The organism is Micromonospora sp. KLBMP9576 (genome assembly GCF_050941805.1).
Lineage (GTDB): Bacteria > Actinomycetota > Actinomycetes > Mycobacteriales > Micromonosporaceae > Micromonospora.
In genome coordinates this window covers 2,537,672-2,653,014 of the sequence record NZ_CP194567.1, presented here as the reverse complement: position 1 = coordinate 2,653,014, position 115,343 = coordinate 2,537,672, and the positions used below count along the sequence as shown (strand labels likewise).

The 115,343-nt window shown below is 68.8% G+C and carries 104 protein-coding genes and 2 pseudogenes (1 of these 106 cut by a window edge); 51 read left to right on the top strand and 55 right to left on the bottom strand.

What is annotated here, in order from left to right; genetic code table 11:
- Positions 1–246: 246 nt before the first annotated feature.
- A complete protein-coding gene (locus ACQ452_RS11920; RefSeq protein WP_433393124.1) occupies positions 247–687 on the top strand; it encodes a hypothetical protein in 441 nt (146 codons plus the stop codon).
- A 44-nt stretch (positions 688–731) separates the two neighbouring features.
- Here ACQ452_RS11920 and ACQ452_RS11915 read toward each other — a convergent pair whose 3' ends face one another.
- Positions 732–1,019 carry a hypothetical protein gene (locus ACQ452_RS11915; RefSeq protein ID WP_433386789.1) on the bottom strand — a complete coding sequence of 96 codons (288 nt, stop codon included), beginning with the start codon at positions 1,017–1,019 and terminating at the stop codon, positions 732–734.
- A 124-nt stretch (positions 1,020–1,143) separates the two neighbouring features.
- Complete coding sequence (locus tag ACQ452_RS11910) at positions 1,144–1,701, bottom strand: dihydrofolate reductase family protein (protein WP_433393122.1); 558 nt, start codon at positions 1,699–1,701, stop codon at positions 1,144–1,146.
- A 489-nt stretch (positions 1,702–2,190) separates the two neighbouring features.
- Here ACQ452_RS11910 and ACQ452_RS11905 point away from each other — a divergent pair, with 489 nt between their 5' ends.
- Complete coding sequence (locus ACQ452_RS11905; RefSeq protein WP_433393120.1) at positions 2,191–5,055, top strand: BTAD domain-containing putative transcriptional regulator; 2,865 nt, start codon at positions 2,191–2,193, stop codon at positions 5,053–5,055.
- Between the two features lie 171 nt (positions 5,056–5,226).
- On the opposite strand, the gene ACQ452_RS11900 is transcribed toward ACQ452_RS11905, so the two are convergent.
- Entirely contained in the window at positions 5,227–6,006 is a 780-nt protein-coding gene (locus ACQ452_RS11900; RefSeq protein WP_433393119.1) for a peptidoglycan DD-metalloendopeptidase family protein, read from the bottom strand.
- A gap of 407 nt (positions 6,007–6,413) precedes the next feature.
- On the opposite strand from ACQ452_RS11900, the gene ACQ452_RS11895 reads away from it, so the two are divergent.
- Together ACQ452_RS11895 and ACQ452_RS11890 are read left to right on the top strand one after the other, a co-directional pair.
- A complete protein-coding gene (locus ACQ452_RS11895; protein ID WP_433393117.1) occupies positions 6,414–7,778 on the top strand; it encodes a metallophosphoesterase in 1,365 nt (454 codons plus the stop codon).
- A gap of 47 nt (positions 7,779–7,825) precedes the next feature.
- Entirely contained in the window at positions 7,826–9,268 is a 1,443-nt protein-coding gene (locus ACQ452_RS11890) for a hypothetical protein (protein ID WP_433393115.1), read from the top strand.
- A gap of 241 nt (positions 9,269–9,509) precedes the next feature.
- On the opposite strand, the gene ACQ452_RS11885 is transcribed toward ACQ452_RS11890, so the two are convergent.
- Together ACQ452_RS11885 and ACQ452_RS11880 are read right to left on the bottom strand one after the other, a co-directional pair.
- A complete protein-coding gene (locus ACQ452_RS11885; protein ID WP_433393113.1) occupies positions 9,510–10,286 on the bottom strand; it encodes a peptidase in 777 nt (258 codons plus the stop codon).
- Complete coding sequence (locus ACQ452_RS11880) at positions 10,286–11,569, bottom strand: VWA domain-containing protein (RefSeq protein WP_433393111.1); 1,284 nt, start codon at positions 11,567–11,569, stop codon at positions 10,286–10,288. Before ACQ452_RS11880 ends, ACQ452_RS11885 begins: the two co-directional genes overlap by 1 nt.
- Before the next feature lie 206 nt (positions 11,570–11,775).
- Between ACQ452_RS11880 and ACQ452_RS11875 the strand changes: the two genes are divergently transcribed.
- From ACQ452_RS11875 to ACQ452_RS11865, 3 genes are all read left to right on the top strand, one after another.
- A complete protein-coding gene (locus ACQ452_RS11875; protein ID WP_433393110.1) occupies positions 11,776–12,732 on the top strand; it encodes a DUF4034 domain-containing protein in 957 nt (318 codons plus the stop codon).
- 165 nt (positions 12,733–12,897) lie between these two features.
- The gene (locus ACQ452_RS11870; protein ID WP_433394112.1) at positions 12,898–13,086 is read left to right on the top strand and encodes a M55 family metallopeptidase; all 189 of its coding nucleotides are present in this window, start codon (positions 12,898–12,900) and stop codon (positions 13,084–13,086) included.
- 155 nt (positions 13,087–13,241) lie between these two features.
- Entirely contained in the window at positions 13,242–13,925 is a 684-nt protein-coding gene (locus ACQ452_RS11865; RefSeq protein WP_433393109.1) for a GNAT family N-acetyltransferase, read from the top strand.
- A 61-nt stretch (positions 13,926–13,986) separates the two neighbouring features.
- Here ACQ452_RS11865 and ACQ452_RS11860 read toward each other — a convergent pair whose 3' ends face one another.
- Positions 13,987–14,898: a phosphotransferase family protein gene (locus ACQ452_RS11860; protein ID WP_433393108.1), complete on the bottom strand. Its 912-nt coding sequence runs from the start codon at positions 14,896–14,898 to the stop codon at positions 13,987–13,989.
- Positions 14,899–15,417: 519 nt separating this feature from the next.
- Between ACQ452_RS11860 and ACQ452_RS11855 the strand changes: the two genes are divergently transcribed.
- Entirely contained in the window at positions 15,418–17,598 is a 2,181-nt protein-coding gene (locus tag ACQ452_RS11855; protein ID WP_433393106.1) for a HelD family protein, read from the top strand.
- A 154-nt stretch (positions 17,599–17,752) separates the two neighbouring features.
- Here ACQ452_RS11855 and ACQ452_RS11850 read toward each other — a convergent pair.
- Positions 17,753–18,157, bottom strand: a pseudogene (locus ACQ452_RS11850) (MFS transporter); the annotation flags it as partial.
- Positions 18,158–18,254: 97 nt separating this feature from the next.
- Entirely contained in the window at positions 18,255–18,776 is a 522-nt protein-coding gene (locus tag ACQ452_RS11845) for a GNAT family N-acetyltransferase (RefSeq protein WP_433393104.1), read from the bottom strand.
- Positions 18,777–19,096: 320 nt separating this feature from the next.
- Between ACQ452_RS11845 and ACQ452_RS11840 the strand changes: the two genes are divergently transcribed.
- On the top strand, positions 19,097–19,450 hold the full coding sequence (locus ACQ452_RS11840; RefSeq protein WP_433393102.1) for a nuclear transport factor 2 family protein: 354 nt from the start codon (positions 19,097–19,099) through the stop codon (positions 19,448–19,450).
- A 30-nt stretch (positions 19,451–19,480) separates the two neighbouring features.
- Here the strand turns inward: ACQ452_RS11840 and ACQ452_RS11835 are convergent.
- From ACQ452_RS11835 to ACQ452_RS11770, 14 genes and pseudogenes are all read right to left on the bottom strand, one after another.
- Positions 19,481–19,594 (bottom strand): annotated as a pseudogene (locus tag ACQ452_RS11835) (IS5/IS1182 family transposase); the annotation flags it as partial.
- A gap of 174 nt (positions 19,595–19,768) precedes the next feature.
- The gene (uraH, locus tag ACQ452_RS11830; protein WP_433393101.1) at positions 19,769–20,083 is read right to left on the bottom strand and encodes a hydroxyisourate hydrolase; all 315 of its coding nucleotides are present in this window, start codon (positions 20,081–20,083) and stop codon (positions 19,769–19,771) included.
- Entirely contained in the window at positions 20,080–20,592 is a 513-nt protein-coding gene (locus tag ACQ452_RS11825) for a 2-oxo-4-hydroxy-4-carboxy-5-ureidoimidazoline decarboxylase (RefSeq protein WP_433393099.1), read from the bottom strand. The genes uraH and ACQ452_RS11825 overlap by 4 nt, the downstream gene beginning before the upstream one ends.
- Positions 20,593–20,752: 160 nt before the next feature.
- Complete coding sequence (allB, locus tag ACQ452_RS11820; RefSeq protein ID WP_433393098.1) at positions 20,753–21,931, bottom strand: allantoinase AllB; 1,179 nt, start codon at positions 21,929–21,931, stop codon at positions 20,753–20,755.
- Positions 21,925–22,791, bottom strand: coding sequence for a factor-independent urate hydroxylase (gene pucL / locus ACQ452_RS11815; RefSeq protein WP_433393096.1), 867 nt, complete (start codon positions 22,789–22,791; stop codon positions 21,925–21,927). The genes allB and pucL overlap by 7 nt, the downstream gene beginning before the upstream one ends.
- A 45-nt stretch (positions 22,792–22,836) precedes the next feature.
- A complete protein-coding gene (locus ACQ452_RS11810; RefSeq protein WP_433393094.1) occupies positions 22,837–23,865 on the bottom strand; it encodes a Rieske 2Fe-2S domain-containing protein in 1,029 nt (342 codons plus the stop codon).
- A 29-nt stretch (positions 23,866–23,894) separates the two neighbouring features.
- On the bottom strand, positions 23,895–24,395 hold the full coding sequence (locus ACQ452_RS11805; RefSeq protein WP_433393092.1) for a nucleoside deaminase: 501 nt from the start codon (positions 24,393–24,395) through the stop codon (positions 23,895–23,897).
- Entirely contained in the window at positions 24,380–25,714 is a 1,335-nt protein-coding gene (locus ACQ452_RS11800) for a Zn-dependent hydrolase (RefSeq protein WP_433393090.1), read from the bottom strand. The genes ACQ452_RS11805 and ACQ452_RS11800 overlap by 16 nt, the downstream gene beginning before the upstream one ends.
- Complete coding sequence (locus ACQ452_RS11795) at positions 25,711–26,334, bottom strand: TIGR00730 family Rossman fold protein (protein WP_433393088.1); 624 nt, start codon at positions 26,332–26,334, stop codon at positions 25,711–25,713. The genes ACQ452_RS11800 and ACQ452_RS11795 overlap by 4 nt, the downstream gene beginning before the upstream one ends.
- A gap of 223 nt (positions 26,335–26,557) precedes the next feature.
- Positions 26,558–27,655, bottom strand: a complete 1,098-nt coding sequence (locus ACQ452_RS11790) for a branched-chain amino acid aminotransferase (protein ID WP_433393086.1) — start codon at positions 27,653–27,655, stop codon at positions 26,558–26,560.
- Positions 27,656–27,666: 11 nt separating this feature from the next.
- Positions 27,667–28,059: a nuclear transport factor 2 family protein gene (locus ACQ452_RS11785; protein WP_433393084.1), complete on the bottom strand. Its 393-nt coding sequence runs from the start codon at positions 28,057–28,059 to the stop codon at positions 27,667–27,669.
- Positions 28,056–28,289, bottom strand: coding sequence for a hypothetical protein (locus ACQ452_RS11780; RefSeq protein ID WP_433393082.1), 234 nt, complete (start codon positions 28,287–28,289; stop codon positions 28,056–28,058). Before ACQ452_RS11780 ends, ACQ452_RS11785 begins: the two co-directional genes overlap by 4 nt.
- Before the next feature lie 66 nt (positions 28,290–28,355).
- On the bottom strand, positions 28,356–29,345 hold the full coding sequence (locus ACQ452_RS11775; RefSeq protein WP_433393080.1) for a TauD/TfdA family dioxygenase: 990 nt from the start codon (positions 29,343–29,345) through the stop codon (positions 28,356–28,358).
- 5 nt (positions 29,346–29,350) lie between these two features.
- The gene (locus tag ACQ452_RS11770; RefSeq protein WP_433393078.1) at positions 29,351–30,154 is read right to left on the bottom strand and encodes a thioesterase II family protein; all 804 of its coding nucleotides are present in this window, start codon (positions 30,152–30,154) and stop codon (positions 29,351–29,353) included.
- A gap of 123 nt (positions 30,155–30,277) precedes the next feature.
- Between ACQ452_RS11770 and ACQ452_RS11765 the strand changes: the two genes are divergently transcribed.
- The 5 genes from ACQ452_RS11765 (at position 30,278) to ACQ452_RS11745 (ending at position 34,066) form a co-directional block, all read left to right on the top strand.
- Positions 30,278–30,874 carry a helix-turn-helix domain-containing protein gene (locus ACQ452_RS11765; protein ID WP_433393077.1) on the top strand — a complete coding sequence of 199 codons (597 nt, stop codon included), beginning with the start codon at positions 30,278–30,280 and terminating at the stop codon, positions 30,872–30,874.
- Between the two features lie 31 nt (positions 30,875–30,905).
- Complete coding sequence (locus tag ACQ452_RS11760) at positions 30,906–32,150, top strand: MFS transporter (RefSeq protein WP_433393075.1); 1,245 nt, start codon at positions 30,906–30,908, stop codon at positions 32,148–32,150.
- A 74-nt stretch (positions 32,151–32,224) separates the two neighbouring features.
- Positions 32,225–33,070, top strand: a complete 846-nt coding sequence (locus tag ACQ452_RS11755; protein WP_433393073.1) for a thioesterase II family protein — start codon at positions 32,225–32,227, stop codon at positions 33,068–33,070.
- Entirely contained in the window at positions 32,962–33,807 is an 846-nt protein-coding gene (locus ACQ452_RS11750) for a phosphopantetheine-binding protein (RefSeq protein ID WP_433394110.1), read from the top strand. Before ACQ452_RS11755 ends, ACQ452_RS11750 begins: the two co-directional genes overlap by 109 nt.
- Before the next feature lie 124 nt (positions 33,808–33,931).
- Positions 33,932–34,066: a hypothetical protein gene (locus tag ACQ452_RS11745; protein WP_433393071.1), complete on the top strand. Its 135-nt coding sequence runs from the start codon at positions 33,932–33,934 to the stop codon at positions 34,064–34,066.
- A gap of 183 nt (positions 34,067–34,249) precedes the next feature.
- Here the strand turns inward: ACQ452_RS11745 and ACQ452_RS11740 are convergent, their stop codons facing one another.
- Positions 34,250–34,732, bottom strand: coding sequence for a HalD/BesD family halogenase (locus tag ACQ452_RS11740; protein WP_433393070.1), 483 nt, complete (start codon positions 34,730–34,732; stop codon positions 34,250–34,252).
- Positions 34,733–34,816: 84 nt separating this feature from the next.
- Between ACQ452_RS11740 and ACQ452_RS11735 the strand changes: the two genes are divergently transcribed.
- Both ACQ452_RS11735 and ACQ452_RS11730 read left to right on the top strand, forming a co-directional pair.
- A complete protein-coding gene (locus tag ACQ452_RS11735; RefSeq protein WP_433393068.1) occupies positions 34,817–34,993 on the top strand; it encodes a hypothetical protein in 177 nt (58 codons plus the stop codon).
- Between the two features lie 334 nt (positions 34,994–35,327).
- The gene (locus ACQ452_RS11730; RefSeq protein ID WP_433393066.1) at positions 35,328–36,248 is read left to right on the top strand and encodes a hypothetical protein; all 921 of its coding nucleotides are present in this window, start codon (positions 35,328–35,330) and stop codon (positions 36,246–36,248) included.
- Between the two features lie 328 nt (positions 36,249–36,576).
- Here the strand turns inward: ACQ452_RS11730 and ACQ452_RS11725 are convergent, their stop codons facing one another.
- The 3 genes from ACQ452_RS11725 to ACQ452_RS11715 all read right to left on the bottom strand — a co-directional run bounded on the left by ACQ452_RS11725 (position 36,577) and on the right by ACQ452_RS11715 (position 38,747).
- Positions 36,577–37,017, bottom strand: coding sequence for a DNA glycosylase AlkZ-like family protein (locus ACQ452_RS11725; protein WP_433394108.1), 441 nt, complete (start codon positions 37,015–37,017; stop codon positions 36,577–36,579).
- A 168-nt stretch (positions 37,018–37,185) separates the two neighbouring features.
- Complete coding sequence (locus ACQ452_RS11720) at positions 37,186–37,611, bottom strand: hypothetical protein (RefSeq protein ID WP_433393064.1); 426 nt, start codon at positions 37,609–37,611, stop codon at positions 37,186–37,188.
- Positions 37,612–37,703: 92 nt separating this feature from the next.
- Entirely contained in the window at positions 37,704–38,747 is a 1,044-nt protein-coding gene (locus ACQ452_RS11715; protein ID WP_433393063.1) for an epoxide hydrolase family protein, read from the bottom strand.
- A gap of 63 nt (positions 38,748–38,810) precedes the next feature.
- On the opposite strand from ACQ452_RS11715, the gene ACQ452_RS11710 reads away from it, so the two are divergent.
- The 3 genes from ACQ452_RS11710 (at position 38,811) to ACQ452_RS11700 (ending at position 42,919) form a co-directional block, all read left to right on the top strand.
- A complete protein-coding gene (locus tag ACQ452_RS11710; RefSeq protein WP_433393061.1) occupies positions 38,811–39,788 on the top strand; it encodes a helix-turn-helix transcriptional regulator in 978 nt (325 codons plus the stop codon).
- Positions 39,789–40,013: 225 nt separating this feature from the next.
- Complete coding sequence (locus ACQ452_RS11705) at positions 40,014–41,615, top strand: type IV secretory system conjugative DNA transfer family protein (protein WP_433393059.1); 1,602 nt, start codon at positions 40,014–40,016, stop codon at positions 41,613–41,615.
- 83 nt (positions 41,616–41,698) lie between these two features.
- The gene (locus tag ACQ452_RS11700) at positions 41,699–42,919 is read left to right on the top strand and encodes a toprim domain-containing protein (RefSeq protein WP_433393058.1); all 1,221 of its coding nucleotides are present in this window, start codon (positions 41,699–41,701) and stop codon (positions 42,917–42,919) included.
- Between the two features lie 253 nt (positions 42,920–43,172).
- Here the strand turns inward: ACQ452_RS11700 and ACQ452_RS11695 are convergent, their stop codons facing one another.
- Positions 43,173–43,592, bottom strand: a complete 420-nt coding sequence (locus tag ACQ452_RS11695; protein WP_433393056.1) for a hypothetical protein — start codon at positions 43,590–43,592, stop codon at positions 43,173–43,175.
- 356 nt (positions 43,593–43,948) lie between these two features.
- Here ACQ452_RS11695 and ACQ452_RS11690 point away from each other — a divergent pair, with 356 nt between their 5' ends.
- From ACQ452_RS11690 to ACQ452_RS11660, 7 genes are all read left to right on the top strand, one after another.
- On the top strand, positions 43,949–45,397 hold the full coding sequence (locus ACQ452_RS11690; RefSeq protein WP_433393054.1) for a hypothetical protein: 1,449 nt from the start codon (positions 43,949–43,951) through the stop codon (positions 45,395–45,397).
- A gap of 161 nt (positions 45,398–45,558) precedes the next feature.
- Positions 45,559–46,182, top strand: coding sequence for a hypothetical protein (locus ACQ452_RS11685; protein WP_433393052.1), 624 nt, complete (start codon positions 45,559–45,561; stop codon positions 46,180–46,182).
- 222 nt (positions 46,183–46,404) lie between these two features.
- Positions 46,405–46,698 (top strand): transposase, encoded by a 294-nt coding sequence (locus ACQ452_RS11680; RefSeq protein ID WP_433390437.1) that lies wholly within the window; start codon positions 46,405–46,407, stop codon positions 46,696–46,698.
- A complete protein-coding gene (locus tag ACQ452_RS11675) occupies positions 46,695–47,609 on the top strand; it encodes an IS3 family transposase (protein WP_433393050.1) in 915 nt (304 codons plus the stop codon). The genes ACQ452_RS11680 and ACQ452_RS11675 overlap by 4 nt, the downstream gene beginning before the upstream one ends.
- A 25-nt stretch (positions 47,610–47,634) precedes the next feature.
- Positions 47,635–48,627, top strand: a complete 993-nt coding sequence (locus tag ACQ452_RS11670) for a tyrosine-type recombinase/integrase (protein ID WP_433393049.1) — start codon at positions 47,635–47,637, stop codon at positions 48,625–48,627.
- A gap of 411 nt (positions 48,628–49,038) precedes the next feature.
- On the top strand, positions 49,039–50,103 hold the full coding sequence (locus ACQ452_RS11665) for a hypothetical protein (protein WP_433393047.1): 1,065 nt from the start codon (positions 49,039–49,041) through the stop codon (positions 50,101–50,103).
- Between the two features lie 216 nt (positions 50,104–50,319).
- Complete coding sequence (locus tag ACQ452_RS11660) at positions 50,320–52,602, top strand: hypothetical protein (protein ID WP_433393045.1); 2,283 nt, start codon at positions 50,320–50,322, stop codon at positions 52,600–52,602.
- A gap of 875 nt (positions 52,603–53,477) precedes the next feature.
- Here the strand turns inward: ACQ452_RS11660 and ACQ452_RS11655 are convergent.
- From ACQ452_RS11655 to ACQ452_RS11645, 3 genes are all read right to left on the bottom strand, one after another.
- On the bottom strand, positions 53,478–54,617 hold the full coding sequence (locus ACQ452_RS11655; protein WP_433393044.1) for a 5-methylcytosine restriction system specificity protein McrC: 1,140 nt from the start codon (positions 54,615–54,617) through the stop codon (positions 53,478–53,480).
- Between the two features lies 1 nt (position 54,618).
- Positions 54,619–56,133: an AAA family ATPase gene (locus ACQ452_RS11650; RefSeq protein ID WP_433393042.1), complete on the bottom strand. Its 1,515-nt coding sequence runs from the start codon at positions 56,131–56,133 to the stop codon at positions 54,619–54,621.
- Between the two features lie 153 nt (positions 56,134–56,286).
- Entirely contained in the window at positions 56,287–58,959 is a 2,673-nt protein-coding gene (locus tag ACQ452_RS11645) for a DEAD/DEAH box helicase (protein ID WP_433394107.1), read from the bottom strand.
- Positions 58,960–59,158: 199 nt separating this feature from the next.
- On the opposite strand from ACQ452_RS11645, the gene ACQ452_RS11640 reads away from it, so the two are divergent.
- Genes ACQ452_RS11640 through ACQ452_RS11625 form a run of 4 tightly spaced genes read left to right on the top strand, consistent with a single transcriptional unit; the run spans position 59,159 to position 70,475 of the window.
- The gene (locus ACQ452_RS11640; RefSeq protein WP_433393040.1) at positions 59,159–62,587 is read left to right on the top strand and encodes a helicase-related protein; all 3,429 of its coding nucleotides are present in this window, start codon (positions 59,159–59,161) and stop codon (positions 62,585–62,587) included.
- 22 nt (positions 62,588–62,609) lie between these two features.
- The gene (locus ACQ452_RS11635; RefSeq protein WP_433393039.1) at positions 62,610–65,411 is read left to right on the top strand and encodes a DUF1156 domain-containing protein; all 2,802 of its coding nucleotides are present in this window, start codon (positions 62,610–62,612) and stop codon (positions 65,409–65,411) included.
- Positions 65,411–67,093 carry a DUF262 domain-containing protein gene (locus ACQ452_RS11630; protein ID WP_433393037.1) on the top strand — a complete coding sequence of 561 codons (1,683 nt, stop codon included), beginning with the start codon at positions 65,411–65,413 and terminating at the stop codon, positions 67,091–67,093. The genes ACQ452_RS11635 and ACQ452_RS11630 overlap by 1 nt, the downstream gene beginning before the upstream one ends.
- A 1-nt stretch (position 67,094) precedes the next feature.
- A complete protein-coding gene (locus tag ACQ452_RS11625; protein WP_433393035.1) occupies positions 67,095–70,475 on the top strand; it encodes a Swt1 family HEPN domain-containing protein in 3,381 nt (1,126 codons plus the stop codon).
- Positions 70,476–70,624: 149 nt separating this feature from the next.
- On the opposite strand, the gene ACQ452_RS11620 is transcribed toward ACQ452_RS11625, so the two are convergent.
- Positions 70,625–71,572 carry a phosphotransferase gene (locus ACQ452_RS11620; RefSeq protein WP_433393033.1) on the bottom strand — a complete coding sequence of 316 codons (948 nt, stop codon included), beginning with the start codon at positions 71,570–71,572 and terminating at the stop codon, positions 70,625–70,627.
- A gap of 29 nt (positions 71,573–71,601) precedes the next feature.
- Entirely contained in the window at positions 71,602–72,975 is a 1,374-nt protein-coding gene (locus ACQ452_RS11615) for a hypothetical protein (RefSeq protein ID WP_433393031.1), read from the bottom strand.
- Positions 72,976–73,545: 570 nt separating this feature from the next.
- Between ACQ452_RS11615 and ACQ452_RS11610 the strand changes: the two genes are divergently transcribed.
- The 11 genes from ACQ452_RS11610 (at position 73,546) to ACQ452_RS11560 (ending at position 88,175) form a co-directional block, all read left to right on the top strand.
- Complete coding sequence (locus ACQ452_RS11610) at positions 73,546–73,791, top strand: hypothetical protein (RefSeq protein WP_433393029.1); 246 nt, start codon at positions 73,546–73,548, stop codon at positions 73,789–73,791.
- A gap of 457 nt (positions 73,792–74,248) precedes the next feature.
- Positions 74,249–74,407 (top strand): FxLD family lanthipeptide, encoded by a 159-nt coding sequence (locus ACQ452_RS11605; RefSeq protein ID WP_393404515.1) that lies wholly within the window; start codon positions 74,249–74,251, stop codon positions 74,405–74,407.
- A 97-nt stretch (positions 74,408–74,504) separates the two neighbouring features.
- Complete coding sequence (locus ACQ452_RS11600; RefSeq protein ID WP_433393027.1) at positions 74,505–77,603, top strand: lantibiotic dehydratase; 3,099 nt, start codon at positions 74,505–74,507, stop codon at positions 77,601–77,603.
- Positions 77,600–78,895 (top strand): lanthionine synthetase C family protein, encoded by a 1,296-nt coding sequence (locus tag ACQ452_RS11595; RefSeq protein WP_433393025.1) that lies wholly within the window; start codon positions 77,600–77,602, stop codon positions 78,893–78,895. The genes ACQ452_RS11600 and ACQ452_RS11595 overlap by 4 nt, the downstream gene beginning before the upstream one ends.
- Positions 78,896–78,899: 4 nt before the next feature.
- Positions 78,900–80,981, top strand: a complete 2,082-nt coding sequence (fxlM, locus tag ACQ452_RS11590; protein ID WP_433393023.1) for a methyltransferase, FxLD system — start codon at positions 78,900–78,902, stop codon at positions 80,979–80,981.
- 2 nt (positions 80,982–80,983) lie between these two features.
- The gene (locus tag ACQ452_RS11585; RefSeq protein WP_433394106.1) at positions 80,984–82,081 is read left to right on the top strand and encodes a hypothetical protein; all 1,098 of its coding nucleotides are present in this window, start codon (positions 80,984–80,986) and stop codon (positions 82,079–82,081) included.
- Positions 82,082–82,354: 273 nt separating this feature from the next.
- Positions 82,355–83,521 (top strand): SAVED domain-containing protein, encoded by a 1,167-nt coding sequence (locus ACQ452_RS11580; protein ID WP_433393021.1) that lies wholly within the window; start codon positions 82,355–82,357, stop codon positions 83,519–83,521.
- Between the two features lie 91 nt (positions 83,522–83,612).
- Positions 83,613–84,641 (top strand): SMODS domain-containing nucleotidyltransferase, encoded by a 1,029-nt coding sequence (locus ACQ452_RS11575; protein WP_433393019.1) that lies wholly within the window; start codon positions 83,613–83,615, stop codon positions 84,639–84,641.
- 15 nt (positions 84,642–84,656) lie between these two features.
- A complete protein-coding gene (locus ACQ452_RS11570; protein ID WP_433393017.1) occupies positions 84,657–86,402 on the top strand; it encodes a ThiF family adenylyltransferase in 1,746 nt (581 codons plus the stop codon).
- A 168-nt stretch (positions 86,403–86,570) separates the two neighbouring features.
- Positions 86,571–86,840, top strand: coding sequence for an Imm32 family immunity protein (locus tag ACQ452_RS11565; protein WP_433393015.1), 270 nt, complete (start codon positions 86,571–86,573; stop codon positions 86,838–86,840).
- Positions 86,841–87,047: 207 nt separating this feature from the next.
- On the top strand, positions 87,048–88,175 hold the full coding sequence (locus ACQ452_RS11560; RefSeq protein ID WP_433393013.1) for an EcsC family protein: 1,128 nt from the start codon (positions 87,048–87,050) through the stop codon (positions 88,173–88,175).
- Between the two features lie 239 nt (positions 88,176–88,414).
- On the opposite strand, the gene ACQ452_RS11555 is transcribed toward ACQ452_RS11560, so the two are convergent.
- The 17 genes from ACQ452_RS11555 to ACQ452_RS11475 all read right to left on the bottom strand — a co-directional run bounded on the left by ACQ452_RS11555 (position 88,415) and on the right by ACQ452_RS11475 (position 103,304).
- A complete protein-coding gene (locus ACQ452_RS11555; RefSeq protein WP_433393012.1) occupies positions 88,415–88,696 on the bottom strand; it encodes a hypothetical protein in 282 nt (93 codons plus the stop codon).
- Positions 88,693–89,025 carry a hypothetical protein gene (locus ACQ452_RS11550; RefSeq protein WP_433393010.1) on the bottom strand — a complete coding sequence of 111 codons (333 nt, stop codon included), beginning with the start codon at positions 89,023–89,025 and terminating at the stop codon, positions 88,693–88,695. The genes ACQ452_RS11555 and ACQ452_RS11550 overlap by 4 nt, the downstream gene beginning before the upstream one ends.
- A gap of 3 nt (positions 89,026–89,028) precedes the next feature.
- Complete coding sequence (locus tag ACQ452_RS11545; RefSeq protein WP_433393008.1) at positions 89,029–90,171, bottom strand: hypothetical protein; 1,143 nt, start codon at positions 90,169–90,171, stop codon at positions 89,029–89,031.
- 82 nt (positions 90,172–90,253) lie between these two features.
- Positions 90,254–91,615, bottom strand: coding sequence for a hypothetical protein (locus tag ACQ452_RS11540; protein ID WP_433393006.1), 1,362 nt, complete (start codon positions 91,613–91,615; stop codon positions 90,254–90,256).
- Positions 91,612–91,992: a hypothetical protein gene (locus tag ACQ452_RS11535; protein ID WP_433393005.1), complete on the bottom strand. Its 381-nt coding sequence runs from the start codon at positions 91,990–91,992 to the stop codon at positions 91,612–91,614. Before ACQ452_RS11535 ends, ACQ452_RS11540 begins: the two co-directional genes overlap by 4 nt.
- A 113-nt stretch (positions 91,993–92,105) precedes the next feature.
- Positions 92,106–95,492, bottom strand: a complete 3,387-nt coding sequence (locus tag ACQ452_RS11530) for a LysM peptidoglycan-binding domain-containing protein (protein ID WP_433393003.1) — start codon at positions 95,490–95,492, stop codon at positions 92,106–92,108.
- Between the two features lie 86 nt (positions 95,493–95,578).
- A complete protein-coding gene (locus ACQ452_RS11525) occupies positions 95,579–96,001 on the bottom strand; it encodes a TadE/TadG family type IV pilus assembly protein (protein WP_433393001.1) in 423 nt (140 codons plus the stop codon).
- A complete protein-coding gene (locus tag ACQ452_RS11520; protein ID WP_433392999.1) occupies positions 95,998–96,432 on the bottom strand; it encodes a TadE/TadG family type IV pilus assembly protein in 435 nt (144 codons plus the stop codon). The genes ACQ452_RS11525 and ACQ452_RS11520 overlap by 4 nt, the downstream gene beginning before the upstream one ends.
- Positions 96,429–96,770 carry a TadE/TadG family type IV pilus assembly protein gene (locus tag ACQ452_RS11515; protein ID WP_433392997.1) on the bottom strand — a complete coding sequence of 114 codons (342 nt, stop codon included), beginning with the start codon at positions 96,768–96,770 and terminating at the stop codon, positions 96,429–96,431. The genes ACQ452_RS11520 and ACQ452_RS11515 overlap by 4 nt, the downstream gene beginning before the upstream one ends.
- 83 nt (positions 96,771–96,853) lie before the next feature.
- Positions 96,854–97,054, bottom strand: coding sequence for a hypothetical protein (locus tag ACQ452_RS11510; protein ID WP_334606059.1), 201 nt, complete (start codon positions 97,052–97,054; stop codon positions 96,854–96,856).
- A gap of 24 nt (positions 97,055–97,078) precedes the next feature.
- Positions 97,079–97,936, bottom strand: a complete 858-nt coding sequence (locus ACQ452_RS11505) for a type II secretion system F family protein (protein WP_433392995.1) — start codon at positions 97,934–97,936, stop codon at positions 97,079–97,081.
- Positions 97,933–98,838: a type II secretion system F family protein gene (locus ACQ452_RS11500; RefSeq protein ID WP_433392993.1), complete on the bottom strand. Its 906-nt coding sequence runs from the start codon at positions 98,836–98,838 to the stop codon at positions 97,933–97,935. Before ACQ452_RS11500 ends, ACQ452_RS11505 begins: the two co-directional genes overlap by 4 nt.
- Entirely contained in the window at positions 98,835–100,364 is a 1,530-nt protein-coding gene (locus ACQ452_RS11495) for a CpaF family protein (protein WP_433392991.1), read from the bottom strand. The genes ACQ452_RS11500 and ACQ452_RS11495 overlap by 4 nt, the downstream gene beginning before the upstream one ends.
- Entirely contained in the window at positions 100,357–101,163 is an 807-nt protein-coding gene (locus ACQ452_RS11490; RefSeq protein ID WP_433392989.1) for a ParA family protein, read from the bottom strand. Before ACQ452_RS11490 ends, ACQ452_RS11495 begins: the two co-directional genes overlap by 8 nt.
- A 1-nt stretch (position 101,164) precedes the next feature.
- Positions 101,165–101,842, bottom strand: a complete 678-nt coding sequence (locus tag ACQ452_RS11485) for an SAF domain-containing protein (RefSeq protein WP_433392987.1) — start codon at positions 101,840–101,842, stop codon at positions 101,165–101,167.
- Positions 101,839–102,729 (bottom strand): hypothetical protein, encoded by an 891-nt coding sequence (locus ACQ452_RS11480; protein WP_433392985.1) that lies wholly within the window; start codon positions 102,727–102,729, stop codon positions 101,839–101,841. Before ACQ452_RS11480 ends, ACQ452_RS11485 begins: the two co-directional genes overlap by 4 nt.
- Positions 102,723–103,304 carry a hypothetical protein gene (locus tag ACQ452_RS11475; RefSeq protein ID WP_433392984.1) on the bottom strand — a complete coding sequence of 194 codons (582 nt, stop codon included), beginning with the start codon at positions 103,302–103,304 and terminating at the stop codon, positions 102,723–102,725. Before ACQ452_RS11475 ends, ACQ452_RS11480 begins: the two co-directional genes overlap by 7 nt.
- Before the next feature lie 564 nt (positions 103,305–103,868).
- Between ACQ452_RS11475 and ACQ452_RS11470 the strand changes: the two genes are divergently transcribed.
- From ACQ452_RS11470 to ACQ452_RS11440, 7 genes are all read left to right on the top strand, one after another.
- Positions 103,869–104,378 carry a hypothetical protein gene (locus ACQ452_RS11470; protein WP_433392982.1) on the top strand — a complete coding sequence of 170 codons (510 nt, stop codon included), beginning with the start codon at positions 103,869–103,871 and terminating at the stop codon, positions 104,376–104,378.
- A 2-nt stretch (positions 104,379–104,380) separates the two neighbouring features.
- The gene (locus tag ACQ452_RS11465) at positions 104,381–104,953 is read left to right on the top strand and encodes an ImmA/IrrE family metallo-endopeptidase (RefSeq protein ID WP_311413958.1); all 573 of its coding nucleotides are present in this window, start codon (positions 104,381–104,383) and stop codon (positions 104,951–104,953) included.
- Between the two features lie 7 nt (positions 104,954–104,960).
- Positions 104,961–106,199: an MAB_1171c family putative transporter gene (locus tag ACQ452_RS11460; protein ID WP_433394104.1), complete on the top strand. Its 1,239-nt coding sequence runs from the start codon at positions 104,961–104,963 to the stop codon at positions 106,197–106,199.
- The gene (locus ACQ452_RS11455; protein ID WP_433392980.1) at positions 106,196–107,068 is read left to right on the top strand and encodes an oxygenase MpaB family protein; all 873 of its coding nucleotides are present in this window, start codon (positions 106,196–106,198) and stop codon (positions 107,066–107,068) included. Before ACQ452_RS11460 ends, ACQ452_RS11455 begins: the two co-directional genes overlap by 4 nt.
- A 293-nt stretch (positions 107,069–107,361) precedes the next feature.
- A complete protein-coding gene (locus ACQ452_RS11450; protein WP_433392979.1) occupies positions 107,362–107,853 on the top strand; it encodes a prepilin peptidase in 492 nt (163 codons plus the stop codon).
- Positions 107,854–107,920: 67 nt separating this feature from the next.
- Positions 107,921–108,598, top strand: a complete 678-nt coding sequence (locus ACQ452_RS11445; protein WP_433392977.1) for a hypothetical protein — start codon at positions 107,921–107,923, stop codon at positions 108,596–108,598.
- 2 nt (positions 108,599–108,600) lie between these two features.
- Positions 108,601–108,918, top strand: coding sequence for a hypothetical protein (locus ACQ452_RS11440; RefSeq protein WP_433392975.1), 318 nt, complete (start codon positions 108,601–108,603; stop codon positions 108,916–108,918).
- Positions 108,919–108,945: 27 nt separating this feature from the next.
- Here the strand turns inward: ACQ452_RS11440 and ACQ452_RS11435 are convergent, their stop codons facing one another.
- Together ACQ452_RS11435 and ACQ452_RS11430 are read right to left on the bottom strand one after the other, a co-directional pair.
- Positions 108,946–109,479 carry an SUKH-4 family immunity protein gene (locus ACQ452_RS11435; RefSeq protein ID WP_433392973.1) on the bottom strand — a complete coding sequence of 178 codons (534 nt, stop codon included), beginning with the start codon at positions 109,477–109,479 and terminating at the stop codon, positions 108,946–108,948.
- Between the two features lie 141 nt (positions 109,480–109,620).
- On the bottom strand, positions 109,621–110,295 hold the full coding sequence (locus tag ACQ452_RS11430) for a hypothetical protein (RefSeq protein ID WP_433392971.1): 675 nt from the start codon (positions 110,293–110,295) through the stop codon (positions 109,621–109,623).
- Between the two features lie 197 nt (positions 110,296–110,492).
- On the opposite strand from ACQ452_RS11430, the gene ACQ452_RS11425 reads away from it, so the two are divergent.
- Entirely contained in the window at positions 110,493–111,209 is a 717-nt protein-coding gene (locus tag ACQ452_RS11425) for a hypothetical protein (protein WP_433392969.1), read from the top strand.
- 156 nt (positions 111,210–111,365) lie between these two features.
- Here the strand turns inward: ACQ452_RS11425 and ACQ452_RS11420 are convergent, their stop codons facing one another.
- Positions 111,366–111,941, bottom strand: coding sequence for a DUF6461 domain-containing protein (locus ACQ452_RS11420; RefSeq protein WP_433392967.1), 576 nt, complete (start codon positions 111,939–111,941; stop codon positions 111,366–111,368).
- Positions 111,942–112,141: 200 nt separating this feature from the next.
- Here ACQ452_RS11420 and ACQ452_RS11415 point away from each other — a divergent pair, with 200 nt between their 5' ends.
- Together ACQ452_RS11415 and ACQ452_RS11410 are read left to right on the top strand one after the other, a co-directional pair.
- The gene (locus ACQ452_RS11415) at positions 112,142–112,480 is read left to right on the top strand and encodes an Imm51 family immunity protein (RefSeq protein WP_433392966.1); all 339 of its coding nucleotides are present in this window, start codon (positions 112,142–112,144) and stop codon (positions 112,478–112,480) included.
- Between the two features lie 250 nt (positions 112,481–112,730).
- Positions 112,731–113,639 (top strand): hypothetical protein, encoded by a 909-nt coding sequence (locus ACQ452_RS11410; RefSeq protein ID WP_433392964.1) that lies wholly within the window; start codon positions 112,731–112,733, stop codon positions 113,637–113,639.
- A 74-nt stretch (positions 113,640–113,713) separates the two neighbouring features.
- Here the strand turns inward: ACQ452_RS11410 and ACQ452_RS11405 are convergent, their stop codons facing one another.
- From ACQ452_RS11405 to ACQ452_RS11395, 3 genes are all read right to left on the bottom strand, one after another.
- On the bottom strand, positions 113,714–114,946 hold the full coding sequence (locus tag ACQ452_RS11405) for an ArdC family protein (RefSeq protein ID WP_433392962.1): 1,233 nt from the start codon (positions 114,944–114,946) through the stop codon (positions 113,714–113,716).
- A gap of 1 nt (position 114,947) precedes the next feature.
- Complete coding sequence (locus tag ACQ452_RS11400; RefSeq protein ID WP_433392960.1) at positions 114,948–115,124, bottom strand: hypothetical protein; 177 nt, start codon at positions 115,122–115,124, stop codon at positions 114,948–114,950.
- Between the two features lie 61 nt (positions 115,125–115,185).
- Positions 115,186–115,343 carry the end of a hypothetical protein gene (locus ACQ452_RS11395; RefSeq protein ID WP_433392958.1) on the bottom strand. It continues 592 nt past the right edge of the window, so only the last 158 of its 750 coding nucleotides appear in the window; its start codon lies off the right edge, out of view; it ends in the stop codon at positions 115,186–115,188.

Genomic DNA, 115,343 nt, shown 5'->3' with positions numbered 1-115,343 from the left:
ACATGGCCTGCCACCGACACGCGACGCTGCGGGCCAACCTACCCCGCCATTGCGGCCGCCGCTGGACCAGGCGCGACTCATGGCCCCCCGTCGCGGTTCATGGCGCAGTTGGCCACCACCGCCGACCGCTCCAAGGCCTCGTCGCCAAGCAGTTCGGAACTGGCGCGCTGGTCAACCACGACACGATCATCCCAGACGGGCCCCTCGGCCGTCGTCGCCAGCGGACGCACAGGCTAGTTTGCTCGGATGAGTCTCCTCGATGACGTCGCGAGGCGTGACGGCTGGCGATGCTGGGTGTGCGACGAGCCGGTTGACGCCGACATGTCGGTGAACGACCCGCGTGGTCCCAGCGTCGACAGCCGCACCGGCGACAAGAAGGCCAAGGTCGCCGAGCGACTCGCGCACCGTGCCTGCAACACCCGCAAGGGCGCGGTCAAGGTGGTCATCGCCTGGCCGGACCGTCTGCACGTGGTGGAGCCGGCGCCACTGATCGCCGTCGCCGAGCGACTCGAACGCAAGGGTGGCCGCGAGCTGGTCGCCCGCTGTGCGAGCAGGAAGGACGCCCAGGAGGCGGCGGACTGGCTGGTCGACCGGTTCTCCCGGCTGGTGCCCGGACTGCCGGTGACCGCGAGCGTCGACGCGGGCGGCGGGCAGTATCTCGTCGCCCTGGCCACCGGCCGCCGCTGACCTGCTGTCCTGGGGCGGCGGGGCCGCCGCCCCAGGACAGCGGCTCAGAAGGGGGGTGCGTCCTCGCCCATCAGCGCCAGCACGACGCCGCCCTTACCGCTCTTGAGGCCCTGGACGACGACCCGACCGGTGCTGCCGTCGGGCAACTCCAACGTGAAGGTCTTCCCGACCGCGTTCTTGGGACCACTGCCGGCACTGTTGGCCGGCCGGAAGTCACCCGCCCACGGCGGCGTACCACCCCTACGGGCGGGCTCGGCGAAGAGCGCGGCGGTGCCAGGGGTCCTGGTGCCGTCCGAGGAAAGAAGCACTGAGGCGCTGCGATAGGTAGCCATATGCGCCAAGGCTATCCCGGACCACACTCCCTCGCGGCCCCACCGGCCCACAGGTCTCCCGGCACCCTCGCGCGCCCCGCCCCCACCGACCTGCCGGGCCTTCCTCCGGAACGACCCGTGCGGCTCAGCGGGTCCGGTAGCGCGCGTAGATCAGGCCGCTGTCGAAGGCACGCTCCTCGACCAGCTCGAGATCGAGGCGTACGCCGGCGGGGAAGAACCGTTTGCCGCCGCCGACCACGCTCGTGGTGATGAACAGGTGGTACTCGTCCACCAGGCCGGCCGCGATCGCCTGGGCCGCGAGGTTCGGGCCGTCGACGGTCAGGTCGCGATCAGCCTCGGCCTTGAGCCTGCGTACCGCGTCCGGGTCGAAGGTGCGCTCGATCCTGGTCTTCGCGCTGGACACCGACTCCAGCGTCGTGGAGTAGACGACCTTCTCCGCGGCCTGCCAGTCGCGGGCGTACTGCAGGATGTGCGGTGGCTGGTCGGGCTCGGTGTGCGCGGTCTCCCAGTAGACCATCGTCTCGTACATCCGTCGGCCGTAGAGGTACGTGCCGACGGGGCGGAAGAGGTCGTTGATGAAGGTGTGCACCTCCGGATCCTCCGCCCCGGTGCCGAGGCCGCCCTCCGCCGCCTCGGCGTAGCCGTCGAGCGAGGTGATCATCGAGTAGATGAGCTTCGCCATGCGTCTCCCCTGTGTTCACCGGCCATAGTGGATGAACGGCGCCCAGCGGCTCGGCTGGTACGGATCCTGCCGCCGCAGCCGCACCGTCACCCCGTGCAGCGCCTCGGCCGACCGGGGCGGGTCGAGCGCGTTGTCCTGGGCGGCGAGCGCATCGTACAGCTCGGCAGCCGCTGTGTCGTCGCCGAAGGGCCGGCCCGGCCATCCGGATTGACGCCCGCGCGGGGACGGCGGCGGTCTCGGCCGGCACCGGCTCCGGGCCGGCGGCGGGCAGCCGGGCGTGTCCGCGGTGGGCGTCGGGGTCCGCTTCGAACCGGTCTTCCCGCAATCCACGGTTATCACCGCGCCGCACCCGTCTCGACCTACAGAACACAAGGTCAATCCCGCTAAGGAAGCTGCTGCCGGTACCCCCTTGACCAAACGTCTACGCTCAGCGAATCCGTGTATGGGTAGTGCTCGGATCTCCGAGGATGGCGGGGGGTTCGCGGGATCATGACAGTCGCGTTCGGTCTGCTGGGGCCGGTCACCCTGCACCTCGACGGAGCCCCCGTCGCACTGCCGGCGGGAAGGCCTCAGCTCCTGCTGGCCGCGTTGCTCGTGGGGCGCGGAGAGCGGGTCTCCGTCGATCGTCTGCTCGCCGGCCTGTGGCAGACCCCGCCGCCGTCGGCGCAGGTCAACCTGCGGACGTATGCGACGCGTCTGCGGACCGCGCTGGGGCCGCACCGCGCCCGACTGACGTGGGTGAACGCCGGATACGCGTTGACGACCCGACCGGGTGAGTTGGATCTCGACCGGTTCGAGACCGACGTCCGCGACGCGCACGGCGCATTGCGCGAGGGGCATCCCGAGCAGGCCGCCGACCTGCTGACCACCGGCCTTCGGCGGTGGCATGGCGAGGCCGCCGAGGGACTGCCCCGGTACGGCATGCTGGGTCGCACCCTCGACGCACTCGACGAGAGTCGACGGGTGGCGGTCGAGCGGTACGCCGCTGCCTGCGTCGAGGTTCGTCGGTACGACGCCGCAGTCGCCGCCCTGCGCACGTTGCTCAGCGATCAGCCTGGCCGTGAGTCCGCCTGGGAGGGACTACTTCACGCCCTGTCCCGGTCGGATGACCGGACCGAGGCTCTAGCGGCTCTGTCGGCGGCAGAAGTCGCGCTGCGCGCCGAGTCCGGCCGGGGAATCGGACGGGTCCTGCGGGAGTACGAGCGCGAGTTGCTCGACGGGCCGCCCGGCCCGGAGCGTCACGCGGTGACCGCCCACCCCGCCGAGCCCTCGGGGAAGGTGCCGTCGACCCTCCCGCCCTCGGTCGTACTGGTGGGTCGGGAGCACACGCTGACGCGCGTCGAGGCGGCGCTCAACTCGACCGGCAGGGTCGTGCTGCACGGACCGGCCGGGGTCGGCAAATCGGCACTCGCGGGTAACGTCGCCTCCCGGCTCGCTCCGCTGTTTCCCGGTGGCCAGCTGTACCTCGACTTCTACGGCAGCACTCCCGGTCTGACTCCGATGACGGCCGAGGAGGCGGTCGGCAGCCTGCTGCGCACGCTCGGCGGCTCCATGACCGGCGGTACACCGAGCGCGGAGGCGGCCGATCTGCGGGTACGGCTCACCGACCGTCGGGTGCTGGTGGTCCTGGACAACGTGGTCGAGACCGTCCAGGTACGACGGCTGCTCTCGGTACTCAGCGACGCGGCGGTGATCGTGACGAGTCGGACGGCACTGCCGACCCTGGACATCGCCCACTTCGCCGTCAGCGCACTCGGCCCCGATGATTCGGTCAAGCTGCTCGCCCGCAACGCGGGCTGGGCCCGCATCTCGCGCTCCCCGCAGGACGCCGAGGAACTCGCGGGGATGTGCGGTCATGTCCCCCTCGCCCTGCGGATCGTCGGCGCGCGCCTGTCGACACACCCCGAGTGGACCCTCGCTGACATGGTCGCCCGCCTCTCCGACGAACAGCACCGTCTCGACGAGTTGTGCTGCGACGACCTGGCGGTGCGCGCCAGCCTCGCGGTGACCTGTGACGTGCTCACCGAACGCCCTGGTGGGCCCGAAGCGTTGGAGCTGTTCAGCCACTGGGGCATGGTCTGCCTTCCCACGCTCGGGCTCGAGTTGGCCCAGGTGCTCACGGGGGCCACCACACGCAAGGCGCGCACGCTGCTGGACCGGCTCGCGGATGCCGGGCTCATCGAGGCGTGTGGCGTGGACCGTTACCGGCTGCACGATCTCGTGCGGATCTACGCCATGGAGCGCGGCCGGCTCGACCCTGCGGGCCGGACGGCTGCGATACACGCGACCCGCCGCTACTTCCTCGCCACCGCCCGTCGTGCCAGGGACCGGATCCGGCCCGTGTCCGACCGACTGCCCGACAGGTTCGTCGAGGCCCACACCACCGTGACCTTCACCGACCAACGGGACGCCTTGCGGTGGCTGGAGCTGGAGCGCGAGAACCTCGTCGCCGCGGCGCGACTGGCGGCGCGCGACGACACCCCCGCGGGGAACGAGTTCGCGGCGCGGCTGTGCACGGAGCTGTACCCCTTCCTTCCCATGCGGGGCTACTACCGCGATCTGCGCGAGGTGGCAGAGTGCGCGCTACGGTGCGCCCGGCGCATGGGCAGCCGACCCGATGAGACGATCTCGTTGACCTACTTCGCGATGGCCCAGTCCCGGTTGGGCGAGACCGACCGGGCGGTGGACAATCTCCGTGTCGCGCTCGCCCTGAACGAGGCCGACGGTGACACGCAGGCAGTGGCGGTGGCTCTCGACCACCTTGGGCTCCTGCTGGGCGCCGCCGGCCGGTTCGAAGAGGCTCAAGCGGAATTCCTGCGAGCACTGGCCATGCACCGTCAATGCGACGACCGACGGCAGATGGGCATCACTCTGAACAACCTGGCCGACATATTACTGCACCTCGGTCAGCCCGACGCCGCACTCGGGCACCTCCGAGAGAGCCTGCAACTGCGAAAGGAACTCGGCGACGAACTCGGCCTCGCCATCACCATCCTGACAATTGGCCAGGTCTATGCCCGCAACAAGCAGCACCGGCAGGCATACGTGTGGCTCGACAGGGCTCTCGTCGCCACACGTGCCACCGGAAACCGCGAGGCGGAATGGCGGGTGCTCACCGTACGGGCAGAGGTCCACCGCGCCACGGGACAGCGGCTCGCCGCGCGCGAGGACGTTTATCTCGCGCTCGCCATCTCGGAAGATATCGGTGATGTCAGCGGCGCCCACGACCTTCGCCGGACATTGGCCGAACTGGCCTTACCAGAAATGCCGGGCGCGAATCCGACCATTGCCGGCGATGCGTTCACCGCCCACGGCACGGGTCCCGCAGCGAATCTCGCCGGCCGCGGGTCCTGAACGACCGGCCCTCACACCCCTCGGAGACGCCTGCGCGCCGCCCTGCCGCCGCGGTGCGGCGGAGGCCGGGTGGGCCACCGTTGCGGCGGTGGCCACCACGGCGTCGGCGGCGAGCAGGCTTCTCTCGCGATCAGTCGGTCCGCCCGGGCGCCCCGGGCCCGACAGTGCTGGTCAGCAGCGCGGCACCCCGGGGATGAACCCGTCGTGACCGGTGTAGACGTACGCGTCGGAGATGAACCGGCCGGCGCCGATCCGGTCCCAGATGTTGCTGGTGCCGTACGTTCCGGTGACCGTGGTGCCGGTGGTCTGGCACGAAATGGTGACCGAGGCGCCGTCGGCGACGGCGCCAACGTCGCTGTAGCCGGTGCCCGGGCCGGAGCGGACGGTCAGCGGCGAGCCGGCGGTGTTGACGGTGCCCGAGCCGGACCCGGCGGAGCAGCCGTTGTCGCTGGTGTAGGAGCGGGTGCCCCAGTAGAGGGCGACGGCGCCGTTGAAACGGACCTGGACGTCGCTGCCGTTGAGGCGCTGCTCGTAGTGCAGGTGGGCGCCGGAGGAGTTGCCGGAGTTGCCGACGTAGCCGATGACCTTTCCGTAGCCGACCGTCTGGCCCACGGAGACGTTGAACCCGTTGAGGTGCGCGTAGTAGGTGGTGTAACCGCCACCGTGGTTGATCCGCACGTACCGGCCGTAGCTGGTGTTGCCGAGGTTGGTCACCACGTCGACCGTGCCGGGTGCGCTCGCGACCACCGGATCACCGAGGTCGTCGGTGCGGTTGAAATCGACCGCGTACGCGGGGCTGTGGTTGGTACGGGTCTGCCCGGACCACGCCTGCCCGCAGGGGAACGGCACCTTGAACGCCGGTGCCGCGAGCGCCGGCGTGCTCGGCGCGACGAGCCCACCGACCACGGCGAGAAGCGCGGCGGAAAGAATACGCAGTGCGCGTGCCTTCATCCGAAGACCTCCAATGACGATGCAGGTTGACTGCTGTGCGCGTGACGTCCGAACTATCGGCTGGCGCGCCAAAGGAGTCAAGGCAGCTATCAAAGATGGGCCCAAAATGTGCTCACAATGTACTCGGTGCCCTCCTGCCATTCCTGGGCCATCCGGCTGGCGGCGTCACCGGCGACGACAGAACGCATTCACAGCGATGCACCTCTTCCGGTTACTGAAAATTCCTGCCACACTTGCGCTGCTCATTGAAGGCCACCTACCGGTCACCGCCTCCTCGTGTGAAGCGAATGCTCGAACCACACAGTGGCCGCTCCATGCGCTTTTACAGGTTTCCTGAACCCGCCGTCACGGTGAGCGTCGGCGACCATTCGCCGACGGCTGCCGCCCACTCAACGGAAGGACAATTCATGCCCCTGCGCCTCGACCGTCGTTCGCTTCTCCTGGGGGCCGCGGCCACCGCCGCCGCACCGGCGCTCTCGACGTTCCTGCCGTCCGCCGCACTGGCCGCGGACGCCACCGCGGTCGGCGGCAACTCCCGGGAGAGCTTCACCATCGCGGTGCTGCCCGACACCCAGCACTCGATGAAGTCGTTCCCCGCGTCGTTCACCACCCAGCTCGACTGGATCCTGAACCAGCGGAACACCTACTGGAGGGTCCGCTACGCCATCCACGTCGGCGACCTCGTCCACAACGCCACCGACACGACCCAGTGGGCTCGGGCCCGCGACGGCATCGCCCGCCTCGACAACCGGGTGCCCCTGGCCATCGCCCCCGGCAACCACGACTTCAACAACGTCGACACCCGGAACCTGACGACCTACAACACCTACGTCCCCTACAGCAAGTTCAACGCCCAGCGCACCGCCGGCGGAAGCGCCGCCGACCTCGGGGCCTACCCGAGCACCAAGACGAACAACACCTGGCACCAGTTCACCGCCGGCGGCACCGACTGGGCCATCATCACGCTGTCGTTCGACCCGACCGCCGCCGAACTCGCCTGGGCGCGCAGCGTGGTCGCCGCCCACCCGAGCAAGCAGTTCATCGTCAGCACCCACAACTACATGACCGCCGGAACCGGGCAGCGCAACGCCACCGGCGAGAACATGTGGAACAACCTCGTCAAGCTCTACCCGAACATCTTCATGGTGCTGTGCGGGCACAGCTACACCGGTGGACCCAAGCGGAAGTTCTCCATCGGCGACAACGGCAACCGCGTCGAGGAGATCCTCGCCGACTTCCAGAACGCCGACGACCCGGTCCCCAACAGCTACCTGCGCATCATGCAGTTCCACCCGACCGCCGGCACGATCGTGGTCAAGACCTACTCGCCGCGGTACAACACCTTCCTGACCGACGCGCAGAACCAGTTCACCCTGACCAACATCCCCTTCCCGCTGCGGGCGCCCCAGGTCAAGCGGCACATCCTCAACCCCGACATCCTGGCCGCGTGGCACCTGACCGGCTCCGACTACTGGTTCCTGCCCCCGGCGGAGGCGGCCAAGTTCCCGGCCGGGGCGGTGCTCAACTTCCGCCCGACCGTCCTCCAGGTCAGCGGCACCACGGGGCTCTTCGTGCTGGACCGCGGTTACAAGAGACACATCGCCGGTTCCCGCGCGTACCAGGCGTGGCGGTTCGCCGCCGGCGACCGCAAGGTGATCACGGCGGAGGAGATGGCTGCCTACCCCGCCGGCCCCATCTGGCCGAGGTACCCCCACCTCGTCCGGGCCGAGGGCGCGACGGCGGTCTACTTCCTCGACACACCCTTCCCGTGATCGGTACCGCGTTGAAAGACATCACTCGGAAAGGACGTTCCCGCGCAATGATTGTCGTATCCGTCCGTGGCACCCGACGCTCGATCGCAGTCGGGATGGCGCTGCTCATGATCGCGGGCCTCGGCGCCGCCCCGGCGCGGGCGGCGGAGGCCAGGGCTCCCGGTGTCCTGGCGGCCACGGCACTGGCTGCCGCCCTGGCACCGCCCGCCGCCGAACCGTCCGCCGCGGACACCCCCGGTGACCAGCCGCTGCCGGGCTACACCATCACCAACCCGCCACTGCAACCCGCGGTCGTCGACGGCCAGCCGACCACGGTGCTGCAGGGCACCTACCACCACGCCGGCTTCATCTTCGAGGTCCCGAAGAACTGGAACGGCGACCTGGTGATGTGGGCGCACGGGTATCGCGGCCAGGACTACGTCCTGACCACCGAGGTGCCCAAGTTCGGGCTGCGGGAGCAGATCCTCGGCCAGGGTCGGGCCTGGGCGTCCTCGTCGTACTACGCCAACGGCTTCGACGTGCGCGCCGGCATCCTCAGCACCAAGGACCTGGCGACGCTCATCCGCACCAGCGTGGCCACCCCGGGCAGGAACTACATCGCCGGGGAATCGATGGGCGGGTACGTCATCGGCCGCTCGCTGGAGGAGTACCGGGACTTCTACTCCGGGGCCCTGCCGCTGTGCGGGGTGCTCGGCGATCACGCCCTGCTCGACGGCTACCTGGACTACCAGCTCGTCGCCCAGGCGCTGACCGGAGTCTCGGCCTATCCCATTCCCGCCGACTACCTCACCAACGCGGTGCCCCGGATGCAGGTCGCCACCGGCCTGGCCGGGCTCAGGCCGGGCGGTCCGGACACCACCAACGAGCTGGGCAAGCAACTGCGGGAGGTTACCGTCAACCTCACCGGCGGCCCTCGCCCCGGCGTCGAGCAGGCCTTCGCGGTCTGGAAGGACCACCTGTTCGGCCTGGCCACCATCAACGGCGGCGACACCCCGGCCCGTCGCCCCGGCCAGCTCGCCACCAACGTCGGCAGGTGGTACGCCCCGAACGCCCCGGTCGACGTCAACGCCACAGTGCTGCGCGTCGCCCCGGAGAACGCGGCCGAGCGCAGCAGCACCGGCCTGACCGAGGTGCCCCAGATCGCGGGCCGTCCCAGCGTTCCGGTGCTCAGCCTGCACGGGATCGGCGACATGCAGGTGCCGTTCTCGATGGAGCAGATCTACCGCCGGGAGGCCGTGGCCAACAAGCGGGGCCAGGTCCTCGTCCAGCGGGCGATTCGCACCTCGGGGCACTGCGAGTTCAGCCCGGCCGAGGTCGGCAGTGCCTTCAACGACCTCGTCAACTGGGTCGGCAACGGGGTGCAGCCGGTCGGCGACGACGTCACGACCCCGGCCACGGTGGCCGCGGCCACCTACGGCTGCCGGTTCAGCGACCCGGCCGCCTATGCCGGCGGCACCGGCACCCGGCGGCTCTACGCCCCCTGCCCCTGACGGTGCGCCCTGCCCCGGGGCAGGGCGCAACCGGCCCCGACAGTCGCAGGAGCGGGTCCCGCCGGGGTCGACCGACAGAGTCGGGCAGCAGACCGCTGCCCGCGCCGCGCGGGCCCGGCATGCCCGCCGTCGACCGGTTCATCCGGGGATCGCGTCGCCGCTGACGGCGGTCGTCGGCCTCGAACTCGTCATCCACCCGCTGGTCGGTGGCCGCTCCCGGTGGGAGCGGCCACCGACGCGGTCACCGACGCCGGGGACGGCGGGTGATGGCGAAGCCAGCGACGCCGGCTACGGCGGCGAGTACGCCGCCCACCGCGCTCCAGATCCACCGCGAGCCGAGCACGGGCAACCAGTCGAGGTACCCGCTCCCGGTCTCCTCGGCCGGTTGTGCCGCCGGTTCGGCGCTGAGTATCTTGCCGGCCTGCGTGGGCGCCACCAGCGGCGCCTCAAGCTCACCGTCGTCGCGGGAGTCCTGCTGGTCGGCGCTGACCAGCAGCTCCACATTGACCGGGAGACCGAGGTCGGCTTCCGGCAGCTCGGCCACCGACAACCGGACGTAGTACGTCCCGGGCAGCGGGTCGGCCGACCAGGGCTCGGCCCAGGACCGCACCTGCCGCAGCGTGCAACCGAGCGACACGCCGCCGGTAGCGGCCTCGACCGTGGGGGTCTGCGCGCCGGCGGTGCAGGACTGGCGTCGCCTCAGCCCGTCGAAGACCTCCACCGTCCAGGTCGACGCGCCACTGCGCGCCTTCGGAAACGACACGCTCGCGCTGATCTCGTGCCGGTCACCGGCTTCGGCCGGGAAGGACCAGTACAGGTAGTCGCCGGTGGAGGCGGCCACCCGGACCGGTTGCCCGCCGGCGATCCCGGCGGCGGTCAGGAACGAGGTCCCCGCCCGGGTGACCGGGGTGGCTCCCGGCGAGGGTGTGGGCGCGGCCTGGACCGGGGCGGGTACGGCCAGCAGCGCCATGCCGGCGACGGCCAGCGCCGCCGCGCTCCGGATCGTCGGGGTGATCATCAGTTCTCCCTCCAGGTGGCGACCCACCAGCGGGTGAGCAGGCCGGTAACCAGCCCGGTGAGCAGGCCGGCGACGGTCAGCAGCACCAGCAGCACCCAGCCTCGACCGAGGTCGGGGGCGGCCGGGGCGGGCGAGGACGCCACCACGTCCACGGTCAGCTCGACCGACATTCCAGGGGTCGTCCGGGTGCCCGGCCGGGGCGCGAAGGAGTTGCTGACGACCAGGCAGACGGTGGTGGCCGGGACGGCGGTGGTGCCGTCCGGCGTCGGGGGCACCCCCGGCGCGCGTGTCTCACCCGACGACCAGCGCAGGCCGGCGGAGACCACGTCGGTACGACCGCTGCCGGCGTCCACCCCGCGCACGAGTTCGCGGCCGTCGGTGGCCGTGGCCCGCAGCAGCACCCCGTGGTCGCGGTTGACCGGGCGGTCCAGGGCCATGCTGACCGAGGCCCGCAGTTCCTGCCCGGGACGCACCGGGACCCGGTACCAGCGATGTTCCGAGAAGGCCTCCCGATCGCTGTAGACGCCGGGGCCGAGCAGCGGAGCGTCGTCGCACGCCGACCTACCGGCGACCACGGCCGGGGCCGCCGTGTGGGTGTCCTTCGCACGGTCGACCAGCTGCTTGATCCGGCTGGTCAGCTCGTCGGCGCTCTGCGCGGCGGTGTACGTGCCGCCGGTGGCGGCGGCGATACAGAGCAGCTGCCGGCGCACCTTCTCGTCCGGGGCCAACCCGAGCGTGTCGACCACCAACTTCGTGCCCTTCGCGGCGAGTTCCCGGGCCACCTCGCAGGGGTCCGGCGGGGCGCAGGTGTCCTCGCCGTCGGTGATCAGCACGATCCGTCGGGCGGTCGTACCGGTGCCGAGGTCCTCAGCAGCCGAGCGCAGGGCCAGCCCGACCGGGGTGAACCCGGTCGGTCGCAGGGTTGCCACCGCGGCCTTGGCCTGCACCCGATCGACCGGGCCGACCGGCACGATCTGCTGGGTGTCCAGGCAGCCCACCTTCTTGTTCTTGCCCTGATACGTCGCGCCGAGCACCCGGATGCCGAGCTGGGTCTCCCCGGGCAGCGCGTCGACCACCTCGTTGAAGGCCTGCTGGGCGACGGAGATCCGGCTGCGCCCGTCGATGTCCTTGGCCCGCATCGAGCCGCTGACGTCGAGCACCAACTCGACCTTCGGCGGCTCGGCCGGTGTCTCCTCGTCGGCGAGGACCGGCGCCGGACCGATCATCACGGTCGCCGCCAGCAATCCGAGGAGGACAGCCGCCGATCGTTTCTTAATGATCACCGGCGGAGTGTAGGCCATCCACTGTGGATGACCGTCAGGACGGCGCAGGCGGCCAGGGTCCTCGGGGGACGACGGTGGCTGCGGTCCCTGCCGCCGACAACGCGCGCCCAGCCGCGCGGCGACGGTTGGCACCGGCGGTCAGCGCCGGATCTTGTTCCTACTAGTATCGGCGGCCGCTGCTGCGTACGACATGGGGGTTGGGTTGCATGTGGCCGTTCACGAAGCGACCAAAGGAGCCGGCCCTCGACCCGACCTTCGGCGACCCGCACCGCAAGGCTCTGATCCGCGCGTTGGAGAAGCGCCAGTGGAAGTTCGCCCGGGAACTGCTCGGCATGGCGGCCGATCCGGACGAGACGGCCTTCCTGATGGAGGCGGTCGGCGGGGTCGACGGGATCCAGGACTGGATCGGCGATTGGGTGGACGCCGAGCCTGAGTCGACCCTGCCCGTGCTGGTCGCCGGCTGTCACGCCGTGCACTGGGCGTGGGAGGCACGCGGCGGCAAGCGGGCGAAACACACCACTGCCGCCCAGTTCAAGGGGTTCCGCGAGCGGTTGCACTACGCCGAGGCGATGTTGCAGAGGGTACTGACCCGCGAGCCCGACAACGTGACCGCGCGGGCATGGCTGGTCACCAGTTCCCGAGGCCTGGGTGTCGGGTCGGCGCAGGCCCGGCAGCGCTTCGAGGCGGTGACCCGACTGCACCCGGGGCATGTGGTCGCGCACGAGCAGCGGTTGCAGTATCTGTGTGCCAAATGGTCCGGCAGCCACGAGGAGATGTTCGACTTCGCCCGAAGCGCCGCAACGGCGGCCGGGCCGAACAGCCTCCTGCACGAATTGGTGGCCGTCGCCCACATCGAGAAGTGGCACGCCGCCGAACGACAGGAGGGCAACGAGTACATCGTCTCGGACGAGGTCCGTACCGAGCTCCTCACCGCGGCGGACAACTCGATCTTCCACCCGGACTACGTCCCCGCCGGCCCCGGCTGGGCGCCCCGGGTGGCGGTGTTCGCGATGGCCCTGGAACTGGCCGACGAGTTCGACGCGGCCGCACACGCGTTCGCGCTGCTGGACGGGGTGGTCACCGAGTGGCCATGGCAGATCCTCGGCGACCCGGTCGAGAAGTTCACCGCCTCCCGCGACTACGTGAACACGAACCGCGGCTGACGATCCGGGCGGAGCTGGCAGCCTTCACGCTCGCGCCCACGTTGCGCGCCGTCATGTTCATCGGCTGTCACGCTCGGGCCAGCGCCGGGCCCACCGTGCTGGCACCCACGATGCGACGTGCGGGTGGCCGGACGGTCGCTGGGCGAGATCGGCCTCAACGCCGCCATGGCGGGACACCTGGGCGCGCCGGTCGTTCTGCTCAGCGGGGACGACACCGCCTGCGCGGAGTTCAGTGAGCTGGTGCCCTCGGCGGCCACCGTCGCCGTCAACCAGGCCCTGGCCCAAGCCGCCTGCTGGTGCGGGTGTGGCCCGCGTCGGCGTCGGCGGCCAGCCGGTCGCCTTCCACGCCGCTGACTTCGCCGACGCGTACCGCCTGGTTCAACTGCTTGTCCAACTCGCCGCCATCAAGCCCGGCTGAGCGCCCTGCGGCGGGCCCGGGCACGTGGCTCGAACTGGTCGCGTCCCTGGGGCATGGCAGGCCGCCCTCGTGCGAGTGTTCTACTTGACGGGTGAGCGGCCTGCGAAGTCTCATCGTCCGCTGGCAACGCGGCTGGAGCACGGCTCGCGCGCTGCCCGTCGCCGAGGACGTGGGCGGCGCGCTGCGGGTCCGGTGCATGCAATCGGGCCGCGACATCGAGTACGTCGCGCTCGATGTCGACGAGGACCTCGCGTCGCTCACCACGCTGGCCGAGCTGGTGGCTGGCGAGGACGCCGTCACCTGGCTGACCGTGCCCACCACCGACCCGGCGAGGGCGTCCTCGGCCCTGGCTGCCGCCGGCCTGGTCGTGCTCAAGCACTCGGAACTCCTGATGACAGCCGACCTTCGCGGGCATCCGCAGAGCGTGCCCGTGGCGCCGTACCGGCTCTTCACCCAGGTCGACCCACACGGAGGCGACCGCGTGGTCACGGCCACGGTACGACATGAGTCGGGAGAGGTCGGTGCGCGCGGGACGATGGGACTGGCCGGTGCGGACGCAGTCGCAGACCGGATCGAAACCGTGCCGGCTCATCGCCGCAAGGGCCTGGCCAGCGCGGTCATGAGCGCACTGACCCGTTCCGCGATCGAGGAGGGCGCCGAACAGGGCATCCTCATCGCCAGCGAGGACGGTCAACAGCTGTACATGACACTCGGCTGGCAGCCGGTGGCCGCTGTCCTGATCGCGACGACCCCTGGCAACGCGTACCCGTCCTGAGGGCGCGGACAGCCGCCGCCGACCCGGTCGCCCGGGCGGGCGCGACCCGTACCGCATCGGCTCAGCCCAGCGCGTCCATCAGGGCTGCGACATAGGCGTCCAACCGCTCCTCCACGGCTCGCGTCGTCAGCTCCGTCCTGCCCGCCCCCCGCCACGGCCGCGCCACCGCCCGCACCTCCTCTGAGCACGCCAGCCCGTCCCGCACCTGCCAGTACAGCCGCTCGCTCGCGGTGGCGGCCAGCACCCCGCCGGCCTCCTCATACGCCTGAGCGAACCGCAGACCCCACGCCGGGCCGTGCAGCAGCGCGAGATTGGTGCTGCAGTGCGCCACATCGAGATCCGCCGGGCCCCAGGAGGCGCCGGCCCAGTCGACGACGCCGGTGATCCGGACGCCTGCCGCCCGCGCCGGCGGCAGCTCGAACAGCACGTTGCCCGGCTGGAAGTCCCGGTGCAGGAACCGCCCCTCGTAGCGCGGCACGGGCCCGCGGATGACGTCAATCGCCGCAGCCCACACCGCCGCGTCGGCGCCCTTCGGAGTCACGACGGTGTCGGCGGTCGTCAACGCCACATACTCCCGGGGCCGCACGGCGGGTCGCAACGCGTGGATCGCCACGAGTTGACGGGCCAGCAGAGGAAGGCGGGTCTGCAATCCCTCGTCGTCGAGGACCGTCCGGCCCACGAGATGTGTCATCAGCAGCGACGGACGCTCGCAGTGCACGGCGGTCGGATCAACCGCGACCAGCTCAGGAGCCGGCACCGCGGTCCCCGTGAGCAGGCAGAGGGCGTCGGCCTCCCGGTTCAGCCAGTCCTCGGCGTGTCGCACGTAGAACGGCTCGACGAAGCTCCGCAGCACCAGCTCACGGGTGCTTCCGTCCCCCGTACCGATGGTCAGCCTCCGCATGTCGGCAGTGATGCCACCGCGCAGCGCCTCGGTCCTGACGATCCGTTCGCCGACCTTCAGATGCCGACTCACCCAGGCCAGCGTCAATGGCCGGACAGCCGCCGCCCCATGGTGGTTGGTCACCCTGCCACCCCATCATCCGGAGGGCGGCACGCGCGAGGGTTTTACGCAGGACAGCTCCGACAGTCGCCGCACGGGCGGGCCATCCGCCAGCAACGACAATCCCGGCCGGCCCGGAACGTCCTCAATGATCACGAACCCCCGTCCCGGCACGCGGAACGGCCTTCCGGAAGGCACCCTCACCCGCTGGAACAGCGTCTCGGCCCGTTCCCGATGGAGCTGTCGTCGTGGATCCGCATCGTGGGTGATATATGGCTGGTCGGAACGCAACCACAGATCAGATTAGGACCGGACTGTCAATAAGAGAATCAAGATCGGTGCGGCCACAAGCGACCCGAAACTACAAGGAATTGAGATTCCCATCTCTGCCGGCGGAGTTCCTGGCCGACGAGGGCAACCAACTCTATGCTTGCCGCCGAATGCACTGCGGCTCGTCCGGGCCGAGGGGGACGCCGATGCAAGGATTTACGAATGCGCCGGAAATCTGCTCTGAACAACGGCACCGCTGGCGCCGGCGAGGTAACACCGGACGGCGTACCGCCGACCTCTACCGCAGAGGGCGCCGCGCGCCGATCCGCCGTCGACGAGGAACAGGCGTTTCTCGACCTGGCCACGGCCCGGCATGACCGGCTGACCGAGCGCCTACAGGTCGAGCTTTCGTCAGAGGCCCTGGACGCGTTGGAACGGGCCCGGCAGCGCATGCTCCGCCAGCAGTACGAGGAGCTACGGCGAGCTCGGGAAGGGCTGGTCTTCGGCCGCCTCGACGGCCTTGATGGCACCGTGCGGCACGTCGGCCGTGTCGGTCTCCGCGACGACGGCGAGGACGGTGAGCCACTGCTGGTGGATTGGCGCGCTCCCGCAGCTCGACCGTTCTACACCGCGACGGCTGTCGACCCGCAGGGCCAGGCGCGGCGCCGCCACATCCGCACGACGGGAGCGGTCGTCGTCGGCGTGGACGACGAGCCGCTGGACGGGACGACGACAGCGGGACTCGTCGGTGAAGGCGCTCTGCTTGCCGCCCTCGACCAGCGGCGCACCGGCCGCATGTCGACGGCGATCTCCACGCTGCAACGCGAACAGGACGACATCATCCGGGCCAAGGCGACCGGTCCGCTGATCGTCCAGGGCGGTCCCGGCACCGGCAAGACCGTGGTTGCGCTGCACCGCGTCGCCTACCTGCTGTTCACCCACCGGAAGCTGGCCGACCAGGCGGTCCTGGTCCTCGGCCCCTCGCCGCGGTTCCTCCAGTACATCGGCCAGGTGCTACCCGCGCTCGGTGAGACCGCCGTCGTCTCGGCGACCTGCGACACGCTGCTGGCCGACGTCCGCGTGGGCCGCGACGAGAGCCGGATTCTCGCCGAAATCAAGGGCCGCGCCCTCTGGCAGCCCGCGCTCGAAAGCTACGTCGCGTCGCTGCTCCCCCGGCCTCGCGAGCTGAAGCTGCGCTGGGAGGGCGAGTTCTACGTCATCACCGCTGCAACGGTGGCACAGGCGCTCGCCTCGGCGATGCAGGAACGCCCGTACCACCGCGCCCGAGCGGCGTTCGCCGAGCAGCTGCACCACCTCCTTGCCGAAGCCGTCGTGGAGCAGCGCGAGGCACTGATGGACAAGATGGAGGAGGGCTTCGAGGACATCCTCGCCCGCGTTGACAGCAGCATGGGGCATGACCGCCACTCCGTGCGGATGTCCACCGGCAGTGACATCGACGGATTGCTCTCCGAGGAGGAGATCGACCACCTGCGTACCCGTATCGCCGAGAACGCCACCATCGCCCGGTTCATCGAGGCATGGTGGCCCACCCTCGACGCCGAGACCCTGCTGGGTGATCTCCTGACCGACCGCACCCTGCTGGCCCGGTTCGCCCCACAACTGTCCCCGGAGGAGATGGCCGTTGTCTCCGCCGAGGTAACCCCATGGGCATCGAGCGACATTCCCCTGCTCGACGCCGTTGCCGACCTGCTCGGCGAGGTCGACGCCCCGCAGCCACAGGGCGAGTTCGTCGCCGCCCGCGCTCGCCGGCAGCGCGGCTGGGTGTACGGCCACGTCGTCGTCGACGAGGCGCAGGAGCTGTCCGAGATGCAGTGGCAGATGGTCCTACGGCGCTGTCCCAGTCGATCCATCACCGCCGTCGGCGACATCGACCAGGCGGAGGCAGCGCACCGGCACACCAGCTGGGCACAAGCGGTGCAGGCTGTTTTCGGAAGCCGCTGGACCGCCGCGGAACTGACCATCTGCTACCGGACCCCACGCGAGGTCATGAAGCTCACCGAGCCGGTCTTGCAGAAGGCTGGCAGCCACAACACGCCGCCACTGGCGGTACGCTCCTCCGGCATCGCCCCCTGGGAGCTCACGATCACCCCCGCCGGGCTTGCCGACGCCGCCGCCCAGGCTGTGCGGCAACTGCAGCAACGGTGGCAGGGTGGCACGGTCGGCGTCATCGCCCCCGCGGACCGCGTCGCCGAACTCCTGGCCGTGCTCAGCGATGTGCCGGTGCTCACCGCCACCCAGGCCAAGGGACTGGAATGGGACGCAACGCTACTCATCGATCCCCATGGCATCGCCGCTGAGCCGCGCGGCTGGAACGGCCTCTACGTCGCGCTCACCCGGTGCACCCAGGAACTCGGACAGCTGATACTCACGCAGCAGTCGTGACACCCTCGGACGGAACGTCCGGATACCGGTCGTGTCCTGGGGACGTGAGCATCGCCCCTGCCCTGCCCGCGGGTAGGGATCACCAGCGTGCCCGCCGCGCCGCCGGCGAGCAGCCCGATCAGCCGTGGGGTCAGCCACTGCCGGCGGGGCAGCCGTACGCCTGACGGCGCTGGGCCAGCGGGACCAGCGCGGCGATCGACTGCCGGACCACCGAGAAGACCGGCAGAGTGAGCAACCCGCCGACGAATGCGGCACCGCGCAGCACCGAGTACGGCAGGACCGGTGCCGTCCCCCAGAACAGCGCCGAGGCCGCCGTGGTCAGCAGCATCGGTCGCAGGCCGCGCCGGTCGACCAACCGGCCGAGCAGTGGGGCGCCGAGCGCCGAACCGACCGTCATCACAGCCCCGACGAGCCCGGCGGCGAAGTACCGGTGACCTAGATCGAGTACGTGCAGCGTCATCGCCACCGCCATGGCCGCCACCGGCACTCGGGCCAGGATCGCGACCAGCAGCAGGGGCCGCAACCCCGGCAGCGCGAGCGCGTCCCGGTACGGCTTCAAATCCCACACCGTCAGTACCTCCCGGGCCGCCCTTGCCCAAGACGAGTTGTTCCTAGATTCGGCTTCAGCGGGGTTGCCGTGCGCAACACGTGGCCTATCAGTGATCTAAGACGATCCAGTAGCGCCGCACTGGGCCGTGTTCGGTGTCGCGGATGCCCTCGAGGACGCCGCCGTTGCGTTCGATCGTGCGGGCCGACGGGATGTTGTCGGCCAGACAAGGGATGAGGACGCGATCTAGGCCCAGGACGACGCGAGCCTCCGTGAGCATCTCGCCGAGCGCCCAACTCGCCAGTCCTCGGCGGCGCGCGGACGGCCGGACGCCGTAGCCGATCTGGCCGATCTCGTCGTCGAACCTGTGCCGGAGGACGATTCCCCCGAGTACGTGGCCGTTCTCGACGATCCACCGGGGTGAGCCGTGCCGTTCGTCCGGGCACGGGTCGCCGGCCGGATGGACAAGGCGGACCCGCGCGTGCACCCAAGCGGCGAAGCCTTCGGGCGACTCCACGTCGTCGTCGGCCCCCAGGCCGAAGCCGTCCTCGTGGAGGCCAGGTCCCCAGTCGTCGCGGCATTCCGAGAACGCGGCGTGCAGGCGGGTGGTCGGCAGAATCAGTTCGGGCATGCGGCAGTGTATTGAAAGGCGGACGGCTGAACGAGCCGCTTCCCACGAGCACCGATCGCCCCAGAAGCCGATTCGGCTCCATGAAGTCCACGCGCTTCGACAGTTGCCGGGAGGTGCTGTGCGGCCCTGCTCGGCAATGTCAGCCCGGCCAAAGGCGCGACCCAGACGAGGGACGTCAGGAACTCAGTAAGCCCCATACGCGGGCCATTGTGTGACTTGCGCCCTCGGTTGTGCCGTGAGGGCCCTACCGGGCTGACGTGGCCGTTCTGCCGCGAGCGAACCCGCTTGTCCTGTTGCGGCGCGGTGCGGAGGATCGGTGGATGGATCTCCTCACCGCGGAACGGCAACTCCAAGCCGCCCAGCGCGCCGCCGACGTCGAGTCCCTCGACGCACTACTGCACCCGCAGGTCGTGGGTGCCGGACCGGACGGCACGGTCTTTACGAAGGAAGACGACCTGGAGAGCTACCGCTCGGGTGCACTGCGAATCACCGGCCTGGTGGAGGAGTCGCTCGACGTCCAGGAAGACGGTCAGACCGGGGTGACTCGCATGGTCGCCGCGGTGGATGCCGTTCAGGGCGGTGCCGCCATGTCCGCGCGGTTGCGCTACACCCGACTTTGGGTGCGTGAGGGCGGCAACTGGCGGGTGCTGGCCGCCACCTTCGTCCCGGTCTAGGACGAGGATGGAGTGCACGTTCGCGGTGCCGCTCAGAGCGTCGATGATCGCGTGGGCGCGGGCCGCGGTCTGGTCATGGCTCGAGCCGGGCAGGGCGGCGGATGCCCAAACCAGCCGGCCTGCCGGGTCTGCGACGACTTGGACAGGGCTGTCGCGGCGAGTTCCTCGGGAAGCGGCTCAGCCGAGCCGTTCGGCCCGGACTCGGGTGACCTGGCGGATGGGCTACCGGGCCTTGGACGCCAAGGGCGGCCCCTCGGCCGGGGTCACGCGCTTCGTGCACGTGGCACGGGCCCGCCCGGCCCGCAACGGAGTCGACCGTCAGGAGCCGCGATAGACCGAGTAACCGTACGGGCTCAGCAGGAGGGGTACGTGGTATCGCGGTTGCCGAGGGTCCACGTCCAGGACCACCGAGACCTCGGGGAAGAGGGCGCTCGCGGTACGGAACTGGAGCCGGACGACATGCCCCCGCGCCAGGTCCGGCGCGGGCAGGTCCGTACACCGTCCGTCCCCGTCGGTGCGTGAACCGCCGCACCGCCGCCATGCACCGCTCACCAACTGCCAGAGCTCCACCGGCACGCCCGCCGCGGGTCGACCTGAAACCAGGTCGAGCACGTGGGTCGAGAAGCTGGTCATGCGTACCCTCCCCGCCCACCTGCGGCGGCCACATCCCGCAACAGCGCGTCGAGTCGTAGCGCGTTGATCCGGCACAACTCCTCGCGGGTGGTCTCCCATTCCTGCTCCGCGGAGGTGGTGAGGCGTCTCCGGAGGGCATGCAAGGTCTCCGTGGCGCCACGCCCGGCAGCGCAGATCAGGAAGAGGTGCCCGAAGTGGCGTTCGTAGGCGGCAACCCCGGCGCGCAGGGCCGCCAGCACCTCCGGGCCCCCGTCGGCGATGGTCGCCTGCTCGGCCCTCCCGGCCGGGTCGTCGTGGCTCCGGGCGCCGATTCTCGCGTGGCCGTGCAGCGCGTCGACCAGATCGTCCCGGCTCAGCTCAGCCGTCGCCCGGTCGTTGGCCAGCAGGACCGCGGACCGGTCCGCGTAGGGGCAGCCGGCATACATGACCGTCACCCAGTACGGGCTTGCACAGACCCGCGACAGGGCGTAACGGTCGAGCCAGACGCCGCCCACGTTCCCTGCTGTCATCGTGATCTCCCGACGTCGCGTCGCAGGAGTTCCCCCCGGCAGCCCGAGCCCACCGCCACCCCCGCCAGCCAGGTGGTACGCACAACGCCGGTGATCCGGCGCCCGGCGTAGGGAACAAGTGGGTGTCGGTGCGCCAGTGCCTCCGGCGCCACGACGTGGGTCACGTCCGGTGAGAACGGACCAGGTCCGCCCGGCAACCCGGGACGATCCGGCCCCGGTCGCGGATGCCGGCCACCTTGGCCGGGTTCTCGCACATCCACCGCACCACGTCGCCGACCGCGAAGCCGCGGCGGCGGGCCTCCGTCCACACCAGGGGCAGGCCCAGTTGCAACGAGGCGATCCCGCCCCAGGCACTACCGAAGCCCCTGCCGCGCTTCAGTTCCGGGTTGCACGGTGAGTGGTCTGAGACCACGCAGTCGAGGGTGCCGTCCGCCAGTGCGTCCCACAGGTGATCACGGTGTGCAGCCGAGCGGATCGGTGGACAGCACTTGAATTCGGTCCCGCCGTCGGGTACCTCGTCCGCGGTCAACGTCAGATAGTGCGGACAGGTCTCCGCCGTCACGGCGGCACCGGCCCGCTTCCCACGAGCCACCGCCTTCGCGGCCCCCGCCGAGGAGACGTGCAGGATGTGCGTTCGGGCCCCGGTGTGGATGGCGGCGCGGACGGTGCGAGACACCGCCGACGACTCGGCCAGTTCGGGCCGGGAGGCTAGGAATGTCGGGTAGCGGGGGTCGTCCGGGGCCTCTCGGAGCAGCTCCGGCGCCTCGGCATGGACGAGGAGCAAGCTGTCGAGTTCGCGGATGCGCCGCATGGCCTCCACCAACTGGCCCGGCCCCAGCGGAGGGAACTCCGGCACGCCGCTGTCGGAGAGGAAACACTTGAAGCCATAGACTCCGGCCTCGTGCAGCTCGGCCAACCGGTCGGCGTTCCCGGGCACCGCGCCACCCCAGAAGCCCACGTCGATCGCACACTGGGTTCGGGCCGCCACCCTCTTTACCTCGAGGGCGGCGGCGTCCGTCGTCGGCGGTAGACAGTTCAGCGGCATGTCGATCATCGTCGTGACGCCGCCGAGCGCGGCGGCGCGTGTGGCCGTGAGGAAGCCCTCCCATTCGGTGCGGCCCGGCTCGTTGACGTGCACGTGGGTGTCGACGAGTCCGGGCAGCAGCAGATCCTCGCCCAGGTCGACGTAGCACCGGGCCGGCGGCGGCCGGTGATAGTCCGTCACTGCCGCGATCCGGCCGGCCCTGACGGCGACCGACGCCGGCTGCTCGCCGCCGGGCAGCATCACCCGTGGGGACCGCAGCAGCAGGTCGAACGGCCCGGCGGACGAGGTCACCACCAGGCCAACCCGGGATCGCCGGCACCGGTACGGGCCACCGTCCCCTCGATGAGGCCGTACGGTTCCTCGGTGGCGACGTAGACCGCTGCGGGATTGTCCAACTGGAACGCGGTCAGGTCGACGAGCAGATGGTGCTTGTTCGGCAGAGCCAGCCGCACCTCGACGATCGACGGGACAGCATCCAGCACGCCGCAGGCCATCGCGTGCAGAGTCTGTTGCAGTGACCTGCTGTGAGTGCTGGCGAAGGCGTCGATCAGTGCTGAGCGGGCGGAACGAAAGTCGTCGTCCCACGCGGCGTCGGGCTCCGCCGACGCGTACCGCCAGCGCGCCTGCACCGTCGTGGCCAGCAGGCGGTCGGCGGCCTCGGGCAGGGTCGTGTAGGGGTCGCGGGGGTAGCCCCGGAATTCGGAGCCGGTGGTCTTCAGCAGGGTCAGCCCGCTGACGCCGCCCACCAGCCAACTCCGCTCACCGTCGTGGGTTATCGTGACAGTCCGGTGCTCCGCCCCTACCCGCCGGAACGAGTGGCAATCGTCGGTCGGCTGCCACCCGTGCCACACGAGGCCGACGCGGGCGCGTGACACGGCGGGCTGACTGTCGACGAAGTGCCGGGCCAGCCGCAGGCCGAGCGCTTCCGGGTTGGCGACGCCGAACTGGCGGGCGAACGCGTACACCGTGTTCTTCTGGCTGTCGGTGGCCAGGACCTTGCTGTTGTCCCCGCTGTGGTAGCTGTCGGCCATGTCGCCGGTCAGGGTGACGTCCACGGTGAGGTCGCAGAGCCGGTGCCGGTCCGCGCCCCGGTCCACGTGCACAAGCCGGACCGACTGCTTGCCGTACTGATGATCGGTGAGAAAGGTGCTCATGACGGGTTCCTTCCGTACTGGGGGGAGGCTCGGGGACGACGGCCGTCAGAGGCCGTGATCCGCGAAGGCCCGCCGATAGGCGACCGCCACCTGGTCGAACTTCATGTGCAGCTCGTCGGCGATGTCCATGGGCAGTTGCTCGGGTCGCTGACTCTCCACGACCACCCGGTCCTGCTCGGCCAGCGTCTCCTGGAAGGCGACGTAGCGCTTGTCGTCGCCGTCGAGGTCGAAGTCGCGTGACTGGTAGCAGTAGCCGATCGCGGTCTCGTCGTCGACCGGCTGCGCGGCGAAGTACAACACCCGGCTGCGGCCGGTGTCGTGGTAGTGACTGCGCAGGTGGATCACGTGCGGCAGCGAGAGCACGTAGGTATTGATCATCGTGCCGACTTCGCCGTCGAGGTCGTTCACCCCATCGGCGGCGGGCACGTTCATCGTGAGCGTGTACCGCAGCTCGTGGCCGCGCCGGTCGACGGTATGTTCGGGCACGACGACGTCGTCCCTGCTGCCGAGCAGCCCGTCGTGCAGCCACCCCAGATGTCCGAAGTCGGTGAAGTTCTCCACCATGCGGGCGGCACTCGTCCGCCAGGTGTAGGGCGGGCAGGGCGCGTGCCGGAATCCCGGCGCGCCCCACTCGGGGAAGTCCGGGATGTCCACCGTCGGCTCGCCCAGACAAACCCAGATCAGCCCGTAGCGCTCCTCGCATCTGAAGGCCGGCACGGCCGCGCCGGCGGGGACCGGGCGGGACGGCGGAAACTGGGGGATGAGCGTGCAGCTGCCGTCGCCGTCGAAACGCCAACCGTGGTACGGGCAGACGATCCGGCCGTCCGTCACCTCACCGAGGGAGAGTGCGGTGCCCCGGTGGACGCACAGGTCCCGCAGGCATCGCGCCGTCCCCGCCTCGTCCCTCCACAGCACCAGCGTCCGGCCGAGCAGCACCGTGCGCCGCGGTGCGTCGGTCAGGTCGGCGGCCCAGCCCACCGGATGCCACCAGTCGGACATCGCGTTCTGCTCCACGCGTTCCCTCCTGCTCAGGCCGCGCAGGACCCGCTGGGGCTGTGGCCGATTCGTCGTCATCACCGTGCTCCCTTCCACGAAGGCGTCGGTCAGTAGGGGATCCGGTCGCTCCGGTTGGACCAGGTACGGAAAGGACGGCCAGCGCCCTCGGAGGGCAGCCGCGTCACCGGCATGTCCCACTGTGCGGACGGCCGGTCCAGCAGCTCGTAGAAGCGCAGGTCGTCGAAGCCCGCCTCGGCCGCGTCGTATCGGTCGGCCGCGTACAGGACCCGGTCGATCCGCGCCCACAACGCGGCCGTCAGGCACATGGGGCACGGCTCGCACGACGAAAGCAGGACCGCGCCGTCGAGGCGGAAGTCGTTGACGGTGCGGCACGCGGCCCGGATCGCCATGACCTCCGCGTGTGCGGTGGGGTCCCGGAAGGCCGTCACCCGGTTGCCGCCCTGTCCCACCACAGCGCCGTCGCTGACCACGACCGCGCCGAACGGTCCGCCCCCGGCGCCGATGTTGCACACGGCCAGCTCCACCGCCAGGTCGAGCCACTGCCGCTCCTCGGCGGTGACGACCAGGCTGTCTACGGGCGACTGCACGGTTCGCCTCCGTCGCCGTCCCGGCGGCTCGGCCGGTACCCGTCCGCGCCGGCCTCGATCGCGATCACCGTGGCCAGCAGCAGGTCCGCCCCGGCTACCAGGTCCTCGTCGGCGGTGTCCTCGGCCGGATGGTGACTGAGACCGTCCCGACTCGGAACGAAGATCATGGCGGTCGGTGCCCGTCTCGCCAGGATCTGGGCGTCGTGACCGGCACCGCTGGCGATGGTGCGGTACGCCAGCCCGAGGCCGTCCGCGCAGCGCCGCACCAGTGCGGCGAGGGCCGGGTCGGTGAGCTGCGGCGCGACACGCACGGTGGTCCGCACCATGGGGGCGACCGCGCGTTCGGCGGCCACCTCCTCGATCCGCGCCTGGACCTCGCGCGCCGCCTGATCGAGGACCTTCTCGTCGAGGTCACGCAGCTCAACGGTGAGGTGCACCTCCCCGGCGATGACGTTCGTACCGTTGGGCACGACCTCCAGCCGGCCGACGGTCGCGCGCGCGCACCCGCCCCGGTCGGCTACGTCCCGCACCATCAGCACCACATCGGCGGCGGCGAGCAAGGCGTCCCGACGGTCGGCCATGGGCGTGGTGCCGGCGTGCCCGGCGACGCCGACCAACCGGACGTCGAGAACGACGCGGCCGACGATGCCGTCGACGACGCCGATCGGCACACCCTCCCGTTCCAGCACCGGCCCCTGCTCGATGTGCAGCTCCAGGTAGGCGCCGAGCATTTCCGGCTCCCACCGGGCCTCACCGATCCGGTCCAGGTCCCCGCCCACGAGGCGCAGTGCCTCCCGCAGCGGGCGGCCCCGCACGTCCACCGGCTCGGCGGGCGGCGCCGGGTCACCGATCAGGGCACGAGACCCCCAGAACGGCTGCGGGAAAAGCGCGCCCTCCTCGTTGGCGAACGCCACCGCCACCGGCGGGTACGGACAGTCGGCACCGGTCTCGTGCAGCCGGCGCAGCACCTCCACGGCGGCCAGCACCCCGTACGCGCCGTCGAGGCGGCCGCCGTGTGGAACGGTGTCGAGGTGACTGCCCAGCAGCACCGCGGGGCGGTCCAGCGGATCGGAGGGGCGCCGGACGAGCAGGTTACCGGCGGGATCGACCTCACTGCACAGGCCGACGGCCAGGCAGCGGTGCCGCAGCCAGGACACCGCCTCCCGGTCCACGGCGCTGAACGCCGGGCGGGTGACTCCTCCCTCGGGTGTCGCGCCGATCCGGGCCAGTTCCGCGAGGTCCGCCAGGAGGCGGTCGCCCCGAACCCGGTCACGCGGCGCACGCATCCGCGCCGTCGACGCCGAACTCGTCAGCGTCATGCCTCCAACACCTCCTCGGCGAACGGCACGCCGACGAGCGCGGCGTCCGCGCTGCGAGCGCTCCGCTCGACCATCGCGACGGCCTCCTCCGCCGTGTCGGCGAAGAGGAGGGACGCCCCGGCCAGCGCGTCGGCGTAACCGCGCAACGCCAGGTCGTCCAGCAGCTGCACCAGGCGGTCCCAGAGACCGTCGGCACGCAGCAGCACGAGTGGCTTCCCGGTCACGTCCAGGGCCTGCATGGAGATCACTTCCAGGATCTCGTCGAGGGTCCCGATGCCGCCCGGTAGCACCAGGAAGGCATCGGCCCGTTCGAGCATCACCCGCTTGCGGTCGAGCAGGTCCCGCGTGACCACGGTCTGCTGTGTGGGGGCAAGCTGGTGCCGTTCCCGCAGCCGCAGGAACTCCGGGATCACGCCGGTGACCGGCACATCCGCGTCGGCGGCGGCCCAGGCCACCGCGCCCATGACGCCGACACCCCCGGCGCCGTAGATCAGCTCGTGACCACGGGCGCCGAGCAGCGTGCCCACGGCCGCGGCCAGCCGGCGATCCTCCGGACGGCCGGGCCGCGCGCCGCCGAAGACGCAGACGCGTAGCGGTCCGGACGGAACATCGTGGATCATCGAAAGGCTCCTTCGTGTCGGCATAAGGGGGCGGTCAGGGTCCGCGGGGCGGACCGCAGCAGCTGAACGAAGTGCTCGTGCAACCGTCGAACCGTGGTCTGTGCGAACAGCTCCCTGCGGTACCCCCACACGCATGCCCGCCGGTCCCCGGCGAGCAGGGTCATCGCCAGGGCGGTGCTGCATAACCCGTAGCAGCACCGCGCGGCCGCGCCGGACCAGTTCGTCATGCCCGCTCGTCCCCCGCCGATGCCGGTGCTGCCGCCCGCCGCAGCCAGCCGTCGGGGTCGGGCAGTCGTCCGTACTGCCGCGCCAGCAGGGCGTTCCGCAGCGCAAGGGTGACCGGGCCCGCCCGGCCGTCGCCGATGGTCCAGCCGCTGTGCCCGTCCTTGACCACACCGACCGGGGTGACGCCTGCGCCCGTGCCGCAGGCGAACGCCTCGGTGATCCGGCCCTCGGCGCAACCGCTGCGCCACTCGTCGACCGAGATCGGTTCCTCGCGGGGGTTGAGGCCCATCCGGGCAGCCAGGGTCAGCAGGGTGTCCCGGGTGACGCCGGGCAGCAGTCCACCGGTGAGCGGTGGCGTCAGCACCTCGGCGTCGCCGCCGCGGCCGCGGACGAAGAAGAGGTTCATGCCGCCCATCTCCTCCACCCACCGCCGGTGCACGGCGTCGAGCCAGACGACCTGCTGACAGCCGTGCTCGACGGCGACCGCCTGCGCGAGGTAGGTGGGTGCGTAGTTGCCGGCGTACTTCACGTCACCGGTTCCACCGGGAATGGCCCGGACATGGTCGTGACTGATCCAGACCGACACCGGATCGGGCTGGTCGGCGAAGAACCCGCCGGTAAGGAAGGCCTGCAGGACGAAGGTGTACTCCCGGGCGGGACGCAGTGCGAGGTTCGCCTCGGTCGCCACCAGCAGGGGCCGCAGGTACATGCTCAGGGTCGGGTCGGCCGGCAGCTGCGGTCCGTCAGCCTCCACCAGCAGGTCCACCGCCTGCAGGAAGTCAGCTGCCGATAGCGGCGGTATCGACAGTCTGCGTGCTGAGATCCGCATCCGGTGGGCGTGCTGCGCCGGGCGGAAGGCCGCCACCGTGCCGTCGTCCAGCCGGTGCGCCTTCAGCCCTTCGAACACGGCCTGGCCGTAGTGCAGGCCGACGCACGCCGGGTCCACGGAGAGCAGCCCCCGGGGCTGCAGCCGGAGCCGTTGCCAGCCCTGATCGGCCTGCCAGGTCGACATGACCATGTGGTCGGTGAAGGCTGATCCGAATTCGAGCCGGGCGGTGGAGGCGGCCCGATCGGGGCCGGCGATCGCCTGGGTCATCTGATGCTCCCTCAGACCAGCGGGGCGAAGAAGAAGGTGTCTCGGCGCAGGAACGTCAGCTGCGGGGTCAGCGAGAAGAAGTCCGCGAACCGCAGAGTGATCTCCCGACCGTCCCGCAAGACGCCGCGGAAGGTGCCGTGCACGCCCACCTCGGCCCCGTCGACGACGAACCGGTCCACCTTGTGGGCGCCCCGGTCGATCACGCGATCCTGCAGATAGAAGCGCCGCAGGGCGTCGTGTCCGCACAGGGGCTCGTACCCGGGTCGGTGGTAGGTCGCCGTGGGATCGAAGAGCGCGACGAGCCGGGCGACGTCACCGGCGTCCACCAGTTGGTAGTAGGTGAGCACGCGCTCCTTCACGGCGTGCTCGGACGGTGCGAGGGAAGCTTCCTGCTGGGTGGTCATTGCTGTCCTCCTGAGGTCTGTCGGTCCGAAGAGGTTGCGGCCGGAGTGCGGCCGCAGTAGCCGGCCGCGGACAGCCAGGCGGTCCAGGGCTTGACCGAGAGCCAGGTGGCAAGGCTTTGGCTGGCGAAGCGTTCCAGGAGCCCCAGGCTGATGTCGGACTCGATGTCATGGGGCACCCCGACCGCTCCGGGGAATGCGATCCGCACGCTCACGCGGAGCTGGTTGGCCACCGCGATCCGGTGAGCGACGAGAGGCGGGCCGATGGTCCCGTTCGCCCGTCCGGGTGGACCCGCGGATCAGGTCAGGACGTTGCCACCACCGATTCGGGCTGGCCGAGACCGACGACCGTCGAGGTAGGCGAAAGCCCGCTGCAGCCAGCGGTCACGGCCGTCGTACCGGGGCCGGAAGGAGGTGCGTCCGTGCAGGGTGATCCGGTTGTCGACGACGACCAGGTCCCCGGGCAGCAGCTCCACGGTGCGGCAGACGGACCGCACCGCCTGGCCGAACTCATCGATGGCCGCGGCCGCACGCGGGTCCAGCGCGGAGGTGCTGGTGAAGTCCACGCGGACGTCGGGGTCCTCGCCGTCGCCCTCGAGGACGGCGTGCGGGGTCGGCGTGCCCGAGGCCCCGAACGACGCGGGCGCGGTGGTGACGAACCGCCGCTCGGCCAGCACTGCCCGGGTGTCCTCGGGCAGGAGCTCGGCGGCCTCCCGTACCGACGCGATCAGCAGGCCGGCTTCGTGGTCGTGGTCGGGCCGCAGGCCCAGCAGCGACACGTAATGCGGCCGGTGCTCGTGGAAGGCGTTTTCCACGTGCATCCGCAAGGCGGCCGAACCGGCGTTGCCCTGGAAGCGCTCCTGCCCCGGGACCGGCACGACGTCCTGGACCAGCGCTCCGAACTTCTCGGCCCGGTACGCGATGAGCTCCCCGATCTGCAGCATCACCATGGCGAGCACACCCGCCGGGCCGGAGGGCGAGCGCTGCACGGAGTCCATCACGGCGGGGGTGGGCGGCAGGAGGTCGCCGAAGTCGGGCAGGTTGCGGACGAGCAGCACGCCCGACCGGCCGGGATCGCGGCGGAAGAGCCGCAGCGCGTCCCGGACGGCGAGCGGCAGTCGGTTGGACATCAGCAGGGCGACGCGGAGCCACTCGGCGTCGTCGATCAGCGCCGCTCCCTGGCCGGCCAGGTCGGTGGCGAGCGCACGCACGTCCTGCCGCTCCTGCTCGTCGAGTCGGACGACGGTGAGGGCCGACTCGGTGCTCGTCGTCCGGGTGTCGATGGACACGGGGGTCACCTGCTTTCGATCGGGGTGCTGGTCGGGAGGGGTCCCGACCGGGCGAACCGGCGGGGCAGGCCCGACCATGTCGACGGGTCGTAGAAGTGCCCGCCGGGCAGGGCGTCGACCCGGAGCGGTCCGGCCGCGGCGACGGCCCACTCATCCGCAACCCGGGGATCGACGATGGGGTCGTCCACACCGTGCAGCACTTGGACGGGCAGCCGGGTCCGGCGGCCCGGGTCGGGTGAGTAGCTGTCGCGGATCCGCACGTCGGCCCGCATGAGGTCCACGGCGATCGAGCTCAGCTCCGGGTCGACCGACGCGTAGTCGGGAAGTGCTCCCGCCTGCCGCATCCAATCGAGTAACCGGCCATCGGAGTCCTCACGGCGAGGGAACCGGTCGCGCTCGGTCACCCCCCGGAACGGGGCGTTGCAGGCGGACACGACGACGACGTCCGGGGTCGGGCCTCCGGTCCGTTCGATCCTGGTGGCCACGTCGAAGGCCATCCAACCGCCCATGCTGTGGCCGAACAGGGTGTAGGGGCGGTCGGCGGCGAGCAGGACGCACTCGGTGGCGTCCGCAGCCAGTTCGTCCCAGGTCCGGGCGAACGGCTCGGTGAAGCGGGCCTCCCGCCCGGGGTAGCACACCAGTGCCAGATCGGTGTCATCGTCGACGGCCTGCGCCCAGCCCCGATAGCTGCCCGTGCCGCCGCCGCAGAACGGCAGGCACACCAGGCTGCGGGCGGCATCCGACCGGCCGAGGGGGTGGACCATGGTGGGTCGGCGGGTCGGCGGGGCCGCGGGGGTCGAAGGGGACATGGGCGCCACGCTAGGAACGCCAGGCATCCGCGCGGCATCGGTGCGCTATCGGGAGCCCGGTTTCGAGGATCGACTATCGACAACTCTTGACACCGCCTTCGCGCTGCCGTCATGCTCGCTCGGGTGACCGACGACGGAAGCGACCCGATACGACGGCTCGACGCGCGGAGCATGTACGCACTGGCGCATCCACTGCGGGTCGAGATCCTCGCGCTGCTGCGCAGCGTCGGGCAGGCCACCACCACCCAACTCGCCGACCGGCTCGGCCAGCGGCCAGGAACCGTGGCCTGGCACGTCAAGCAGCTCCTCAAGCACCGGTTCGTCGAGGACCTGCCGCAGCGTGGCGCCAACAACGAGCGCTGGTTCCGTGCCACGCAGCGCCGCATCGAGGTGCATCCCGCCGACTTCGGGGACGCACCCGGTGCGGGTGACGCCCTGCGGGCCTACGCAGGTGGCCTCTTCGCCACGGCGACCCGCCGGGTCAGCCGCTGGCTCAACGGGGAGTGGGGGCCCGAGTGGAGCGACGCGGTCACTGTCTCCGACTGGGCGTTGGAGCTCACCCCCGAGCAGCTCGGGGCGCTCGTCCGCGACATCGGGGACGTGCTCGCCCGTCACGCCGACGCCGTGGCGGACCGGCCCCAGCCCGGGGCGCGCCGGGTGGTCGTCCAACTCCAGGCCTTCCCAGACGCGCCGGAGCAGGCACCGGCCGAAACCCGCTAGGACCTCACCGACCACGCCACCGGAGGTCGCCATGCGACGCCTGATCGTCCTCCTCCTGACCAACGCCACCTCGACCACGGGTACGGCGGTCATCCTGGTCGGCCTGCCGCTGTTCGTGCTGGCTTCGGGCGGCACCGGGGCCCAGACCGGGCTCGTCGCCGCGGCCGAGACGGCGGGCCTCGCGACGGCCGCGCTACTCGGCGGGCCGCTCATCGACAAGCTCGGCGGACGGGGGGTCGCGATCTGGTCCGACGTGCTCGCCGGCGCCACCATCGCCGCCATCCCGTTGCTGCGGACGGTGGGCGCCGACTCCATCTGGGTGCTGGCTCTCTGCGGCGCGCTCTTCGGGCTGACCCGGGCACCCGGGCAGACCGCCCGACAGGTCCTGCTGGCCGTGCTCATTCGCGACGCGAACATCGTCGGTGAACGCGCCACCAGCATCAACGAGGGCGCGACGCGCCTCGGCCGGATGATCGGCGCCGCCCTGGCCGGGCTGCTGGTCGCGCTCGTCGGCGCCGTCCCGACCCTCCTGGCGGCCGCGGTGTGCTTCGCCTGCTCCGGCATGACACTGCTGGCCGTGCAGGTGCCCCCCGCGAGCCGCCCGGACGAGGAGCGGGACCGCAACGGCTACCTCGCCCAGCTCGTGGACGGCATGCGCTACCTGCGCCGGGACCGGCTCATCGCCTCGATCGTCGCCCTGGTGATGATCACCAACCTGATCGACGCCGCGGCCTCCAGCGTGCTGTTCCCCGTCTACGCCGACCGGGTGCTGCGCAGTCCGGCCGCACTGGGCGTCATGGTCGGCACGTTCGCGGGCTGTGCCCTCCTCGGCGCCCTGCTCTTCGCGGTCGTCGGGCCGCGGATGCCCCGCTGGGCGACCTACACCGCCGTCATGCTGATCGGCGGCGCCCCGCGGCTGCTCGTGCTGGGGCTCGACCCCGGCCTGCCGCTGATCACCGCGACCATGGCCGTCTCCGGGATGGCGTTCGGCGCGGTCAACCCCCTGCTGTTCGCCGTGTGCTACGAGCGGATCCCCGATGCGATGTTGAGCCGGGTGATGAGCACCATCTCCGCCTGCGTCCTGCTCGGCTCGCCGATCGGCGCGATCGCCGGCGGCCTGGCCACCGACGCGCTCGGCATCCATGCCGCCGTCACCATCGCGGGCGCCGTCTACCTGCTGGTGACACTGTGCCCGCTCATCTTCCGCCGCACCTGGCGCGGGTTGGACCGGGCACCGGCACCCGCGCCGGCCGGGCTCGCCGCCGCCCGGGGATAGCCGCCCGAAAACCTCCCGATGGCCGGTCCCCCCATCGTCGGACCCACATCCGACACCCACACCGGAGGGGCACCATGGCATCCAGGTGGTTGCACGTCCCGCAGCCCGCACCCGAGGCCGCCGTGCAGCTGTTCTGCGTCCCGTACGCAGGCGGCGGGTCGACTGTGTACCAGCAGTGGCCCGCGGGCCTGCCGGGGATCGAGGTGACCGCGGTGCGACTGCCGGGCCGGGAGAGCAGCTTCGGCGAACCCGCCCACCGCGAGATCCGCCCGCTCGTGAGGGAGCTGGCCGCACGGCTCCTCCCCCTCACCGGGCGACCGTACGCCCTGTTCGGCCACAGCATGGGCGCCCGGATCGTGTTCGAGGTGTGCCACGAGCTGGCCCGGTTGGGGGCACCGCCGCCCCGGCACCTGTTCGCGTCCGCCTGCCCGGCGCCCAGCTGCCCGCCGCACCTCCCGGCGTCGCACCTGCCCGACGCGGAGTTCGTCGCCCAGCTCGCCGACATCGGCGCGCCCGCGGACTTTCTCGCCGACGACGAGCTCGTGCAGCTCCTGCTGCCGGTGCTGCGCGCCGACTTCGCCGTGGTCGAGTCCTACCGCTACGAGCGGCGGGCGCCGCTGGACGTCCCGATCACGGTGTTCGGCGGTGACCGGGACCGGCACGTGGTACCGGCGAGCCTGCGGGACTGGGCCTCGGAGACCCGTGCCCGGTTCCGCCTGCGCCTGGTCGACGAGCTGCGCTACGAGCACCTGGAGGTGCGGGCCAGACCGGGTCCGCCGTCCCGATCGGGCGTGCCGTCGGCGACCGGACGCTGGCGCTGCTCGACGAGCACGGCGACCCCGTCCCGGACGGCGAGGTCGGCGAGCTGTACTTGGGCGGCCCGGCCGTCGCCCGCGGCTACCGGGGCCGCCCCGCGCTGACCGCGCAGTGCTTCGTCCCCGACCCGGCCGTGCCCGGGGCCCGCCGATACCGCACCGGCGACCACGTCCGCCGCCGTCCGGACGGCGTCCTGGAGTTCGTCGGCCGGATCGACGGGCAGGTCAAGGTCCGCGGCTTCCGTGTCGAGGTCGACGAAGTCGCGGCGCAGTTGCGCGCGCACGGCGACGTGCAGGACGCGGCCGTCGTGCCCCGGCCGGGCCCAGCCGGGAGCACCGAACTGGTCGGCTACGTGGTCGGCCACCGGGACGCCGCTGTCGATCCGGACCGCATCAGCGGTTTCGTCGCCGAGCGGCTCCCGGCGGCCATGGTGCCGTCCTGGATCGTCGTGCTCGACCGGCTCCCGCTGACCCGCAACGGCAAGCTCGACCGACGGGCGCTCCCGGATCCGGTCCCGGTCGGTCCCACGGACGCCGCCCCGCCCGCCGGACCCACTGAGGAGTTCCTGGCCGCGGTGTGGCAGGACCTGCTGCGCGTGCCCGTCGTGGGGCGCGACCAGGACTTCTTCCAGCTCGGTGGCCAGTCGCTGCTCGCCACCCAGGTCGTCTCCCGAATCCGGCAACACGCCGGGGTCGAACTGCCGGTACGTGCGGTGTACGACACGCCGTCGCTGGCCGGCCTGGCCGCGGCCGTGGACCGGGCAGCCCAGGGCGGTCGCTCCGCAGCCGCCGGCATCGTCCGCGTCCCCCGCACCCGTCGCCGCTCCACCACCAGAAGCTGAAGCCACAGGGGCATCCCGATCGCTGGAGATCCTCTACTGCAGCACCGCATTGCTGGTGTAGGCCGTCACCGGCCCCGCGACGGCCGTCCTCGACCTGGGCGCCGGTACGGGGCTACTCACCGGCGTGGTTGGCCAGACAATACCGGAGGCCACCATCACGATGACGGGCAAGTCGGCCGCCATGCTGGAGACGGCCGCGAGCGGTTCGCCGGGACGAGCTGGCGTCGACGGAGGTCGCGAGTTGGGCCTGTGGATATAACGGTGTGGGATATTCGGGGGCAGCTCAAACCCCATAGGTACCAGCAGGCGCGGGCGTTGCGCCGCCACGCACATGGTCACCTGTCCTGACCTGCTCTCTGTCACTGCGGCCGCCGCGCCGAGGTTGGCGCGTGTTGACCGTGTGCCTCCGTCAGATCGGGCACACAACGGGCACGCCGGAGGTCTACTCGTCCTCGGCAACCAGGTAGGGCGCGTAACCGAGAGGCAGTTCGCTAACCTCTAACTCGCTGAAAACCAGGTTGAGGTTGTGTCCGTTCATCTCGATGCGGACCTCGTGGAAGTCGATCCCGATGTGCCCGGCCCATTTTTGGGCGCGCTGGGACTCGGCAACCAGCTGCGCTCCCGGGTAGAGCGCTTGCCATCCGACTGCCCACACGTAGCCGTCGAGGTCCGGCCCGATGTGCGGGTCCGTCAGCCGTTCATCCAACGAGTTGCGCCAGGTGTCCGGGCTCAGGGCGGTGCTCGCCTCGGCCTGCACGCAGTGCTTGAAGAGGTATCGGAGGTGCACCGGCTGAATGCCGGTCCTCGGGTCGGCTGTCACGTAGACGATGACCTCGTAGTCGCGCATGTAGTTGGTGTAGGCGTGGTACACCACGGCCTGGTCGAACACGTCGTCCAGTGCCCGACGCAACTCAGCGATCTCCACGCCGCCTGTTCTATCAGGCGCGCCGCCGGCCATGGGGTTAGAAGAAGATCGGGGATGGCCTGTCGGGCGGATGTGCCCCTTGAAGTGACCCCCAGAGACCGGTGCGACATCTTCGACACCACGGCTGCCGAGCTGCTCGTCACCACCGCGGAAAACCTGGCCCCACGACGAGCAGCAGCGGCGGGGTCGGTCAACGACACGAACGCCGGCAACTCCGGAACGGTCCGTCCGTTGCGGGCCATCCTGCGCCCGGACCCGTGACCACAGCTCCCCGAGGTTCTGTGCTGCGACTGCGGCGCCGTCCCACCTGGACGCCGCGGGAAACCACCGGTCTGCCCGTCATGCCAGCTGACCCGGCGCCTAGCCAAGCTCCTCGCCGACGGCACCGACGCACCAGCCGCCCGCCTCAACGCCCTTGCCACCCACCTGCACGCGACAGGAGCACCGGAGAAGACGCTGCACTGGCTGGCGCGATCCGGACCGGCCGAATTGCTGCGCGCGCTGGCCCCCGGGCAACTCGAGCTCACTCACGAGGCCTTCCACTCCTGGCCTCGGCCGCTCGCCGCCGACCACCTGCGCCACCACCTGATCGCCTGTGACCTGCTACCACCAGCCGACCCGCATCTACTCGCCATCGAGGCGTGGCTGCACCGACACCTGGCCGCGATCGCTGAGCACCCGAACGAGCAACTGCTGCGCCGCTTCGCCGTATGGCACCAACTCCCCCGGCTCCGCGCCGACGCCGCGACCCGGCCGCTGCGCGCCACCGCCAAACAGTACGCGGCCGGTCAGTTCACCCAAGCCGAACTGTTTCCTGAGCTGGCTGCACCAACGCGACATCAACCCCAGCCACGTCACCCAGGCCACGATCGACAACTGGCACGTCACCCACCGAGTCCACCAACGCCACCTGATCCGCGGCTTCCTGCTCTGGGCAACCGAACATCACCACCTGCCCCTGCACCTCATCGCGCACCGGGTCTCGTTCCAGCCCGGATCCTCGCTCACCCAACAGCGCCGCCTGGCCCTGCTGCGCCGCTACCTCAGCGACGACACCGCCCCGGCGCCGGCCCGGGCAGCAGCCGTGCTGATGCTGCTCTACGCCCAACCCTTGAGCCGCGTCCAGCACCTCACCCACGACGACCTGCTCGACATCGACGGCGAGCCGCATCTACGTCTCGGCGAACCACCCAGCCCGCTCCCACCCGCGGTCGCGCAACTACTAGACCGCCTGATCAGCGAGCGCGGCGACGACCAATGGCTGTTCCCCGGCCGACTACCCGGCCAGCCCGTCGCCTACAACACCCTGCACCGATGGCTGCGCCAGCTCGATTTCCCACTCGTCGAGGCCCACGCCTCCGCGTTGCGCCAGCTCGTGCTCCAAGCACCTGCGCCCGTCATCGCCGACACGCTCGGCTTCCACCAGACCACCACCACCCGCCAGCGCGCCCACGCCGGCGCCACCTGGAATCGCTATCCAGCCAGCCGCCACCGATCAGAACTCACTGACGCCTAATCGAGACAGGCAGTCGAGGAAGCGTGCTCAGGGTTCGGGCGGCCATATCTGACACCGTAAGCATGCGCCGGTGCCCGGCGCGGTTACCGAGCGCTACGGACACGCCTGCACCGCGCCCGGCCAGCGGCAGATGTGCGCACGTGATCCTCCCTGACCGGCGCGTTCAGGGGCTGGAGCGGTGCGGTCCGCTTCGACTTGCGCGGGAGCAGTGACCTTTGGCGACCCGAGGCATCGCCGCGTCGGCAGGGCGTGTGTCCAAACGCACCAGCGGGAGACTCCGACGGACGTACGGACGGTGAGGAAGGTGCCAGCGGCGCAGCCCGCTCGGCTATGAGCGGGCGTCGGTGGAAGGCGCGCATGAGCACGGTTCGATCACTGCTGACCGGTTTCCTCGCCGGTCACCTTGTCCTCGGAGCCGACGGACGGGGCCGTGCCGTCGCGGAGGTCGTGGGCGGCGCCGGGCACGGCGAACTCCAGCAGCCGGGCGCCTTCGGTCTCGATCTCGGCGCGCTCGATGGCGGTCAGCGGCCGGAACGGGTCGAGTCAGGATCCTCTTGAACGCGGTGTCCAGCTCACGGTCGAGCGCGGGCTGCGCCCATGGCCGCAACGAGCGGTAGTCCGCCGTGGTGACCAGGTGGACGGTGCTGCGCATCAGCGCGACCCGCACCAGGCGGCGCTTGGTCAGCGCGTCCGTCAGGTCGGCAGTGCCGAACTTCCGCAATCTGCTCCAGAGCCCGAAGTAGGGCGCGTAGGGCGCCTGCGCCTGCATGCCGACCAGCCGGGTGACCGCCTCCTCGGCGGTCGCGTCGGCCCGTTCCAGCAGCATCTGACGGGCCAGCAGGGCTCGCCCCAGCTCCCGTCGCCGCAGCACCTGTGCCACCGTGCCGTCCTTTCCATCGTATGGCAGGGGCGGCGGATGCCGCCCCTGCCTCGTCGATCAGCCGCCGAAGTCGGCCCGGTGATCCGCGGCCCACCGAGCGTAGGTACGCGCGGGGTGCCCGGTGATCTGCTCGATGACGTCGTTGACCGGCGCGGGCCTGCCGACCGCCTGCGCCATGAGACCGAACAGCGCCGCCAGGAACTTGGGGTCCATGAACTGGCTCATCTGCTCCAGCACGGGCTCCGGGTCGAGGTCCTCGACGGTGAGCGGGCGCCCCAACGTCTCGCCGAGGATGCGGACCTGCTGCGCCTGGGTCAGCGACTCGGGGCCGGTCAGGTCGTAGGCCCGCCCCGCTTGCCCGCCGCCGGTCAGGATCCGCGCTGCCACCTCGGCGACGTCCCTCTCGTGCGCGGCGCTGAACGCGGCTTCGGCGTACGGCGCGCGAATGACGTCACCGCCCTGGAGCTGCATCGCGAACGTCAACGAGTTGATGGCGGGGAAGAGTAGCCGCAGGAACGTCCACTCGATCCCAGACGCCTCGATGGCCTGCTCGACGTCGCGGTGGTACTGGGCGATTACGTCGGGCTGCCGCTCGGCGCCCGGCCGAGGGGCACGGTGGTCGGTTTCGGCACGGTGGTGCCCCGGCCGTTCGACTTCTGCTGTACGGGGGCCGCCGCCGCGTCCTCGTAGTAGAACCGGGCGGCTGAGGCGGCTGTGTTGGTCAGCCAGTAGATCATCACGTTCGTGAGCACGTAATCCGGGTCGAGCGAAGCGCCGAACAGCTGCGCGTTCCAGCCCAGCAGGCCGGCCGGGGAGTCGGCTAGAGCGTGCGCCAGATTCTGCGGCTCGGTGGACTGGAGCTTGTCGTACACGCCCCGGTTCTGGGTGAACCACTCGGCGAACGCGAGCTTGCCGCGCTCCTCCTCGGAGAGGCCGGCCAGTTCGGCGGGGTCGCCCGACGGGAACGAGAAGACCTGTGTCACGTGCACGCCGCAGACGTGCTCAGGATCGACCCGGCCCACCTCGGGCGAGATCAGCGATCCGCCGTCGTTGCCGGCCGCGCCGTACCGGTCGTAGCCGAGCCGCTGCATCAGCTCGGCCCAGGCCCGGGCCACCCGGTACCGGTCCCAGCCGCGCTCCCGGGTCGACCCGGAGAAGCCGAAACCCGGCACCGACGGAATGACCAGGTGGAACGCGTCCGCCGGGTCGCCGCCGTGCGTTCGTGGCTCGGTGAGCGGGCCGATCACATCCAGCCACTCGACCACCGAGGTCGGCCAACCGTGGGTCAGTATCAGCGGCGTCGCGTCCGGCTCCGACGACCGCACGTGCAGGAAGTGGATGTTCTGGCCGTCGATCTCGGTGGTGAACTGCGGGTACGCGTTCAGCCTCGCCTCCCAGGCCCGCCAGTCGTACCCGGTGCGCCACCGCTCGACCAGCTGCCTCACGTAGCCCACCGGGACGCCGTACTCCCAACCGGGCGGCACCGGACCAGCCGGCGCCGACTCGTCCGCGGGCAGTTCCTCCGCCCACCGAGTGCGGGCCAGCCGCTGCTGGAGATCGTCGAGCTCGGCCTGGGGGATGTCGATCCGGAACGGTGCGATCGTGCTGTCGTTCGTCATGGTCATCAGCGTAGGAGGAAATTAGGCAAGAACCGTTCCTAATAAACTGGCATACTACGGAGAATGTTGGAAACCGCGGCGCGGCTGCTGCGCCTGCTCTCGCTACTCCAGACACCCCGCGAGTGGACCGGCGCCGAACTGGCCGAACGGCTGTCGGTCAGCACCCGGACCGTTCGCAACGACGTGGACCGCCTGCGGAACCTCGGCTATCCGGTGCACGGCCGCCGGGGCGCGGTGGGCGGCTACCGACTCGGCGCCGGGGCCACGCTGCCGCCGCTGCTGCTCGACGACGAGGAAGCGGTCGCGGTGGCGATCGGGCTGCGCACTGCCGCCGGGGGCACGATCACCGGGGTCGAGGAGACCTCGTTGCGCGCGCTGGCCAAGCTGGAGCAGGTGCTACCGGCGCGACTCCAGCGTCGCGTTGACGCCCTCAAGCGGTACGCCGTCGTGGTGCCGCGGGACGACCTGGGCCCGCGGGTGGACGCGGACAGGCTGAGTGTCCTCGCCGCAGCGTGCCGGGACCACGAGCGCCTGCGATTCGGCTACCGAAGCCACGACGGCTCCGAGAGCCGGCGCGAGGTGGAACCGTACCGGCTGGTCAACTGGGGACGACGGTGGTATCTCGTCGGGTTCGACGTCGAGCGGGCCGACTGGCGAACGTTCCGGGTGGACCGGCTCCACCCACGTACCCCGACGGGCCCCCGATTCATCCCCCGCGATCTCCCCGAGGAAGCCGTCGACCAGGTACGCCGGGGCGTGTCGTCGGCCGCATGGCGGTACCGGGCCCAGGTCGTCGTACACGCACCGGCCGAACAGCTCATCGAGCAAATCAACGCCGCCATCGGCACCATCACCCCGGTCGACGACACCCACTGTCTGCTGGACACCGGCGCGGACAGCATCGAGGCGCTCGCCGTCCACCTCGGCCTGCTCGGCGTCGACTTCACCGTGACGGAACCCGCGGAACTCGTCGAACTCGTGCGTACGCTCGCCGGCCGCTACCACCGCGCCACCACCGAACCGCGTCCGCAGGACACCTAGGCCAGGGCCGCCTCGGACCGCCCGGCACGACCCATCTTCACCATCAAGGTCGCACGGATTACCGCAGACCGACAGGACGATCCGCACACCCGAGGCATGCACTCTTCTCGGCAGATCCGGATGCTGGCGCTAGCCCGTTTCGGGGGACTGTGGATCTAACGGTGTTTCCGGCCTGACCCGCCAGGCGTTGTGTTCGCCGCGGATTGGGCCACCTTGTTCCCGGGCGTGCCGCCGCCGCTGGTAGCGGTGATCTACGCCGTCATCCTGGCGGTCACGGTGGCTGCGGTAACGGCAGGTTGGCTGTGGTGGCAGGGCCGCCGGCCGCCGGCGGACGACCCGCTGCCGTCGCTGGCTACCCCGTCGGAGGTGCGCCCGATGACGTTGCCGGAGGTCGCCCAGCGGGCGCGTCGGCTGCGCCCCAGCCTCGCCCACGTGCCGGCGAAGGCGATCGAACCGGGCTCGGCGGGGCTGATGTTGGGCGGGCACCGACGTCGACGTGGCAGCGGCGCGATCCTGTATGCCTCCTGGGAGGACGTCCTGGTGGCGCTGATGGCGCCCCGGGCCGGCAAGACCACTGCGCTGGCGGTCCCGGCGGTGATCAACGCGCCAGGTCCGGTCGTCGCTACCAGCAACAAAGCGGATCTGTGGGCAGTCACCGCCGCGCACCGCGCCGAGCACGGCAGGGTCTGGGTGTTCGACCCACAGGCCATCACTCACGAACAGCAGAGCTGGTGGTGGAACCCGCTGGAAGCCGTCGGCGGGGTCGAGGACGCTCAACGACTGGCCGACCACTTCGTTCAGCAGATTCGCAACGGCCGCGGCGGCGACGACTTCTGGATCCTCGGCGCCTTGGACCTGCTGACCTCCCTGATCCTGGCGGCCGCGCTCGAGGGGGGCACGCTCACCTCGGTGCAACGGTGGCTGTCGGACTCCACCGCGCGGGAACCCGGCGAGATCCTCCAGACCCACGGGTACGCCGCGTCCGCGCGGGCCCTGGCGGGCCGGCAGGCCGGCGCGCCGGAGACCCGCGAAGGCCTGTACGAGACGGCACGGACCGCAGCCGCCTGCTTGGCCAACCCGCAGATCATGGCCTGGGTCACCCCGCCACAGCATCGGGTGTTGCCGGTCCTCGACGTGCGGACGTTCCCCGGCAGCGCAGACACCATGTACCTGCTCAGCAAGGACGGCGCCGGTAACGCTGCCCCGCTCGTCGCCGGGCTGGCCGACCAGCTGCTCCGTGAGGCGGTGCGCACCGCCGAGCTGCGCGGCGGCCGACTCGACCCGCCCCTGGTCGCGGTGCTGGACGAGGCCGCGAACATCTGCAAGATCCGCGACCTCCCTGACCTGTACTCGCACCTGGGCAGCCGAGGGGTGATCCCACTGACGATCCTGCAGTCATACCGGCAGGGCGCCCGAGTCTGGGGCGACAAGGGCATAGACACCCTCTGGTCGGCGGCCACAGCGAAACTCGTGGGCGCAGGCATCGACGACGCGAAGTTCGCCGAGGACCTGTCCCGTCTCGTCGGCGACCATGACATCACCGTGGCCTCCCGCACCCGCGACGGTCGGGGCGGCACCTCCTGGCAGACGTCGGTACGGCGCCAGCGCATCCTCGACGCCGCCCAAATTCGCGCCATGCCCAAGGGCACCGCGCTACTGCTGGCCACCGGCATCCGGGCCGTCATGCTGGACTTGCGGCCCTGGTACACCGGGCCACTGGCCGCAGAGCTCAACGCAGCGACAACCGCCGCCGAGGCACGGATCACCGCCAACGCCAACCGGAACCACCACGGGATGACGCGTCCTGAGGAGGCGACCACGTCGTGATGGCCTCCCCTGACCCAGTCCGAGCGGGCAACACCGGCCGGGAGCACGATCTCCGGCGACTCCTTGCCGCCAACGAAGCCGCGGTGGCCTGGTTCCGCGGCCAGCTCGCCGCCACCGAGGAGCCGCGCCGCTACCTGACCAGCCGCGCCCTGGGCACCCTGGTCGACAGGGAATGGCCCTGGCGGGTTGGCTACGCGCCACGGACCTGGTCGGCCTTGACGGATCACCTGAAGGATCTGGGTTTCGCTGCCGAGGACCTCGTAGTCGCGGGGCTGTCCAAGCCCACCCGCGACAACCCGGACCGCCTGATCGATGTGTTCCGGGATCGGATCGTCTTTCCCATCCGCGACCCCGACGGACACGTCGTGGCGCTCATCGGCCGTGCCAGCAACCGATTCCTCGCCGCCGACCCGCAGCTGCCCAAGTACCTCAACACCCATGAGTCGCCCCTCTACCGTAAAGACGAGCTGCTCTTCGGCGTGGCCGAGCAGCAGGACCGCATCCGGGCCGGCTGGCGACCCGTACTCGTCGAGGGCCCGGCGGACACGATCGCCATCTGGCTCTCGTACTCTCGCTCCGGCCTTCCCGGGGCGGTCGCGGTCGCACCGTGCGGCACGGCCTTCGGTGCAGCCCAGGCCGCCATCCTCCGTTCGATGCCTGGATGCCGCGACGCGACCGTGATGGCCTTCGACGCCGACCCGGCCGGACGCAAGGCCGCCGACGCCGCGTTCGACCTGCTACGACAGCCGGGCGCACAGGGCAGGCTGCTCGCCGCCGAGTTCGCGACCGGCGCCGACCCGGCCGACCTACTCATCCGGCCCAACGGTCGCGCCCAGCTGCGCGCCGCGCTGCGATACCAGACCCGGCCGCTGCTCTTCGCCGTCGTCGACCATCACCTCGACCGCCTGCTCGGCCGCAGCCCGCAGTTGCTTGACGACATCGGGGGCCGCTACGAGGCGGCGCGGATCCTCTCACCTCGGGTGCTCGACGCGGCAGACCCTGGTGAGGCGTACCGGCTCGCGCAGCACATCGTCGAGAGGACCCAGATCGCCGAGCGGTCCCACGACGGTATCGGCACAGTGATGGCCTACGCCGCGACGGTCTACTGCACCGGATCGGTCATTTCCCCGCAGGACTCGACAGCGGTCCCGCCGACTCAAACGTTGGTCGCCCCCGCCCGAACGCGGTTCCACCGCTGCGATCCGTACCCGCCTCTCCTCGGGCACCTGCCGACCCCTCTCAACCTGGGCCCGCCTATGCGAGTCAGCACGGCCCACGCCAGCAGCGCCACCGAGCATGAATGAGGACGAGACGCGATTCAGCACGAGCGCTCTGCTTGCGCTGCATCCGCAGTTGCCGAACCTGGCGCACCAGGACGCTCATGAGGGGCCCCACGGGGATCCGATCTCAACGAGCCGAGTCACGTCGCCTAACGGAAGGAGCGACCGGCGCCGACCGCCTGAATGCCCGCTCATGCCGAAATCAGTGCGTCATGCGGTTTCGCACCTCGTCGAGCACACGCCACGACTGCTTGTCGCGATGAGCTCGTTCCCGGCCCTACCCGTCCGCCAGTGGCTGATGTGCCAGTTCGATGGCGTAGGTGTCGGCTGGGTCGATGTCGACGACCGCCTGCTGAGCGGCCGTTTGCTCTCCTCTCGCGCGAAGCAGACGCACCAAAAAGTACAAGGCGGTCTTGTCGCCGCGCCGGGCACGCTGCCGTAGCTCGCCGTCGCGGCCTTCCTCATACAGCAACCTGTCCAACCGGCGCCGTGCGTGAACGTCGGTCTTGGCGCGCTCTGCCAACTCATGTAAGAGCCCGGCCTTCACGAGTAGCTCCATATGCCACAGATGCGCGTTGTGCCGGTAGTGGTCATGGCTATAGCACTCGGAGAATCTAGCGACCATGGCGATTGCCATAGCCCAGTCGCCGCGCGCTTCGGCCGCTTCCGCCGATGCCTGGTCGAACCGCCCTTCCACGACACCAGTATGACGAGCTCCAGCCTTCCAGCCGCACTGCACGTATTGCTGCGCTGCACTCGTCTGCCGCCGACAAAGCGCGGCACCGAGCCCGCTTCCCGCCTCAGGCCAGTCCTCCACGGTTGCGTCACGAATCATGCGGTGACAGACGCTTGTGCGCACCGGGTCGGCCGCCCGGCCTGGTCGGACAGCTCCGGGGAGGACGTCCCGTCGATCCCCGTGGGTCGCGGGTCCGACGACGACGTCCGTAGGATCTGGGAGTGGACGATGTGCATGGCGCAGATCATCGAACTCCGGCATCCGTGACCGGCTGGGCGCGGCTGTTTGTCAGCCACTGCCAATACGAGGTGTTCACCGTGCCGGGTGCGTCCGGCGTGGGGATCTACGTCCTCGGTGACGACCTGCTGCACGTCGGCGGGCCGAATCAACTCACCGGCTTCTGCGGCATACACACCGGCTGGATCGAGGCACGCGTCCGTGTGTTGCCCGGGCCTCCGGCGGAGGTCGACGCCGGCTGGGACGCGATCAGCGAGGCGACCCTCTGGAGTCCCAGCGGCAGGTTGTCGGTCGTCGGCCTGATGGGTGGCACCTCGGCGGCCCTCACCGACGTCGCCGTCGCGCGCGGGCTGATCCGGGTGCGGGTGCATGCGCGCGACCGTTTACACGAGACGGTACGCACCGACGACGACCCGCCCGAGCGGCACGAGTTGCACATCTGGGCGGTGTCCGAGGAGACACCATGGCGCACCGTGCTGGCCGACCCGGGAGGCCGGGCCTGGGAGCAGAAGCCGGCGAAGGCCGCCGAGCGGGCGATGTTGTCCCTGGTGCCGCGCCCGTCCGGCCGTCCGGCCATCCTTCGGCCACTGCCAGCTGATCCGTACGAGGATGACGCCGGCCTGCCCCGGGTGACGGTGGTCCGTCACCGGCCCGTGCCGGTCGCGGTCCTCGGGGGAGTGCTGCCCGCCGGTGACCTGGAGGTCCGGCTGGAGCGGGTCGACGGCGAGACTCTCACCTGGTCGTGGGCCGCCGCCGGCGAGCCGATCTTCCCCCATCCGCTGGACACGCTGCCCGACGACGAGCAGAGTTCCGTACGGCTGACGTCCGGCCCCGACGGCTTCACGCTGCGGCACGAGGGAGTGCTGGGTCGGCAGGCCTTCGCCCTTGGCCTGATCTGGGACCATCTGCTCGAGACCGCCGGGTCGTATCCGTGGATGGAGACCTTGCGGGTTCAGGCCGCCGAGGCGACCGCGCTGGTCGAGAAGAGCCGCCGCCTGAAGGCCGAGCGCGACGCCGCGCAATGGGGAGGTGCGCCGCCGTCGGACCGTGTCCGCGGGCTCGTCAGCCAAGCGCGGTCCCTGGCCCGGATCGACCGCCCGTTGCTCGACCGCATCGACGCGCTGTCCGCCGCCCGTCAGCGTGAGGCAGCCTGCTGGGCGGCCCGCCGCGCGATGCGGGTGGCCGGGCTGGAACGGATCGGGTGGATCGCCGACGCGCTCGCCGCCGCCGAGGCCGACCGCCCACTGTCCCGACCCTTCACCGAGCAGGGCGGCACCGCCGCGTTCAACCGGCTGTTGTCCGATCCCGAGGTGCCGCACACCACCATCACGCTCCACCTGGCCGCGAGGACGTCCGGCACACGTCACGTCACCGAGGCGCTCCAGCAGGCCGCCGCGTTCCCCGCCCTGATCGCCCTGGCGAATGACGATCCGCTGGTCGCCGCGATCGACGCCGTCTACAACGCGGCAATCGCCCACGGCGACGACCGCGACCGCTTCCTCACCGAAGCCCACACCGCCCTGGTCTGAACCGCCGACGCGGCATGCGAAGCCAAAGGCGGCACCCGAAAACGTCGTTAACGGTTGCGCAGCTGAGTCGGCGACCGCCCCGACCGTACGAATGACTGAACCGCGCCCGCGCGCTCTCATGACGATGACCGCGCGTGCCTTGTCGGGATAGCGTTGGTGGCGTGACGGAGCCTGACTATAGCCCCGCGAAGATCACGGTCCTGGAGTTCGACGACTCCGTACGCAAGCGACCCGGTATGCATTTCGGGGTAGGCAGGGAGGATCCGCGTCTGGCGACTCGGGTGTTTTGCGCGGTTGTGGGGCACGCGTTTCATCCGGCAACCAGGGTCGCCGCGAGCCACACGCCCGACGTCGTAGCGGAGATCACCGCTGATCTCATCTTCTCGGTGACCGACGACCAGGCGGACATCCTGACCGGCCGAGGCATGCCGAATCTCGGCTACAACGACTCGCTGCTTACCAGCGATCGCTGGTTGAGCGCTGCGGCGGCGGCCGTGAGTTCGCAGACCACCGTCGAAGTCTGGCGAGACGGTCACGGCTTTCGGCAGAGCCTCGTCGGCTTACGGCCGGTCGAGCCACCTGCGGAGTTCTCCGCTCCAGCCGGAGCCGGCACCCGTGTGGCCTTCATTCTCGATCCCGCCTACTTCGGCTCGGCCGCGATCACAACCGACATCGCCAGTCTCGACGTGCACTGCCCGGACTGCGCCAACACCACCGGGCCCGGCAAGGTCGTCATCCGAGACCGCAGGGAGCGGAGCCGCCCGAGCGAATACCGGTGTGCCTGACTTGGGCATCCGGATTTGCCGCGATCAGCTCATCTTCCAGGGCTCCGTGCGCTAGACGGGCGGTCAGGAACGGGCACGACGGCGAATGGTGGGCGGCGAAGTCGGAGACCGCTGCCATACTCCCGCGTCATGAGTGTTGACGAGTTCTGGAACGTGGTGAAGTGACCCCCTGAGACCGGACACCTCCTGACTTGGCATCCTGCCGAGGAGGAGGAAACCGCTGTGGCTCGACAGAGCAAGTACCCCGAGGAGTTCCGGCGCCAGGCCGCGGCGTTGGTGCTCGACTCCGGTCGCACGCTGCGGGACGTGGGCCGGGAGTTGGGCGTCAATCACGAGACGCTGCGCAACTGGGTCGACCGGATGCGGCAGGAACGCGACGGCGGCCGGCCCAGCGACCTGGCCGCTGACGAGCGGGCCGAGCTGCTCCGCTTGCGGCGGCAGGTCGCCCAGCTGGAGCTGGAAAAAGAGATCTTGAAAAAAGCCGCGGTCTTCTTCGCACGCGAGACGGAGCGGTGAACCGGACTGAGGTGTACCGGTTCATCGACGCGGAGAAGGCCAGCTACCCGGTCCGTCTGCTCTGCCGACTCCTCGGCGTCGGCCACAGCGCCTTCTACGACTGGCTTCGGCAGGGGCGTCAGCGCGCTGTCGAGCGGGAACGCCACGACCAGCAGCGCGTTGAGATCACCCAGCAGGCATGGTCAGAGCACCGCGGCGTCTATGGAGCCCGACGGCTCACCGCGGAGCTGCACGAGCGCGGCCACCGGTGGAACCGCAAGGCGGTGGCCCGACTGATGCGGCTGGCCAGGATCGAAGGCGCCCACCGCCGGCGACGCGGCAAGCCCCGCCGCAAGGCCGCGTCCACGGCGACCGCGCCGGACCTGGTCCAGCGACAATTCACCGCCACCGCACCGAACCGGCTGTGGGTCGCCGACATCTCCTACCTGCGCACCTGGGGAGGCTTCCTCTACCTCGCGGTCGTGGTCGACGCCTACTCCCGCCGCGTAGTGGGCTGGGCGATGGCCGATCACCTGCGCACCGAGCTGATCCTCGACGCCGTCGGCATGGCCATCCAACACCGCCGACCCGCCCGCGATCAGCTCATTCATCACTCGGATCGCGGGACCCAGTACACGTCGTTCGAGTTCGGCCGGACCCTGCGTTCCTGCGGCGTCCTGGCCTCGATGGGCTCGGTCGCCGACTGCTACGACAACGCCATGGCCGAGACCTTCTTCGCCACCCTGAAGACCGAACTGGTCTACACCCGAGCCTGGCCCAGCCGACACGAACTGGAAATGGAGGTGTTCTCCTACATCGAAGGCTTCTACAACCCTCGCCGCCGGCACAGCCGTCTGGGTAACGTCAGCCCCGACACCTACGAGAAGATCCACCGAGAGTCCCTGACAGACATCGAGGTGTCCGACCGATAGGGGTCACTTCAGAGGCGTCGACCCGGTGGCCGCGACAAAGCGACTGGCCGAATACGGCGAGAGCGTGATGACGCTGGCGCTGCGCGGCCTGGAACGCAAGACGCTAGACCCGTACCTTGCCGGTTGGCGTAAGCGGGTGGTGCCAGCCCTCGGCCACATCCCGATCCGAATGATTACCAACGGTGCGGTAGACCGGGCCGTGCACGGCTGGATTGCCGACGAGTGCAGCCGGTCGACGGTCAAGAACAGCCTTGCCGTGCTGGTCCGAGTAATGCAACAGGCCGTGCGTGACGGCATCATTGCGCGAAATCCCGCGCAGGTCACCGGGTGGCAGCGCGAATACCAGCGGGCAGAAGACGAGTCGGACAACCCGCGCACGCTGGCGCTGCCCCACTGGGAAGCTCTGACACGGCTCGCCGCCGCACTGACCGAACGGTCCACCAACGGGTTTCCCGGTTGGGGCGACGTGACGATCTTCGCCGCATGCACGGCCGCGCGGATCGGCGAGGTTTCCGGCGTCCGCGCCGAGGACATCGACCGGGAAACGTGGATGTGGACCGTCCGCCGGCAGACCACGCCCGGCCCCGGTGGCCTAATCGACAAGGGCACAAAGGGAAAGCGCGCCCGCATGGTGCCGCTGATCGAAGAGGTGCGACCGATCGTCGCTCGCCGCCTGGACTCGGTTGCCGAGCCGCACTCTCGACTGTTCACCGGGCCGCGTGGCGGACGGATCAGCACTGCCGTGCTGCGGGACGCGACCCATTGGGATGAGGTGGTAACGAAGCTGGGCTACGAACACCTGCGCCGGCACGACCTACGGCACACCGGGCTAACTTGGATGGCCGACGCCGGGGTGCCGGTGCATGTGCTGCGGAAGATCGCCGGTCACGGGTCACTGACCACAACACAGCGATACCTGCACCCCGACCGGCAGTCGATCACAGACGCTGGAACAGCCCTCAGCGCTCACTTGAAGGCCCGCCGGTCCCCAAGTGGTCCCCAGCTACGCGCCGTCTAGATCAGCAAACCCCTACTGTTCCAGTACGAATTAGAGGCCGTTGACCAGGGAGAATATCCCGGTCGACGGCCTCTTTTCGTGCTGTCGGGACGGCCGGATTCGAACCGACGACCCCTTGACCCCCAGTTTTACAACGATTCTGTCACGCCATGTCGGAACAGCTCGGTACATCCACATACCAGGACACAACGGCATTGCGCATCACGTCCCAATGCCATTCCATGTCCGTCACTCCCCCGCCCGGGCCCTTCGCCGTTACCGGGCCCGTTACGGGAAACGGTCAAGGACTCGTCCTGCCGCCCCATCCCAACTACGCCGTTGCCTCGGCATCGCCTGCTCCGGATCGTCAGGGGGCAACCCCACCAAAAATTGCGAGATCAGAGCTTGGCGGACCTGCGATGCTGTCGTGCTGTGACGCCCATCGTGCTGGTGATCGCCCGAACGGTCCTTCGTAGCGTGTTGCCGTATCCCGACCTGCTGCGCCGCGCCCGTGTCCGGCGCCGCGCCCGTTGCCTCATTAGCCGTGCCCCGTGGCCGCAGGACGAGATGGCCGTGAACGGGTCGGACTTCGCCCAATTGGCGCTGTTGCGGTTGCTATGGCTGCAGCGCGAGACGCATCGTGCGGTACGGACCCGCCAGCGAGAGGCTGCAGCGCTTTTGGCGCGCACCTCGATGGAGACGTGCATCCTCGGTCTGTGGTGCCTACACAACCCCGCCGCCGCGAGCAAGCTGCGCACCTCAGAGTTGAAGACGGCGCCCGCGATGCTGACCTTCCTGTCGAGCACCGGGCTGATCCCTGACACGCTTATCAGACAAGCCGTACACGCCCTTGGCGAGCCGGAGAAGCTCCCCGACATACGGTCCATGGCTGCTCATATCGACGCCAAGACCAGCGCCACGCTGGCGATCCACCTGTACGACCTGGCGTACCGGCCGGCGTCACAGTACTTCACCCATGCCACCAGCTCGTCACTGCTGCGGCACGTCACGCCCGAGCGACGCCGCACGACGCGGCCTGTGAACTCATGGGTTCGCCGCGCACCGGTCCGGCTTGCCGACGCCTGCTTCGGTCTGCTGGCTGGGGCCATCGCCGACTACGTCGCGGCACCAACCGACCTGTTCGTACGGTACGCCGAAGGGCACGCCGGGCGCGTGCTGCCGCCTTTACTGGCCACCATCGGCAAAGGAATGGCGCGAAAGCTCGGTGTCGCGGACCTCGTACACATGCTGAGGGAATCCCAGGACGTGCGCGCCCATCTGTCCCGCACCAAACCAGACGAGGCCTCGGTGGAGCGCGAAGCGCGCCTGCGCGACATGTTCGACACGCTGATCGCACGACTTGACCTCGACCTGCCGACCGAAGCCATCCAGCCCATCATCGATCACTTCGTCGCGATGGTCCTCGCTGAGTGGGACGCCGAGTTCCTCAGCGCCGAGCCCAACCCGTCTGGAGCCACCAAGCCTAATGAGGCGTAATCCTGTCAGGGGCACGGCAACTTCAAGGCTGAAGCGCCGGCAAATGGATTAGCACGTAGCGGAGGTCCAGCCAAGCGATCGGCCGCTCGACCACCTACCCTACCCGCACGAGGGCATCGAGATCCTCGGCACGCTTCTGGGGGCGCTCCTCACTCAGAAGGGGCAGGGTGACCTACCCAGTGATCTAATACTCCAGGTCTCTGGCATTATCCGCAGGTGCCTGCCGAGCAAGATCAGATTGTCTACGAGCCGTCCGCGAGGATGGTCGTCATCCCTCGTGGGAACACGCGCTACTCGACGGGCATCGCTGTCTTCGACGACTCTGTCGAAGCGCTGCGCCGGTTCGTGTTCGACAGCCTGACGCGTGCCGACCGACTCGTCGAGGCACGCAACCGGCACGACGAGATTGAGCTGCGGCTTCCGGTGGTGCTGGGCCTCGTGCCCCGTCCGGACAACACCTACAACCCGAACGCGATCTCGGCAGTCGCGCCGCCAAGCAGCGGCGGCTCGGTCGTCGATCGGCACATGGGCTTCCTGTACGACAGCACCCTGCACTGGATGGGCCAGAGCCTGCATCGGCTCGCTGCCGCCGCCGCACCCCATGCCATCGGCTGCCATGGCTGGATCGACGTACACCCGATCGAGGATCACGATTGGGAAGACGACGGGGATTGCGAACCCAGCCGCCACAACCCCTTCTCCCCTGCGGAGGAACGCCGCTTCGGGTACCGGATCGGCCGCCTCCGCCTGGACCTGCCAGACGCCGGTCCGCTGCACCTCCTCGTCGACGGCTTCGTGGCGGCAACGCCGTCAACAGCGGACGCACCTGTTGAGGACGCTGTCCGCGCGGGCTTGATCGGGAAGTTCGGTGAACTGCTAGGCGGCGCCTACGCCACCAGGGTGGCCACGGGAAGCTGGGGTGTCCCGACGCAAAGTAGCCGAACCCAGGACCGATGGGACGCCGCGGCGTTGGCGGATCTGCGCGCCTGGGCGGACTACCGGCGGATTCCGCACCCGTACGAGGGTGTGCGCGCCATCAGTCGATCCACCTGGGGCTTCGAACGGATCATCGTCACCGACCGATCCGGCCTCGAAATCGGTATCTACGAGCTGCCCGACGGCCCCCTGACGCTGATCGACGAGCGCAGCCGCCCGGATGCCATCGCGGCCCTGCGCGACCACGGCGTGGACGTGTCACTTCCCGAAGGCTTCGAGGAACTTGGCGACTTCCCCGACGCGATCATCAGGACGGATCGGTTCCGCGACAATCCGACGGATCGGGAGCGGATCTGGTCCATCCGGCTAGTGCGTGACGGAGTTGACCTCGACGAACTACCGGAAGCCGGCGCGTACGACCCGGACTCCGACGTACTGACGGTCTACGCCCGCCCCCACATCGCCCCTCTCACCACCCTGCTCATGCGGCACGACGTCCATCCTGCGGAGGTGCACTGGGCGTCGCCGTCGACCACCACCATCCGCCACAACCGCAGGGCCGCCGCCTTCCTGGCGGCGAAGATCGGACCGTTCCGTCCCGTCGTACGCGACAGCTCGATCTACCACCGGGGAGGCGGACTGATCACCGACGACCTGGCGGTCGTCGCGGCGTCGTGCGGCTTGACCGCCCGGGCCATCGAACTGGTGCCAGAGCTGCACCAGCCCTGGCTGAACGTACGGATGGGGCACGAGCCCGTATCCGACATCGCCGCCTTCACACTCGAGTCGCAGCGCAGGATCCTCGGCGACCTGTTCCGCACCCATGACATCGACGGCAGTACCCGCCCGTGCCGTCTCTGCGGCACGACCGCGCACAGCACTCGGTCCGGGCTCGCGTACTGCTTCGACTGCTGCATCCTCGCCGGTCAGGGCGTCCTACGCGACAACGGCGCCGACGGGCCATGGACCGACGCGACAATCTGGGCCCTGCGCCGACTCGCTGAGATCGAGTTCTCCGGTCCACCGTCAAAGGAACAGCTTTCCCGCATCACCCTCACCGACCCGGATCTCGCGGACGAGGCGATGCTCTGCCGGTTCCTCATCCCCCGCACAACATCCCTCACCGCCCGCCCGGGCCGCAGGCAGCGCACCTGGACCGACTGGCTCAAGATCGCAGGGCTGCTCGCCGACGCCTCCCGGCCGGCACGCGGAATCCTCTCCGTCGCGGCAGACGGACACCTGTGCCGGTCGATGTTCGAGCGGCACATCGACGACTTCCTGCACCACCATGGAATCGCGCACGAGCTGGAGCCACACTATCCCCGGCACCACCTGCTCAACGCCACTGGCCTGCGTGCGGACTGGCTCCTTTCCGACGGCACGTACGTCGAGGCACTCGGCATGCTGGAGCAGGACGCCTACGCTGCCAAGGCCCAGCGCAAGATCGAGCTTGCCAATCTCTGTGACATCCGACTTGTCACCGTCCGGCCACAAGACCTGAACCGTCTACCCGAGATCTTCGCCGACTGGATCATCCCGGCTCGCACGCCCTGCCCATCCTGACCCAGAAAACGCGGACGCTCGTCAACGGCAGGAGCGAGGAGTAGGAGGCCAAGCCAGCAGCGGCAAACACGCCTACCAATGCCGGCAATTGTGTGAAGGCGCTGAAGTCGGGGGACGTCTACGTCGACAGCGGCTACGTCCTGGTCAAGGAACCCAGCCAGCCGCAACGCACCGACTGGCTCCGCCGTCGGTGTACGAGATGATGGCCCAGGTCGGGCTTCGCAGGTCCGGCCGTACGACGGCGCACACCTGCCTTACCTACCTCCTCGGCGCCCGATTGCCCGATTGCCCGACGCCGTGCTGACCGTCTGGGCCGGCGGCACGCTTCCTAAGTCTGTCGTTGACCCGCCCGCTTGGGGAGCGGGCCGGCGCCCGGCCTGCCACAGCCCGCGAAGCTGGACGTCCTTTCTTACGCTGGCGGGCCGGACGGTGGTCTGCTCGGCGTGTCCGGGTCAATGGCTGACAGTGCGGCACCACCGTCACCACCCGCGAAGCCGGCGGCCGCGGACGGCCTCCTCCATCCTGGAGCCGGAGCGCCATCGCCAGAGGCACATTAGCCGCTACCCACGCGACACGTCAGCGCATTGACGCACCGACGCACACCCCCACGTCGCGCTCGAAGGCTCTACATAGGGCGGCCGATCGCCCGGTTGTGGCCTCCGCCTCCGCCGTTGGAATCCCTGCTTCCGACCGGGCAAGTAGTGTACTCGGCGAGCAACCGGACGTTGTGCCGAATAGGCAAGCCAGCGGTCGGACGACAGCTACTGGGTCACGGCGCTATGCGACGGCGCGGCGGCTCGTGGCTTTCCCACGATGGACCGCAGTGCTGGCCGTAATGCGGCCGTCCTCGACACCCGTCCAGCAGGCTGCGTAGATCAGCCGTCCTGGATGGCCGTTTCCTCGATGGGAACGGCGATAGCCTCAACCACGACGTTCCCCATCGTCATTTGCCTGCTGAGCGTCTCTGTTCCCGGGTAGACAAGCGCAGCGTGGTCCACGCACAGCCGGCTGGCATAGGTGAAGAGTTGATACAGCTCGGCCGCATTTGGCCACTCTTTCCAGGGCCGATACTTCGCGTCGTAAACGGCGGCTGGCCGGCCGCCAAGCTCTACGACATAGTCCGCCCGGGCTCGCCTTGCCGGGCCAATATCTACCAGGGAGATGGGATATTGGCTGTGCACCACGGCTTCCGGCTGGTGGGTCCTGAGCCACCGTCCGACGTAGCTCTCCCAGACCTTGGTCATGTTAAACAGCACGCCGACTCCGGCGACGCCGCTACCGTCAGGTAGCGCGGTCCGGTGATCGAGGACGAGCCTCGCCAGGTCATGGATCTCCCTGTACCGCGCCGGCAGCATGGGTAGCTGTCGGCTCCCATCCTCTGCTGCGTTGATGTTCCGAAATACAGGCGCGAGTTGCCGTAGCCGGGCTTCGAGTTGCTTGTCCTGGTAGGTGAGCTGGCAAAGCTTCCCGTGCGCGGAAGCGATGAGCCGGTTGAGCTCGATGTCCGCGGTAAGACGTTTGGTCGTCGTGACGAGACGATCGGCACGGCCAGCGTGGGCGTTCAAATGTGCGGTGACAGCGGGGACTCCGGCATACGGGGGTCTGGCCACCGTCGTCTGCTTGTAGCCCTTGGCCAGGCCCTGTCCTGCTACTCGCTCAGCCTCCCGGACGAACGCCAACGCGATGAGGTCCATCAGACCAGCGCCGCCCTGGGCCGAAGTCGCGCCGTGGCGTAGCAACGCTGCCTTGCCACCCAGACCGAGCAGGAGAGCCAAGTCGCGGAACGCGAATCTACTTGAGATGTCAACGACACGGCCGCTACGCAGGCGAAACCTGCCCACATATGGCCCTGGCTGGATGTCGTACACCCCTACTTGTCCGGTGGGCGCGAGCCGCTCGACGACGCGGGGCTGCTGGGTCTTGTCCGCACTCCCCCGAGTCAGGCTCGAAAGTTCGTAGGCCTCGTCCTGGCTGAGCTGGATGGTGCGCGTCTCGTATTCGGTGAGCTCGATCAATTCAGGCGCGCTCCGCGATGAGCGCCCGGACATCGGTGTCGAGTTGCTCAAGCTCGCGAGGCCGGTCGAACCAGTGCTCCGCCAGATACGGTCGGAGCTGGTACGACCAGATCCGTTCTGCCGTTGCCGCGTCGAGGCCCTCCGCCATCCAGTACGAGTGACCAGGGCTGACAGGCACGTCCAGCCCAACGCGGTCTCGGATCAACCGGAACAACCCCAGCGCCAGATCCTTGTTGGCGCTGGGTCGCGCATCGGCCCAACTGCTCAGCACAGTCTCACTCGGTAGCACCGGGAAGGCGTGGAACCTGCGACGAAGCGCGAAGTCCAACAGGGCCAGGCTTCGATCTGCGGTGTTCATCGTTCCCAGCACAAACAGGTTCTGTGGGACGGACATCCGCCGCTGCGAGTACGGCAGGGTGACCGGTGAGTGACCCCGATACTCCAGGAGGAACATCAGCTCACCGAAGACCGCTGCCAAGTCTGCACGGTTCATCTCGTCGATGACCAGCACGAAAGTCTGGTCCGGCGCCTGCTGCGCGCGCTCGCACAGCTGAGAGAAGACACCCGGGCGGACCCGATAGCTCAGCGCGCCGTCGGCGCCGACCTCCGGGCGCAGCCCTTCGACAAAATCTTCGTACGAGTAGGCCGGATGGAACTGGGCAAGTTCGATGTGTTGTGACGAGCTGGCCAGGTGGCGGGCCAGGAGCCGAGCGATGTAGGTCTTTCCGGTACCGGGGGGACCGTGGAAGACGGCTTGGCGCATTCCGGTGGTGAGCGCCGAGACCCACCCGTCGATCTTTTCTACCGGTAGGTAGCAGGCTGTGGCGACCTCCTCCGCCGTCATCTTCGCCTCGGTTGAGCTACTCACCGGCATTCCGTTGCTGGACTCACCAGTGGCGTCCAGCAGCGACAGTAGGTTTTCCGGGCGCGCCCTGCGCATCATCTCCGTGAGGATCGCGTCGGCCTCCTGTGGCGTTACACCATGCGTCTGTCGCCAGGCTCGTAAATCGGCGCAGAATGCCTCATAGCTATCCAGGCTGTCCGCTCGGTATGACGCGCCTGTTTCGGTCGCCAGGCCGTCCATGGTCGCGTTGATGCATATGCCGAACCGCTCAGGGTCGCGGAGGTAGAGCAGGAAGCTCGGCAGTGACGATCCGGCACCGGGCAGGATCGAGCGGTCTCGGAACATCTGGCCCAGCACCTTCAGGGCGTCTTCGATCGATCCACGCCAGAGCGGTACGAGCGTCTGGTTGAAGCGCCTGGGGTTGCGGCCGAGCTTGGCCATGATCGCGCCGGTGAAGCCTGGCGTGAAGCGGTCGAATCGAGTCCGTCCGGCCTTCTCATGCTGGTTGAACAGCCGACCGAGCTCGATGATGTGCTCGGTGGACATGAAGCCGAGATGCTGATTGATGAACCGCCGCGCCGCTTCCTCCGCATCACGCCGCGACTGCACGAACCGCAGGCCAAAAGCTCGCCGCTTGTCGTTGATGATGTGCTCGGTCGTAGCGTCGATCACAGCCGCTCTTTCTCCTAATTTTGTCAGGACGGCAACATTCGGTGTCCGCGTCTGCGACAGCCGTACTGCGAAGGGCCCGCCTCCTGCCAACGCGCCAGGGCAGCGACGTGAGGCATCGACCGGAAGCACGTGAGCTGCCGGCGACAGTTCCGGTCACTCAACTCCGACGGTCTTGGCAGATGCACGTTCGAAGAGGCGCTGGCGCTCGGCAGCCAAGACCGCTCGGACGAGCTCCGCCTCGGACAAGTCCACGGCCTCCGGGCTCGAGTCAGCCATGTCGCTGACCCGGGCGAACTCGTCGAAGATCCGCTTCTTTCCCGCCAGCAATTCGGTGATTCGTTGGTCGACGCCGTCCTCGGACAGGAGCCGGTGGACCTGCACAGACTGCACCTGTCCCATGCGGTGCGCGCGGGCGATGGCCTGCGCCTCGGTCGTCGGCTTGAGCTGCGGTTCACAGATGACGACGACGGACGCGGACTGGATGTTGAGCCCGACGCCGCCGGCCACGATCTGGGCCACCAGGACGGCGCCGTGCCTGGCGGACGAGAACTGGTCCACCATCTGCTGGCGTTGACCGGCTGGCACAGAGCCGGTGAGTGGGCCGAACACCGGCCCGGGCAAAGATCGGGCCACGAGGCCGAGTACCTCCCTGAAGTGGGAGAACACGATGACCCGGCGCTCGTTCTCCTCCGCTTCGCGGACAATCTCGATCAGGCGCTGCATCTTGGTGGACTGGGATCCTTCGAGCATTGCCGCTTGGCGCATCTCCATGAAGTTCCCGCGCTCGACCGCGCCTCGATACCGTGAGCTGTCCGCTCCTGAGAGGGGCAGCCATTCCTCGACCTCGATAAGCTCCGGGAGTTCGGTGAGTACGTCCTCCTGGTTCCGGCGCAGGTACGCCGGCGCGATCTGCCGGCGGAACGTCCGCGGTGACAGGTCGCTGGCGTCCACGGTGAGATCCGGGCGTACGTAGGAGGCCAGGTTGCGGAACTCCTCGACCTTGTTCTCGAGCGGGGTGCCGGTGAGCAGAATTGCTCGCTCCGATCTGGCGACGAGTTGCTTGGTCCGGATCGTCCGCTGCGCTTGAGGGTTCTTGATGTAGTGGGCCTCGTCGACGACGACACAGGCCAGGTCGTGGAGGTCCCGCAGCGCGGGTTCCCACCACGCCAGCGTCTCGTAGGTGGTGATGGCGATACCGCCATCGCGCATCCATGTCCGGGCTGCACGATCGCGCTCCGGTCCGTGGACTCGGCATGCTCGCAGTTTCGACTTGGCGGCGACCTCACGCACCCAGTTGGTCACCACTGCGGCAGGACAGACCACCAGGAAGTGAGTCTTGCCTCTGCTGCGCAGGTGCGCGAGGACCGCGATCGCCTCGACGGTCTTGCCGAGACCCATCTCGTCCCCGATGATGACCTTGCGCTGCACGAGGGCGAAGCGGGCTCCGAAGCTCTGGTAGCCGCGCAGCGACGCCGTCAGGTGTTCGCCGTTGAGCGCCTGGTCGCGTACCGCCTGGATGATCTCTTCGGGGAGGTCGCCGTGCGACGCGTTTTCGTCTTCGGTGACGAATCCCAGCTCGGCGAGCATGGAGAAGTAGTCGGCGGGTCGGGCGAGGAAGTCGTCCCACGGGTCCGCGCCGACGTTCCTCCGGCCCGACGCTGACGACATGCCCAGCAGTTCGGCTCGCCGTTTGACGATCTGGATGCTCTCGGTGAGTCCGGCGGCGGCGAGTTGCCTGGCCGGAATCACAAGCAGGTGAGTGGTCTCGCTATCGATCACTGCTCGCAGCGGTGCGAGTTCCGAGGCACGTTCGAGGTCCGCAGCCGCACCTCGAGTCTGCCGGCACGAGTCCCATTCGGCGAGGCAGCGCAGCAACTTGGTGGTTTCGGGGTGACGATGGTTGATGTCGATGCGGACTGGCATCTCGTCGTACGTCGTCTGCCAGAGGGTTTGTGCTGCGCCGAGCATGCGCCGAGCTGAGGTTTCGCCGACGCCCGGCAGCGCCTGGAGGGACCAGCCGCAATCCAGCACCCCCTGCACCGTGCTGACCCCTGCACCGGCGAGTGGCCCCAGCCGGAGGCGATCGCGAGTAGCGGTCTTCAACGCGTCCACAGGCATCTCGTGCAGGATCCGTTGGACCTCGGCGCGCCTCACCTTCTCACCGGCGTCGCGGGCCGCCGACCTGTACGAGGCTTCGCCTGCGACGACCTTCGCGATGGCGTCCAGCGCTTCCGGCAGCCCGTCGATGACTGGCCGGTCCAGGATCTCGGGTGCCGGGCCGGTCTGCCCGGAGACGAGGTCGAAGCGAAGTGCGGGGTCGAGCAGCGACTGGAACCCGAGCCGTCGAGGATCGACGGGCGCGGTGAAGACGCCGAGCCGTTCCAGTCGACTAGGGCCGTCGCTCCGGAGGAATGCCGCATGGTGACGACGCAGGAACTCGCCAGCCATCTCTGCCGATTGCTTCTTCGCCGACCCGGTGAAGAAGCGGCGCACCCCGAGTATTGGTGCGACCTCGGTGACGGCGCGGGGTGCGTCCGCCGTGAGCAGGTGCAGCAGCGTACGGTCGGCGGCGGTCAACGCGGGGAGGGTGGTGCGCTCCCAGAGGCGCCTGACGACCCCGGCGTCACTCATTCGGAGGGTGAGTACGCGCCAGGCGGCCTGGCCGGCCCGACCAACCATGACGCTTCGTGACCGCAGGGTCTTTTCGTCGCGGCCGGCTGCGTCGCGGACCGTCTGGTGCCAGTCCTGCACGTCCTCGGCACGGTGGCTCCACTGGCTGAAGTCCGCCGCGAGGCGACGAACCTCTTCGCGCTCCGTCTTGTTCATGCTCACCGCAGAGATCGAGGGGGGGGTTAGGGACGGTATCGTAGTGCACCCCTTACTCGAACAGGACTCTCCGAAGGCATCTGTCGGGAAGCCGACGCACGACAAGTGCCGCACCTGCCGGTCTGTGCGGATCTTGAGCTGGTCAGTAGTGTCGTTCTTCGTCGGTAAGCGCTGCGGGCTGTCGAGCTGGAGGTGACTGGTGCGGCTTGAGGATCTCTCGTCCGGTCTCCGGGTGGCCGGTGTGGTCCCTGGCGAGATTGTCTCGGTGCTCGCCGCGCAGTGGCACGGCTCCGATGCTGTTGAGCTGACCTACAAGACCCTTGACGGAAGCCTGCGTCAGCAGGTGCTCTTCCGCGCCGACGAGCCCAAGCTGAGCCTCTCCGACGCGGGCAGCCGTCCGTTCGACGCCGATGCTCAAGAATTTCGACTGGTCGCGGAAGCACAGCGAATCTCCCTGGCCGGGTTGTTCGACCCGATGCTGGCGGTGGCGACGAGCGACGTGCAGCCGCTGCCTCATCAGATCCGCGCTGTCTACGGCGAGATGCTCGACCGTATGCCCCTGCGGTTCCTGCTGGCCGACGACCCCGGCGCCGGTAAGACGATCATGGCTGGTCTCTACGTCAAGGAACTCCTGCTCCGCGACGACGTCAAGCGCTGCCTGATCGTGGCGCCCGGCGGGCTGGTCGACCAGTGGCAGGACGAACTGTTCTTCAAGTTCGGCCTGCGCTTCGACATCCTCACCACAGCCATGGTCGACGCCGCGTTGGGGTCGAGCGTCTTCGAGCAGCACCCGCTGCTCATCGCACGCATGGATCAGCTCGCGCGCAACGAGGCTCTGGCTGCCCACATCGACGACGCCGAGTTCGACCTCGTCGTCGTCGACGAGGCCCACCGGATGGGCGCGAACTACTTCGGCGGCAAGCTGAACAAGACCCGACGCTTTCAACTCGGTGAGAAGCTGCGCGACCGCACGCGCCACCTGTTGCTGATGACCGCCACCCCCCACGCGGGCAAAGAGGAGGACTTCCAGCTCTTCCTCACTCTGCTGGAGCGCGACGGCTTCGAGGGCAAGTTCAAGACCGGCGTACACAATCCGGACACCAGCGGGCTCATGCGACGCATGGTCAAGGAAGACCTACTCACTTTCGAGGGCAAACCGCTTTTCCCAGAACGTATCGCCCAGACCGTGCCCTACGAGCTCACCGCCGACGAGCAGGATCTCTACGAACGGGTCACTGAATACGTACGCGAGGGGATGAACCGGGCCGCACGGCTGGACGACAAGCGCCGCAACACGGTCGGTTTCGCGCTCACGGTGCTCCAGCGGCGCCTGGCCTCCAGCCCTGAGGCGATCTACCAGTCCCTGGTCCGACGCGCCGGGCGGCTCAAGCGTCGCCGCGACGACCTGATCCACGGGCACGGCGTCGGTGACGACCCGGCCGCGATCAACCTGCGCGACCTGGACAACGACGAATACAGCGCCGAAGAAGTCGAGCGGGTCGAGGAGGAGTTGCTCGACGCTGCCACCTCCGCACGCACCATCGAGGAACTCAACGCCGAGTTGGCCGACCTCGACGAGCTGATCCACATCGCCCAGCGGATCCGTAACCTCGACACGGATCGCAAGTGGGTCGAGCTGCGCAGGATCCTCGAGGATAACGAGCTCATCCATCCCGGCGCCGACACACCACGCAAGCTGATCATCTTCACCGAGCACCGCGACACCCTCGACTACCTGGCCCGCAAGATCCGCTCGCTCTTCGGCAAGCCGGACACGGTGCAGGCCATCCACGGCGGTGTCCGACGCGCCGACCGCCGCGCCATCACCGAAGAATTCACCAAGAGCCCCGCCTGTCAGGTGCTCCTGGCCACCGACGCCGCCGGCGAAGGCCTGAATCTCCAAGCCGCCCACCTCATGGTCAACTACGACCTGCCGTGGAACCCCAACCGCATCGAGCAGCGCTTCGGCCGCGTCCACCGCATCGGCCAGACCGAGGTGTGCCGCCTCTGGAACCTCGTGGCCGCCAACACCCGCGAGGGCGAGGTGTTCACCCGGTTGCTGCAGAAGGTCGAGGAACAGCGCAAGGCGTACGGCGGCAAGGTCTTCGACGTCCTGGGCGCGGCCTTCGACGAGACACCGTTGCGGGAGCTGCTGATCGAAGCCATCCGCTACGGCGACCTCCCCGAGACCCGGGCCAAGATGGAACAGGTCATCGACGAGTCGGTCGCCCACGGTCTCAAGGAGCTCCTCGAGGACCGCGCACTCACCCATGACGCCATGTCGGACACCGATCTAGCGCAGATGCAGCGGCTCATGGAGGAAGCTCGTGCCCGCCGCCTGCAGCCGCACTACATCGAGTGGGCGTTCCGCCTGGCCTTCCAACGCCTCGGCGGTCGGCTCGCCAGACGTGAGCGTGGCCGCTACGAGATCACCCACGTGCCCGCGGCCGTGCGCGCTGTCACCAGACACGGCCCGGTCGCCACCCGCTACGAACGAGTGACGTTCGAGCTCGACTGCATCGATGTGGCCGACAAGCCGCGCGCCGACCTACTCGCCCCCGGGCATCCACTGCACGACGCTGTGGCTGAGCTCACCATCACACAGCTCCGACCGATCCTCGATCGCGGCACCGTCCTGGTGTCGCCAAAGATCGAGGAGCCGTCCCTGTTGGTCGGCGTGGTGGAGGAGGTCGTCGACGGCACCGGGGAGTCGATCTCCCGCCGCTTCGGCTACGCCTACGTCGACGCCACCGGCCAGGTCAGGCCCGCCGGCCCGGCACCCTACCTTGACTGCGTGGCTGCCCCGCGTACGCCGGCTGTGGCCGCAGCGATGAAGCTGGCGTGGCTCGGTGAGGCCGAGGCCCGCGCCCGGACCTGGATCATCGGCCACCAGCTCAAGGACTATCTCGCCGAGGTCTCGCCTCGCCGGCTCACCGAGATCGAGCGCACCCGGACACGGGTTGACCAGCGGTTGGCGCACGAGTCGAATCGGCTCATCGGCGAGGCAATGGCAGCCCAGGAGAAGGAGCAGGTCGGCGCGAAGCCGAAGGAGAGCTCCGACAGCCTGATGCGCAAAGCACAGGAACTCCAGATCCGCCGCGAGGCGCGGCTCACGCTGCTCGACCAGCAGGCCCAGTTGGCCACCAAGCCGCCGCGCATCATGACCGCCGCGCTCGTGCTGCCGCTGTCGATGGTCAACGCCGAAATCCCGGCCGACGCTCCGATCCACGCCAAGGAAACTAAGGCCGTCGAGCGGCGCGGCATCGAACTGGTTCTCGCCACCGAGCGCACGCTCGACCGGGAGCCGCAGGAGCAGGCCTTCAACAACCCCGGATACGACATCCTGTCCATCCCGGCCGACGGCAGCCCCTCGATCCGCATCGAGGTCAAGGCACGCATCGAGGGCGCCGAGGACTTCTACGTCACCCACAACGAGGTCGTCACCGGCAAGAATGCCGTCCCCCACTACCGGCTCGCCCTGGTCACCGTGAGCAAGTCAGGTCCCGTTCACGACCAGGTACGGTACGTCGCCGAGCCCTTCACGGGCGTCGACTTCGGTGATCTCGCTGCGACCGGCATCCGGGCCAGCTGGGCGAAGACCTGGACCGCCGGCACCGCACCCTTCTGAGTCACAGAGCAAGAGGAAGTTGATGAAGCGCAAGCTGATCGAGGTCTCCCTCCCCCTGGAGAAAATCAACCGCGAGTCGGCCCGGGAGAAGTCGATCCGCCAGGGCCATCCTTCGACCCTGCACCTGTGGTGGGCCCGCCGGCCGCTGGCCGCAGCGCGGGCGGTCTTGTTTGCTCAGCTTGTCGACGACCCGTCGTCGCATCCCGACAAGTTCCGCACCGAGGAGGCGCAGCGCGCCGAGCGCGAGCGGCTGCACGGCATCATCGAGGAACTCGTGGTGTGGGAGAACGCGCGCGACGAACGCGTACTCGCGAAGGCCCGTACGGAAATTATGAAGTCGTGCGATGGCAACCCTCCACCAATCCTTGACCCATTCGCCGGCGGCGGCACTATCCCCTTGGAGGCGCAGCGGCTGGGCCTGGAAGCGCACGCTTCGGACCTGAACCCTGTCGCAGTTCTGATCAACAAAGCCCTCATCGAGATCCCACCGAAGTTCCGAGACCAGTTGCCAGTATTTTCCGGCTTGTCCGGTTCCGAGATCCGCACCTGGAAGAACTTTCAGGGATTGGCTGCGGACATACGAGCTTACGCTGCATGGATGCGTGATGAAGCCGAGAAGCGAATCGGTCACCTGTACCCCAAGGCTGCCGGCACCGGAGGAAAAAAGGCAACCGTAATCGCATGGATCTGGGCGCGCACCGTAACCTGCCCCAACCCGGCGTGCGGCGCGGAAGTACCGCTCCTCTCCACGCTCGATCTGAGCACGAAGCGAGGGCAGGAGGTCTGGCTTCGGCCGGTCGTCGCAGAAGGTCGTGTCGACTTCGAGCTCGAGACGGGTCGTCGACGAGCGGAGCCAAACAAGCGCGGACAGGGCGCAAAGTTCGACTGCTGGGTATGCGGGTCAGCAATCCCTCCAGCCCACGTACACGATCAGCTAGATGTTAAGGAAAAGCCGCCGCACAGACTTCTAGCAGTCGTGTCGGCAGGAAATCGGCGGCGACTCTATTCAAAGCCAACCCCAGCAGACCTAGCGGCCGCGCGGGTAGCCACAACAGCGGCTCAACAAATTCGCATCACTGACACTGCGTTGAACGCAGAGGGGCGGGGAACGTTTGGCGGGAATGCACAGGGTAAGAGGTATGGCTTTTTTACCTTCTCAGACTATTTCACGGATCGCCAAATCGTTGCGCTGACTACCTATAGCGACCTTGTAGGCGAGGCTCGTGAGCTGGTACTGCGAGATGCGCTGAAGGCCGGCATGACCGAAGACGGAAGACTTGAGGCTGCCGGCACCGGAGCCGAGGCGTATGCGGATGCTGTAGCGACCTATTTGGGGCTGGCAGTCAGCAGGACTACAGACCTCTTGAACGCGATTGTGACCTGGTCGAGCAGCCGGGACCAGGCTCGGAACCTGTTCGCGAGACAGGCCATCCCCATGGCATGGGACTTCGTTGAGGTTTCACCTTTCGGCGGCGCTGCGGGCGACATTGCTATCGCGACATCAACGATGGCCAAAGCCCTGGAAGCATTAACACCCGGACCACCGTCGCACGCGAGTCAGCAGGACGCAGCGACCCGCACATTTGCGAATTTCGTTATCAGCACAGACCCACCTTACTACGACAACATCGTATACTCTGACTTGGCCGACTTCTTCTACGTATGGCTTCGCCGCTCCTTACGCCACATTCACCCTCTCCTACTGAGCACGATGCTTGTACCCAAAGCTGAAGAGTTGGTGGCGAACCCATACAGGAATGGCGGCAATGACCGCGCCAAGAAGTTCTTCGAGGATGGATTCCGCAGGGTATTCGCCAATGCGAGGGCTGACGCAACTCCAGATTTTCCGATCACTGTGTGGTACGCGTTCAAGCAATCCGAGATTTCGGACGAGGGCACAGCCTCCTCTGGCTGGGAAACCCTCTTGGATGGCATGATCCGCAGCCGCTGGACGATCACTGCAACGTGGCCCAGCCGAAGCGAGCGGAGCGGCAGGATGGTCGCCGTAGGTACCAACGCACTCGCATCAGCAATCGTGTTGGCTCTACGACCTCGCCCCGAGAACGCGCCCACGACCGATCGCCGAGGACTTATCTCGGCACTTCAGGCCGAATTGCCGGATGCCCTACGCAAATTGCAGCAGGGCGCGATCGCCCCCGTAGACCTTCCACAGGCGGCGATCGGCCCGGGGATGGCAGTGTTCAGCCGGTATTCCAAGGTGCTGGAGCCGGACGGCTCCCGGATGACGGTGCGGTCGGCGCTGACGCGCATCAACGAGATCCTCGACCAGGTGCTAAGCGAGCAGGAAGGCGACTTCGACTCCACGACCCGGTTCGCGATCGCCTGGTATCGCCAGCACGGCTACGACACCGGAACGTTCGGCGACGCCGACAACCTGGCCCGCGCCCGGAACACCTCCGTGGAGCGGATGGACCGCGACGAGATTCTGACCAGCCGTGCTGGCAAGGTCACGCTGATCAAGCCTGCCGACACCGCGGCCGACTATGACGTGCTCGCCGACGACCACACCTCGACGTGGGAAGTTCTGCACCACACCATGCGGATCCTCGAGACCGAGGGGGTCCCGGCGGCCGGCGGGTTCCTGGCGACTGCGCAAAATCGTCCGGACGGCGCCGTGGACCTCGACCTGGTGAAGGAACTGGCGTTCCTGCTGTTCTCCGTCGCGGAGAAGAACGGCTGGACCAAGGACGCTCTCAGCTTCAACGCCGTCGCCCAGTCGTGGGGTGACGTCGTTGACGCGTCCAAGGCCGCGCCGGCAGCTCACCAGCAGGGCGAGTTCGAATTCTCCGAGGAGGACGACTGATGCCGCTGAAGGCACACGAGCACCCACTGAGGAAGATTTTCTCGGCGGACTTCGACTTCGCCATCCCGCACTATCAGCGACCCTACGCCTGGGGCACAGAGCAGGCGTTGCAGCTCCTTGACGACCTTGAGGACGCGCTCGTCCGGGACGCGGCCGAGCCGTACTTCCTCGGTTCTCTTGTCCTGGTCAAGCCGGATGAGAACACGCCGCAGGCGGACGTCATCGATGGCCAGCAGCGTCTGACGACGCTCAGCATCCTGCTGGCCGTCCTGCGGGACCTCGCCGAGAACGACGAGGCCGCTGTCGTGCTGCGTCACATGGTCCTAGAGCCGGGGGTGGCTCTCGACGGTATCAAGGCGAAGCCGCGTCTGTTGCTGCGCGATCAGGACTCCGGGTTCTTCACGACGTATGTGCAGACCCCCGGTCGGCTGGACGATCTGCTGACTCTCAATGACCATGCGCTGGCCAACGACAGCCAGCGGGCCATCCGGGACAACACCAGCGCCTTGTGGGGACGCTTGTCGGACTGGACCGACGAGAAGCGCAGCGCCCTCGCGACCCTCGCACGCAACCGGACCTTCCTGGTGGTTGTCAGCACACCGGACCTGGCCAGCGCCCACCGAATTTTCAGCGTGATGAACGCCCGAGGTCTCGACCTCGAACCGTCCGACATCTTCAAGTCCGAAGTGATCGGCTCCATCGACGCAGCTCAGCAGCAGGAATACGCGAAGGCATGGGAGACCGCGGAACAGAACCTCGGCCGTACGACGTTCGCCGACTTGTTCCTGCATCTGCGGATGATCGTGGCAAAGGCGCGCGGCCAGCGGGAACTGCTGATCGAGTTTCCCCATCAGGTGCTCAACGCGTACACCAAGACTGGCAAGGCCACGGCCTTTGTCGACGACATGCTCATTCCTTACGCCACTGCGTACGCGCACCTGCTGAACCAGGACTATGGCCAGCACGCCCCCGCCTGGTCCCAGGTCGACGATTGGCTTCAGCGCATGGTCCAGCTCGACAACAGCGACTGGCGCCCGGCGGCGCTGTGGGCGCTGCGCAACCACGACGACGACCCCCTGTTCCTCGACGCCTTCCTGCGTCGGCTGGAGCGGCTCGCCGCCAGCATGCTAATCCGACGCGTTTACACCACTCCTCGGGTAACCCGATACATCGAGCTGCTCAAGCAGCTCGACTCCGGCGCCGGCGTTGGCGCGGCGGCCTTCGAACTCACCGCCGACGAGCGGGAGGAGACGCGGGAACGCCTTGACGGGGAGCTCTACAAGGTGCAGCCAGTGCGAAAGTACGTGCTGCTGCGGCTCGACGAGTTACTGGCGGGCTCTCCTGGAGTCTCCTATCAGCACAAGATCATTAGTGTCGAGCACGTGCTGCCGCAGAGACCGCGTGCCGACAGCCAGTGGGTCAAGGATTTCACCGACGAGGAGAGAGCCTTCTGGACCCACCGCCTCGGGAACCTCCTGCTACTCAACCGGGCCAAGAACAGCTATGCGCAGAACTACGACTTCTTGACGAAGAAGACGAAGTACTTCGATCCTGCGGCCGGCGTCACCGGCTTCGCCCTAACCACCAGGGTGATCACAGAGCCAGTGTGGACGCCGGAGGTGCTGGAGCGACGGCAGGCCGAGCTCACGGGAATTCTGGTCAAGGAGTGGGAACTCAACTGACATGGCAATCTCGAACCGCGACCGCATCGGCCAGATGTTCGACGCGCTGTCCCCGGCGCTGAACGACTTCATCACGAGGATCCTGTCTCCACAACTGCCGCAGGGCCACGAGTGGACGCAGCTTGTCGCACTCAAGGACTCTAAGAACGGCGTCTCGGGTAAGGCCTACTCGACGACCGACCCGCAGCTTCAGCTGCGCATGCTGACCGAAAACATCCCCCACCAGGTCAAGCCCGGCTGGTTCCCGTTCGACGGCCAGCTGTCGAAGCTCCAGCAGTCCTACGCCAGTGAGTTGCGCGACGTGCGCAACGGCTGGGCACACGGGTCCTCATTCAGCAACGACGACGCCTACCGGGCGCTCGACACCGCGGAACGGCTGCTGTCCGGCATCGGCGCGTCCGAGGCGGTGACAGAGGTCGCCAAGATTCGGCTGAACCTGCGCCGGGTCACGGCGGAGAAGGACGACCGCCGTACGCTCAAGGCCGCCGCCGAGACGGCTGACTCGACGGGGCTCCGGCCATGGCGCGAGGTACTCCGACCGCACGACGACGTGGCAACCGGCAACTTCCAGGCCTCTGAGTTCGCCGCCGACCTCTTCAAGGTCGCCCAAGGGCAGGCCGGCAACGACTACGCCGACCCGGTGCAGTTCTTCTCGCGTACCTACCTGACAGAGGGTCTGCGCGACCTCGTCGACCGCGCGGTCCGGAGGATGACCGGGGACGACAACGCCTCTCCGGTCATCAACCTGCAGACCAACTTCGGTGGCGGCAAGACCCACTCGATGCTGGCGCTCTGGCACCTGGCTGACGGCACACCCCTCGGGTCCTTCCCTCAGGACACGCAAGACCTGCTGGGGCCACTGGGCTACGACACGATCAAGGACGCCAACCGAGTCGCCATCGTCGGCAATCACTTCGCCCCTACCGGTGAGACCAAGCCGGACGGCACCGTGGTGAGAACCGTGTGGGGCGAACTCGCCTGGCAGCTCGGCGGTGCGGAGCACGGTGCGGAGGCGTACGCGATGGTCGCGGACGCCGACCGGGCCGGCACCAACCCCGGCCGAGCACTGCACGACCTGCTCGCGGCGTATTCGCCGGCGGTCATCCTGATCGACGAGTGGGTGGCCTACGCTCGGCAGCTACCCGACCATCCAGAAGAGGCGACTACCGCCGGCATCACGGGCGGCACGTTCGACACCCAGTTCACCTTCGCCCAGTCTCTGACCGAGGCGGCCAAGGCAACCAGCGGAGTGCTGCTGGCAATCTCGATCCCCGCCTCCGAGACAGGAAAGGACCCCAACGAGGTCGTCGCTGGTAACGCTGAGGAGGTCGGCGGTCGCCGTGGCCTTGAGGCGCTGCAGCGGCTGCAGAACGTCGTCCGCCGGGTCGCCGACCAGTGGCGGCCCGCTTCTTCGGACGAGGCCTACCACATCGTCCGGCAACGGCTCTTCGTCATCCCCGACGCGAACGCCCTGGCCTCCATCGGCGCCACGGCACGAGCGTTCGTGGAGTTCTACCGCAAGCACAGCGACGAGTTCCCCCGTGAGGCCCGGGACGGGACCTACGAGGACCGGATCAAGCGGACCTACCCGATTCACCCGGAGCTGTTCGACCGGCTCTACGAGGACTGGTCGAGCCTCGAGCGCTTCCAACGGACACGCGGTGTACTGCGCCTGATGAACACCGTCATTCACGCCTTATGGGTGGGGGAAGACAGTGGTCCGCTGATCATGCCTGGGTCGATTCCGCTCGCGACCTCCGCGGTGAACTCCGAACTCACGCAGTACCTGCAGGACTCGTGGAAGGCGATCATCGACGCCGACGTTGACGGCCCGAACTCCGAACCCACCAAGATCGATAACGAAAAGCCGCTGCTTCAAACCCGCCGGGTCACCAAGCGGCTGGCCCGGGCCGTCTTCTTCGGCGCCGCTCCGACCATCGGCTCAGCACACAAGGGCCTGGAGCGTCAGCGCGTCTTCCTCGGCACCGCGATTCCCGGTGACATCCCGGGCAACTTCCACTCCGCGCTCTCCGCCCTCGGAGACCGGGCAACCTACTTCTACTCCGGGTCGGGGAAGTACTGGTACGACCTTCAGGCCAACATCACCCGCCGGGCCAAAGACCAGGCCGAGCGGCTGCACGTCGAAGAGGTCTGGGCCGAGGTGCGCCGCAGGCTCGCCGACCAGGCCCAGCGGCGCGGCGACTTCGCCGGCGTGCACATCTGTCCCGAGGACAACGGCGACATCCCCGACACCGATGAGGCGCGGCTGGTCATCCTGCACCCCAAGGTCACCCACAAGAAAGGTAACCAGGAGTCCAGCGCCATGAAGTTCGCGCGGTCCGCGACGGACCAGCGTGGGACCGCCCACCGAGTGCACCGCAATATGTTGGTTTTCCTCGCAGCCGACGTGAACCGCATGGAGGAACTGGAATCGGCGGTGCGGGACTACCTCGGGTGGTCGCACGTACTGGACAACGCCGACGAACTCGATCTCACCCAGAATCAGAAGAACCAGGCGACGGACAAGAAGCGGCAGGCGCAGGACACTGTCAACTCGCGGCTGCTGGGTGCCTATCACTGGGCGCTCGTGCCGGAGGCACCTAACCCCGGGTCGCCGTTCGTCATCACCGCCACCAAGGCGGAGGGGCAGTCGACGTCGCTAGCAGAACGCGTGTCGAAACGGCTCGGTGCCGATGGAGCCTTGGCGACCCAGCAGGCGGCTGCGGCCATCTCGCTCTGGCTCAACCGTCTTCCGAAGCTGTGGGAAAGCGGTCACGTCAGGGTCGGTGACCTCTGGCGCCAGTACACCACGTACCCCTACATGCCACGGCTGAGGGACAGATCGGTGTTGGCCCGGGGCGTTGCTGACCAGCCGCTGCTGTGGCAGCAGGAGGGCTTCGCTGCTGCCCTCTCCTTCGACGGGGAACGTTACGAGGGACTCAAGCTGCCCCCGGAGGGTGACTTCGGCCAGGTCACCGATGCCACTCTCTTGGTCAAGCCAGAGGTAGCGCTCGCGCAGCGACAGCGCGAAACACCCCCTGAGCCGGAACCCGAGCCGGGGCCCGGCCCGGGACCCGGACCTGGGCCTGGGCCCGGTCCTGAGCCGGGGCCTGGCCCCGGTCCCGGACCAGCACCAAAGCCGAAGGTCGACTACTTCTTCGGGAGCAAGACCCTCGACGCAACGCACTACGGACTGGACTTCAAGAAGCTGATGGACGAGGTGATTCAGCACCTGACCGCCTCGCCTGGTGTCAACTTGAAGCTCCGCGTCGAGATCGAGGCCGAAGCCGCTCACGGCTTCTCGGAGTTTCAAGTTCGCACGATCTCCGAGAACAGCAGCGCTCTCAAGTTCGACCAAGCTGGTTTCGAAGAACAGCACTGAGTGACGGTCCTGGCACAGAAGCGCCCGTCGGCAGCGACCGCTGCCGACGGGCGCAACATCGTCCGGATTGCCCTGCCTCGCTGGGCAGCCTCAGCCCCGTTCTGGACTGCCTCAGGGTTGAGAATGGCTGAAAGGCAGGTACACACCTGCTACCGGTGGCGACGCCATGTGGCCTCGAAATCGTTCGCGAAGAGGGATCGAAGCCGGTGGGCGAGCTCACGAGCTACGTCGGGACGGCCGGCAAGGGTGTCAATTGTGCTGGTAACGAGCTGCAGTTCCCGAACGCGGCGCAAAACCGGCCAGCCTGCCCAGGCGGTGAGGTCAACTCCGTAGGCGTCGACGAAGCTTTGGTAGTCCGATGCGGGGCGCCCGAACCGGGTAGCTCCGTGGGCGGTCGGCACGAGGTCCCACTCCCGCGGACCGATACACATCCCGTCCAAGTCGCAGAGCAGAGGATCCGGGCGAGCGGCCGCACCGTCACCTGGTGCCGGCAAGAGAATATTCCCGGTGTGTGCGTCTCCGTGTATGACGCCCGGCTGCAGCCGCCACGCGACCCGATCGAGATCCTCTTCTGCCTCGTCGCAGCGCAAATAAAGATCGCGCAGCAGGTCGGCAACGGGGACCCCCAGTTCCGTCCTCGACCATTGCTCCAGCTCAACGGCATCCTCGGGTGGTAGCGCTGCGGTAGCGCCGAGACGCCGGCGGAACTTCTCAATTGGCGACCACTGTGGCAGCGCTATATCGAGCCGATCGAGGCTGTGGAGTACGCGTAGCGGCGCGGCCAGGTCAACCGGCTTGGGCTCGTCGCTGACAGTCGGGACGTACTGCCATGCCGTTGCGACCCAGCCCTCGCTGAAGATCGGCTGGGACATCATGCTAGAGGCCAGCCGCACCGTAGGCATGCCGGCCTGCTCCAGAGACGCCGCGACCGACACCACTCGGCGGGCAAGTGTCGCAGCGTGGGGCCCGGCAGCAAGTCGGATCACAAACGGCGGTGCCACGAACACCGCATTCATCGTGTATTTGACGAGCCTGGCGTCATTTGGGTCGACGCCGATCTGCTCGCACACGTGGCCCAGATGGGTGCGGAGTTCCAAGGCGACAGCGTCGCTAAGCGCGGTAGTCATCAGACCGCCTGCAGCTCCGCGATGCGACCGCCAAGAGCAGCGAGCGCGGGCTCCCGCTCAACTTGCGGCGCGGCAAGCTTCCACAGTGCGTTCAGACGATCGTTGACGCGAGCCGATCGCATTCCGTCCGCCACCAGCCCCACCGCCTTCGTCCCGTACTCGCCAGCGGTAGCGAGATCACCGGCCAGAATACTCGCCGTGGCGACCGAGATCGTGTCGAAGATGAAGGACCGACGATCTTGCGGTCGGCGCAGCCGGACCGCCTGGTGGGAGTGCTCAGCTGCGCCGTCGACGTAACGCACGTGCTTTGGGTGGCGGGCCAGGGCGGAATAGACGACGGCCGAGATCCCGTGTACGTCGGCTTCGGTCAGCGCAAAGTGTGTCCAGTCCGGTGCGGTATCCGGGTCTGCCTGATCGAGCTCGCACCGTGCGCGGGCCAGGCTGTCGACGACCTGGTGGTCGGTGCCAAGAAGCGCGTAGGCCCACGCGGAGTTGGCGTGAAGTATGCCGACGCTGGCATGACAGCCAGCCTGCTGCGCCGCGAGCTGGCCGAGACCGAACAGTTGAAGCGCTTCGGCCGGTTGTTCCTGGTGCAGGCTGACCCGCCCGAGGCGATACAGCGTGTTGGCCAGCAGCGGCAGCGAATTGGTCTGTCGCGCCAAGACGAGGCTCTGGGTGAGATGTCGACGCGCCAGGTCGTGATCGTCGAGATCATGCGCCACCCAACCCACGAGGTTGTGTAGCTCCGCGAGGGCAGCCCGCAGCTCGGCAGCAACGACCTCGTCGCACTGCGCTTGCAGAAGCTGCGTCGCCCACGCCACGTACCCGCGCGCGGATTGAAGGCAGCGCCCTCCTCCGGCAGCGGCATCGAGCCTACGGTGGAAGGCGGTGACAGCACGGACGGTGGCTACTTCGTCCTGGCCGACGGCGACCGGGACGGCGACCTCCTGAGAGCTGGGTAGCCACCGCTCTACGCCGGCGGGTATCGCGCCTACCGCGATGCTCGCCACGACGCCGAGCAGCTCGCGAGGATCGAGCGGCGCCGCACCTCCGGCCTGCCCGAAGGACGCGCCCTGCCGGTGGTGAAGAGCGTGTTCGTCGAGGGCGAGCCCCATGTAGTGGCGCGGGATGCACAGCCCTTCGGCGATGCGCTCCAGCACGGAGTAGTCGGTGACGATGCGGCGCCCCGCGGCAATCTCCGAGACTCGGCTGGCGCCCAGACCGGTTGCGGTCGCGATGGCGGACCAGCTGAAGCCGCGTTCCTTGAGGAAGCCGAAGACCGCTCCGATGTCGTGGCGAGCGAGGTGTACGCGAATGCTGACCCCGCGGTGATTGCCCTCGTGCCACCACTGCGGCCTGACGACCCGCTGCATGGGTGGTCACTCCCTCCAACTGCGGATACTGCGCACAGTAGTCGGCCGCCTGCCAGATGTCCGCCCCTGCCGCCGGTTCTGCGGCCCGTCGTCTCACCGTGAGAGGCCCACCGTGAGGCGCTCACCGATGGCTAGCTGGCGACAGACCGCACCGGCCAAGGTCGTTGGCATGCCAGTCAGTGACCGTCGCCACCCACGGGTTCTCGCCCAGGGTTCGGCGGCTAGAGCGAACGAGCTCCGGCGCCAATGCGACGGCCGTCATGAGGCTGGCCTGGACGGGTTCGGGGTGGGTGCTGTGCAGGAGGCCCGCTCGCCTCGGACCAGTGCGCGGTCGGAGAGCACGCAGGCGTTGACCCGCGACGTCTGCAGCTCTCCCGCCCGCGCACGCCGGAGGTCTGTGCTGCTCGGGATCGCCGTCCCCCGCGCCATCCCGCGCCGGACCACCGGTGCCGTGGTGGCGTGCCGGTGCCCTCGTGCGCCGGCACGCCACCGCGAACCACTCAGCACGCGGCCACTTCCACAGGCCGCGGAGCACCCGCGGTTGCACACCGAAGCTTTCAGGAGCGGCTCATGACCGGCCAGTACCCGACGGTCCCGCGTCGGTTCGCCTTGGTGCGCTACCCCGACGGCGATGACACCCGGGTGGTCATCGCCTGGGGTATCGAGCTGCCGGACGGTTCCGCCGTCTCGCTGAGCACCGAAGGCCAGGCGATCGCCGTCTGCAGCAGAGCCGCCCACTGCGAACGCATCCACAGCGCAGAGCTGGTCTGGATAGACGGCGGCCTCGGTGACTTCGCAGCGGACAAGTCGTCATGATGGCCGCCGTTGGCGTGGCCAAGAGCCAGTACGCGCGGCCCCGTCCGGAAAGCGACTTCCGTGCGACCGCGCAAGTGGTCCTGAACATCCATCAGGACGACGAGCGCTTCTGTCTCGGCTGCTACGTCTACTTTTGCCAGCTCAAGCCTTTCCCCTGCGAGTACTACTCCTGGGCAGCACGAGTGCTCGCCAGCTACCCGAAACCAGCGCCCTCGATAGGCAGAGCACCCGTTCGCGATCGTCGGCTTGGTGAACCTCGGCCCATCCCAGCACCTCGGCTGGTGCCGTCAGGAACCAACTCGCCTCCGACAACGCGCTGGTCATCCACTTGGCGTGGCACCAGGACCGTCGGCATCTCGATCTCCGCCTCAACCGGCGGTAGCGGCGACCCCAAAGACGCGGACGCCGAGCTTCAAGACGGGTCAGGGCGACCCGCGGAATCTACAAGGAGGAACACATGGCGATCGGAACGCTGGAGCTGAGCGCGACGGCCAGTGACGACGAGTTCGACCTCGACGTCAGCCTGCTGGAGGTGGCGGATCTCGCCGGTCTGGTCAACCTGACCGACGACGGCTGCGGCAGCACCTGCACCGCGTGCACCACCAACGTCGCCTGATCAACGGGCTCTGAAAGGCCGGCCGGCGCCGCCACGACGGTCGGCGCCGGCCGGGCACCCCCGTCCGTCTCACCGAGATGATCAAGTGAGCCGCTCCGTGGAGTCTTCTGCCTACCGGTCGATGGGCACCGCGCTTGTCCGCGCCGTCGCCCATCCGGCCATCGAGCTGCCCCCGTGGCCGGACCTGACCGAACCCCGCCCCGACCTCGTGCCGTCTTGGGTTACCTGGTTACGACAGACCTGGGCCATCGACACGGTGGCCGAGGCGGTCACGCTCTCGAGCCCGGTGCTCGCGGCGCAGGTCAGCAAGCTCTGCGTGGGTGAGACCGCTTCGGTACGTGAGACACGGCGGACGGTCCAGGCCGTCGCCCGGTACGTGCAGCGTCTGCTGGGTCGCCCCACGCCGTTCGGGCTGCTCGCGGGGGTGGCACCCGCTGTGTTCGGCTCGAGAGCACCTACCCGATGGGGCACAGCACATCAGGCGATCGCCCGGGCTGGCGCTGGCTGGCTCACTGACGTGATCGCCCACCTCGAAGGCTGCTCGGAGCTGCTCGCCCGTCTTGCCGTGGTCGCGAACAGCACGCTGACGGTCCGCGACGACCGGCTGATCGTCCCCTATCAGCCGCAGCCTGGGCTCGACGGTCAGTTGGGAGCGGCGGAGGTCTCCCTACGCCATTCAGCACCGGTACGGGCCGCCATTGCGGCAGCCCGTAGCCCGATTCGGGTGGAGGTCCTCGCCTCGCAGCTCGGTGGAGCGTTTCCGCAGGCGTCGGCAGCAGCCGTCACGGCAATGCTCACCCAGCTGATCGCCCACCGCGCCCTCATCACGAGCCTGCACGCTCCCAGCACGGAGCCGGACGCGCTCGGATACCTGCTGGACCAACTTGACGAGGCCGGTAACGGAACAGGTACGCCCGTCGCTGGGGTCATCGCCGCTCTACGCGAGATCAATGCTGGGCTGCGGCGGCACAACACGACGCAGCCGGACGAAGCCCCAGCGGCCCGGCGGCTGGTGGCCTCGCGGATGCGGAGTCTCGCGATCTCCGAGCACGAGCCGCTCGCCGTGGATCTCCGACTGGACGCCTCGGTGACGTTCCCCGATCAGATAGCCAGAGAGGTGGAACAGGCCACCCTGGTGCTGACCCGGTTGAGCGCGTACCCCTACGGCACTGCCGCCTGGCGCGCCTACCACCAGCGCTTCTACGAGCGCTACGGAATCGGTTCGCTGGTGCCGGTGCGGGAGGTGGTCGACCCGGACAGCGGCATCGGGCTGCCGGACGGCTATCCGGGCAGTTCCGCCCCGGAGCCCCGCTCACCGATGTCCCGCCGCGACGAGGCACTGCTGCAGATGGCACAGCGTGCGGCACTGGACGCCGCGACCGAGGTCGTCCTCGACGACGCAACGATCGCGCAGTTGGACCTGGGACCGCAGCGGCTACGCCTTCCTCCGCACCTGGAGGCATGCGTACGGGTGCAGGCCACCGACGAGAAGGACCTGGCCCGCGGCAGATTCACCCTCGAGGTCACCTCTATCTCCCGGGCCGCCGGCGGGCTGACCGGCCGGTTCCTCAGTGTGCTGCGGCCGACCGACGCGGGATGGCTGGCCGCTGCCTTGAGCGAACTGCCTGCCGGGGACCGGGACACCGTCGCCGCCCAGGTGTCGTTCCCGCCGCTGGATCCCGGGACTGCGCACGTTGCGCGCGCCGTTCAGGTGCTGCCAACGGTGATCAGCCTGGCCGAGCACCGCTGGCCCAGCCGATCGGTGCTCACCGTCGACGACCTGGCCGTGAGTTGCGACGGCCGGCGCCTGTACCTCGCGGCGCCGGATCGAGGCCATCGGATCGAGGCGGTCGGCATGCACGCCTTGAACCTGCGCACTCACACTCCCCCGCTGGCCCGGTTCCTCATCGAGCTCGGGCGGGCCCAGTGCGCTCAGGTCACGGCATTCGACTGGGGCGCCGCCGCCCGGGCGAAGCTGCCCTTCCTCCCCCGGGTGCGCTACGGAAGGGCGATTCTGGCTCCGGCTACCTGGCGGTTGGAGGCCGCCGAGCTGCCCGACCGGCACCAGCCCTGGTACGCCTGGGACGACGCCCTCGACGAATGGCGGGCTCGCCGGCGACTACCGCGCCTGGTGCACCTGGTCGAGGCCGACCGGCGCCTGCCGCTGGATATCGACGAGTCGGCGCACCGCGTCCTGCTGCGCACCCACCTGCTCACCTCGCCGCGAGCGGTCCTCGTGGAGGCCCCCACGCCGGAGGACCTCGGGTGGTGTGGCGGCCGTTCGCACGAGGTCATCGTCGCGTTGCATGCCACCGAGCCACCGCCCTGGCCGCCGCTGCCCACACCGACCCCGGCCCGGGTCATCGGACGCGACCAGGGGCAGAGTCCAGCCGCCTCGCGGCTCCTGCTCGTCAAACTGTACGGAGACATCCGACGCCAGGACCTGCTCCTGGCTGAGCACCTGCCCCGGCTGATCGCCGACTGGGACGCCCCACCCGACTGGTGGTTCCTCCGGTTCCGCGACCCGGACCAGCACCTACGGCTCCGCATCGCGCTGCCGAATGCCTCGGCGTTCGGGCCGGCGGCCGAGCGCGTCAGCGCGTGGGCCGACGACCTGCGACGGCGGGGCCTGCTGCGGGAGGTGCAGTACGCCACCTCCTACCCTGAGACCGGCCGGTGGGGATCTGGGCCCTCCATGCAAGCCGCTGAGGCGGTGTTCATCGCCGACTCCCACGCCGTACTGACGCAGCTGCGCCAAACGGTGCGCCCGAGCCGGCAGGCGCTGGTCGCCGCGCACACCGCGGCCATCGCCGTCGCCTACACCGGCAGCATCGAAACCGGAATGCGCTGGCTGATCGACCACGTCCCCGCCACTGCACCCCAGCCGGTCCCCCGGCCGCTGTTCCGCGAAGCCGTCCGCCTCGCCCAGCCCGGTGGTGACTGGGCGGCGCTGCGTGCGGTCGCCGGCGGCTCCGCCATCGTTGACGCCTGGAAGAACCGGGACGTCGCCCTCGCCGTCTACCGGACTCACCTACCCGGCCCACACACCGACGGCATCGACTCTCACGACGTCCTCGGCTCGCTCATGCATGCGCATTACATCCGAGCAGTCGGCATCGACTTCGACGACGAGGACCAGTGCCGCTACCTCGCCCGGGCCGCCGCCCTGGCCTACTTCGCCCGGAGCCGGTCATGAGCCTCGCGTATGAGAGCCACGAGTTGGCCGTCGCGGTCGCCGACCTCCTCGCTCACCCCGACGATCCCAGCCTGCCGATCCACCAACCCTGGTGGCGGCAGTCGCTCGCCCTCGGCGTACCCGGCATCGCCCTGCTACATGTGGAGCTGGCAGCGGCAGGGCTAAGACCGTGGCAACGCGCCCATCACTGGCTCGCCGCTGCTACCAGCGGCCCGGTAACGGCGGGCCCCGACAGCCACCCCTTCCACGGCGCCCCCGCGCTGGCGCACGTCCTGGTGAGCGCTGCCGTCCACCAGCCCGGCTCGTACGCCCGCGCGCTGGACGGCCTCGACACGGCGATCGCCGCCGACGCGCGGCGCCGCGTGGCCGCCGCGCACGCCCGCATCGACGCCGGCGAGCTACCGGCTCTTGCCGAGTTCGATGCGATCCGAGGGCTCACCGGAATCGGGGCGTACCTGCTGCGCCGACTGTCCGGCGGGCAGGAGCTTCGCGCCGTACTCGAGTACCTGGTTCGTCTCACCTCTCCCCTGCACCGCGAGGGCGAGGTGCTGCCCGGCTGGTGGACCGGTAGCGGCCCCAACGGACGCCCCGACGAACGGTTTTCCGGTGGGCACGGCAACACCGGGATGGCGCACGGTATTGCCGGGCCCCTGGCTTTGCTGGCACTCGCCGCCCTGCGAGGCGTCGGCGTACAGGGTCAGCTCGCGGCGATCGCCACCATCTGCTCCTGGCTTGACCGGTGGCGCAGCACCACCGATGCAGGCCCGATCTGGCCGTACTGGGTCACCATGTCGCAGCTGCGCGCCGGCCGCGCGTCGCCGTCGAGCGCCCAGCGGCCGTCATGGTGCTATGGCACGGCCGGTCTGGCACGCGCGCAACAACTCGCCGCTCTCGCGACCGGTGACCTGGTCCGTCGTGTGACTGCCGAACACGCGCTCGCCCGCGTCCTGACCGACCGACGCCAGCTCGCCGCGACCACCGACCCCTCCCTTTGCCACGGGTACGCGGGCCTGGCCCACATCGCCCACCGCGTCGCCGCCGACGCCCTGCCCGGAAATGCGACCCGCCTCAACGCCCGGGTCCCCCACCTGCTCAACCGGATCGACCCCGCGGGCGCCGGCCCTCGGCGTACGGCTGCTGCCCTAATCGGCGACACGCCAGGCCCTGGATTGCTCGAAGGCGCCGCCGGAGTGGCACTGGCGGCGCTGAGCTGCAGCACCTCGTCCGTGCCGGACAGCTCCTGGGACTCCTGCCTGCTCACCGCCCGACCTACCTCACGTGAGGATGTCTGATCCGATGCCGACACCCGCATGGCGGCAGTACACCGTCGAGTTCTCCACACCAGCCGCAGCCGAGCAGATCGCCGCCGCCGTGCTCGCCCCAGCACTGGCTGCTGCTCAGGACGCCGACGTCCTGCACGGCTGGTGGTACGTCCGCAAGTACCCCTCGTGGCGGTGGCGGTACCTCGCCGACGATCCCACCTCCCACCTCTTCGAGGATCTGCTGGAGACGCTCGCTGTCGACGACCGCATCGTCACCTGGACCCGAGGTCTCTACGAGCCGGAGACACTGGCCTTCGGCGGCGCGGCCGGCATGCACGTCGCCCACGATCTCTTCCATCAGGACAGCCGACAGTTGCTCCTTGGACCAGGCTTCGCCGAGTCGGCCACGCTCGGAAGACGCGAACTGGCCGTCGTGCTGTGCAGCACGCTGATGCGCAGCGCCGGTCTGGACTGGTACGAGCAGGGCGACGTCTGGACCAAGGTCGCCGAACTACGTCCCGCCCCAGCCCTACCCGCCGAAAGCGCCACCACCGCCGCCCTGAGCCGGGCGATCAACCGACTGATGACCGCGGACATCCGCAGCCTGAGCCGTCCCGGCTCGGACGGGCCGCTCGCGGGCTACGGCGCATGGCTCGACGCGTTCGAGGCAGCCGGTCAGGCCCTGGCCGACCTGGCACGGCACGGCCGCCTCCGACGGGGCCTGCGCGCGGTCATCGCCCACCACGTCATCTTCCACGCCAACCGAATCGGCCTGTCCGTACGCGACCAGTCCACCCTCGCCGCACTCGCGGTCAGGAACGTCTTCGAACCCATCAGGAGGAGCACCGTGTCCACCTCAACACCCATCCCGCCGACCATTAGCGTCGACGAGATGACCACGCTTCGTGAACCTGCCGATCTGCGGTCCGAGCTCACCGACCGGCTGCGGGCAGAGAACATCATCCGGACGCCGGGCGTCGACGCCGCGATGCGGCAGACACCACGGCATCTGTTCCTGCCCGGCGTGCCGCTCGAGCAGGCGTACGCCGACGCACCGGTCTACACCAAGACCGACGGTCGCGGCGCCTCGATCAGCGCCGCCTCGCAGCCCCGGATCGTAGCCATGATGCTCGAACAACTCGACGCCCGACCGGGCCACCGAATCATGGAAGCAGGTGCCGGGACCGGCTACAACGCGGCTCTCCTGGCCGCCATCGTCGGCGAGACCGGACGCGTCGTCACCATCGACGTCGATGACGACCTCATCGACGGGGCCCGGAAACACCTAGCCGCCGCCGGCGTCGCCAACGTCGAAGTCGTCCACGGCGACGGCGCGCTCGGACACCCTGACGCCGCACCGTACGACCGGATCATCGCCACCGTCGGTGCCTGGGAAACGCCCACCACGTGGCTCGAGCAAATCGCCCCGGACGGCCGCCTGGTCGTGCCGCTCCGCCTGCGCGGCGCCGCGTCCCGCTCGATCGTCTTTGAGCGGTACGAAGGTGGCTGGCGCGACGTCGGCAGCGAGCTGGCCGTCTTCATGCCGCTGCGCGGCATTGGAGACGATGCGCGACGTCTCGTCACCCTCACCGACGAGCAGGACGTGACCCTGCAGGTACACAAGGACCAGAGCGCCGACGCGGCCGCACTCGCTGGTGTGCTCGACGCCGAACGACACGAGACGTGGACCGGCGTGATCTTCCCGCCCATGGTGCCGTTCGAGTGGCTGGACCTATGGCTGGCCTGCCGTCTCGACAACGCCATCATGCGGATGAACGTCAAACCCGAGGCCATCGAGCGCGGCACCGTCTCCCCCATGTTCCCTTGGGGAGCGATGGCCACCACCCGCGGCGCCGACCTCGCGTACCTCACTCTCCGGCCGGCGCCGCCGGCTGCCGACGGCGGCAAGCTGTACGAGGTGGGCGTCATCGGCCACGGCCCCTCCGGCGAGGGCCTCGCCCAGCACGTCGCCGACGAGATCCGCGTCTGGGACGCCGAACACCGCTCCCGGACCGTGCGCTTCGAAATCCCCGACGCGCCCACCGAAGCGAGCCCGTCGGCTGGACACTTCGTCCTCCCCCGCCCGCACCACCCCATCACCGTCACCTGGCAGTGACGATGGACCCGACCAGCCACCTGCTACGGCGATTCCCCCTTGTGGCCCGACCGCGGCCCGCCGCCAAGGCTCTGACCAGCCGCGTCGACGACCTGCGCGTCCTCGCCAAACGCGCCGATCGGGAGGGCGACCTTGCTGCGGCGTCTACCGTCTACAACCAGGCTGCGCTGATCGCCTCCGACTGTGGCCAGCCCGATTTGGCCTGGCAGTGGTGCCACCAACATGCCGACGCGTACCTGCGCGCCCTCCCCCTGGGTGCGCAGGACGCCCGGCATGCCCTGGAGCCGCTGGTCAACCTCGCCCGCCTGCACATCAGAGACGGCCACGGCGACGCCGCTCTCGGGCTCCTCAGCGACCTCTTCCGGGCTGTCTCATCCCGCACCGACACTCTGATCGACGGCCGCCCACTGCTGGCGAGCCGGCTGACGCGAACCGAGGACGATCACCGCCAAGTGCGGCAATGGCTGTGGGGCGTACTCCTCGCGGAAGGGACCCGCGCACTCACCAGCAACGGCCGTTGGAAAGAGGCCTACGACCACCTCCAGCGGCACAACGGCATCGGCCAACGGATGCTCGACGGGCGTCAGGTCGCGGTCATCACCCACGTCACCGCTGGCGAGCTCGAATCTGCACGGACGATGATCGCCGAAACCGCCGGTGGCGAGCCGTGGGAGGAGGCCGTCACCGCATGTCTGGCCTACCTATGCGCCAAGGCGGCCGGCGAACCGGAAGAGGCCTTCCTTGACGCACTGCTCCGCAGCTACCGACGGCTGACGCCCACACCCAGCCTTGCCGTCTTCCACACCCGCCTCGGGCTCGCAGTCATCGATGCAGCCGGCCAATTGGACCACCCCGAGGTACGGAGCCTGGCTGCGGACCTGATTGACCAGGCCCTCGCTTTCGATGACGCCTACGTTGCACGTGAACTACTGGACAACCGCAGCATCCTCACCGTCATCGACGCCCGAAGCATGGTTCGGCTTACTGACATCATGCAGGCTGGAACGGCATGTGGCCGCCTGCCAACCGTCGCTCAGGAGCGACTGTTGCAGTCGCTCGCTGTCAGCAGAGCGGCGATCCGACGCTGCGCATCGAGCTAACGCTGGTACTGGGATGGCTAACGGACGGCTGGCCGACTCCGTCCTCTGGGTGCCAGTCCGGAAGCGGGTGCTCACGTAGCTCCCAGGGACTGACCGGCACCGTTGCACAGGCCGCGGCATGGGTCTCTGATTAAGCCGTGGCGCGGCGTCGGTCACAGTCGAGCGGCTATCCGGTTCGGCTGCCTATCCGCGCCCGAACACATCAACTCGCCTGTTCCCGCTGGCTGCACGGAGCGCTCCAGTTCTGTCAGACCCTGTCCGTACCATCGACTTGTGGCGTCGAAACAGGTCCGGAACACCTCGGTCAAGCGGGGAGACATCAAGGACACAGTCCGGCTCGCCGTCTGGTCGAGGGCTGCCGGTTGCTGTGTCATGTGCTCCACGACGCTGCTCGGCAGCCGGTCCTACCTGCACAGCGTGCTGGTAGGCGAACTCGCCCACAACGTCGGTGCCACCGCCACCGCGGGCTCGCCGCGCGGCCTCGCCGAGGACATCGCGGACCGGGAAGCCGAAGAAAACCTCCTGCTGCTCTGCCACGCCTGCCACCGGCTGATCGACAACGAAGACCACGCGCCGTACTTCACGACCGAACGGCTCCGGGCACTGAAGAAGAAGCACGAGGACCGCGTTCGGGTAGCCGCAACGAGTGGCGGGATGCGGCGCACCGCTGCGCTGCGCGTCGGCGGCCTGGTCCGCGGAGCCACGGCCCTGGCCTCGCAGCGGCAGACAGCCGACGCGCTCCTCGCCGACGGGTACCTCGGTCTCGTCGACAGCCGCTGGCAGGGCGACTTCCTGTGCAAGATCGCCGGTGAACCGAACCGCTCGACCTACTGGCGTGCGGCCCAGGAAGAGATCGACGCCACGCTCGGGCTCATCGAGCAGTCGGTCGCGAGTGGCGAGGTCGAGCACCTGTCCATCTTCGCCATCGCCCCGATCCCGCTGCTGGTATACCTGGGATCTCGCCTGGACGACAAGACCGACACCCGGCTCTACCAGAAACAGCGCGACGGCGACCAGGGCTGGCGCTGGGACCCCACCGCCTCGATCCACGACTTCTTAACCTGCGCTACCACCGGCACCATGCCCGCCAAGGAGGTCGTGCTCGCCGCCTCCCTCACTGCCGAAGTCCAACAGGCCAACTTTCCGGACGCACTCCAGGGGCTGCCGTACTTCGAGATCCGGCCCGGGGCCGATCACTTCGGTCCCAACCTCTTCTCGCACTCGGACACGCTGCGGAACTTCGCCGACCGCTGGCGCACGCTGCTCGCCGAGGTCGAGAAGACCTGCCCCCGAGCAACCAAGTGGCACCTCATCGCCGCCGCACCGCTGACCCCGGCTATCGAGATGGGACGTGCATTCATGCGCGGTGCCCAGCCACCCATCGAAGTGTACGAGCGGCAGGACGGCACCTACACGCCCGTTGTCCAGGTCAACACGTGACCCGTCACCGCCTCGAACTCACCGCGTACACGACCGGAACGGACATGCCGGTCGTCGCCGCTTCACCACCGATCGCCATGGGGGAAGCCCGATGAAGCACACCGACTACTTCAGCAACTTCCTGAAGAACACGGTCAACCTCAGCCAGTTCAACCTCGACAAACTGGCCGACCGGGTTAACGCGATCTACGCGGCCCTCAAGGCGGACCCGGGCCTCGGCCCGCGGATCGTCACGAAGATCCCGCAGGGCTCCTGGGCCCAGGAGACGATCATTAGCCCGCAAAACGGCAAGCCGTTCGACGCGGACTTCCTCCTTCAGATGAAGGAGGAACCCGACTGGTCAGACGACGTGCAGAAGTACATCAACGCCGTCTACCACGTTATCCACCACCACTCAATCTACGGCGACATGCCACACAACCGAAAGTGTCGCTGCGTCTACGTTGAGTACGCAAACAATCAGATGCACGTCGACATCGTCCCGTACGTCATCCTCGGCGACGGCCGTCAGGTGATCATCAACCGGGACGACGAGCAGTTCGAGACGACCAACCCGTCCGGATTCACCCAGTGGATGAAGGACAAGGACAAGATCGCCAACCGCAATCTTCGCAAGGTCATCCGCCTGCTGAAGTTCCTGCGCGACCACAAGAACTCGTTCACCGGGACCAAGTCGATCCTCATCACCACAGTCCTCGGCGAGCAGGTCTCCGAGTGGAAGAAGATCAGCGACCCCGGCTACTACAGCGACCTGCCCACCGCCCTGCTGCATATGGTCAGCGACCTCGACCAGTGGCTCCAGCAGAACTGGATCAAGCCGTCCATCGCCGACCCCTCCAACCCGTCGGTCACCTTCGACCACCGTTGGAGCCAGGAGACCTACTCGTACTTCCGCGACCGTATCCACGCCCACGCAGCCGAGATCCACGACGCCTACCACGAGACCGACGAGGAGAAGAGCGTCAAGAAGTGGCAAGGGCTCTTCGGCGACAAGTTCCAGGCTCCGGAGACCTCCTCGTCGAGCACCAAGTTCGGGGACGCCGGAGCAGCGGGCGGGGTCACCGGCGGGAACGAACCACCCGACACCTCCTCGTCTGGCCGCTCAGGTCGAGCCGGGTAATGAGTTGTACCGTCGGTGACCAAACGGAAGCGCAACCAGTTCACGGACTGGCAGGAGACTGCCATCCGTGAACTGCGTGCGGTCGCAGCCGCCCTACCGGACGACTTCCAGCTCCTCGACCGGCCGCGGCTCATTGGCCTCGGGCTCGTCCAAGCGCGCATCCGGCTGCGGACCGGCGACCTGGCTCGCGCGCCCCACGGTCTCCCGCTGCAAGAGCAGGAGGACTTCCTGCTGCGGATCGGCCCCAACCGACTTTCGCCACCGCTCGTCGAAGTCGACCACAATCGCTTCCTCGGCTACCCGCACGTGTTACAGGGACGGCGGCTGTGCATCTACCTCGATCCCGCGCGAGAGTGGAACCCGCAGCGCGGCTTCGCCAGTGCGATCGACCGGCTGCACGAGTGGCTGGCAGACGCCGCAGCGGCCAAGTTCGACCCCGATTCGGCCCTGTTCCATGCTGTCGGCGGCATCCTCCACCACACACCCGGCACCCCCACCGTCGTTGTTCGCGAGTCCGGCAAACACGTAAAGGCACAGCCGGCCTTCCTCACCGCGCGATCGGCGCACCGCCAGGACCTCCACTACGCCGGCGGTCACCCCGACCAACACCGGACCGTGGTCTTCCAGGTAGCGGACCCGCTGCCTCTCGGAGCGGGTACCCGACTGCATGAACTGCTGACGCTGCTCGACACCACGATCGCGCCCGGCGCCTTCGCCACGCCGCCGCCCCTGCCTCAAGCAGCGGCCTTCCTCACGGCGCTCGCGGCTGCCGCGAGCCGAAATCCCGTGGGCGCGCCCCAAGCGTTCATTCTCGCGATCCCGCACCCCAACGGGGGGCCTCCACATCTCCTCGCAGGCCAAGTGCCCGCCGTGGCAGCCGACGAGCTCCGCCGACGCGTCCGATACCGTCGCGACCTTGTCCTCAACATCAAAGCTGAGACGCTCGACAACCAGACACCCGTGGAGTGGTGCACAGTGTCCGACGAACGGGACAGCGTCACAACCCGGCGCGACACCAACCGCCCGACCAACGCCTACCAAGGCAAGACGATCCACATCTGGGGCTGTGGCGGCCTCGGATCCTGGATCGCCGAGTTCATCGCCCGCGCGGGCGCCAAACGCCTCATCCTTTGCGACCCCGCCACCGTCACCGGAGGGCACCTCGTCCGTCAGAACTTCGCCGAGGACAACATCGGCGAGGCAAAAGCCGAAGCGCTGCGCCAGCGTCTCGCGGCCATCCGCGATGACATCGCGGTGGAGGCACATACCAGTGTCATCCCGGACGACCTGGCCATGCTCCTAGGCGACACCGACCTGATCATCGACGCCACCATCTCCCGCGCCATCGGCCAACTACTCGACGAACTAACCACCGCCACAGGCCGCCCGCTACTCGCCCAGGCCGCAACAGATGCAGGGACCAGCACCCTCGGGCTGCTAACCGTCAGCGCCCCCACCAATCCCTCGGGGCCGAACACCATCGACCAGCAGACCGGCAAGATCATCACCGCAGACGGCGCACTCGAACCCTTCCACACCTTTTGGAAGGACGTGTCCGCTCAGGACGAACTCATTCCAACCCGAGGCTGCTCCGTCCCCACCTTCCACGGCTCCGCCGCCGACATCGCCGCCGTCGCCGCCAGCCTGACCTCCACGATCGGCAGTCACCTAGCCAGCAGCGAGCCGGTGTCCGGCACTCATCTGATCGGACTGCCGCACTCACCCGCAGGACCCTTCCGGCGCTTCATCCCAGCGGCCTGATACCCCGCTGGGCAAAGATGGCCATCAGTGGGCCATGAAACTGGAGTTGCGAACGCACTCTCGTCGGCAAGACCGAGCACCTCTTGATCGACCGGCTGTGACGCTGTGTGACACACGGCCAGCGGCAGATGCGGAGGCCACATCCTGGCCGGTCTCGGTGAGACTGTATTGGCGAATGAGGTGACACTACCCGTACCTGGCTACGACTCCCAGCGAGGTGTTATCGCACCGGCTGAAGGAGGATTCATCATCGTTCAAGTCCGCGACGGCACCGTTGAGATCTACGGCGACTCGGCCGGGCTGCGGGATCTCGCCCGGCGGTGTCTGGCGCTGTCTGATTCGACCGCTCAGCCCGAAGCGCACGTCCACCTCGACCCTGGCGTCATGCCGTTGTCGCTGGAATCCAGTCCGCTGATGCTCGCTCGCGAGCGCGGGTGACCGCCCGTGCTCGCCGTCCACATTTAGTAACGCAGGGCCGCCGGCAAATCCGCGCACGTGATCATGTCAAGGGCCGCGACTCGGTGAGTGGGACAAGGCTGGGCCGGTTCAAAGCCCTGCACCACTTGGTTAAGGCCAATCGGGCCAATGCTAACTCCGCCGCCTACCTGTTCATGAGCGGCGGTTCGGGTCACTAACCTTGACGACATGGCGGAACCCTCGGAGTACGAGCTTGCGGCGTGGCGTGACATTCAGCGGTTCAAGGGCAGGCCGCTGTCGGCCGCGTTGCGCAGCGCCGGCGAGGGCGTGTCCAACGGCGCCGCGGCACTCGGTCGGCGCGCGGCGACGTACCTGGAAAACCACCAGGGAGCCCACTCAGTCGTATCGCGGGGGCGCGGCATCGTCGCCAAGGGTGCGAGCGCCATCGGCACCGGGGCTCGCAAAGCCGCCGGCGTCCTCCCCACCAGCGCGGCGGACTGGAGTGGCAGTGCTCTGGGCTCGATGCAGCGAACGGTGGCGAAGATTTCGCGAGCGGGACTCTCGCCCAAGCGGGTGGTGGAGCTACACCAGAAGCGCGGGCACGACGTCACCAAGCTCTCCGACCTGCGGCGCCTCGACCTCGAGCAAATCCACGCGGTCCGAGGGCGGGCGTTGAGCTGGTACTACCCGGCTACTGCTGCAGTCTCGGGGATGAGTGCGGGGCTGGTGATCTCGGGAGGCGAGCTTGCTACTGCGGTCTCCGGCGGTGCGGCGGCGGCGCCGTCGGGAGGTGCTATCGTCAGCGCTCTCGCCGGCGACGCCGCCATCGTCATCGGACTCGCCTCCCGCGCGGTCGGCCATGTCTCGCTGCTGTACGGCTACGACCCCGAAGAACCAGCCGAGAAGCTCTTCGTCCTATCCGTCGTCAACGCCGGGACGGCCGCGTCCGTCGGCGCGAAGAACGCCGCCTTCGCCGACATCTCGCGCCTCACCCAGGCACTCGTCCGCGGTAAGACGTGGAAAGTTCTGAACGACTCGGTCGTCGCCCGGATCGCCGGACGGTTCGCCGAAGCGGTCGGCCACACCCTCACCAAGAAGGGCCTCGGCAAGGTCGTGCCGGTAGCCGGAATCCTGGTCGGCGGCACCCTCAACTGGACCACTCTGGAGGGAATTGTCGACACCGCCGACATGGCGTACCGGCGCCGGTTCCTGCTGGAGAAGTACCCTCAGCTTCTGGACGAAGAACCGATCGGAGCCTTCATTGTTGAGGACACGGACGACCCGAGCGACGTAGGCGACGACCGGTTCAGCGTGCTCGGCGAACTCGCCGTGGAGGGCGGACCCGACCTGCGCTGAATCCGGAGCGGGCCGCCTGCGGCAGGAGCTCTCTGCTTCCAGCGAGGTACCTGCCTGGTTGTGCAGCACCACGCATGGACGCTCGTCGTCCAGCAGGCCATCGGCCGGGACGCCCTTGGCAGTCAGCAAAGCGTTGATCCAAGGTGCGGGGCGGCCTCAAGTGCGCGATGACCGTGAGGCCAGGCTCCACGAAGGAGTCTGATCGGCAACAGCAACGACCCGCTTCGGTGCGGTGTATGTCAGACCGACCTCCGCACCGCAGCAACACCGCAGGCCACCAAGAAGGTGACCGCCATCAGGCCGATCCGTGGCCAGGGCACATCCCGGGTCGGCCGTACGCCGATCGACACCGCCAACCCCAACTGAGCCAGCAGAGCCAGGCAGATCACCACGCTGAGCGACCGGTAGGTGTTTCCAAAGTCGGACCAGAACACCCAGGTGCCGTAGACGGCTGGAACCACCATCAGCAGGCTCAGACCGATCAGCGGAATAGCCAGTCTCCATCGCATGCCGGCGTTCACCGCCGCTCCTCCCGGTCTTCGCTGGTGGCACCGCCCAGAGGCTCCACCTCGACGGTCAGCGCCGCACCCGCGTCACGAAGCTGCTGCGCCTGCCGCTCCCATTCGGCGCGATCCTCCCGGCTGACGGCCTCCCGTTCGCGCAGCGACGCCGTGAAGGCGTCGTCCAGCGCCCGGCCGTGCCAGGAGAACGCCGCCGCCGTACGCAGGTCCGCCTCGCCGTTGAGGACGGTGCGGGCCAGGGAGCCCAGTGGGTCGTCGCCGCCGCGACTCCTGGCGAGCGTCGTCAGGACCGCGCGGGCCAGTGGTTGGCGGTGGATCTCGTCGGTCATGGCCTATCCCTGCTGTCCGGGGTGCTGATAGGGCTTGAGGTCGGGAAGCGCGGAGACAGCCGCGCTTGCCTGGATCATGCCAATGGTTCCGGCGATGCCCTTGAAGGTGGCCTCGGCGTTGCCGTAGAAGGTCGAGATCTCGTTGTAGAGGTCGTACGCCTGCCAGGCGTAATAGGCAGCCACACCGTAACCGATGACAGGCCCGACCCCCGTCTCGATCGTCGCCGTGCCGACAGCTGAGGCGAGGTTGATGACGATCAGGACGTCGATGAGCTTCGCGATCAGGCCGCTGACCACATCGAAGAGGTGTTTGGCGGCCACGGCAGCCTTGGTGTAGAGCTCGGCGTACTGGTCGCAGATCGGGTGCAAGGCCATGGCCGCATTCCCGAGCCTGAGCTGGAACTCCTGCTCGGCTTCCGCAGCCTGGCCACCCCAAACGTCTGGTACGTCCCCTGCAGTGGTGACGAGGTTTCGGCCGACATCGAGTACCGCATTGCCGATGATCCGCCAGGCTGCGGCGCAGTGGATGTAGGCGTCCCAGTCGCCGCTGAGCTGCTTGCTCCAGTCTTCGAAGGGGTCGTACCCGAACAGCCACACGCTGACCTGGCGCAGCCAGGCAGCAGGGCTGATCAGATCCGCGAGCGGGTTGATCTTCCACATCTCGACCGCGGTCGCGTAGTTGGGCGACACCAGGTGCTTGGTTGGCTCGGCTACATCAGCGAAGGGAGACCGAGGAGCCGTGGGCCACAGGTCGGGGCGGCCGGTGGTGAGCGCGCTCCACATGGCCGCCGGGTCTTTCGCGCCCGGATAGGTCTGGTCAACCCGGCTTGCCGCCGTTGCATCCGAGGTGGAGTAGTGGCGCTGGGCGAGGTTGATATGCGTGGCGGCGCTCCGACTGACCGTCTCCAACCGTTGTAGCCCCTGCGTCATCCGGTCGTACACCAGCTTGTGCGGGCTGGCGAAGATGACCAGCAGACCTTCCTCGGCAAAAGTCAGGTCGCAATGACGCTGGACGTACGTGAGCGTGTCGCCGACGTCGCCGGATGCCCGGTGCAGCACGTTGTACAGCCCGTTCAGGCCGGCCGGATCCACATGGAAGCCGCTCATGTTCCCCCGTTGAACGTCGTTCGGCTCTTTTGCGAACACGAACCGTACTGGACAGAGATCAACAGCGTCAATGAATTCATGGCACGCGGTCACTCACCCGACACGAAGCGCTTCTTGGGCGTCATCGCGTTCGGCGGCGGCCTTGTCCCGGCACTGCATCGGCTGCTCGGGTCGGTGTCTGGGCCATCGAAGCTCTCGGTCGCGGAGGTCGAGGAAACGCCTGCGCCACGGTCCCTCTACCGTCGTTGTCTGGCTGCCGCTGCGCCAGCCCACGGTTCAAGTCCTGCACCACATCGTCATCGCTGACGGCCGACCGCCATCGCTTGGCGGCACGGAAGATGAGCGAGCCGGCTGGACGCGCCAAGGGCCCCTCGGCTTTGACGAACAGTTCGCCTCGCTGAAGGGCGGCGGACAGCCCCCGGTGGAGGGTGGCTGCCAGGAACGGAAGCTCGGAGCTGAGGCGTACGACCTGCTTGTCGCGCAGCTGCGCGTGCCCGTCACCGCCGGCGGCTGCTTGTGTTCGCGCCCAGCGCAGGACTTCGGCCAGCTCAGCGGCAGCGTCGCGGCCCGCACCGACCGGCGGGGTGGCCCGCAGGTCGGCGGCCGCGATGGCGGCCTGTCGCCAACCGCCCACCATCCTCGGGGCACCGCCGCTGATCAGGATGTGTACGGCCAGGCCGAGCTGGGTTCCAAGCTGCAGATGTGCTCCCGTGACCTGCCCTGGGTTCTGCCACATCGAGCTCCGCGCGGCGGCCATGGCAGCGACCGCATCGTCGACGGTATGGACGCTGGGCGCGGGATTCAGCGGGGATCGGGCGATGTCGAGTCCATCCAACGGTGGCTGTCCTCGCCCAGCGGCGATCAGTTCCCGGGCTATTCCTCCAAGGCCGCTGTTGGCGGTCCACCTGGCGGTCTCCGCCGCTGGGCGGTAGATCTCGGTCAGGTGTCCGCGCCCGTGGTTAAGCCATCCGGGCAGCGCGATGTCGACGATGACCGCGTTCGAGGTGAGCCTGGCGATCTCGGCGATACCCGACTGGACACCCCCGCCGGCTCGAATCGCGAGCCCTTCCGGTGTTCGGGGTCCCTGCCCTGGCGGAACGTGGCTGGCGAGGATGTCACCGATCACGGCGACTGCGTCCGCAGCCCGGTGCAGCGAACGCGCCGGTTCGGCGGTCACTGCGACGGGAGACGGCGGAAACTGCCGGTCGACGATCGTGGCAGCCCGGAGCCCGACGTAGAGCTGAGTCAGCCGCTGCCCGCGTCGCCTCAGGATGGTCGAGGCGCCGGCCCGATCCGGTACCTCCGCTGCCGGTCGGGCGCCGACCAGCAGTTCGGTCGCTCGGGCCAACTGCGCATAGACGGCAGACCTGGCGATGACGGCGGCGTTGATGTCGGCCGCGCTGTCGGCGGGCCGCTGTCCCATTGCCGTAGCGGCCACACGCAGGGCCTGGTACGCCTCCCGGTACCAGTGGCCAACGGTCATGCCAGGGCCGCCGCCGCACGCCGTAGCTGCTGGGCGCCGGCGTCGTGGCTGAGCCGCCGAGTCAGGCCCTCATGATCGTCGGCGGCCAGACGCTCGTGGTACCGCGCGAGTTGCTCCAGCAACGTCGTCACGGCCAGCCGGGTCTCGGCGTCATCGCGAACCGGCGCCGCAGCGTCCACGACCACGTCGTCGTATTCCGAGTACAGCCGGGCCCGGATGTCGAGCAGTTCCAGGCCGCAGTGGTCCCAGGCGAGGTCGGTTCCGGCCAGGCGCTTCCACGCCTCGATCGCCAGCTGGACGGCTGCTGCCGCAGTGGTGTCGTCTGCAGCCTCGACCAGGCAAGCGCCAACCCTCCTCGTTGCCTCGATGTACTCCATGCCGCCAGCTTCGTTCGATGTCAGCAAGGCCGTTCACTCCGTTCGGTCGGTGGTGCAACATTCGGTTCGCGGTCTCGGTCCGCCGCGCCCATCGGTCGGTTTGCGCATTCGATCTATCCGGTGCTGCTGCTGGCAGCGAGCAGATCCGGCAGGAGCTCGCGCAGCAGGGCGTACGTAACCGGCGCCAGGTCCTCGGGCACCTCGGCCTCGCGGACCCGCATCAGCTCCCCCAGGAGATTGCGCAGTTCTGCGGTGTGTCCCTCGGCATGGGCAACTCGCATGATGTCGTGCCAGGGCCCGTCGTCGCCACGCTCCGGATCGGCCAGCCAGGCTTGCTGTACGGCCCAGCGCGCGCCGGTGAAATCACCGGCGTCGAGGTAGAGCTCGGCGAGTTCGTGGGCGGTATCCACGATCGCGGAAGTGAGATGACCCGGGTAGATGTCGGACTCGGGCAACCAGGTGAAGGGGTTGCGGGCGCCTGCCGCGTACGCGCGCTCGGCTCCGTCGAGTGGTACGCCCCGAACGAGCTCCAATGCGGCTCGTAGATCCTTGACTCCGGCGGCGCCACGACTTTCGCCGCGGCTTCGCAGCCGGCGGAACAGGTGCCAGTCCAGCAGATAGCCCGACTTCAGCCGGTAGAGCCGGTCGGATCCCATCTCGGGCAGCCAGGCGGTGCCGTCCGGGGTTTCCCCCAGCCACCGACGGGCCCGGGTGATGGCGACCCGGCGGCTGGCGTCCTTGACCTGTTGATCGGGCCACAACGCGTCGGTGAGCTGCTCGGCGGATGCTCCGCGGGCACCGCGTTGAGCCAGGTAGACGATGAGTTCCGCGTGGAATCGGCGGCGCTGGTCGGGCACCGGGCCGGGCGCGTCGACCTCGACCGCCCCGAGGACGCTGATGCGGGGACGGGTTTTGTCCTGCTCGCGCCAGGCCCGTAGGTCCGAATCAAGCTGCGGGTCGGCTTGGCGGCGACGCTGACGAATCGCGGCGGTGACCTCGCGTGGTGGAACGGTGGTGGCCGTACGGGTGCGCCCGATGCGGGGCACGGCGACGATGGGATCGGGCGGAGTCGACGTATCGGCCTCTACGTCATCGGATCCTGCTGCCGCCGCAGGCTCGCCCGCAGTGAACAGATCGAGCACCGAGCCGGCGGCGTCGGTACCGTCCGCCCACGCTTCCGGCTCGGCGGCCGGCGGGGTCCGCTCGTCCGTGGCAGCCCGCGCCTGCGCCATGATCTCGGCGAGCGGCTCCAGCTCGCGTACGGGTAGTCCTGCCGCGTTGCCCTCGACGAGGAGGAACGGCAGGGCGAGGTGCAGCAGGCCGTCCTCGTCGATGATGGCAGTGTTCGGGCCGGCGGTCGCGCGGGCTCTGGTCGTGCTCGCCACGGCGACGGCGCACCGGCCCGTGTCTCGCAGTTCCTCTCCGAGCTCGTCGAGCACGCCAAGGTCGTCTTCGTTGGGATCAGCGACGAGTAGCACCTGAGGCGCCCACGCCTCGCCGAGGTCGGTGATGCGACCGGCGAAGGTGTCGGCTGCTCCAGACGCGTTGAGGGCTGCTGTCACCGCTGCGGCGCGGCGCCGCAACCGCGTCGCGGCCTCACCGACCGACGGGACCACGCGCACCCGGTCCGGGTTGAGGGCGATCAGCAGTTCGGTCTCCTGCGCCGGAAAGCCGGTGACGATAACCTCAACCTCGTCGGACCAGGCGTTGCAGGCCAATTCGCAGGCGAGGTAACGCAGCAGCGCGAGGGTGCGCTCGCGGTCGCCGGCGAGGGTGAGGCTGCCGAGGCGTTCGAGGTCGAGCAGCAGGTGTCGACCGGGCTGGGACCCTACAGCGACGAGAGTGGGCAGCGGAGCCAACTGCTCGGTGACGACGGGCATTCTGGCGTCTCCTGGCAGGGTCCAGTGCCCGCGGTCGTTGATCCAGGGTGCGGGCGGCTCTGGGCCGGGCTCGGTGAGCACGACCGTAACGGCCTGGTCGACGATCCACACAGCGGCGATGTCCGGCAGGGGCTGTTCCCGCTCGGCCAGCGCCGCGGCGAGGCTGCGCAGGGCGAGGTCCAGCCGGTCGACGTCTGCCGGCTGCTCGGCCACGCGTAGCGCTCGTTCCGTGGCGCCCCCGCGGGGGTGCGGGAGCCGGCGGCCGGGCCGGCGGTGCTGGCGTTGCCGGCCTCGGCGACGGATCACTGCCGTGAGTAGCAGCGCGGAGAGCAGTCCTGCCCCGGCAAGCGAGCCCAGGACGATCGCCTCGTCGACATCGCTGTCGCTGTCCCCCGCTGGCTGATCGGAGCGATGGTCCGATACCGAGGCGGCTGGGTCGTCGGTCGGGCGTGCCGTAGCCGGCGGTTCGGACGCCCTCGGCGGGCTGGCCGAGGCGGATGGAGTTACGACAGGGGACGCGCTCGGGCGGTCCGGCGTTGCCGGAGCCGGCGCCGGTGGGGCGGGGACACCCTGCTGGATCTCGGCGTCGTTCGGTGGGCGGGGCGCCGTCGACCGGTCGTCGCCTTCGGGAGCGCTCGGGGCCGGCTGGGTCCTTTCGCCAGCCACGATCCTGCCCTGGGCGTGGTCAGCGGGGCCACGATCGCGGGCGTCCTGGGGCAGGGCGATGTGCCATCCGCGCTCGATGTGGTGCGGGAATCGGTGGTCACGCCGCTCAAGACTCGGGTTGATCGCCGCGATCTCGGAGTAACGGTCGGCGTCACCGAGGAACCGCTCGGCGACACCGGCCAGCCAGTCGCCCCGCGCCACCTCGTAGATCAGTGGTCCGCTCCTTGCGGCCGGCGCCTGCGCCGACGTGGTGCTGACGGCCGGGGAGGTGACCCCTGGAATCCGCAGGGTCCAGCCCGCGTAGATCCGGGTGTTGCCCGGCTGGAGGCTCCGCCCGTCCGGCTGCGCAAGACCCTGGTTGGCCTCGGCCAGACGCTGCCAGGACACGTTGTACCGCTCGGCGATGTCGAGCAGGTTCTCCCCGCGCTCCACCGAGTGCTCCAGGTACCCGGTGGCGGCCGGGGCTTGCGTCGGTGCGGCCGTACGCGGTGCCGCCCTTTCTGCACTCGATTGGCTGAGGGCGGCCATGGCAGGGCTGGCGATGGCGGCGGGCACTGCGGCCGATGCCAGGGTCGGCGCGGCGAACGCACCGAGGATGGCGGCCACCAGCGCCGCAGCGGCACGATGCTGCAATCGCGTCCCAGGGATTCGGGCAGTGTTACGCGGGACCCGCCCGCGCCGTCGTCCGCGCAGTTGCGCGACGGTCTCCACGACCAGTGCAGCCAGGAATGTGACCCAGCTCCACGCGGCCAGTACCGCTGCGGCCCAGCCGATCAGCGCCAACGTCTGCAGGAACAGGTCTCCGTCGTCCCGGCTGGTCAGCGCCTGCCAGATCTGGTCGGCGGCGGTGCCCGGATCGTCGGCGAGTGCGGTGAGCCAACCGCCGATTCCGGGCAACGGATTGCCGGCGGCCCAGACGAGGAGAACCGGCAGGGCGACGACCAACGCGACCACGGCGAGGGCGCCGATGCCGGCGAGGACCTGCCGACCATGGCCGGTCGTGGGTGCGGTGCATGCCACGGTTGCTCCTTCGCGGGCTGCTATTGAGCGATCAGGGTCGCGGTCGCCCGGCCGGTGGCCGTCGTGCCTACTCCCCCGCCGAACAGGTCGAGCAGGATCGGGTTGTAGGTGACGGTGACTGTGACGGTGAGTTGCTGGGCGCCATCGACGGTGACGATGCCCGTGACTCCGTCGAGGTCGTCGAGGTAGGCCTGGACGGCGGTGGCGGCGACCGAGGGGTCGATCTCCTTGGTGCCACCGTCGATGGCCTGCCCAGCCTTGATGGCCTGTCCGCCGGCGCGGGCCGCTTCGCCGGCGATGTTGTCCGCGCGTTGATATGCCCGTACCTTGGCGCCGCCGTCGACGACGAGGCCGATCAAGGCGAGGAATGCCGGCGCGAGGACGGCGAACCAGATGGTGACCCGGCCGTCGTCGTTGCCGAGCCGGCGGCTGAGCGCAGTCATGCTCTGCTCCGGTAGGTGTCCAACGGGCTGGTGAAGGATGCGATGAGCGGCACGGTGCCGGGCATGCCGGGCAGTGCGACGTCGGAGAAGGTCGCGGTGCAGCTGACGCGGGCGGTAACGGTCGCGGGTTGTCCGACAGGAACGCCGAAGCCTGCGGTGGAAACCGTGACGTCCAGGCCGGTGCAGCTCAGCCCCTGGGCGTTAAGGGTGGAGTCGGCGGCGGCCAGCGCCTGCGCGCTCGCCTCGCCGGCCGTCCGTGCCAGGGAGGCCGTGCGCGCGGCGTCGTAGGCAGCCGCTTCGAGCGCCTGGCGGGCGATGTTGACTCGGCCACCGATGACGGCGCCGGCGAGCAACGCGAGGACGGCCGGCGTCACCACCGCCATCTCGATACTCACCGAGCCGCGCTGACCCCGGAGCCTCGAGATGCTCATGGCGTGGTGGGCCGTTCGACGGGGCCGTGCGCGGACTTGGTAATCGTCCAGCTGAGCCCTGGTAGCACCGTGATCGCTAGGCCGGTAACCGTCACCCGTGCCTCGGTTGCGGTCCGGGTGACGGTTACCTGTTCGCTCTCCAGCCCGGCTCCGGCTGCGGACAGGAAATTGATGGCCCGCGCCTCGCCAGTTGCGGCGGTGGACTGGTAACCCCGGGCCGCGTTGACCCCCTGGGTGGCAGCACCGAGCGCGATGGACTGGGCGAAGAAGACCAGTCCCGTCTGGACGACGGCGAAGGTCAGCAGGATCATCGGCAGCGCTATGACGGCGAACTCCACCGGCGAGCTACCACGGTCGCTGAGGTAGCGGCCCGTCCGCCAGCGTCCGGCGGGGCGCTGGCGGACGGTGGGCTCTGCCCGGGTCACGGCTGCGTCGGGATGAGGGCGACCCAGCCGTTGGCAACGGCGACGATCGCGCCGGCAACGACGACGGCACCGGCGACGAGGATCGCGGTGATGACGGCGGTGCCGACAGGGCTGTCGCCTCGCTCGGCCTCAGCTGGATCGGTCATGCGCTGCCAGTTCGTTGCCAGGTAGGCGATGACGGCGTGGATGGTGTGCATGGCGTTCCCTCCGTGGGTGGGTGGTCAGCGGACGAACAGGCGGGCCATGAACGGGTAGCCGATGAGGACGAGGAGCACGAGGATCAGCGCCGCAGCGGGGATGTCGAGCTTGTTGGTGCGAAGCTCCGCCTGGGCGAGCGCCTCGGTGCGGATCCGGTCCCGCATCGAGTCGGCTCGGGCGCGCAGCGTCTGGTGGACATTGGCGCCCTCGCTGCCGGCGGTACGCATGATGTCTGCCAGGTCGCCCAGCTCGATGACCTCAATGTCGCGGGCGAGGACCTTCAGTTCGTCCCACGGTGGCCGCAGCTGCAGCTGGGCGCTGAGTAGGGCTTCCCGGATGCGGGCGAAGACCCAGCCGTGGCAGACACTGGCTGCCCGGTCGAGCGACTCCACCGGGCCATGGCCACCGAGGACCTGGTGGGCGGCGAGGTCGAGATAGGTGCACATGGCCCGGGTGAACTCGGCCCGCGCGACGGCAGCCTTGGATACGACTTCGCGGTGGGCCAGTACCGCGCCGGCCAGCGCGGCGGCGAGGGTCCCGCCCGCCGGGATGAACACGGGGATCGGTAGCCGCAGCACCGCAACGACGACGGTGATGAGGGCCGGCAGGATGAGACAGAACAGCGCCGACAGCCCGAGGGTCAGGAAGTACTGATCGGTGCTGCGGTTCAGCAGCCGCAGATCGGCGTGCGGCACCGCGAGACGGCGCCGAACCCAGCTGATGCCGGCTGGCGAGTTACTCGCGGTGGTCAGCGGGTGGAGCCGTCGTAGCGCGGGACCGAGCGCCGGCGGGGCGGGAATCAGCTGTACGACCAGCAGGAACACCCCGAGGCCGGTCATCGCGCCGGCGACGACCATGGCGGTGAGGTAGCCGTTGTTCATGCCGCCGCTCCCAGCGCCTGCGCCTCGACCGGCGGTAGCAGCCGCTCCCGCCTGGGCGGCAGGCTGAGCTTTCGTACCGAGGTCATCAGCACGATGTACAGGCCGGCGAGGAACAGCAGCACGAGTTGCCCGAGCACGCTGCCGTAGGGCTGCAGGTAGTGCGGGTTGATCACCCCGTAGGCCAGCAGGAGGATGGTCATGCCGGTCAGGAACCGAACGGCGAAGCGCGGACCTTCGCGCTTGGCGTCGACCGTCGAGCGCATCTCGATCTCGGCGGCGATGGACCGGCTGATCGCGGTCAGCACCTCGTGCAAGCCCTCGCCACGATCGGTGACATGGAGCATCAGCGGGGCGACAACCTGGTCGGCGGTGTAGTCGTCGAGGTCGTCGGCCATCTGCTGCAGGGCGGCCATCGGGTCGCCGTTGCCCTGCAGCCGCGCCGCCAGGTCGCGTACCTCCTGTTCGATGAGCTGCGGCGCCGTGGCCGCGGTCGCGGCGACTGCCTGCTGCAGGCCGATGCCCCGGGCGACGATGTCGGCCAACCGGCGGGTCCAGGCCTCCACGGCCTCCAGTCGGGCGATGGCCTGCTTCTCGGCGCGACCGGCGGCGAACAGCCACGGTATGCCGGGAACGGCAATGCCGATGATCATCCCGGCGGCGGGCCAGCCGGTCAGCAGCCAGGTCAGGCCCCCAGCAGCGGCAGCCGTCACCACCTTGATCTGGTGAGCGCGTTGCTCCCGCCGCGTGCGTCCGGAACCGGTCCACCAGCGGCGGACCCGCTGCTGCAGCGCCGACGGTGGCCGGGGCGGCCGGGTGGTCCCCACGACGCTGATGACACCGACGACCGCGCCGGTGACGGCGAGCATGCCCGCCAGCACGGCGGCGAGGTCGAGCAGGCTCATGGCTGCCTCGTCACGGTGTCGAGACGGGTGCTCCAGGCGCCGCGGTTGTGCTCCCCCTGCTGGATGTAGCCGGTGAGTTGGCGGGGGTCGTAGCCGGCCCGCCGCAGAGGTGCGAGCAGCCGCTCCGGCAGGTGCCGGGGTACGCCTCGTCCATCCGGGCCCGGTCCGAAGACCTGGGTGGTGACGAGCTGGTCACCGCTCATCCCGCCCACCTCAAGGATTTCCGAGACGAAGCGGTGCTTGCGACCGCCGAGATTGGTCTCGTCCTCGACGCTGACGTACACGATCAGGTCGATGGCGCCTGCGGCCATCCGCCGCGCCAGTTCGGCGGTCATCTCGGGCCCGTGTTGCAGTGCCAGCTCGATGACGCGGTCCATCACGGCACGGGGGTGACGGGCGTGGATGGTGCAGAGCGAACCTTTGCTGGTGGCCATGGCCTGCAGCATTGGCACGATTTCCCGGGAACGGACCTCGCCGACGATGATCCGCTGCACGGACATCCGCAGGGTCAGCGGGATCATGTCCATGATCGTGACCTCGCCGGCGGGTCGGCCGTCGGCGCCCCGGGAGCCGTGGCCTTCCCGGGACTCGAGGCTCATCGCCCACTGGTGCTGTCCGGTGGTGTGCAGACCGAGCTCGCGGGACTCCTCCAGGGTGACGAACTGCTCCCGATCCGGGATCTCCCGGGCCAGACCGCGTAGCAGGGTGGTCTTTCCAGCATCGGCCAGTCCGGCCACCATGATGTTGAGGCCGGCGGCCATGGCCGCCTTGAGGAACTGGCAGATCAGGTCGTCCATGGCGCCGTACCGGTCGCGGAGATCCTCCAGGCTGACGTCCATCAGCGTGTGCCGGCGGATGGCCGCGTACGGACGCACCGACACCTGCATGAGAACGGTGAGGCGGCTGCCGTCGGGTAACTGCATGTCGAGCCACGGCTTGGTCGAGGACAGCGAACGCTCGGTCGCTCCGGCTCGCATCGCCAGGACCTGGAACATGTCGATGAGTTCCTTGTCGGTCTCGGCGACCGGCTCGCCTACCGTGATCCGCCCGTCGGTGTGCTCGATCCGCACGTTGTCGCAGCCGAGGATGTGGATGTTGACGACGTCCGGGCGATCGAGCAGCTGCTGGAGTCGGCCCAGACCGAACATGTCGGCGGCGACCGCGTCAAGCAACGCGTCTTCTTCCGCCTGCGAGATCGGTTGTCCGGCCTGGTGCAGGGCGTCGACGTGATCGCGGACCAGCCGGGCGGCGATGCGCTCCGCTTCGGCCTGGCGGTGATCGGTGGAGACGTTGGGGGTCTCCCGGAGCGCCACGGTGAGTTCCGCGCTGACCCGGGCGCGCAGCAGTCGCACCGCCGCGTAGTCGATGCTCACCGGCCCAGGCTGCTGCTCGGCGACGGCTGGCGGCTTGGACTCCGGCCCGAAGGCAGCCGCGGTGCTGTTGGTGGGCCAGCGGTTGCCGTTTGTGGCGACGCGGTCGACCGCTGCCGGCCAGGTCGGGCCGCTGTTTCGAAGCTCATCAGGCACGGCTGCTCTCCCTAGATGCGGTAGGGGCCAGGTGCGCACGCCGGCGCGCGATCGCAGCGCGTACGGCCGGCTCGGCGCTGGCAGCGGCCCGCAGCAACCGTTGGCTACCGCGCAGCCGGCCGCCACCGTCGCTCAGCACCTCGGCGGTGCGCCGGTCGTCGGGAAGCTCGATCACGGTGGGCAGGTGCAATCGCTGTTCGATGTCCCGCCGGCTGTAGGGGCCTTCGCCGATCAGGGCCAGAGCGAGGGCTCCCGGTCCCTGGCCGTACTGGGTCAGTTCCCGCCGCAGCATCTCCGCCACGCCGACGGCTGGGGCGATGGTCCGCAGGGTCGCCGCGCGTACCACGAGCAACAGCAGGTCGGCGCGGAACAACAGCGGCCACGGCGGGGCGCTGGTGGCGAGTCGGCCGCAGTCGGCGATGACGTCGTAGCCGGCCTCGCCGCGCTCCAGGTCAGCGAAGAACCCCGTCAGCTGTTCCCAGGTCGGTCGGATGGTGCCCGCCTGGACCGGGTCGTTGATGCCGGGCAGGACGAGCCGCTGACCCGGATTTCCTGCGTCGAGGTCGACGAGCTGGTGGGCGAAGGTGTCGGCGAGCTGGTCGCGGAGGGCCGCCGCGGCCAGCGGCAGCAAGCCGATGGGTGGGACCTCAAGGCTGGACAGGTAGCCGCTCAGGATGCTGCCGCCGGCGGGGTCGCATTCGGCCAGCACCGTACGTCCGCTCCAGGACAGGGTGCAAGCGAGCGCCGTGGTGGTGACGCCGGGCGAGCCCTTGGCCGAAACCATCGCGATGATCGCCACGTCAGTTCCCCGTGGTCAGTGCCACGACGATGCGGCCGGCCGCCGCACGGGAGGCGACGTGCGGTCCATCGCGCTCAGCGACGGCCACATTGAGCAGCGTGGTGCCCTCCTTGGTGCCGGCACGCACGTCCACCACGGTGGCCTTGATGCTCACCGGCGCGGCGGTCTGCTGCTGGTTCGCGACCGGACCGTCGTCGGCGGTCACGACGAGCAGCACCTCGGCACCTGGCTTCACCCGCTCGGCGGGCAGGCGCTCCTGCGACAGGCTGAGGCCGACCAGTTGCTGCCCCTGGCCCGGTACCGCCGTGTCGGTGAGCTGCGCTTGCGTCAGCAGGGTGCCGGGCACCAGCGCGACCGCCGCGAACCTGCCGACGACCTGATCGGCGGCGCTGGCCCTGATCGGCTTAAGTGCCGGGTCGACGGTGATGCGTACCGTGCTGAGGTCCGACCGGTCGATGACGGAGCCCACCTCGACCGTGGTGCTCACCGCCAAGTACTCGGCCGTCGTACCGACCTTGCGCAGCACCGCGGCCGCGATCAACCCGCCGGCGGCGACCAGTGCCACCGCCAGCCAGACCAGCGCCGGCCGCCAGCGACGTTGCGGAGCGACCCGGGGAATGGCGTACGGGGCAGCGACCGGCGAGGCGGCACGGGTGGACTTGGTCGGCGCACTGGTCATGACGTGATCACCTGCAGCTCGTCGATGTCGATCGTGGTGGTGGAGGACAGCTCGATGGATTGGGAGCCGGTGTTTCCGCCTCCGCCGCTCCACGTGATCAGCCATGTCGTGGTGGCCGTGACGGTGTAGCGGCCTCCGGCCTGGGTGCTGCTCGGGTGGCGGTAGCCGTCGTATCCGCAGTCCGGCGACCTCTTGTTGCCGTAGGAGGGCCGGAACGGGGTGCCGGGCTTGGTGCAGGTGACGGAGTTACCGTCACCCATGCTCCAGACGATCTTCTGAGCCCGGGCGGTGGCCGCGACCGACCGACCGGGCACTGCCGCTGTCCGGGTGATGGGTCCCCAGGTGCTGGGACTCACCCTGTTCCAGAGCCAGATCGGCAGTCCGACCAGACCGGCGCCGCTGGTCTGCGGGGCGATCCCGATGTCCGGACCGTCGAGGTTCATCTGGGCGATGGCTCGTTGTGCGAGCTCCTGGTGGGACGGCAGGATCCCGGCAGGCGGGTCCGGCGACCAGGTCGCCGCGGTCTGCGAAGGGATGCCGCCGTAGATGCCGCACGTGCGGATGCTCCAGTAGCCGTCAGTCCGCCCACCTGGCGGCGGCGGGACCCGCTTGACATAGCAGGACCCGTCCCACACGCCGAGTTCGTCGACGACGCACGGCACGGTCTGACCTTCGTAGCTGCAGCCCCTACCGGCGCCACCACCGCCGTTGTCGCCACCACCGCCGTTGTCGCCGCCGCCGGTGCCGGGCTTCTCGACCACCCAGTAGCAGTTGCCCAGCGCGTCGCAGTGCTCGTAGTCGGCGTACGCCACGCCGGGTGCGAGCAGCGTGCCGCTGCCCAACGCCAGAATCAGGGCCGCGACCGCGGCCGACTTTCGTTTCAGCATCGCCTCTCCCGTTGGGCGTTGACCTCCCGGACGCGCCACCGGCCGTCGTCGAACAGTTCGGCCTTGGCGATCACCACGTACCTCGTGGCCTGGCCCTCGGTGCGCACCGACTTGCCGGTCTTCTTGGAGATCACGTCCCACTTCCCGGTGTCGAAGCAGTCCTCGACCTCTGCGGTGAAGGGACGCCGACTGGTGTCGACCTTGCTCACCACGGGCGCCGAGACCGGCTCTCCCTTGGTGACGAGTCCCTGTTGAAACTTGATCAGCAGGTCCTGGCGCACCGTCAGCAACGCCGGGTCGGCCACGAACCTGTCGAGCTTGGCGTTGTAGTCACCCTTGTTCGAGGCGGTGACGTAGCTCCGTACGTAGTTCCGGTAGGCCGTGAGAGCGGCCGCGCCGGCTTCGGCGTCCTCGGCGTTCGCCGTCGGTGACGGGGAAGCCGCTGCAGCCGTCGAGGTGGGGCTCGGCTCGGTGGCAGGCTCCTCGCCCGTGCAGCCCGTTGTTCCAAGGAGCGACGCGGCCAGACAACAAACTCCAACTCTGAAGGACCTGCTGGCGGTGGCGACCAAGGTCATGCCTCCTCTCTCTGGTGACCAGCGCAGTCGCAGCCTCCTGATGACGGCTGGCCAAACGTTCAGCCCGCTGGCCGGCCGGCAACTCGGTCGTACCGCTGATGGGTACCGAGGCTGGGTGTCCGCTTGCGACCGTCACCGGTGGCCGACCACGGAGCGGCTCGCCTCTTCCCCGACGTCGCGAGCCACTGTCGCTGGGCCGCTGGCAGGAAGTGGTTCCCTGACCGAGCGGCCCAGCGCCCCCGTTCGACAGCGGCGGCCGGGCAGAGGAATCGACGCCGATGCCCCTGCTGATGGCCGAGTGCGTCGGTGAGCGCTGCGGGGCAGCTCCCCCGTCGTCCCCTCACGAGCTGATCCCTCTCACTAACGACTCCCCCCGTTCGGGTGGACCTGCCGAGATCAGGCAGCAGCAACGCAACAGGTGTTTAGCGATTTGCGCCTTCACTCAACGGGTGTTGCTCCGAACATGAGCGAGCATACGCTCACGTTCCGTGCATGTGTCAACATCTGTTTTGTTGGCGGTGGCATCTGCGACACTGTTGTTTAGTCGCTGGAGGGTGAAGAATCATGGTCGACGATCGGCACGTTGAGCAGGAACTGCCGCCCCTGGACACGCTGGCCGCAAGGTTGGAGTACCTGTTCGACAAGATTCGCCCGACCTCCGAGGAGCTCAGCGACTCCGACGAGCCTGGGCGCAGGTACACCAACAAGGAGATCGCCGACAAGATCAACGCCACGGCGGCCGAGACCGGTGTCACGATCAGCGCCGCCTACATCGGAGAGTTGCGCCGTGGCGTGGCCAGCGATCCCCGTACCTCGCACGTGCGTGCTCTGGCGTCCGCCTTCGGCGTGAACTCGGGCTACTTCGTGGACGACGCGGCTGCACGGCGGATACAGGAACAGATCACGTTGCTCAGCGAGCTGCGTCGGATGGACGTCAAGCAGGTAGCGCTGCGCCAGGTGCTCGCCGACAACGGACTGTCCGCAGGAGACACCCAGCTCATTGAGCAGATGGTGGCTCGATTGCGGGCTGTGGCCGAGGGCGCAACCAGTTCCGCGCCGGACGATCGCAGTTGACTGTGCAGATTCTTCGGTGGCAGTACGCCGACGAGCGGGGGAACGCTGACGTGAAGTTGCACCGACTACGCAAACGCTGCGAGCAGATCGTGGCCGAGCTTGAGGTGCCGGAGCCGTTCGACATCCGGAAGCTGTGCGACGTGCTCGGCGAACGGCGTGGCCGGCCCATCCACCTGGTGCCGATCAGCCTCCCGGCGCACACGGTATGCGGGATGTGCGTGCCGACCGGCGAGTTCGACGCCATCTTCTTCGAGCAGGACACCTCGCCGCTGCACCAACTGCTGATCATCGGTCACGAGGTAGGTCACCTGCTCGCCGGCCACCGGGCGACTGAGGTGTTGGACGCGGACGCCTCCCGGTTGTTGCTGCCGGACCTCGACCCGCAGTTGGTCCAGCGCAGCCTCGGCCGGAGCAACTACGCCGCTGCGGAGGAGCGCGAAGCCGAGATGATCGGCTCACTGCTCCTCCGGCGGGTTCGTGAAGGGCTCGGCGACGTGGACGACGAACCACTGGATGGTCTGCAGGCTGAGCTGTACGGCCGACTGCGGCACTCGCTCGAACACCCCCGCTGGTAGGTCGTCGATGGACACAATCCTCTACGCCGTATGCGCGGTAGCCGGCTGGTTCGCGCTCGGGTACATGATGCGACTTCAGCGACGGCATCCCAGCCAGGCCCGTCGCGCAATCTGTATTGGGCTCGGGGCATTCGCCGCCGGGATCACCGTCGCGATCCCGCCGATCGCGACCCAGATCGACCAGGTGTCAGGCCTACCCAACCTGGCCAAGGTCCTCTCTCACGCCGGCGCCTTGACCATTTCGGCGAGTGCCGAGAACATGCTCCTCTACCTCGCACTCCCCCCGGCGAAGGCCGCCGCTCGTACCCGCCGGTGGGTCTGGGCCACCGCGTGCGCGTTCCTCGTCATGGCCGGCCTGTTCGTCTACACCCTCACGTACGACGAGCCGGTGCTCCTGACGGTCGAGTACGCGACGGATCCCGTCGTGACCGCCTACCTGCTGATCTTCCTGCTACTTGGCTTCTTCGCCTACTGCTTCGACATCACACGGCTGTGCTGGGGCTTCGCCCGGATCTGCGGGCGACCCTGGCTGCGCCGAGGCCTCCGCATCACTGCGGTGGGTGCCGCCTTCGCATTGCTCTACAGCACCAACAAGATCGCGTACCTCATCGCCTACTGGGCCGGCTACCAGCCGACCGGCGAGCGGCAGATCGCCGCGGTTCTGGTGACCATCGGCGCGTTGCTCATCACGATCGGCCTCACCATGCCAGCGTGGGGGCCCACTCTCAGGGTTGCGCGGCGGTGGGAGGACTTCCACTCGTACCGCCGGCTCGAACCACTCTGGCGGGACCTCATCGCGGCCCTGCCCGAGCTCGAACTCGACCCGAGCCTGCGCCGCCCCCTCGCGGCCGCCCGCGACATCGACTACGCGCTGACCCGCCGGGTGGCCGAGATCCGCGACGGCCGCCTGGCGCTTCGCCCGTACCTGGATGTTGGCGTGACGGCACTGGCCGAGCAGTACGCCGAGCAGGCGGAACTGACCACGGATGAGCGACAGGCCGCCGTCGAGGCGGCACATCTGGCCTGTGCCCTGCGTCGACGTCGCGCCGGTCTCGTGGCCACGGTCCCGCAGCCCGCGGACGAGCTGCACCGCCCGGACGGTGGCTACGCCGGTGAGGTCGCCTGGCTGACACTCGTCACCGACGCCTACTTCCGATCGCCGGTGGTGGCTCAAACGCTCGCCGCAAGCCAACAGCTCACCGCAGAAAACACCCCGCACCCCACGGCAGGAGACGCCCGCCGATGAGAGGCCGCTACGGAAACCTGACCCGCACCCGCGCCATGGATCCCGAGCACGACTACCTGGTCATCTACCAGACGATGCTGCGCTACGAGTTCCCGTGGGACATGAAGCTCGGGCTCAACCTCGCCTTCAACCGATCCTTCTCCATCCCTGCCATCGCCGCCGTGCACAGCACCACTGGCGAGCTGACCGAACGCACCCAGAAGCGGATCGACGACACCGGCCTGCTGATGTACGAGATGGTGCTCAACGGCTTCGAGCAGCCTCGTGGCCGGGACGCGCTGCGGCGCGTCAACCAGATCCACCGCCCGCATGACGTCAGCAACGACGACTTCCTCTACGTCCTGGGCTGCCTGGTGGTCATCCCGACGCGCTGGTTGCAGGAGTACGGCTGGCGCCAACTCTGCTGCCACGAGCGACAGGCCACCTACCTGTTCTACCGGGAGCTCGGACGGCGGATGCGCATCACGGACATCCCCGGGTCCTACGAGGAGTTCGAGAGCTGGTTCGACGCCTACGACGCCACCCACCTGCAGCCCAACGACGACGCGGCCACCATCGAGCGGGCCACCCGCATGCTGATGCTCACACGCATCCCCAAGCCCCTCGCCCCGCTGGGCAACGCGCTGGTCAGCGCCATGTACGACGCACCACTCCGCCGCGCAATGCAGGTCGAGGCGCCGGCGTGGCCGGTCCGGGCCGGCCTGCACGCGGCGTTGAAGACGCGCTCGCGGCTTCAACGGTGGTTCGGAGCACCGCGGACAACGCCATTGTTCGCCGACGGGATCCAAACCAAGAGCTACCCCGACGGGTACGAGATCAGCCAGCTTGGTCCGCAACAAGACCATGTGCCTGGTCGACCCAGCGTATGAGTAGCCGGCCGGCGCTGCTGTCGGCGCCGCAGCGCCTCGGCGTGCCTCAGGTGCCCAGCAGGGTTGAGCTGGTCCTGCTCGGTCTCTCTGTCACACCGCTGCTGCGGTGGTTGGTCGTTCGCCTGGCCGTCCCAGCGGGCCGGACCAGCCGGCGGTCCTGCGAGTGCTGCGGCGTGGAGGTAAGTCCGACCGGGCCCGGCTGGGCCGCGCTGCTGCCGAGCGGTCGATGCGGCCGGTGTTGGCAGCGGGCGGGTGCCCCTCCGTACCTGCTGGAGCTCTGCACTGCGATTGCGGTGACCGTCGTGGTCCTCGCCGCTCCCACCGTCCCGGTGTTGCTGGCCGGCCTGTGGTGGGTCGTCTGCGCGGTCCCGCTCGCGTTCATCGACGCTCAGGTGCACCGTCTGCCCAACGTCATCACCATGCCGGCGGCGGCCGGCGTCTTCGCTCTGCTCACCATCGACGCAACCGTCACCGGTCGGTGGGAGCCCTTGATCGACGCGACGATCTGCGCGGCCGTCGCCACCACGGTGTTCGTCAGCATGGGGCTGGTCCTGGGCAGGCGCGGCATGGGTCTGGGCGACGCCAAGCTGATCCTCTCGATGACCGCGCTGCTGGGGTGGTGGGGATGGGGCGCCGCGTTCGGCGCGGTGTTCTTTGGCTTCCTTAGCGCGGGATTCGTCGGTGCCGTGCTGTTGGCCAGCGGACGTGTGCGTCGTGAAACACACATCCCGATGGGCCCGTTCTTGATCGCTGGCACTGTCGTGATGCTCGCGCTCCCCGCTTGATCACCGACCGGGCAACTGCCGAATGCCGGCTCTGCGGCCTGTCGCGGGGACGGTACTGTGCGGCCTCGTGAACGCCTTGCTACGACGGTTCGTCGAACTCATCGAAGCCGACCTGGCGGCCGCCGGCTTCATCCGCCGCGGGCCGGTCTTCCGGCATTTCGACCCCAAGGGCAACGGCATCGCCCTCGACATCCAACGCACCACCGCGCTGAGGGGAGAGGTCGAGTTCTTCATCAACGTCGGGGTGCTGCTCGCCCCACACCTCCGGTACTACTTCGGAGAGGAAGATCCGTGCCGCGACGCCATGCCGCACCACAGCGTCTGGCACCACCGCCTGGTGGCGACCGACGACACCGCGGAGCTGCCCGACCACACGTTCTCGCTGTCCACGCAAGCCGACGTGGAACGCGCCACCACCATCGTGCGGACCTGGCTGGCGGAGAACCTGCCCCGCATCAAGAGCTGGCTGAGCGACTTCGACGCGATGCTCGCCGCCGTCGAGGAGGACCGCGAACGATCCGCCCGGGCCCGCGCCGAACAGCTCGCCTCCGGGCGGTGGAAGGCCGGCCGCTGGCCGGACGGAACTTGGAGTGGCGGCGTCATCCGCGCCTACGCGCACGCTGAACGCGGCGACGTGGACGCGGTCACGGCCGAGACCGCACGCTGGCACGACCACGGCCCCGACTCGCTGGCCGCCGACGCCCTGGCACTCGCCAGCCAGCGCCTCACCGAACGGCAGGGATGATCGTGGGCTACTCCGGTCTTGTCATCATCGCCCGCACCGGCGACACGCGGCTCGACGAACTGGCGTGCGTCGACGACCTGTTCGTGGCCGTGACCGACAACGTCCGCGCCGACGGCTGGCGGATCGGGTTCATCGGCCCGGTCGACGACACCTCGCCCGACGACCTGGCCAACAACCTCGCGCGGGAGACGATCGCACCAGCCATCGCGCTATCGGTCTTCGACAGCGACTGCGCCTTCGCCACGGCGGCCGACCCCGCCGGCGAGGCCGTCGAGTTCTACCTCAACGAGGAGATCGTCCGAGCCCTCGTCAACGACTGAAGCGGCAGAAGAGGACGTCAACGTCGATCAGTAAAGCCACCGGTCGAGCACTGCGGGCCAGAAGTGGGTTCTATGGTCGCCGTCCCCGAACGCGGGTGGGTCATGGGCCCTGATCCGCTCCGACAGGTCGGCGAGCTCCGCGCGTGCTTCCTCTTCGGCCTGTCCGTCGTCGTCCCACAGGCCGATAACGGTCGAGCTGGTCAGCCAGATCCCGACCATGTGCAGTGAACACAGCCAGTGGTTGATGGTCGAGTTGACGAACCAGGTGCTGCCGTCCGACGAGCATGCTTGCACCTCCCCGGTCCCCGGCGTGGCCCTGTACACCCAGTCCAGGTCGTCGGAGTTCGCCAACCGGTAAGTCGTCGGCTCTGCGTGGAACGACACCACATTCACGAGGTCATCGATCAGCGGCACGCCACAGCAGAGCAGCGCGGCCTTCTGCGGCTCGGGAAGCCGCCACGTCGCCACGTCCAGCTCGGTGGCACGCACCACCCGCCCGGTGCCAGCCCAGGCCGTAACCGCTTCGAACGCGGGAGGCAACGGAAGATCATCGGCGCGCACGCAATGAGGGTAGTCCGGGCAGGGTTCCAGGCACCCGGTTTTTCTGTAGTGGCTGGGCATCCATCGGCACGACTGGGCGGCGCCGAACGCGCGCGATCGGCGGCAGATCCGGGCACGCACGGCTTGTTGTTCTGCGAGTCGCTACAGCAGGTCGAGCAGCGTCTCTATCCGCGTGGCCAGCACCAGATCCATGGTGCCTTCGGCGCGGACCCTGACCACTTGGCTACCCGGTGACTTCGCCAGTCGGATGACCAGCGTGGGCGCACCCGCGAGCGGGTACTCGAACCAGCCGTCGACTGCTTCGTCGTTCGGGTCATCAAGCGCGCCGGTCAGTGCTGCCTCGTCCAGATCGTCATACGCGTAGCCGATGTAGGCGCTGATCTGCCGAAGCAACCGCACGACGTGTTCCTCGATTACCCATCCCTCGACCCGCGCCACGTCGTCGCGAACTCCCCTGTCCTGTGGCAGCGACCTGGGCGACGCCAGCTGTTCCGATTGCGGGTCGTACGAGTCGAGCCCATACGCACCGGCCAGTACAGCAAGTGCGCTGGTGTCTTCCCAGCCGTAGGGCAGGGTCACCCCTACGAATCGGTCGGCGACGTCGGTGCGGCCCCATGGCTGCCGCCACCCCAGATCGTGATGCCACGGAGCGATCATGTCGGCAAGGTCCGGCCAGCGGTGTAGCAGCTCGGCGCGGAAAGCCAGGACGCGCTTATCCGGCACAAGATCATCGGGTTTCTCGCCTGCGAGCCGATCAGCCAGCCGGCGAGGATTCCCTGCTGCCCCGGACGGCCAGAAGTACAGGTCGTAGCTCACACACAGCAGCGTAGCGACCTGCGGGTCGGCGCACTTTTCTCGAGACGACCGCACACCGCCTTCCATGGACAGCGGCTCCGCTGCGTGACGCGCGGTCGGCGGCTGTCCGGATGGCCGCAGCGCAGGATGTCTGCCGCAGATGAGTGAACCGTGGAGTCGGCGGTATTGCGAGCCCCACGCTGAATAAGGTAACGCTCATGAAGACCGGGGACGAACCGACCAGCACTCCATCGCCGGACCCGGCCGAGGCGCCGCGGTTGTACGCTCCGCTGCCCGGACGCACTGAGGACACCTCGACGAGGTACGAGCGCTGCCTGAGGGAGCTGATCGACCTGCTCGAAGCGGAGCGTCCGCTGGTGACGACCGACACCCGGCGTTCGCGGCGGAGGTGGCAGCACGAGGCGCGGCGAGTGATTGCGCAAGCGATGCGCCGTCGGCCGGTACTGGAGGAGTGGTTCCAACCGCTGGTGCGCGCTGCGGTCCTCGAGCCGGATCCGAGTTTCAACCGGCAGCTCGTCGAACCGGCTCTTGCCGCCTTCGGCCGCAGGCGGGTGCAGTTGGCGTTGCTCGAACATCTCCGGACGGGCACCAACGCTGAACGGGCCGGCGCAGCGCGAGCCTGGTACTGGACGCAGGTTCCCCTCACCTACCTCGCCGACTCCCGCTCCCCGACGGCTGAGAGCAAGGCCGAGTACGACGCGTTCGCCGACCTCCGCCAGGAGTGGCACGAAACCGCCTTACGCGTGTTCGTCACCAACGAGGACCTGGATGTCCGCCGGTGCATTCTTCCGGGGCTCGACCTTGGTAGGCAGCAGTACCCCGAGGATCTGCACGAGACGGTGGCCGAGGCGATTCGCATCGCCCGCACCCATCCAGATGAGTACCTGCGGCATCGGGTCGAGCACCAGATCTGACCACCCCACACACCGACATGCTGGCCGCCTGACGCGCGACTCGCGGCAGAAGCGGATGCATGTGTCATCTGTGATCTTCGAGGGCCTCGCCGTCTCCGTGTCAGGACGCCCTGTGCTCAGCGGAAGTGCGTTCGGCACTGCCGCGGCCGTTCTGGTTCACGTGCGAACAATCACGATGGCTTCGTGTGGGCGATCGAACCAGTCGCGATCAAGACGGATACCGGTACGGAGCTCGACGGCAGCGAGCATTCCTGCCACCCACAGACCGGGAGTCCGCATGGCGTCGTAGAGATCAGCAAGCTCGGCGTCGAGCGCGTCGGGTCTGACTCCTGCGCATGGCCATCCAGCTTCCATCGCGGTGATGAGCTCGCCCTGTGTGGCAAAGCTGAACCGTGTCATCGCGTCGACATCCCACCAGGCACTGTGAACCTTCGCGTCGATGCTGAGCGCCCGCAGCACCTCCGGGCGGGTGCCCTGGAAGCCGTTGTTTTCGAAGATGGTTACAGCAGGGCCTGCCTGATCGAGATGCAGGACCCATCCGTCGTTCGGGCCGATCTCGTAGGCCTCGGACAGGTCAAGCACTTCGAGATCGTCGGGGTCGCCACCAAGACGGGACGCGACGTCCTCGAGGGCCAGGGCAGCGCCGAGCGGCTGTGCCACCGTCCAGCACATCGCCACCGGCAGTCCAGTGGCCTCGAGGTCTTTGTAGTAGGCAAGAACGTCGGAAAACATGCGGCCATTGTCGATCACTCCCGACGGGCGCGCGGCCTCCCTCCCAACCTCCCGTAGCGTCCGAGGTCACTTCAGCGGACTGGCGCCGCGAACAAATCGAGCGGATCGCGGCATGAGCGGATGTGCCTCGTCTACCGTTCCTTCGATCGAGACGGCAGTGCTGCCTTGTGGGCGTGGCGCTGGCCTGCCAAGAACCGCTGATGGATCCGATCGACGTGACAGAGGTCGCGCCCAGCGAACATCGCCTGCACCTGGTGGCCGGGACCACCGACGTGGATGACGTGATCTCCGAACTCGGCCACGAGCCCAACGGCGTCTTTTGGGAAGGGATCGTCGAGCTGCTCGTCATGACTGAGGCACCCGCCCTTGACGGGCGCTTCTCATCCGACTCGGAGGCCGGCGCGTTCCTCGCCTACAGCAGCGATCGCACCGCACTCGACGACCTGGCTGTCCGGCTGCGTGCCGTTGCGGCCGATGGCAATCGTCTGCGGCAACTCGTGGAGCTCGCCAAGACCCGCGGCTTCGAGTTCGACGACTGAACCGCCAGGATCGTCCGCTGCATCATGAGCACTCTCTTCGGCACATCCGGACGCCGGGCGCCCGGCGCCGACGGCACCTGGGTGACGAGCGCTTCGCGGCATGTGCGGATGTCTGTGCGTGGAGGTTCACTAACGCCGGCTCCGTCTCAGTTCAGTCGATCATCGGTGTGGTCGCCCCCACGTCCCTGCCTCCGTCAACTCCGCTTGCTACCGTGAGGGTCCTTGATTCGGTCGTGGGGTGTGCTTGACGATGACCAAGGTTCTCAGGCTGATCGGATACTGGGATGGTCCGGCGGTGTCGGAAGGACTGCCCGATGTCTGCGGCTTTGTGATTGCCGGCGCCGATGTCACTCTGCAACGGGCTGTTGCGGCGTACCTCCGATCCGGCACGGTCTTCGCCGCCGCGGCGGGCGTATCCGTCTGCCAACTCTGTGGTGCCGCAAACGGCAGCACCGAGCAGACCGATGGAGAGCATTTCGTGTGGCCTGAGGGCCTGGCTCACTACGTCGAAGAGCACGATGTCCGTCTGCCCGATGAGGTCGCAGCTGTCGCCGTCCGCGGCGTGGCTTCAACGGTCGACTCCGAGTGGTTCGAGCGCGCGTTGCTGGAGACCGGTGAGCTGAGAATTGACGTGGACTGGTGGTGCGGCCTGGCCGGGGTGAACTCTGCTGGCCCTGCTATCGAACATCTGCCTGGCTGTAGACGAAGCGAGTCGACGGCGAGTTGGGACCTGCCCACCAGCGCCGACATCTATGTCGATCGGGTGCCGCCGGAAGCCGTGACGATTCTGGTCCAGCTCCGACGACTGCTCGGTGCCCCATGGCCGTTTTCCGGCCTTCGCGGCCTGCTCGCCTCACAACCATTCCTCGCCGCTGTCGGCAACCCGTCCATGGTGTATCGCACACTGACCATGTCACCCGACCTACGGCCGTATCTCTTCTACCGTGCGGAGGGTGGGCTCACGTCAGTGTGGGTCCGAGACCTGAACATCGTCAGCCCCCTGCTGCACGACTGCGCACTAACATCGGCAGATCCGCGCACTGTCGTGCGGCAAACCTGCAGTCTTGGCTCTTACGCACCGTTACTTGGCTCTCGGCGAGACCGCCCCGTAGTGGGTCCAGTTATGGCCGCCTCGGCGGAGCCCTCTCGGCCGTCATAGCCATCATGACGAAGGATCGGGTTATGAGTCCTGAGCACGGCGCGCACCGAGAAGTCCACCGTGGCAGGGTGGGCTCATGGTAGGCGCGCTCCTCTCCGGGCGGTGACGACGTTGGCAGCGGCTAGGGCTGGAGCTATCTCGTCGGCGTGCACCGTTCGGGGAAGCGGCGGGAACGCGCGCGCGGCTGCGACGAGCGGCTGGTCAATACTGGCGGCCGCATGGCTGGCGGAGGCTTCGGCGGTGGCGCGCGCCGCCGAGGAGCGGCGTACACCGTTGGAAACTTGGGCGGCCAGCGCCGGTGCGACGGTGGCGCCGTTGGGGGTGCCGTTGATGTCGACTGCTTCGGTGATGCGGAACGCGGCGGAGACGATTCGCTGGCCGGCGGCCTGCACGATGCCCTCTGGGCTCTGGCCGGTCTGCTCGGCGGCGCGCTGCGCCCATAGCGCGACGTAGGCGAAGGTGTACGTCGAGGTGTCCAGCCCGTAGCGTTCGGCGACCAGGAACGCGACGCTCTCCGCCTCGACCTCGCGCTCGCCCCGGCAGCCGCAGGTGGTCTCCCAACCGAAATCGCTCGGCGTGTGCAGGTCCACGTGGCCGAGCTCGTGAATCATCGTCTTGACTGCCTGGGCGTCGTCCACGTCGTCTCGGACCTTGATCAACCGGTTGGTGTAGTCGGTGAACCCGTTCGCGCCTCGGCAGTCACCGCGCTCAACGGTGTATCCCCGCTCCTCGGCGAGCATGACCAACTGGTCGTACAACCCTGCGGGCGCCTGGCCCTCGAGGAGTTGGGGCATAACGTCAGCGAACGCAGGTCCGCCGGGCACATCGATGTCCGGACCTTCGGTCTGGCTGATGTCGAAGACGGCCACGGGCTTGAACGTGTGCAGGACTCGCGCCGGCTGGGCGGTCTGCTCCCCTGCCGACAGCTGAGGGTCTTGCTTCGTGGGCTCGCTGCGGTCCTCGGAGCTTTCCTGTGGGTCGTCCGTCACGCGCTTCGTGACCGGGGCCAGGATGGCGATGCCCTTCTCACCCTTGCGCACGTGCCGACCGAATTCGGTCTTCCACCGCTTGTAGCCGGCCACCCACGTCGCATCTGGGCGCTGCGCCATGATCAGCAAGACGTTGTTGAAGGAGTAGCCGTGGAACTTGGCGGCGAACTGAAGCCACCGGCGCCACTGATCGCTGTCCGTGATCTTGCCGACCTCCGCGACGACGCGCTCGTGGAGGTCGGCGAGCTTGGCCCGTCGTTCGCCGGCCCATTGTTCTCGCTGCTTGTCGCTTGGCGACGTCCCTCGTCGGGTAGCCATGTCACCGTCCCGCCGATCCGGCCAGAGGCAGGCCCATCCGGGTGGCAAGCTGGTTGATGAGTCTCTGCTGGGCGTCGAGCTGGCGCTGTTGCGCCTCGCAGGTCGCGGTGAGGTCGTCGATCTGGTCCTGCAGCGCGGTGATGGTGGCGTCTCGGTCGAGTTGCGGCTGAATACTCATCGCGGTCCCTTCAGTGGTGGTGCGTGGTGTGGCGGGGCGGCGAGCCCGGGATGGGAATCCGTCAGCGGCTTCGCCGGGGCGATTCCGGTTGAGGAACGGAAGCCGCCGGACTCACGGTGGGGGCGGCGGTATGGCTGGCCGTGAAGGGCCGGAACGCGGCGGCCACTTTGGAAGCGACCGGGAAAGATGGGAGCGTGGGTTCTTCGGGCGGGGCTTTGA

Coding starts and splice junctions, on each gene's coding strand:
- ACQ452_RS11405 (WP_433392962.1), bottom strand. CDS start 114,946: ATGGCTACCCGACGAGGGACGTCGCCAAGCGACAAGCAGCGAGAACAA.
- ACQ452_RS11770 (WP_433393078.1), bottom strand. CDS start 30,154: ATGTCCCCTTCGACCCCCGCGGCCCCGCCGACCCGCCGACCCACCATG.
- ACQ452_RS11635 (WP_433393039.1), top strand. CDS start 62,610: ATGAAGCGCAAGCTGATCGAGGTCTCCCTCCCCCTGGAGAAAATCAAC.
- ACQ452_RS11795 (WP_433393088.1), bottom strand. CDS start 26,334: ATGATCCACGATGTTCCGTCCGGACCGCTACGCGTCTGCGTCTTCGGC.
- ACQ452_RS11410 (WP_433392964.1), top strand. CDS start 112,731: ATGACCAAGGTTCTCAGGCTGATCGGATACTGGGATGGTCCGGCGGTG.
- ACQ452_RS11825 (WP_433393099.1), bottom strand. CDS start 20,592: ATGACAGCAGGGAACGTGGGCGGCGTCTGGCTCGACCGTTACGCCCTG.
- ACQ452_RS11595 (WP_433393025.1), top strand. CDS start 77,600: ATGAGCCTCGCGTATGAGAGCCACGAGTTGGCCGTCGCGGTCGCCGAC.
- ACQ452_RS11415 (WP_433392966.1), top strand. CDS start 112,142: ATGGATCCGATCGACGTGACAGAGGTCGCGCCCAGCGAACATCGCCTG.
- ACQ452_RS11840 (WP_433393102.1), top strand. CDS start 19,097: ATGGATCTCCTCACCGCGGAACGGCAACTCCAAGCCGCCCAGCGCGCC.
- ACQ452_RS11505 (WP_433392995.1), bottom strand. CDS start 97,936: ATGAACAACGGCTACCTCACCGCCATGGTCGTCGCCGGCGCGATGACC.
- ACQ452_RS11585 (WP_433394106.1), top strand. CDS start 80,984: ATGGACCCGACCAGCCACCTGCTACGGCGATTCCCCCTTGTGGCCCGA.
- ACQ452_RS11920 (WP_433393124.1), top strand. CDS start 247: ATGAGTCTCCTCGATGACGTCGCGAGGCGTGACGGCTGGCGATGCTGG.
- ACQ452_RS11550 (WP_433393010.1), bottom strand. CDS start 89,025: ATGACCGACGAGATCCACCGCCAACCACTGGCCCGCGCGGTCCTGACG.
- ACQ452_RS11910 (WP_433393122.1), bottom strand. CDS start 1,701: ATGGCGAAGCTCATCTACTCGATGATCACCTCGCTCGACGGCTACGCC.
- ACQ452_RS11625 (WP_433393035.1), top strand. CDS start 67,095: ATGGCAATCTCGAACCGCGACCGCATCGGCCAGATGTTCGACGCGCTG.
- ACQ452_RS11525 (WP_433393001.1), bottom strand. CDS start 96,001: ATGACTGCGCTCAGCCGCCGGCTCGGCAACGACGACGGCCGGGTCACC.
- ACQ452_RS11615 (WP_433393031.1), bottom strand. CDS start 72,975: ATGCAGCGGGTCGTCAGGCCGCAGTGGTGGCACGAGGGCAATCACCGC.
- ACQ452_RS11535 (WP_433393005.1), bottom strand. CDS start 91,992: ATGGAGTACATCGAGGCAACGAGGAGGGTTGGCGCTTGCCTGGTCGAG.
- ACQ452_RS11475 (WP_433392984.1), bottom strand. CDS start 103,304: ATGACCTTGGTCGCCACCGCCAGCAGGTCCTTCAGAGTTGGAGTTTGT.
- ACQ452_RS11725 (WP_433394108.1), bottom strand. CDS start 37,017: ATGCAGGCGCAGGCGCCCTACGCGCCCTACTTCGGGCTCTGGAGCAGA.
- ACQ452_RS11520 (WP_433392999.1), bottom strand. CDS start 96,432: ATGAGCATCTCGAGGCTCCGGGGTCAGCGCGGCTCGGTGAGTATCGAG.
- ACQ452_RS11915 (WP_433386789.1), bottom strand. CDS start 1,019: ATGGCTACCTATCGCAGCGCCTCAGTGCTTCTTTCCTCGGACGGCACC.
- ACQ452_RS11460 (WP_433394104.1), top strand. CDS start 104,961: ATGGACACAATCCTCTACGCCGTATGCGCGGTAGCCGGCTGGTTCGCG.
- ACQ452_RS11470 (WP_433392982.1), top strand. CDS start 103,869: ATGGTCGACGATCGGCACGTTGAGCAGGAACTGCCGCCCCTGGACACG.
- ACQ452_RS11790 (WP_433393086.1), bottom strand. CDS start 27,655: ATGACCCAGGCGATCGCCGGCCCCGATCGGGCCGCCTCCACCGCCCGG.
- ACQ452_RS11560 (WP_433393013.1), top strand. CDS start 87,048: ATGGCGGAACCCTCGGAGTACGAGCTTGCGGCGTGGCGTGACATTCAG.
- ACQ452_RS11630 (WP_433393037.1), top strand. CDS start 65,411: ATGCCGCTGAAGGCACACGAGCACCCACTGAGGAAGATTTTCTCGGCG.
- pucL (WP_433393096.1), bottom strand. CDS start 22,791: ATGAGCACCTTTCTCACCGATCATCAGTACGGCAAGCAGTCGGTCCGG.
- ACQ452_RS11845 (WP_433393104.1), bottom strand. CDS start 18,776: ATGCCCGAACTGATTCTGCCGACCACCCGCCTGCACGCCGCGTTCTCG.
- ACQ452_RS11420 (WP_433392967.1), bottom strand. CDS start 111,941: ATGTTTTCCGACGTTCTTGCCTACTACAAAGACCTCGAGGCCACTGGA.
- ACQ452_RS11785 (WP_433393084.1), bottom strand. CDS start 28,059: ATGACCACCCAGCAGGAAGCTTCCCTCGCACCGTCCGAGCACGCCGTG.
- fxlM (WP_433393023.1), top strand. CDS start 78,900: ATGCCGACACCCGCATGGCGGCAGTACACCGTCGAGTTCTCCACACCA.
- ACQ452_RS11480 (WP_433392985.1), bottom strand. CDS start 102,729: ATGCTGAAACGAAAGTCGGCCGCGGTCGCGGCCCTGATTCTGGCGTTG.
- ACQ452_RS11425 (WP_433392969.1), top strand. CDS start 110,493: ATGAAGACCGGGGACGAACCGACCAGCACTCCATCGCCGGACCCGGCC.
- ACQ452_RS11540 (WP_433393006.1), bottom strand. CDS start 91,615: ATGACCGTTGGCCACTGGTACCGGGAGGCGTACCAGGCCCTGCGTGTG.
- ACQ452_RS11890 (WP_433393115.1), top strand. CDS start 7,826: ATGATTGTCGTATCCGTCCGTGGCACCCGACGCTCGATCGCAGTCGGG.
- ACQ452_RS11875 (WP_433393110.1), top strand. CDS start 11,776: ATGTGGCCGTTCACGAAGCGACCAAAGGAGCCGGCCCTCGACCCGACC.
- ACQ452_RS11800 (WP_433393090.1), bottom strand. CDS start 25,714: ATGACGCTGACGAGTTCGGCGTCGACGGCGCGGATGCGTGCGCCGCGT.
- ACQ452_RS11645 (WP_433394107.1), bottom strand. CDS start 58,959: ATGAACAAGACGGAGCGCGAAGAGGTTCGTCGCCTCGCGGCGGACTTC.
- ACQ452_RS11575 (WP_433393019.1), top strand. CDS start 83,613: ATGAAGCACACCGACTACTTCAGCAACTTCCTGAAGAACACGGTCAAC.
- ACQ452_RS11755 (WP_433393073.1), top strand. CDS start 32,225: ATGGCATCCAGGTGGTTGCACGTCCCGCAGCCCGCACCCGAGGCCGCC.
- ACQ452_RS11610 (WP_433393029.1), top strand. CDS start 73,546: ATGACCGGCCAGTACCCGACGGTCCCGCGTCGGTTCGCCTTGGTGCGC.
- ACQ452_RS11710 (WP_433393061.1), top strand. CDS start 38,811: ATGTTGGAAACCGCGGCGCGGCTGCTGCGCCTGCTCTCGCTACTCCAG.
- ACQ452_RS11500 (WP_433392993.1), bottom strand. CDS start 98,838: ATGAGCCTGCTCGACCTCGCCGCCGTGCTGGCGGGCATGCTCGCCGTC.
- ACQ452_RS11885 (WP_433393113.1), bottom strand. CDS start 10,286: ATGATCACCCCGACGATCCGGAGCGCGGCGGCGCTGGCCGTCGCCGGC.
- ACQ452_RS11455 (WP_433392980.1), top strand. CDS start 106,196: ATGAGAGGCCGCTACGGAAACCTGACCCGCACCCGCGCCATGGATCCC.
- ACQ452_RS11605 (WP_393404515.1), top strand. CDS start 74,249: ATGGCGATCGGAACGCTGGAGCTGAGCGCGACGGCCAGTGACGACGAG.
- uraH (WP_433393101.1), bottom strand. CDS start 20,083: ATGACCAGCTTCTCGACCCACGTGCTCGACCTGGTTTCAGGTCGACCC.
- ACQ452_RS11715 (WP_433393063.1), bottom strand. CDS start 38,747: ATGACGAACGACAGCACGATCGCACCGTTCCGGATCGACATCCCCCAG.
- ACQ452_RS11485 (WP_433392987.1), bottom strand. CDS start 101,842: ATGACCAGTGCGCCGACCAAGTCCACCCGTGCCGCCTCGCCGGTCGCT.
- ACQ452_RS11810 (WP_433393094.1), bottom strand. CDS start 23,865: ATGACGACGAATCGGCCACAGCCCCAGCGGGTCCTGCGCGGCCTGAGC.
- ACQ452_RS11905 (WP_433393120.1), top strand. CDS start 2,191: ATGACAGTCGCGTTCGGTCTGCTGGGGCCGGTCACCCTGCACCTCGAC.
- ACQ452_RS11400 (WP_433392960.1), bottom strand. CDS start 115,124: ATGAGTATTCAGCCGCAACTCGACCGAGACGCCACCATCACCGCGCTG.
- ACQ452_RS11900 (WP_433393119.1), bottom strand. CDS start 6,006: ATGAAGGCACGCGCACTGCGTATTCTTTCCGCCGCGCTTCTCGCCGTG.
- ACQ452_RS11760 (WP_433393075.1), top strand. CDS start 30,906: ATGCGACGCCTGATCGTCCTCCTCCTGACCAACGCCACCTCGACCACG.
- ACQ452_RS11855 (WP_433393106.1), top strand. CDS start 15,418: ATGCGCCGGAAATCTGCTCTGAACAACGGCACCGCTGGCGCCGGCGAG.
- ACQ452_RS11870 (WP_433394112.1), top strand. CDS start 12,898: ATGGCGGGACACCTGGGCGCGCCGGTCGTTCTGCTCAGCGGGGACGAC.
- ACQ452_RS11510 (WP_334606059.1), bottom strand. CDS start 97,054: ATGCACACCATCCACGCCGTCATCGCCTACCTGGCAACGAACTGGCAG.
- ACQ452_RS11895 (WP_433393117.1), top strand. CDS start 6,414: ATGCCCCTGCGCCTCGACCGTCGTTCGCTTCTCCTGGGGGCCGCGGCC.